At 27.9% G+C, this 115,343-nt stretch carries 85 protein-coding genes and 2 tRNA genes (2 of these 87 only partly in view); 55 read left to right on the top strand and 32 right to left on the bottom strand.

Features of this window, described 5'->3' with window-relative positions; translation table 4 throughout:
• The 5 genes from CJF60_RS01600 to CJF60_RS01580 form a co-directional block, all read left to right on the top strand.
• On the top strand, window positions 1–1,010 hold the 3' portion of the coding sequence (locus tag CJF60_RS01600; protein WP_084232845.1) for an Mbov_0398 family ICE element protein. 97 nt of this gene lie to the left of the window's left edge; only the last 1,010 of its 1,107 coding nucleotides appear in the window; its start codon lies beyond the left edge, outside the window; its stop codon occupies window positions 1,008–1,010.
• Complete coding sequence (locus CJF60_RS01595; RefSeq protein WP_095279116.1) at window positions 958–5,601, top strand: Mbov_0399 family ICE element protein; 4,644 nt, start codon at window positions 958–960, stop codon at window positions 5,599–5,601. Before CJF60_RS01600 ends, CJF60_RS01595 begins: the two co-directional genes overlap by 53 nt.
• 277 nt (window positions 5,602–5,878) lie before the next feature.
• A complete protein-coding gene (locus tag CJF60_RS01590; RefSeq protein WP_095279115.1) occupies window positions 5,879–6,649 on the top strand; it encodes an Mbov_0400 family ICE element protein in 771 nt (256 codons plus the stop codon).
• A gap of 52 nt (window positions 6,650–6,701) precedes the next feature.
• Window positions 6,702–7,175: a UPF0236 family transposase-like protein gene (locus tag CJF60_RS01585; RefSeq protein ID WP_084232860.1), complete on the top strand. Its 474-nt coding sequence runs from the start codon at window positions 6,702–6,704 to the stop codon at window positions 7,173–7,175.
• A gap of 245 nt (window positions 7,176–7,420) precedes the next feature.
• Entirely contained in the window at window positions 7,421–7,855 is a 435-nt protein-coding gene (locus tag CJF60_RS01580) for a hypothetical protein (protein WP_084232861.1), read from the top strand.
• A gap of 512 nt (window positions 7,856–8,367) precedes the next feature.
• On the opposite strand, the gene CJF60_RS01575 is transcribed toward CJF60_RS01580, so the two are convergent.
• The 6 genes from CJF60_RS01575 to deoC all read right to left on the bottom strand — a co-directional run bounded on the left by CJF60_RS01575 (window position 8,368) and on the right by deoC (window position 21,842).
• Window positions 8,368–11,181: a lipoprotein 17-related variable surface protein gene (locus tag CJF60_RS01575; RefSeq protein WP_084231922.1), complete on the bottom strand. Its 2,814-nt coding sequence runs from the start codon at window positions 11,179–11,181 to the stop codon at window positions 8,368–8,370.
• Window positions 11,182–11,598: 417 nt separating this feature from the next.
• The gene (locus CJF60_RS01570; protein WP_084231921.1) at window positions 11,599–14,442 is read right to left on the bottom strand and encodes a lipoprotein 17-related variable surface protein; all 2,844 of its coding nucleotides are present in this window, start codon (window positions 14,440–14,442) and stop codon (window positions 11,599–11,601) included.
• A 195-nt stretch (window positions 14,443–14,637) separates the two neighbouring features.
• Window positions 14,638–17,238: a lipoprotein 17-related variable surface protein gene (locus CJF60_RS01565; RefSeq protein WP_084231920.1), complete on the bottom strand. Its 2,601-nt coding sequence runs from the start codon at window positions 17,236–17,238 to the stop codon at window positions 14,638–14,640.
• Complete coding sequence (locus CJF60_RS05215) at window positions 17,216–17,374, bottom strand: hypothetical protein (RefSeq protein ID WP_159444191.1); 159 nt, start codon at window positions 17,372–17,374, stop codon at window positions 17,216–17,218. Before CJF60_RS05215 ends, CJF60_RS01565 begins: the two co-directional genes overlap by 23 nt.
• Before the next feature lie 262 nt (window positions 17,375–17,636).
• Window positions 17,637–21,032, bottom strand: coding sequence for a lipoprotein 17-related variable surface protein (locus tag CJF60_RS01560; protein WP_084231919.1), 3,396 nt, complete (start codon window positions 21,030–21,032; stop codon window positions 17,637–17,639).
• A gap of 144 nt (window positions 21,033–21,176) precedes the next feature.
• On the bottom strand, window positions 21,177–21,842 hold the full coding sequence (deoC, locus tag CJF60_RS01555; protein ID WP_084231918.1) for a deoxyribose-phosphate aldolase: 666 nt from the start codon (window positions 21,840–21,842) through the stop codon (window positions 21,177–21,179).
• Between the two features lie 202 nt (window positions 21,843–22,044).
• Here deoC and CJF60_RS01550 point away from each other — a divergent pair, with 202 nt between their 5' ends.
• A complete protein-coding gene (locus CJF60_RS01550; protein WP_084231917.1) occupies window positions 22,045–23,559 on the top strand; it encodes a lipoprotein 17-related variable surface protein in 1,515 nt (504 codons plus the stop codon).
• A gap of 98 nt (window positions 23,560–23,657) precedes the next feature.
• Here CJF60_RS01550 and CJF60_RS01545 read toward each other — a convergent pair whose 3' ends face one another.
• Genes CJF60_RS01545 through CJF60_RS01525 form a run of 5 tightly spaced genes read right to left on the bottom strand, consistent with a single transcriptional unit; the run spans window position 23,658 to window position 26,728 of the window.
• A complete protein-coding gene (locus CJF60_RS01545; protein ID WP_143823376.1) occupies window positions 23,658–24,203 on the bottom strand; it encodes a DNA mismatch repair protein MutT in 546 nt (181 codons plus the stop codon).
• The gene (locus CJF60_RS01540) at window positions 24,190–25,071 is read right to left on the bottom strand and encodes an Hsp33 family molecular chaperone HslO (protein ID WP_084231915.1); all 882 of its coding nucleotides are present in this window, start codon (window positions 25,069–25,071) and stop codon (window positions 24,190–24,192) included. Before CJF60_RS01540 ends, CJF60_RS01545 begins: the two co-directional genes overlap by 14 nt.
• On the bottom strand, window positions 25,064–25,924 hold the full coding sequence (ylqF, locus tag CJF60_RS01535; RefSeq protein ID WP_084231914.1) for a ribosome biogenesis GTPase YlqF: 861 nt from the start codon (window positions 25,922–25,924) through the stop codon (window positions 25,064–25,066). Before ylqF ends, CJF60_RS01540 begins: the two co-directional genes overlap by 8 nt.
• Window positions 25,924–26,178 (bottom strand): DivIVA domain-containing protein, encoded by a 255-nt coding sequence (locus tag CJF60_RS01530; RefSeq protein ID WP_084231913.1) that lies wholly within the window; start codon window positions 26,176–26,178, stop codon window positions 25,924–25,926. Before CJF60_RS01530 ends, ylqF begins: the two co-directional genes overlap by 1 nt.
• Window positions 26,179–26,191: 13 nt before the next feature.
• Window positions 26,192–26,728: a tRNA (cytidine(34)-2'-O)-methyltransferase gene (locus tag CJF60_RS01525; protein WP_084231912.1), complete on the bottom strand. Its 537-nt coding sequence runs from the start codon at window positions 26,726–26,728 to the stop codon at window positions 26,192–26,194.
• Between the two features lie 168 nt (window positions 26,729–26,896).
• Here CJF60_RS01525 and CJF60_RS01520 point away from each other — a divergent pair, with 168 nt between their 5' ends.
• From CJF60_RS01520 to CJF60_RS01460, 13 genes are all read left to right on the top strand, one after another.
• A complete protein-coding gene (locus tag CJF60_RS01520; RefSeq protein WP_084231911.1) occupies window positions 26,897–27,412 on the top strand; it encodes a metallophosphoesterase family protein in 516 nt (171 codons plus the stop codon).
• On the top strand, window positions 27,397–28,317 hold the full coding sequence (locus tag CJF60_RS01515) for a Cof-type HAD-IIB family hydrolase (protein ID WP_084231910.1): 921 nt from the start codon (window positions 27,397–27,399) through the stop codon (window positions 28,315–28,317). Before CJF60_RS01520 ends, CJF60_RS01515 begins: the two co-directional genes overlap by 16 nt.
• Entirely contained in the window at window positions 28,311–29,099 is a 789-nt protein-coding gene (locus CJF60_RS01510; RefSeq protein ID WP_084231909.1) for a ribonuclease HIII, read from the top strand. Before CJF60_RS01515 ends, CJF60_RS01510 begins: the two co-directional genes overlap by 7 nt.
• Window positions 29,100–29,172: 73 nt before the next feature.
• A tRNA-Arg gene (locus CJF60_RS01505) sits at window positions 29,173–29,248 on the top strand.
• Between the two features lie 57 nt (window positions 29,249–29,305).
• A complete protein-coding gene (locus CJF60_RS01500; protein WP_084231908.1) occupies window positions 29,306–30,310 on the top strand; it encodes a phosphatidate cytidylyltransferase in 1,005 nt (334 codons plus the stop codon).
• A 116-nt stretch (window positions 30,311–30,426) separates the two neighbouring features.
• A complete protein-coding gene (locus tag CJF60_RS01495) occupies window positions 30,427–34,728 on the top strand; it encodes a PolC-type DNA polymerase III (RefSeq protein ID WP_084231907.1) in 4,302 nt (1,433 codons plus the stop codon).
• A gap of 272 nt (window positions 34,729–35,000) precedes the next feature.
• Entirely contained in the window at window positions 35,001–37,442 is a 2,442-nt protein-coding gene (locus CJF60_RS01490) for a hypothetical protein (RefSeq protein WP_084231906.1), read from the top strand.
• 599 nt (window positions 37,443–38,041) lie between these two features.
• Window positions 38,042–38,650, top strand: a complete 609-nt coding sequence (locus tag CJF60_RS01485; RefSeq protein ID WP_084231905.1) for a thermonuclease family protein — start codon at window positions 38,042–38,044, stop codon at window positions 38,648–38,650.
• Window position 38,651: 1 nt separating this feature from the next.
• Complete coding sequence (locus CJF60_RS01480) at window positions 38,652–38,957, top strand: hypothetical protein (RefSeq protein WP_084231904.1); 306 nt, start codon at window positions 38,652–38,654, stop codon at window positions 38,955–38,957.
• Window positions 38,941–40,059, top strand: a complete 1,119-nt coding sequence (locus CJF60_RS01475; protein WP_084231903.1) for an MHO_1580 family protein — start codon at window positions 38,941–38,943, stop codon at window positions 40,057–40,059. The genes CJF60_RS01480 and CJF60_RS01475 overlap by 17 nt, the downstream gene beginning before the upstream one ends.
• Window positions 40,046–40,486 carry an MHO_1590 family protein gene (locus CJF60_RS01470; RefSeq protein WP_143823375.1) on the top strand — a complete coding sequence of 147 codons (441 nt, stop codon included), beginning with the start codon at window positions 40,046–40,048 and terminating at the stop codon, window positions 40,484–40,486. The genes CJF60_RS01475 and CJF60_RS01470 overlap by 14 nt, the downstream gene beginning before the upstream one ends.
• 100 nt (window positions 40,487–40,586) lie before the next feature.
• The gene (locus CJF60_RS01465; RefSeq protein WP_084231901.1) at window positions 40,587–40,817 is read left to right on the top strand and encodes an acyl carrier protein; all 231 of its coding nucleotides are present in this window, start codon (window positions 40,587–40,589) and stop codon (window positions 40,815–40,817) included.
• Between the two features lie 38 nt (window positions 40,818–40,855).
• Window positions 40,856–40,930: transfer RNA gene (locus CJF60_RS01460), tRNA-Trp, on the top strand.
• Window positions 40,931–40,947: 17 nt separating this feature from the next.
• On the opposite strand, the gene CJF60_RS01455 is transcribed toward CJF60_RS01460, so the two are convergent.
• Window positions 40,948–41,826, bottom strand: coding sequence for a DegV family protein (locus tag CJF60_RS01455; protein WP_084231900.1), 879 nt, complete (start codon window positions 41,824–41,826; stop codon window positions 40,948–40,950).
• Between the two features lie 22 nt (window positions 41,827–41,848).
• On the opposite strand from CJF60_RS01455, the gene CJF60_RS01450 reads away from it, so the two are divergent.
• The 8 genes from CJF60_RS01450 to CJF60_RS01415 all read left to right on the top strand — a co-directional run bounded on the left by CJF60_RS01450 (window position 41,849) and on the right by CJF60_RS01415 (window position 54,800).
• Entirely contained in the window at window positions 41,849–42,445 is a 597-nt protein-coding gene (locus CJF60_RS01450) for a hypothetical protein (RefSeq protein WP_159444190.1), read from the top strand.
• Window positions 42,433–43,671 carry a tyrosine--tRNA ligase gene (tyrS, locus tag CJF60_RS01445; protein ID WP_084231898.1) on the top strand — a complete coding sequence of 413 codons (1,239 nt, stop codon included), beginning with the start codon at window positions 42,433–42,435 and terminating at the stop codon, window positions 43,669–43,671. Before CJF60_RS01450 ends, tyrS begins: the two co-directional genes overlap by 13 nt.
• 139 nt (window positions 43,672–43,810) lie before the next feature.
• The gene (locus tag CJF60_RS01440; protein WP_084231897.1) at window positions 43,811–45,169 is read left to right on the top strand and encodes a DUF302 domain-containing protein; all 1,359 of its coding nucleotides are present in this window, start codon (window positions 43,811–43,813) and stop codon (window positions 45,167–45,169) included.
• A gap of 160 nt (window positions 45,170–45,329) precedes the next feature.
• The gene (locus CJF60_RS01435; protein WP_084231896.1) at window positions 45,330–47,186 is read left to right on the top strand and encodes a transketolase; all 1,857 of its coding nucleotides are present in this window, start codon (window positions 45,330–45,332) and stop codon (window positions 47,184–47,186) included.
• Window positions 47,187–47,456: 270 nt separating this feature from the next.
• Window positions 47,457–49,862 carry a hypothetical protein gene (locus CJF60_RS01430; RefSeq protein ID WP_084231895.1) on the top strand — a complete coding sequence of 802 codons (2,406 nt, stop codon included), beginning with the start codon at window positions 47,457–47,459 and terminating at the stop codon, window positions 49,860–49,862.
• Window positions 49,863–50,182: 320 nt separating this feature from the next.
• Complete coding sequence (locus tag CJF60_RS01425; RefSeq protein WP_084231894.1) at window positions 50,183–52,735, top strand: hypothetical protein; 2,553 nt, start codon at window positions 50,183–50,185, stop codon at window positions 52,733–52,735.
• Between the two features lie 155 nt (window positions 52,736–52,890).
• On the top strand, window positions 52,891–54,045 hold the full coding sequence (locus tag CJF60_RS01420; RefSeq protein WP_084231893.1) for a restriction endonuclease subunit S: 1,155 nt from the start codon (window positions 52,891–52,893) through the stop codon (window positions 54,043–54,045).
• Window positions 54,046–54,146: 101 nt separating this feature from the next.
• Window positions 54,147–54,800 carry a hypothetical protein gene (locus tag CJF60_RS01415; RefSeq protein WP_084231892.1) on the top strand — a complete coding sequence of 218 codons (654 nt, stop codon included), beginning with the start codon at window positions 54,147–54,149 and terminating at the stop codon, window positions 54,798–54,800.
• Window positions 54,801–55,245: 445 nt separating this feature from the next.
• Here CJF60_RS01415 and CJF60_RS01410 read toward each other — a convergent pair whose 3' ends face one another.
• The 11 genes from CJF60_RS01410 to CJF60_RS01360 form a co-directional block, all read right to left on the bottom strand.
• Window positions 55,246–57,588 (bottom strand): glycosyl hydrolase family 65 protein, encoded by a 2,343-nt coding sequence (locus CJF60_RS01410; RefSeq protein WP_084231891.1) that lies wholly within the window; start codon window positions 57,586–57,588, stop codon window positions 55,246–55,248.
• A gap of 4 nt (window positions 57,589–57,592) precedes the next feature.
• Window positions 57,593–58,288: a beta-phosphoglucomutase gene (gene pgmB / locus CJF60_RS01405; RefSeq protein WP_180737974.1), complete on the bottom strand. Its 696-nt coding sequence runs from the start codon at window positions 58,286–58,288 to the stop codon at window positions 57,593–57,595.
• Window positions 58,275–59,909, bottom strand: coding sequence for an alpha-amylase family glycosyl hydrolase (locus tag CJF60_RS01400; protein WP_084231889.1), 1,635 nt, complete (start codon window positions 59,907–59,909; stop codon window positions 58,275–58,277). Before CJF60_RS01400 ends, pgmB begins: the two co-directional genes overlap by 14 nt.
• 59 nt (window positions 59,910–59,968) lie before the next feature.
• Window positions 59,969–61,057, bottom strand: coding sequence for an ABC transporter ATP-binding protein (locus CJF60_RS01395; protein ID WP_084231888.1), 1,089 nt, complete (start codon window positions 61,055–61,057; stop codon window positions 59,969–59,971).
• Window positions 61,057–62,736: a sugar ABC transporter permease gene (locus tag CJF60_RS05420; protein ID WP_084231887.1), complete on the bottom strand. Its 1,680-nt coding sequence runs from the start codon at window positions 62,734–62,736 to the stop codon at window positions 61,057–61,059. Before CJF60_RS05420 ends, CJF60_RS01395 begins: the two co-directional genes overlap by 1 nt.
• Window positions 62,737–62,738: 2 nt before the next feature.
• Window positions 62,739–65,351, bottom strand: coding sequence for an ABC transporter permease subunit (locus CJF60_RS01385; protein ID WP_084231886.1), 2,613 nt, complete (start codon window positions 65,349–65,351; stop codon window positions 62,739–62,741).
• Window positions 65,352–65,353: 2 nt separating this feature from the next.
• Window positions 65,354–65,920 carry a hypothetical protein gene (locus CJF60_RS01380; RefSeq protein WP_084231885.1) on the bottom strand — a complete coding sequence of 189 codons (567 nt, stop codon included), beginning with the start codon at window positions 65,918–65,920 and terminating at the stop codon, window positions 65,354–65,356.
• Entirely contained in the window at window positions 65,920–66,405 is a 486-nt protein-coding gene (locus CJF60_RS01375; protein ID WP_084231884.1) for a hypothetical protein, read from the bottom strand. The genes CJF60_RS01380 and CJF60_RS01375 overlap by 1 nt, the downstream gene beginning before the upstream one ends.
• 1 nt (window position 66,406) lies before the next feature.
• Window positions 66,407–67,903 (bottom strand): extracellular solute-binding protein, encoded by a 1,497-nt coding sequence (locus CJF60_RS01370; RefSeq protein ID WP_084231883.1) that lies wholly within the window; start codon window positions 67,901–67,903, stop codon window positions 66,407–66,409.
• Window positions 67,904–68,102: 199 nt separating this feature from the next.
• On the bottom strand, window positions 68,103–70,721 hold the full coding sequence (locus CJF60_RS01365; protein ID WP_084231882.1) for an alpha-amylase family glycosyl hydrolase: 2,619 nt from the start codon (window positions 70,719–70,721) through the stop codon (window positions 68,103–68,105).
• Between the two features lie 209 nt (window positions 70,722–70,930).
• Window positions 70,931–72,007, bottom strand: a complete 1,077-nt coding sequence (locus CJF60_RS01360; RefSeq protein WP_084231881.1) for a pullulanase-associated domain-containing protein — start codon at window positions 72,005–72,007, stop codon at window positions 70,931–70,933.
• A 630-nt stretch (window positions 72,008–72,637) separates the two neighbouring features.
• On the opposite strand from CJF60_RS01360, the gene nrdF reads away from it, so the two are divergent.
• Genes nrdF through nrdE form a run of 3 tightly spaced genes read left to right on the top strand, consistent with a single transcriptional unit; the run spans window position 72,638 to window position 76,386 of the window.
• Window positions 72,638–73,690 carry a class 1b ribonucleoside-diphosphate reductase subunit beta gene (gene nrdF / locus CJF60_RS01355; RefSeq protein WP_084231880.1) on the top strand — a complete coding sequence of 351 codons (1,053 nt, stop codon included), beginning with the start codon at window positions 72,638–72,640 and terminating at the stop codon, window positions 73,688–73,690.
• Between the two features lie 15 nt (window positions 73,691–73,705).
• Complete coding sequence (gene nrdI, locus CJF60_RS01350; RefSeq protein ID WP_408633937.1) at window positions 73,706–74,164, top strand: class Ib ribonucleoside-diphosphate reductase assembly flavoprotein NrdI; 459 nt, start codon at window positions 73,706–73,708, stop codon at window positions 74,162–74,164.
• Between the two features lie 59 nt (window positions 74,165–74,223).
• Complete coding sequence (gene nrdE / locus CJF60_RS01345; RefSeq protein WP_084231878.1) at window positions 74,224–76,386, top strand: class 1b ribonucleoside-diphosphate reductase subunit alpha; 2,163 nt, start codon at window positions 74,224–74,226, stop codon at window positions 76,384–76,386.
• Between the two features lie 195 nt (window positions 76,387–76,581).
• Here nrdE and CJF60_RS01340 read toward each other — a convergent pair whose 3' ends face one another.
• From CJF60_RS01340 to CJF60_RS01330, 3 genes are all read right to left on the bottom strand, one after another.
• The gene (locus CJF60_RS01340; protein WP_084231877.1) at window positions 76,582–77,658 is read right to left on the bottom strand and encodes an HpaII family restriction endonuclease; all 1,077 of its coding nucleotides are present in this window, start codon (window positions 77,656–77,658) and stop codon (window positions 76,582–76,584) included.
• A gap of 5 nt (window positions 77,659–77,663) precedes the next feature.
• Window positions 77,664–78,536 carry a DNA cytosine methyltransferase gene (locus CJF60_RS01335; protein ID WP_200807530.1) on the bottom strand — a complete coding sequence of 291 codons (873 nt, stop codon included), beginning with the start codon at window positions 78,534–78,536 and terminating at the stop codon, window positions 77,664–77,666.
• A gap of 95 nt (window positions 78,537–78,631) precedes the next feature.
• Complete coding sequence (locus tag CJF60_RS01330; RefSeq protein ID WP_084231876.1) at window positions 78,632–79,531, bottom strand: ECF transporter S component; 900 nt, start codon at window positions 79,529–79,531, stop codon at window positions 78,632–78,634.
• A gap of 328 nt (window positions 79,532–79,859) precedes the next feature.
• On the opposite strand from CJF60_RS01330, the gene CJF60_RS01325 reads away from it, so the two are divergent.
• Window positions 79,860–80,534 carry a nuclease-related domain-containing protein gene (locus CJF60_RS01325; protein WP_084231875.1) on the top strand — a complete coding sequence of 225 codons (675 nt, stop codon included), beginning with the start codon at window positions 79,860–79,862 and terminating at the stop codon, window positions 80,532–80,534.
• Between the two features lie 49 nt (window positions 80,535–80,583).
• Window positions 80,584–81,081: an MPN499 family protein gene (locus CJF60_RS01320; RefSeq protein WP_084231874.1), complete on the top strand. Its 498-nt coding sequence runs from the start codon at window positions 80,584–80,586 to the stop codon at window positions 81,079–81,081.
• Here CJF60_RS01320 and CJF60_RS01315 read toward each other — a convergent pair.
• On the bottom strand, window positions 81,071–82,666 hold the full coding sequence (locus tag CJF60_RS01315) for an APC family permease (protein WP_084231873.1): 1,596 nt from the start codon (window positions 82,664–82,666) through the stop codon (window positions 81,071–81,073). The two genes, CJF60_RS01320 and CJF60_RS01315, sit on opposite strands and share 11 nt — an antisense overlap.
• A 168-nt stretch (window positions 82,667–82,834) precedes the next feature.
• On the opposite strand from CJF60_RS01315, the gene CJF60_RS01310 reads away from it, so the two are divergent.
• Window positions 82,835–83,446 carry an NAD(P)H-dependent oxidoreductase gene (locus CJF60_RS01310; protein WP_084231872.1) on the top strand — a complete coding sequence of 204 codons (612 nt, stop codon included), beginning with the start codon at window positions 82,835–82,837 and terminating at the stop codon, window positions 83,444–83,446.
• 257 nt (window positions 83,447–83,703) lie between these two features.
• Complete coding sequence (locus tag CJF60_RS01305; RefSeq protein WP_084231871.1) at window positions 83,704–84,783, top strand: hypothetical protein; 1,080 nt, start codon at window positions 83,704–83,706, stop codon at window positions 84,781–84,783.
• 54 nt (window positions 84,784–84,837) lie between these two features.
• Here CJF60_RS01305 and CJF60_RS01300 read toward each other — a convergent pair whose 3' ends face one another.
• Together CJF60_RS01300 and CJF60_RS01295 are read right to left on the bottom strand one after the other, a co-directional pair.
• The gene (locus tag CJF60_RS01300; protein ID WP_084231870.1) at window positions 84,838–86,208 is read right to left on the bottom strand and encodes a dihydrolipoyl dehydrogenase family protein; all 1,371 of its coding nucleotides are present in this window, start codon (window positions 86,206–86,208) and stop codon (window positions 84,838–84,840) included.
• 170 nt (window positions 86,209–86,378) lie between these two features.
• Window positions 86,379–87,251, bottom strand: a complete 873-nt coding sequence (locus tag CJF60_RS01295) for a hypothetical protein (RefSeq protein ID WP_084231869.1) — start codon at window positions 87,249–87,251, stop codon at window positions 86,379–86,381.
• A gap of 88 nt (window positions 87,252–87,339) precedes the next feature.
• Here CJF60_RS01295 and CJF60_RS01290 point away from each other — a divergent pair, with 88 nt between their 5' ends.
• The 16 genes from CJF60_RS01290 to topA all read left to right on the top strand — a co-directional run bounded on the left by CJF60_RS01290 (window position 87,340) and on the right by topA (window position 109,650).
• Entirely contained in the window at window positions 87,340–88,533 is a 1,194-nt protein-coding gene (locus CJF60_RS01290) for a YitT family protein (protein WP_084231868.1), read from the top strand.
• Window positions 88,534–88,568: 35 nt separating this feature from the next.
• Window positions 88,569–89,768, top strand: a complete 1,200-nt coding sequence (locus tag CJF60_RS01285) for a YitT family protein (RefSeq protein ID WP_084231867.1) — start codon at window positions 88,569–88,571, stop codon at window positions 89,766–89,768.
• A gap of 222 nt (window positions 89,769–89,990) precedes the next feature.
• Entirely contained in the window at window positions 89,991–91,373 is a 1,383-nt protein-coding gene (locus CJF60_RS01280) for a coiled-coil domain-containing protein (RefSeq protein WP_084231866.1), read from the top strand.
• A 3-nt stretch (window positions 91,374–91,376) separates the two neighbouring features.
• Window positions 91,377–91,964, top strand: a complete 588-nt coding sequence (locus CJF60_RS01275) for a diadenylate cyclase (RefSeq protein WP_084231865.1) — start codon at window positions 91,377–91,379, stop codon at window positions 91,962–91,964.
• Between the two features lie 11 nt (window positions 91,965–91,975).
• Entirely contained in the window at window positions 91,976–93,520 is a 1,545-nt protein-coding gene (gene mgtE / locus CJF60_RS01270; RefSeq protein ID WP_143823374.1) for a magnesium transporter, read from the top strand.
• 12 nt (window positions 93,521–93,532) lie between these two features.
• On the top strand, window positions 93,533–95,080 hold the full coding sequence (gene mgtE / locus CJF60_RS01265) for a magnesium transporter (protein WP_084231863.1): 1,548 nt from the start codon (window positions 93,533–93,535) through the stop codon (window positions 95,078–95,080).
• 135 nt (window positions 95,081–95,215) lie between these two features.
• Window positions 95,216–97,213 carry a GGDEF domain-containing protein gene (locus CJF60_RS01260; RefSeq protein ID WP_084231862.1) on the top strand — a complete coding sequence of 666 codons (1,998 nt, stop codon included), beginning with the start codon at window positions 95,216–95,218 and terminating at the stop codon, window positions 97,211–97,213.
• The gene (rplI, locus tag CJF60_RS01255) at window positions 97,194–97,649 is read left to right on the top strand and encodes a 50S ribosomal protein L9 (RefSeq protein ID WP_084231861.1); all 456 of its coding nucleotides are present in this window, start codon (window positions 97,194–97,196) and stop codon (window positions 97,647–97,649) included. The genes CJF60_RS01260 and rplI overlap by 20 nt, the downstream gene beginning before the upstream one ends.
• On the top strand, window positions 97,639–99,075 hold the full coding sequence (locus CJF60_RS01250; protein WP_159444189.1) for a replicative DNA helicase: 1,437 nt from the start codon (window positions 97,639–97,641) through the stop codon (window positions 99,073–99,075). The genes rplI and CJF60_RS01250 overlap by 11 nt, the downstream gene beginning before the upstream one ends.
• Window positions 99,075–100,316 carry a hemolysin family protein gene (locus CJF60_RS01245; RefSeq protein WP_084231859.1) on the top strand — a complete coding sequence of 414 codons (1,242 nt, stop codon included), beginning with the start codon at window positions 99,075–99,077 and terminating at the stop codon, window positions 100,314–100,316. Before CJF60_RS01250 ends, CJF60_RS01245 begins: the two co-directional genes overlap by 1 nt.
• Before the next feature lie 127 nt (window positions 100,317–100,443).
• Window positions 100,444–101,247 (top strand): energy-coupling factor transporter ATPase, encoded by an 804-nt coding sequence (locus CJF60_RS01240; RefSeq protein WP_084231858.1) that lies wholly within the window; start codon window positions 100,444–100,446, stop codon window positions 101,245–101,247.
• Window positions 101,232–102,206 carry an ATP-binding cassette domain-containing protein gene (locus CJF60_RS01235; protein ID WP_084231857.1) on the top strand — a complete coding sequence of 325 codons (975 nt, stop codon included), beginning with the start codon at window positions 101,232–101,234 and terminating at the stop codon, window positions 102,204–102,206. The genes CJF60_RS01240 and CJF60_RS01235 overlap by 16 nt, the downstream gene beginning before the upstream one ends.
• Window positions 102,199–103,143 carry an energy-coupling factor transporter transmembrane component T family protein gene (locus tag CJF60_RS01230; RefSeq protein WP_084231856.1) on the top strand — a complete coding sequence of 315 codons (945 nt, stop codon included), beginning with the start codon at window positions 102,199–102,201 and terminating at the stop codon, window positions 103,141–103,143. The genes CJF60_RS01235 and CJF60_RS01230 overlap by 8 nt, the downstream gene beginning before the upstream one ends.
• A 3-nt stretch (window positions 103,144–103,146) precedes the next feature.
• Complete coding sequence (gene ligA / locus CJF60_RS01225) at window positions 103,147–105,141, top strand: NAD-dependent DNA ligase LigA (protein ID WP_084231855.1); 1,995 nt, start codon at window positions 103,147–103,149, stop codon at window positions 105,139–105,141.
• 1 nt (window position 105,142) lies between these two features.
• On the top strand, window positions 105,143–107,755 hold the full coding sequence (locus tag CJF60_RS01220) for a lysylphosphatidylglycerol synthase transmembrane domain-containing protein (RefSeq protein ID WP_084231854.1): 2,613 nt from the start codon (window positions 105,143–105,145) through the stop codon (window positions 107,753–107,755).
• A gap of 38 nt (window positions 107,756–107,793) precedes the next feature.
• Complete coding sequence (gene topA, locus CJF60_RS01215; protein WP_084231853.1) at window positions 107,794–109,650, top strand: type I DNA topoisomerase; 1,857 nt, start codon at window positions 107,794–107,796, stop codon at window positions 109,648–109,650.
• 98 nt (window positions 109,651–109,748) lie between these two features.
• Here topA and CJF60_RS01210 read toward each other — a convergent pair whose 3' ends face one another.
• The 3 genes from CJF60_RS01210 to rpsT form a co-directional block, all read right to left on the bottom strand.
• Window positions 109,749–110,162: a hypothetical protein gene (locus tag CJF60_RS01210; protein ID WP_084231852.1), complete on the bottom strand. Its 414-nt coding sequence runs from the start codon at window positions 110,160–110,162 to the stop codon at window positions 109,749–109,751.
• Complete coding sequence (locus CJF60_RS01205; protein ID WP_084231851.1) at window positions 110,162–110,719, bottom strand: inorganic diphosphatase; 558 nt, start codon at window positions 110,717–110,719, stop codon at window positions 110,162–110,164. The genes CJF60_RS01210 and CJF60_RS01205 overlap by 1 nt, the downstream gene beginning before the upstream one ends.
• A 160-nt stretch (window positions 110,720–110,879) precedes the next feature.
• On the bottom strand, window positions 110,880–111,146 hold the full coding sequence (gene rpsT / locus CJF60_RS01200) for a 30S ribosomal protein S20 (protein WP_084231850.1): 267 nt from the start codon (window positions 111,144–111,146) through the stop codon (window positions 110,880–110,882).
• A gap of 323 nt (window positions 111,147–111,469) precedes the next feature.
• Here rpsT and rpsF point away from each other — a divergent pair, with 323 nt between their 5' ends.
• The 5 genes from rpsF to CJF60_RS01175 form a co-directional block, all read left to right on the top strand.
• Window positions 111,470–111,889, top strand: coding sequence for a 30S ribosomal protein S6 (gene rpsF, locus CJF60_RS01195; protein WP_084231849.1), 420 nt, complete (start codon window positions 111,470–111,472; stop codon window positions 111,887–111,889).
• A gap of 26 nt (window positions 111,890–111,915) precedes the next feature.
• The gene (locus CJF60_RS01190; RefSeq protein WP_084231848.1) at window positions 111,916–112,455 is read left to right on the top strand and encodes a single-stranded DNA-binding protein; all 540 of its coding nucleotides are present in this window, start codon (window positions 111,916–111,918) and stop codon (window positions 112,453–112,455) included.
• 24 nt (window positions 112,456–112,479) lie between these two features.
• On the top strand, window positions 112,480–112,827 hold the full coding sequence (gene rpsR, locus CJF60_RS01185; RefSeq protein ID WP_084231847.1) for a 30S ribosomal protein S18: 348 nt from the start codon (window positions 112,480–112,482) through the stop codon (window positions 112,825–112,827).
• Window positions 112,828–113,137: 310 nt separating this feature from the next.
• Window positions 113,138–115,165, top strand: coding sequence for an Mbov_0121 family peptidase domain-containing ABC transporter (locus tag CJF60_RS01180; RefSeq protein ID WP_084231846.1), 2,028 nt, complete (start codon window positions 113,138–113,140; stop codon window positions 115,163–115,165).
• Window positions 115,131–115,343 carry the 5' portion of an MAG1140 family protein gene (locus CJF60_RS01175; RefSeq protein ID WP_408633933.1) on the top strand. 201 nt of this gene lie beyond the right edge of the window, so only the first 213 of its 414 coding nucleotides appear in the window; it begins with the start codon at window positions 115,131–115,133; its stop codon lies beyond the right edge, outside the window. Before CJF60_RS01180 ends, CJF60_RS01175 begins: the two co-directional genes overlap by 35 nt.

Raw genomic sequence — 115,343 nt, 5'->3', positions numbered from 1 at the left:
AAGGTGTAATCCTAGATGAATCTAGTAGTGAAAACAAAGCAGAAGAATCAAAATTACAACTTGAATTAAAAGATGCTTTAGATGTAACAAAAACAATTAAAAATTCATTTTATGAATTAGATAAACGCAAATTATCTTATGAAGATAAAATGGCAATAATTGATTTTACACTTGAAAATGATCTAGATTATGAGCTAACTGCTGAATATTTCAATTTACCTAAAAATCGTGTTTACAACATTTTTAACAACTGAAAAAAACGTGGCATCAGCAACAAAAATGAAAAACTAGTTAAAGAGTTAATTTGAAAACGTAATCAGGAAAAAACTAGACTAGCCAGTCTAGAAGAATCAGATTTTGAAAATGATGAAAGCGAAGAAGGTGTCATTGTCACTGAAGAAAAGCATAAATATGATGACAAAACCTTTATCAAATTAAAAAAATATGATATCAGAATCAGAATTTCAAAGTTCGATGACATTATTCTAGTCAAAAAACTAGAAAAAAGATTAGAAGCAAAAGGTGAAAAACTTTCTAGTTATATTAGAGATTTACTAATTGAAAATCTTGAAAACGATAGCAGGGTGCAAATCTTTAAGGATTTTAATAAGCAAATTCTTCAGATGTTTCATAAGGCTTTATACTCTAGAACATCAGGTATCACAAGAGCTTTTAACAAAAGAATTTTACCTGTTGGTTTAGATTCTGAAATCATGAATAAAAAACTGGACATCATTTTAAATTCACTATTAGGTAATGTCAAATTAACAGATTATAGTCCGAATAATTTACCTGATAAAGCATTTGAAGAAATAATATTATTCGAAACGCATCGTAATGAAGCGATCAAAATTTTAGAGAAAAAATTCGAGCTTAATCTTTCAAGAGATAAAAAATTATTAATTTCTGAACAAGATTATATCGATGAAATGTTCACAGAAGTAGGAGATATACAATATGAAAATAAACAAGCTAAACAAAACAAAAAAAGCAAAAAAAGTACTAAGTAAAAAAGAAAAACGACAACGTAGTTTTATCAGACTTGGTATCTTTTTAGGTATCACTGTCATAGGGATTGCTGTTGCAGGTATAGCATCTTCAGTTAATCAAAATAAGCAAAAATCAGAGTCTAATGCTACTGCAATTACTGCATTAGCTAATGCAGACTCTGGTTTTGTTTCATATAATGAATTTAATACAGATCAATGGGGAAATACAAAAACTAGTAACGCTGGTGGTATAACATGACATGTAAATGAAACTAACAGAGTAAGAAGACCTTATAACATTTATAATAAAGATGCTAATAAAGAGCAGAGAGCCTATCTTGAACTTTTATATGATGGAAAAACGGTTAAAAAAACTTCAAGTTTAGCTAGAGACTACAAGATAAAAGAGACTATTTCTTTAGGATATGGCTCTCATGGTTTAACTTCATTTGATGGTACAGCAAAAACTTTTAGAAAAGAATTAAAATATGAAAAAAAACAACCGAACATCAATTATCGTGAATTAAAATCTAAAAAAATGACTGTCAGAAACAGTGATGGTAAAGAATTAGATGTTAGTTTTTTAAATATTTTACATGGTAAATTTGTCGGAATACCCGATGACAAAGTTATCATTGATGAAATCAGTGTTAACATAATATATAATTATTGGACAAAATTAGATCAACAAGGAGGCTTTTATGGTGCATTTTTTTATGAAGAAACTTCAGTACTTGGCAGACCTATTATTGAAGTAAAAGTTACAGCACATGAAACAATGTCTATTTCTAAAAATAAGAAAATAGTAGACAATTTCATAAATACTTCAATGATTTCGTTAAATAAGGATGTATTGATAGATTCTGATGTTGGTTGAAAAGATGGTTTTGCAACAAAAGCTTTAGAAAAATCGGATGAAGTTGATAATACTACTAAAATGAATAATTTTTTCTTATCTAACTTAAATAATCTTAAAGAGCAAGCAAAAACTAGTAACAAATTTATAAGAAATATTGATGCAAATTATGAAATTTTCAATATTGTAAATAATGATTCTAAATTTCAATATCAGGTCACAATTTACTTCGAATTATTTGATGAAACAAATCAAAGATGACAAAAGTTCAAATACATTTGAAAAAACAAAAATTTAATTACCTTGCGACATAATTCAAATTATGTTAATAATAGATTATTTGAAAATCGCTTAGAATTAAATGGGTCTTATATTGTCGAATATTCTGATAATCTTGAAAATGCTGAAGCATCAAAAGTAAATAATAAGCAAACTACTTCAACAACAACTACTAATAACAATTCAGGCAATGCTCTTCTACTAAGACCTCCTAATAATGCTTATTTACTTCCTCAATTGGATAGATTTAGAGAGGAAACTAATACAAATTCTTTATATAGTAAATGGTGATTAAATAACAACAAGTTCTCTGATTCTCAATACGATAGTAACGGTAAATTCAAAGGTGATTATAATCCTGATTGAGATCTAAAATTAAAGTATGGTCCATTTATTTTAGATCCTAATCTTTGGGGTACAAAAACGCCTGTAAAAGTAACTTCATTAACTACTCCTACAGTTACTTCATCAACAAATAATTCAAATCAGCAGTGAAATCCTAATCTAGAAAACATATCATTTAAAATGGTCGAAGATAAAGGTAAACTTATTAAAGCGCCTAATTTAAGTGATCCTGCAAATAAAGATGGTGGTACATGAGAGTATTATAGTGATGTCAATGTCAGATTTACAACTACTCAAACTGAAAATGAAATATTAGAAATAAACGGTAATAAAATTGATGTTATTGATAACGTTTTTAGTATTAGATTATCTGATACTCGTAAAATTGAGTTAAATGAGAAAAAAGAAGAAGTTCAAACTGGAACAAACGAATACAAAATTGTCTTAAAACAATTTAAAAAAGACAACAACAATAACATCGCATTAATTCAAACATACACAAAAACAATTGTCATTAAAGGAAAAAACGATGTTTTTGAAGCTAAGTGATATGCTTGAAATCCTGAGAACAACAAGCAACAAAAACTTCTAATTGAAAAGTATCTTAAAGATGATGATGGTAATGAATTACTTAATGAAAAAGGCGAAAAAGTTTTAAACCCTGCTTATGATGAAGATATCAATCCTAAGACAGGAACTAAAAAACAACTTATTTGGGTTAAGAATCGTAGAATAACTAGTTTAAAAACTCTTCAAGACCCGCTTGATCAAAACAACAATTCGCTAATCAGAAGAAATGGTAACTTCTACATTAAGGATTATGGTTTCATAGCAGAAGCTGCAATTTTAGGTAAAGGTGCTAATTTATCTGCAGCTGGTATTGAAAAATTAAATAGATACGATGTTTTCTATTCTGAAAATTATGATCCTGTTAAACAAGATGAATGAAAGCCTTACAAAATTAATAATGAAGACAGTTATTTCTCAAAAAGCGGAATGTACTTATTTGTTGCAAAAGCTAATTACGGAATTGACTCAATTAAGATGGTAGCAATTGGAGAAGACTTTGATAACAAACAAAAATTCCTAGATCAATTTGTTGATTCAGGTCGTTACGGATGATTAAATTTTTGAGATTCACAAGCAGGTAAACATTTAGCACTTTGGTTTAAAAACAAGGAAATTGAAGAAAATGTTTACTTAAAATATTCATATGAGGAGCTGCTTTACTTTTGAAAACAATATGTTGAATCAATTGCTAGAGCATCAATTACGAATGCAGATGCTGAAACAATTAGAATTGAATTTGATCAAGATAAAGTTAAAAAGTACTTTAACGATAAGTCTAGAACAGATACTTTTAATATAACTAACGATTTCATTTTAGAAAATAAATGGTTTAAGTCACAAGTAGAAAACAAACTAAAACTACCTATTGATAAAACAAAAATTGAATTATCTGCTAAAGTGGATACCGAAAATTCAATGATCACCTTTGACTACAGAATTTTATCAATTCCTGTTAACCTATACTCAGTAGAAGTAATTAATCAAGAGTTTGCAATTGCTTTTAAAGGTGATAAACCTATCGATAACACTGGTAAAGATATTGTGTTTAGCGGCTTTAAGGTTAAAGAAGCTGAAGTAGATCCTAATGAAATTTATAAAGTAAATTTCAACTATGAATATGCAAAAATAATCATTGAGCAAATTACTAGAGAACAGTTTCAAGAAAGATCATCTAGTTTATTTGCTAAAGAATGACTTTATAAAGTGGTTAACACATTAGATCCGAATAAAACAGCAAATGTTGTATTTGACACAATGCTTTTTAATGACAAAATAGAATTTAATTTTAGACCTGTTAAAAAAGGACAAACTCTTCTAAAAGATTACGCTAAATTTTTTGTAAAAGCAGATTTTAAACCTGGACTAAAAATATGAGATGGGTCATGAAAACCTTTTTATGATGGTTCAATTGCTGATTTAAATTTAAACGGTTTAACTAAAGTTGAAGACATCAAAAAGAAAATTTTAGAATATGCAAAAGAGAACTTACCTAGTGAATATGTCTATCTAAAAGATTACAAAATCGACATAAGTGATCAAGTTTTAAATAAGCTTAAAACTGTCTACACTAAAGATGCTAATGCATTTTACAATGCAGCAATTGTCATCAGACCTTTGGGTATTTATTACGGTGGTAATTCATTTATTGTTTACAACAAAATAGGTGGTACAAACACTAATAATGTTGACTTATCTAGTGAAGCAGATAAAGCAAAATTACGTACTGAATATAGCTATAAAACAAATAATTTAGATGAATTAAAATCGTTATTTATTTCTGATCTGAATAAGGAATTAGCAAAAATGAAGCTTACTTTTGCAGATGTAACAATTCCTAGTTTTAACTATTGATTTACTTATTTAGTTTCAAAAGTAGGTAACAACAGTGCAACATTAACGATTAAAGGTAATAGTAATTTAATCGAGAAAAACTTTGTTGTTACTGTAAATAATGCAGTAACTAAAGTTGCTGAAGGCTTAAAATTAGACATCTCAGATATTGAAGTAGAGCCCTTAGAAATGCAATTAACTGCAAAAGATGAAATTACTAAAGTAATTAACGATCGCTTAAATAAGATAGTTTTAGACTACAAATTAGAGCTTAAAAACTTAAAGTTTTCAGCTTGAAGACATTACAGTTGATTAAGAGCATTAGTTGCTAAAAATCCTCCTGAATGAAAAATATCTACTTTCATATCAATTAGTGGTATTAACGATTATCAAGGTTCATTTAATCAAATAGTAATTAATAAATCAGGAACAACTCCGTTTGATCCTGATGATACAACCCCAGGTAAAGGTGGTTGAACAAAACCCGAAGGTGAAGATTCTGATGATACTGATGATGATTCAGGAGCACCGACTACACCTAATAATGCTACAAACGATAGTACTAATTCAACTAATGCAGATGGTTCAAATAGTTCAATAGATGAAGCTGCAGCTGAACAAGGCCGCAATATTTTACTAGGTGTGGGTGTTACAGTTGGTATTGTAACGTTTGCAGTTTTAGGCTTTTTAGCCTACGGTTTATACCTAAGAAAACGTAGTAAAAATATTTAAAAATTATAAAAATTTTGTATAATTATAGAGCATAGGTTATTCTAAACAAAACTTATTTCTTAACTATATGCAAATTAATCCCCCGCATTAGTGTTAAAGCTATCACATAGTACGCCCCATTGCAGTGATAGAAGTTGCTAAAGGCATAAGATATGAGAAAGAGTTAATTTATTAACTGTCTAACTAGTATGTCCTCAAGTGATCGGATTGGGCTGTCAACAAGCGGCAGAGAAAAAGACCCTTCGGGGTCTTTTTTATTTGTTACAATATACTAGAAATGAATATTAATGAACTACAATTATTGAGACCTTATATGGTTAAAAATCCTAAATTTTTCAAAAATTTATTAAATATGTCAGTTGAAAATGTTCATCCTTTAATAGTTTTTAAAGGTGAGAAACATTATTATTTTATGGCATTAAAAAGTTATAAAGAAAAATATGAAAACTACCTGTTTGAATACAACAAAATTGTTTTAAAAGGACAAGGAGTTGGTTTTCAAATGACAAAAAATAGGTTAGTAGATAACGATGTAATTTATAAAGTAGAAAAATCTTTGCTTGAAAAAAACGTTTTTTCGACTAAAAAAACAAAAGTAAAAATCATCAACAATAATGAAATTGAGCAAATATTTAACGATTTTTCAAGAAGGTTATTAACTGTCCCTCCTGAATTAGCACTAGCAGAAATAACATTAATAAATAAAAGGGAAACACAAACAAAAGTTATTTACGCAAAGAATAATATTTTTAATCAATACAAAAAAGCATATGAAATACAGGAAAATTCATCAAAAGCATATATAAAAAAACTTAGTTTTATGTACCGACAAAATCAAATTTCTAATGCTTTTATTCATGATCCTGACATAAAAAAATTACGAGTTTTTAAAGAATTAGAGGATTTAAAAACTGTGCTTACGAAAAGTATTGAAGCTATTAAACATTCAAAATTATCTATAAATCTTTCTAATGTTAATCAGGAAAAACTTAAAAATAAAATTACTTTAGGTACTTTAAAAGAGCAAGCAAACGGCTTAGAAATGTAATTAATTAAAAATTTTTATTAGCTAACCTAAAAACTTTTGGCAAAATTAAAACATGTATAACTTAATAACGAAGGAAGAAATAATTGCAAAAATTATTTCAAATATCAATGAAAATGAAGACTATGTTTTCAAAAATTTTGATTCAGAAAAGTATAGATTTCATGGCTGAAAAAACCGAACTTTGATCACATCATTTGGAAAAGTTCATTTCAAAAGAAGGCGTTATGCTTGCAAAGAAACAGGTAAAACATTTTATTTTGAAGAACAAAATAAATATATAAATGATAATTTTATCATTGCTAAAGAACTTGAACATGCTGTTTTAGAAGACTTAAAAGCAGGTGCTTCATACCGTGAAATTGGTGCAAAATACAGCATTAGTTATAGGTCAGTAGGTAAAATAAATGCACGTAATAAAGGTGAAAATTTAGGCAAAAAATGCAGTTGCAGCAACGATGAAAAAGGAGTTATTTACCTTGAAATAGATGATACTTATGCACCTATTAAAGACACTAAAAAAAAGTAATTCAGACAAGAAATAGGGTAATTGTAGCTCATCATGGTAAGAATAAAAACGGCGAAATCAGTTGCAAAATTACCCTAATTGAACAAGCAAATAAAGAACTAAAAGGTAGTGAACTACCTATTTTAAGAGACAAAATTAAGGCTCATGTTGAGTCTTTTTTTAATGTCAAAAACTACAAAATAGTAGTTAATGCTGATGGTGCAAAGTGAATTAAAGGATTAGTTAAGCTACTAAAAGCAATATTAATGCTAGACAAATTTCATGTTTTTAGAAGGCTTAGTCAGGTTTTGAAGTATCGAAAAAGTAATTCAGAAAAAGCATTGGTGCTTCAAAAAATCGAAAATTTACTTGGTCATAACCTCTATGAAAGCACTAAAAAATGGCTTGAAAATAGCAAAGTTGATAACGTAATAATGCTACTTCAATGAATTAAAACTACTTTTAAAAGTGAGTTAAATTCAAAATTAAGAATGGATTTTTCAAGTTTGATTAAGTATTTAAAGTACAACAATTACGCAATTCAGAACTGAAAAAGCAAGCTATATATTGGTTCTAAAACAGAAACTTATGTAAATCATCTTCTAAAAAAATTAGTGAAATGTCCGTTTGGAAGCTACTCTAGACAGGTTTTTAACAACATGATTGTAAGAAATTCTAAAACTTATACCTTAATAATTTAGACTTAATTTTTCAAAAATTTTGTAAATTTTCACATCGGTTCCCATTTCGTAGCCTGAAAATTTGCATTTTCTTGTATTACTACGTAATACAAAATAGCGTGATTGTCCTGAAAAATTTGAAAATCGTCCTAATTTTTCGTGCGTGGTCAAAAATTCCCAAATTGAACATCAAAAATTTTTGAATGTATATTTACGTAGTAAATATAAAAACACACAATGTCGTTCGTTTAGAACAGTGTCGGACATTGCTTAGCCTGTTTCAAAACGCACGCGCGCGTGGAGTGACTTGCACAGTCACAAAAAACAAAAGACAGAAACGAAAAAATAAAGCAGGGTAAACCTACTGCTTTCTTTTCAAAACTGCATTTTCAAAAATTTTTCAAAAAAATCAAAATAGGGTATAATAAGGGTACCTAAAGTTTTGTTTAGGATTATCTATTAGACAAAGCTAAACACCGTAATTCACACTATCTTTTAAATAAAAAAATCTTGCTTAATTGCAAGATTTTCTTTTAGATTAATTCTTGTAGCAAAAGTCTTAAACCGACAGCAACACCGTTATTAAATGGAATTGTAATTGTTTTAGTATTTTTATCTTTAACAGTTTTTCTAGTGCTTTCGACAAAGAAACCTTTTTCATCAGTAATTACTCATCTAATGCCGTTATATGTCATAAATGTACTATTTCTAGTTCCATCAATTGGATTAAATGTTCATGCTTCACCACGAGCAAATTCGTTTGAATCTTTTGCGTAGTTTTGTAACCCACCAATTACTAAGGTATCTTTATTTGCACCAATTCAGTTGTTTCTTGTTTTACCATTTGACATAACAACCATTTCATTAATTGGGTTTGTAATTGAATTTCAATCTGATTTATTATAAGGATAAATTAATCCGTAATTTCTGATTGATTTAGGTGTTTTCTTATCAACCATTAAGGCAAAAGCATTTGCAAAATTATCTAATTTTTTAGGGCTATTTTTACTGTTTTTTACGAATGTTTTAATAAATCTTGATCAGTTTTCATAAGTATTACCTTCAGATAATTCTTTGAAAATAACAACTAAATAATTATCATTAACATCTTCCTTGATTTTGCCATCAATAGTTAAGAAAGCTGGTAAGAACCCTGCAAAATCTGTTTTAAAACTAACATCTTTATTTGCTGAGCGACCAGTTTTATCTTTTAATGTCGCTTTAAAAGTTAAACTTACATCTTGATCATTAATATTTCAAGTCAATAGTTTTTTAGTGCTTACAAATTCTAGGTTTTGCATTGAAGAAGCTAGTGGTGTTTCTTCTGAAGCACTCATTTTTAATAATTCAATTACTTTTTCAAATGATAAGTCAGGTTTTAATAGTTCCTGTAGTTTTCATGATTCAATAGAAGTTAAATTATCTTTAACTTTTCAAGCATTAATTTCTCTAGCAAGTTCTTGAATTGGAATTTTGATTTCAAAACCACCAATTCTAATTTCTTTACCATCAACTTTATCTAGTGAATCAACAACTGTACCATCTAATCTGAAAAATTCATTGTCATTTCTTTTTAAATAGATGTTGGCATAGATAAATCCTGTTTCGGCATTAACTTGATTACCTGAAACTGTTTTTCTTACTTCTAATTTAAGGCCATGAGTTAGTTTTGCTCTTAAATCTGTAAATAGATCAGCAGTAACTGTATCAAATTGTGCAATTGCTTGTTCTGCAGTTAACTCTGATTTAAGAGTGATTAAACTATTTTGAGCTAAATATAGTGAACGCGCAAGCGTTCTTAAACTATTTAAATTATTAACAGTTATTTCTTTACCAGTTTCTGAAGAAAATTCATTACCTTCAACAGTGTAAAATTTATCACTTGTTTTTAGGATAACTAAAATTTTGGCTAAACCATTTAAATCATCCGTTGAGACAATTTTGAATTCAACTGTTGCATTAGCTAAAGGTGATTTGATTATTGAACTTAATAAAGTATTAACATTATCAACTGTTAAAGAGGTTGGAAAAATTTCTGTATTAACCGCTGCTGAATATGATTCTAATAATGAATTAAATCATGTTCTCACAATTGTTGAATTATCAACAATTGGTGTTAGAGGGTCTTTTATTTCTGGATTTTCTGGATCAGGTGTTACAGGGGTTCCTGGTTCCGGTGTTGGATCAACTGGAACATTAGTTCCTGGTTCATCTATAGGTTTACTTTCATCGCTAGAAACTGTAAAACCAGTCAACTTAACTGATTTTCCTGCATCCACCATTGTATCTAATGCATCACCTTCTATATTTAGAAATTTACCATCTTTTACTAATAAGACTTTAAAACTTAATTCTCCTGTCTTATCATCAACTGTTTCATTCATAAGTTCTAACTGAAGTTGATAACCTTCAGGAACATTTGAAAATTTTGATTTTAATGTATCTAAATTTTCTTGTTTAAATTCACTTGCTTTTAGTTTTTTAAACTCTTCATTTTCTAAAGCGATAGAATCAGAAATAATTCCATAAAAAGCAATAACTTTCTCTTTATCAACTACAGCACTTGTTTTAAATCCACTTAAACTAATAACTTTGCCTGGAGCAGATTCTAGGTCTGATTTTATTTGTCCATCTACATTATAAAAAGATGGTGCTTTAAAAAGAACTACCTTAACTTTAAGTTCTCCTGTTGAGTCATTAATAGAATTATTTACTTTTGTTAAAGATAATTCGAAACCTTCTGGTACTTGAGTAAGCGGCGTTTTAAAAAAACCTAAATCAATAGTATTAACTTCTGAAGGTAATAAGTTGCTTTCACTTTCAGAAACTATATTAGTTTCTGATAAACTTTTGTATCATTCAACAGCTTTTAATTGTTCTTCTGTTAAATTTGGAACTTCAGGTGAAGGTTCATCCTTATTTGTTTCTGGTGCAATATAAGTAATATTTAGTTTTAAATTTGCAGAAACATCATCACCTTCATAGGTTAGAAGTAAATTTAAAATAATTTTACTTTCTTCAATAGTTGAACCTTCATTTTTAATGATGACTGCTTTACCTAGAGTCTCGATAAATTTTTGAGAACTATCAGAATCTAATAAAGCAGCAACTGAAATACTTGCTGTTGCTTTTTTTGCATCTTCATTTAATTTATCAATTGTTTCGTATGTATTTTTTGAATTAAGTTCAAGTTTAGATAGTGTTTCAACAATTTTGTTAAGCACTAATGTACGTTGTTCTTTTAAATCAATACTAGTATTTGGTGCACAAGCTATTGCTGTTGCACTAATAGCCCCAGTTGCAAAAAGACCTGCAAACAGGAACGTTTTTTTGTTTAGTTTTTTCATATATATCCCTATTAAAATTGCTAAAAGTAGTTTAATGATTTTTGAAATATTTTCAAAAAACTCTCTTATCAATTAAATAATATCTTAAAAAGCCCTTTTTAGGTTATTTTAATAATATTAATTATTTTTTGAACAGATGCTTTCTACTTTAGAAAACAAGGTTTTTATAAGTCGCTTTTTAGTAATAATCTAGGTAAAATTTTATACTTAAATCGAATAAGATCTTATTTTTTAAAACTTGAAATCTGTTCACAAATATTTTGTTTTTGGTTTAAAAAAAGTCGGTGAATAACCGACTTTTAGATAAATATTTTCTACTAAATTTCATAACTTTAAATTACTAGAAATTTGTTGAAAATACTAATTATATAAAAAAGATAATTTTCTGAAAAGGTGTTTTATAGGGATTTTTAGTAATTATCCACTGATAATTGTTTTTAATAACAACATTGTTGAAACTGCAATACCACCATTAAAAGGTGATTTTGCTGAACTATTTTTAACAGTTGCTGTTGCCGTAGTGGTAAAGTGTCCACGTTCATCTGTAATATAATATTTTTGATTATTATATTTGAAAAATGTGTTTGCATTAGTACCATTTGAAGTAGTTTTATCTCATGGCTCACCTTTAGCTGCATCACTACTTCCTAAATTATTTTGTAATCCACCAATCACTAAAGTGTTTTTATTTGAACCCATTCATTGAATTTCTCGTTTTCCTAGTAAAGAAATCACTATAACATCTTGTGGCTCTCATTGAAAATGTTTAGGGAGATTTTTGGGATTAAAAGGATAAAGTAGATTGAAATTTGATGTTGAAACTGTTGCTTTTTGACTAATTACATATTGCATAGCATTTGCAAAATTAATTAATTTTTGTTCATCATTTTTATTTGCTTTAGCAAAATTTCTAATGAAATTTGACCAGTTTTGATATGTGTTACCATCCTTAAAATCAAAGAAGTTTGCAATTAAAACCTTATCATTAACGCTTTGCTCAAGATTAGTTAAAGTTAAGAAAATAGGTAAATAACCATTAAAGTCTACTCTAAATTTAACTTCTCTTTTACTTGAAGCATTACGTTTGTCTACTAAAGTTGCATCAAAAACCATTTGGGTTTTACCATCTTTAATTTCTCAATAAAGTAGATTTGAACGTGTAGTAAAGTCTAGATGAGTTGTTGGAGCAGTAATTTTTGTTTCACTAGTTCCAGTTTCATTTAATAATGCAATAATCTGATTAAAGTCTAATTTTGCATCAATTAATTTTCTAAACTCTTTTGCTTTTTCAAAAGTTAAACCATCTTTAAGTTTTCAATTATTAATTTGTTTAGCTAGATCATCAATTATTGAGATTTTTGTGAATCCTTCAAGTTCAATATTTTTACCATCTACATCGCTTTCGTTATTAACGATTGTTCCATCTTGTTTGAAAAAGATGCTGTTATTGTAACTTAAGTAAATATTAACTGTTAATCAACCATTTTCACCATTGACAGAATTTGCAAAATTAGTCTTTCTGACATTTAATTTCATGTTTTCTTTTAATGACAACTTATGAGTTAAATTTGCAAAGAAAGGTAAAACATTTTTATTAAGATCTTGTAATGCTTGAAGTGCTGTTAACTGAGATTTAATAGCCATGCTGAATTCTTCAGCATAAGCTTCTTTAGCAAATTTTGAAAGACTTGCATGTGCTTCAAATTGACTAACAGTTATATCCTGACCAACTTCAATTTGAGATTCTTCACCTTCTGTTGTGTAAAATACATCGCCTTTTTTAAGGCTTAATCTAAGTATTAAAGTACCTTTTGTATCATCAGCAGAAACAATTCTAAGATCATAAGTATAACCATCTGTAGGTGCAACTATTAAATTAGTAACGTATTTTTTAAGTCTTTCAAGAGTTACTGAACTAGGTAAAATATGATTTTCATCTTGATTAACATTTATTAATTTAGGATTTTTTAGGTATCAGATCTGAATTGCTTGCTTTGTAATATTTTCAGATCCACCTGGAACTCCAGGAGTAACTGAAAGACCAGGGTTACCGGTTGTTCCAGGCTCGTTTGGATTACCAGATGTTGTTGATCCCCCTGGTGTACTAGGAGTAGACCCAGGTTGACCTGGTAATACAGGAGTTGTCACCTCAACTTGTTTTTTCTTAAAGCCACTGATTTTTACGGTTTTACCGACTGAATCGGATAAAACACGTAGGTTTGAACCATCTTGTAAATAGTAGTTTTTGTCTTTTGTAAGTACTATTTTGGCACTTAATTCACCTTTTTCATCATCTGCTGAATTCTTAACAATTTCATTTGTTAAAGTAAATCCTGTAGGAATTCCTGAGATTGAATTTAAATATGTATTAAGTTTTTCAAGAGTTACTTTACTTGGCATTAAAGCACTTAATTCACCTTCAGGCACTTGAGTTTGTGAAGGTAATGTTTGATAGTAAGCAACAGCTTTTTCTAGATCGTTTTGAGCTAGGTTTTTAAAACCACTAACCATAACTTCTTTACCATCTGCTTGTTCAATTGAACTTACAATTGAACCATCTGATTTATAATGGTCTGTTCCAATTGACAGAACAATTTTAATTTTTAAACTACCGTTATCATCATTTACAGATCCACTTACTAAATTGTAATTAACAACAAATGGCGATGCAATTGTTGGTGTTGTATTTTTTAAGATTCCTGCATTAATAACTTTTACTTGTGAAGGCAAGGTGTTGGTAAAAGAAAATGAAGCAGTGTTTGTTGCTCAAATTGAGTTATACCAAGCAATTGCTGTTTTTTGATTAGTTGTTAATAAAGGTCCTTGAGCCTGTGGAGTTGGTGAAACATATCTAATTTTTAATGTTGTTGATCTAGAAACATCATCACCATCGTATGAAATTTTGATGTTTAAAGTTACATCTGTTGAACTTAGTGATGAAGATTGTAAAGCAAGAAATGTTGCTTTTGAAAACGCAGTGTTAAGTTGTGTTTGTGATACATCATCAAGTAATGCCTTGATTAAATCAAGATTATTTGCACCCTTAGCACTTGCATAAAAATCATCAATAGTTGCAAAAGTATTTTTTGACGACAATGATAGATTTATTAAATTAGTAGATATTTGGGAAAGAATCTTTTCCCTTTGCTCTTTTGATAGTTCGCTTTGCAAACCACCAGAACAAGCAATTGCCGTTGCAGAAAAAATTGTTAGTGCAACAGGCACTAATGTAAAAATTAGTTTTCTATTTAGTTTTTTCATATATTCCTTAAAACAAATTGCGTAATTTTAGTTAGTTTTTCTCAAAACCACCTCGTTACGGCTACATTATACCAATTTATAAATTTTTTCGTGGTTTTTTGAAATTATGAAAAATTTTAAAAAAATATTTTGCAGGTGCATTTTTTAATGAAAAAACCTTGTGTGAAAACAAGGTTTTGTTGGTAATCTAAAAAATTATTGATAATTAATAATTGCTTTAAGTAATAGCATTGTTGCTGCTGAAACACCGTTAACAAAAGGCGACTTATTAATATCTCTTTTGTATTTAACAGTGTAAGCACTATTAGCAGCAAAACCTTTTCAATATCCATAACTAGGTGTAAATTCTTCTGTTAAAGTGATATTAAATTCTGAATTTTTATACTTAATAAAAGTTGCTGATTTGGTGCCATCAATTAAATTGAATTTTCAAGGTTCACCACGTGCTATAGTTGTGCTATCTTTTTTATAGTTTTGTAAGCCACCGATTACTAATGTTCTGCTATTTGCCCCAATTCAGGCAGGTGGTACATTTGCATTTGATAAAATCACAATGATTTCTACAGGATTTTCTGTAAGGCTTAGATGGGTTGGGTTAAATGGATAAAATAGATTATATCTTTGTAATCCATGTTCTGATTTTGAATTAACTACATCACCCATAGAATTTGAAAAGTTTAGTAGTTTTTGCTCATTATCTTTATTTGAATGAGCAAAAGGTCTTACAAAAGAAGCTCATTTTTCAAAAGTGTTACTTCCTTCTAATTCTTTAAAAACTGTCCATATGAACTTATTAGATAAGTCTGATTTAAGATTTCCAGTAACTGTTAAGAAACTAGGTAAAAATCCTGCAAAGTCTGTTTTAAAAGTAACTTCTTGAGTTTCATTATGATTGTTTTTATTTCTCAAAACCCCCTTAAATAGAGCGTTTACGCTTGTTTCTTGAATATCTAAAGTAATTAATTTTGTAGTGCTAACAAATTCATAATTTTCACTTGAAGTTAAAATTGGAGTCTCTTTTGAAGCAAATTTAGTTAATAAATTAAATACTTCTTTTGAGTCAATATTAGTGTTTTTAATTTTTCTAAGTTCTCTAATTTCGCTTAAAGTAATATCTTCTTTTACTTTTCAATTATTAATGTCTTTTGCAAGTTCATCGATTAGAAGAACTTTTTTATAACCACTTAAAGTTACATTTTTACCAATTGCTTCTGCTAGTGTTGGAACTATTTGTCCACCCTGCTTAAAGTACTGTTTTACTCCATTTACTTCACGTGATAAATGGAAATTGACTACTAAAATTCCTTCAGGATTATTGATTGCATTATCAACTAAAGAAATTCTTAAAGTTAATCCTAAACTAGGTACTTTATCAACTTCTGCTTGCAGTGATGTGAAATAAGTTTTTACATTTTCCACTAAATTTTCGGCTGTTTCCTTAGCACTTTTTGTCGAGCTAACACTAATTGTTGAACTTTGATTCTTATAGATTTTTTTAACCACTTCTGAAGTAGTTAAAAAGCCAGAAATTTTTACTTCTTTAGATGCTTCTTGTGCTTGTAAGTTACCTTCAAGTGAATATCATAAGTCAACTGCTTTAAGAGCAACTTTTACAACTATTGTTCCTTTATCATCATTTTTTGAAACTAAAGTTAAAACAATTTTTGAGTTTTCAACTGCAGATGGTGCTCTAAATAATGAACTAAAAGTTGTTTCTAGATCTTGTTCATTAATTGTTGAAGGTAAAACTTTATTTTCTGATTCATATGTTTTTACACTCGCAAGTGAATCGAATCAAAGTTTAACAGGATTATTAGATGAAGTTGCTTCAATTACTTTGAAACCACTAATAGTTATTACTTTTCCTGCTTCATTTTTGGTATTCACTTCTGAACCATCTTCTTTAAAAAACTTATTAGGTGCTTCTTCAAGTACAACTCTAACTGATAAATTTCCTGTCTTATCGTTTGCACTATTATTTTCTAATAATAGTGAAACAGTTAAACCACTAGGCGCAACTGGAGCAAAACTAACTAAGGTATTTAAAATTTCTTGAGTTACTGAAGTAGCAAAATTTTGTTTTACTTCTTCATTATTTAATTTATATGTTTGTGAAAGTGAGCGATAATAAGCAATTGCTTTTTGAGAATTAGTTGTGGCAGTATTTTTAAAGCCACTTACTGTAACTTCCTTAGTAATTGCTGAATTTTCATTTGTTGTGCTAGTTCCATCAACATTAAATCAGGTTGTAGCTTTTGATAAGGAAACTTTAACTTTTAAACTACCTGTTAAATCATCTGCTGAATTAGTAACCAGTTTAACGTGTGAAGTAAAACCAGCTGGTAGATCAGGTAAAGGTGTTGCTAAAGTTTCTGCATTTACACTGGTAATTGCACTTGGTAATGAATTTCTAGTATTAGTTGAAGCAGTGTTTGTTGATAAAACTGAATCGTATCATTCTTTTGCTAATTGCTTGTCAGTTTTTGGTTCAAAAACTGTTGAATCAAGTGCAACAAAATTTACATTAACTTCAATTTTTGCACTAGCATCTGCTTGTAAGTAGGAAATATCCAGCCTTAAAATAACTTTGGAACCATCTTTTACAGCGCCATTATTTGCTTTAAAAGTTGAAGCACCTAGTGTTTCTTTAATTCTTTTTGCAGAGGCAGTATCAAGGATTTTTTCTAGATCATCAAAACTTTTTATATTTCCTAAGGCAGTGTTAAGTGCATCAATATCTTTGTAAGTATTTTTTGCATTGTATGTTGCTGAGTTAACATTTTTTTGCGATTTCATCAATAGTTTTTTGCCTTTCGGTTAATAAATTTGGTTGGCTAGGTGCTTGCGAACAAGCAATTGCTGTTGATACAGCAATTGTGCTCGCTACCATGGTAGTCATAAATAAAATAGACTTTTTGTTTAATTTTTTCATTATTTCCCCTTAATTGAAATTGCATAAATTTCAATATTCTTCTCAATTTTGCTTCTTAAAATCAACTAGCAAATAATTTGAGAATATTTTTACAAGAAAAATATAGCATTTTGTCAAAAAATTCCCGATAAAAACTTATTAAAGACTTAATTTATGAAAAATTTTTTCATTAAAATTAAGTTTAAGAGCCAAATAGTTGCTTTTACTTAGTAAATTGGCGTTTAATTGACAAAATAAAAACGGCGTTAACCGTTTTTAAGATTTATTTTAATGTTTCCATTAAAAGGCGAACAGCAACTGCTAAACCATCTGTAAAAGGTGAAGTTGTTGAGCCTGTTTTAATAGTTGAACGACTATTACCTACAAATTGACTATCTTTATTTGTAATTCAATATTGTTTGTTGTCAATTGTGGCAAAAGTTAATTTCTTAGTTCCATCTGCTGCATTATAGTTTCAAGGTTTACCATTTGCTTCATTGTTTCTAGTATTATTTTGTAAACCACCAAAAACAGTGAATTCACTACTTGCTCCAATTCATGATTCGGGAATATTTCCTGTTGCAGCATTAACCATTCAGTTGATTGGGTTATTTGTCGCTTTAAATTCTTCAACATTATAAGGAATAATTAAGTTTAACTTATCAATTCCACTTGACACTCTTGATGAGACTGCGTAACTAAAACTATTAGCAAAATTATTTAATTTTACAGAATCATTTTTGTTTGCTTTAACAAAAGCTGAAATAAATTGTTTAATGCGTTGTTGGCTAGTTTGATTTGCTGTTTTTTTGAATTCTTTAAATTCAATTACTGCATATTTATTATTTAAATCAACTTTTGGTTTTTTTTCAGGAGTTAAAAATAAAGGTAAGAAACCATTAAAATCAGTTTTGAACTGAAGTGTTGTAGATAATTGAGTTGTTTTATCTTTTAAGGTGATTTTTACAGCAATTACTGTACTTCGATCATCAAATTCCAGAGTGATTAGATCTTTTGTTGATACTAATTCTAGGTTTTTAGTATCAAAATTTAATTGTTGATCAGTTGCTAAACCAAGGTTTAAGGTTTCAATTAATTTTTCTAAATTTACATCAGAATTATTAAGTGCTTTAATTTTTTTAGCATCAGCAATTGTTAAATTATCTTTAACTTTAAAGTTAGTAATTTTTTCAACTGCGTTTTCTAAATCACTAATAATTCTAAATCCACTAACAGTTATATCTATGAAATGTGCTTTGGATTTTGATTCAACATCTGTTCCAAAGTAACCAAGATAATGCCCTGCTCTAGTCACATATACTCTAACTTTTAAAGTCCCTTCTTTATCGTTAATTGCATCTTTTGCAGGTGAATTTTCTACTAGGATTTTAAAATCGTGTTTTTTATTTAAAGTTAGATATTCAAAATGTTTTTCTAATAATGAAGCATTTTTACTTTCAGGTGAATTAGAAACATTATTAGTACTATTTTCAATTTTGAAATCTTTAATTTGATCATATAAATCTTGTGCGAATGTTTGGTATGAAAGTAAACCTTGAACTCTTGCTTTTTGTAAATAAGGTTCATCTTGTTCGATACCATCTTTATTAAAATATTTACCTTCACTATTTTTTAAACTTACGTTAATATAGACAATCCCTTGAGAATCATCAGTAGTGTTTTCTGGGAAAAGTTTAATTTCAGGAATTGTGCCTTCAGGATTTGTAAATTCACCTTTTGGACCATTAACTCATTTTGCAAGTTCTGCACTTAACATTTCATTTGTAATGTCTGAAGGTCAAGTAACTCTTTCTCTCTCTGATAGGTGAATAAATGTGCTTGATAAAAATGTAAATCATTTTTTAACTTGTTGATTAACTGTTTCAACTGGTGGATTAGGTTGTTCATCAGATAGTTTTTTAAATCCTAAAACAGTTATTTCTTTACCAACTGCTTGTGCTAATGAATTTGCAATTGTGCCATCTTCATTGAAGAAATTTGCTCCTTTTGCAAGCACAACTTTTACTTTTAAACTACCTTCATTATCGTTTGAAGAACCTTTAATAACTTCGTAATTAATTGTCAATCCTTCAGGTGAATTTGTTAATGCATTTTCAAAAACTGATCCATCAACTACAGAGACTTTTGAAGGTAAAGTATTTTTAAAATTACCACTTGTTTGGTTAGTTGAATTAATAGTTGGATATCATGTTTTTGCTTTTTCAATTTCTGTCGAAAAGTTCGGTTTTTCGGGGGTTTTAGGTTGATCTTTCTTAGCAAAACCTGTTAATAAAACTTCTGTTCCATCAGCATCAGAAACTGCTAAAACAGCGCTTCCATCTTTGTTGAAAAACTGAGTTGTTTTAGCTAAAACAACTTTTACTTTTAAAGTACCTTTTTCATCATCTGCACTATTTTCAACTACTACAAAATGAGTTGAAAATTTATCAGGTGCACTAGTTAAAGGAGTTTTGAAAACTGATGCATCAACAGTTAAAACATTTGAAGGTAATGTTGTTTTAAAACTATCACTAACTTCACTTGTTGCACTTACTTTTTCATATCAGTTTGTAATGATTTCAGGGTTATTAATTTCAAATCCACTAACAGTGATTTCTTTACCAGTTGCTGCTTCTAAAGAGTCGGCAACTGTACCATCTAAATTAAAGAATTGAGTGGCTTTACTTAAAACTACCTTAACTTTAAGTGTTCCAGTTTTATCATTTATTGAATTTGCTACTACTACAAAATTCTGACTAAAACCTTCAGGTGAAACTCTTAGTGGTGTTGCAAAAACTCCTGCATTTAAAGGCCCTACACTTGAAGGTAATTGATTTTTAAAATTAGTTCCTGCTGTATTAGTATCAGCAATTGTTTGATATCAAGATGTTACAATTTCTTTGTCAGTTTGTTCTTTAAAGGTCTCACTTGTAGCAAAACCACTAATAGTTATTTCGACACCCTTTGCTGTATTTAAGTCTCTAGTTACTGTTTCATCTAGGTTGAAAAATTCAAGACCTTTACCTAAAACAACATTAACTTTTAAAGTTCCATTTGTATCATTTGCTGAATCTTTTACAACTACAAAGTGAGCATCATAACCTTCAGGCACTCTCGTTAGAGCATTTGCAAAAACAAAACTGTCAACTGTTTTGGTTCTTGAAGGCAGATTATTTTTAAATGAATCACCTGCTGTATTTGTTTTTGAAAGAGTTGCATATCATGTTTTTGATTTAGCAATATTAATTTCCAGCTGTTCGGTATTAATAACTATATTTACATTTGAATTAACTACTACGTTTGAATTTTGAAAAGTTAATGTTACACTAACAATAACTTTACCTAAATCAATACGAACACCATTTGTTGATTTTAATTTTACGTCGCTATTATCATTAAAAACTTTCTTAAAACCTGTTGCACTTGTTTGGTTTAAAACAGCGCTAATTTTTTCAACATCATTAGCATTTTCTAATGCTGTTTTTAATGATTCTAAAGATTCATAAGTTGCATTTGCTACTAAGTTTAAACTTCTAACTTGGTTTGCAACTTTAGCAACCAATGCTGTTTTTTCGGCTTCACTACCTGTGCCATTTGAACAAGCAATTGCTGTTGCAGCAACTCCAGTTGCCACAATTCCTCCTAAAAAAAGGAATGATTTTTTATTTAATTTTTTCATATCTCCTTGATATCCTTGTTTTGTTTTAATTTTAGTGCCTTATTTATAGCACAAATGCAAAAAATGCCGTTAATACTGCTAAAAAAGTAGTATTTAGGTACTTTTTAGAAAAATTTTGATTTTGTAAAAAAGCAATAAAAAATACTAATAAGATTTCTTATCAGCTTCTTTATTTTCCATTAAAGCAACACCTGATGAAGTACCAATTCTTGTTGCACCTGCTTCAATCATTGCTTTTAAATCATTTAGATTTTTAACTCCACCTGCTGCTTTGATTCCGATTGCATCTTTAACTACGTTTTTCATAACTTCCACATCTTTTACAGTTGCTCCACGGTATGAAAAACCTGTTGAAGTTTTTATAAAATCAGCACCTGATTTTAAAACAATCTCAGTTACTTCTTTGATTTCAATGTCTGTTAAAAGTGCTGTTTCAACAATCACTTTTAAAACATGTTTACCAATTGCATTTTTAACAGCCTTGATGTCGTTTAAAACATATTCATAGTCATGATCTTTGAAACGACCAACATTGATAACCATATCAATTTCACTAGCACCGTGCTCAATTGCTAATTTGGCTTCTTGTGCTTTTGCTTGTGAAATCATGGCACCAAGAGGAAAACCTACAACTGCTGTAATTCCTACGTTTGATTTTTTTAGTTTATCATGAGCATATTTTACTCATGAAGAATTAACACAAATAGTTTTAAAATCGTATTTTAAAGCTTCTTGGATTAATTTATCGATGTCTTTTGATCTAGCCTCTGCTTTAAGCAAAGTATGGTCAATTAATTTATTAATTTGCATTCTTTTAGAACCTTTTCCTTTTACTTATATAAGTTGTAATAATTAATATGATAGATATTAACTAGCATTTTGTGCAAAAAATAAGCAAAATGCAATACATTCCAGAAAAAATTTTCAGAAAAATTAGAAAATTGATAAAATTAGTATTATTAAATTGGTCAATCATGTAAAATTGATTAACTTTTATTTAAGAGTGAGGGATATGAAAAAAATTAAAAACAAAAGAGCAATGTTATGAATGATGTTGCCAGCTTCTTTAGCACTTACTGCAGGAGCTTTAATTGCATGTAGCAATACAAACAACGATCAATCTTTAGTAAATGAGATTGCTAAAAATGTTAAATCATTAACTAATATCAAAGGTAGAGAAAAATATACAACTTTGGAAGACTTACAATCTGCTTTAAATGATTTAAAAACTAATCAAGGTATTATTGATGCTTTAGATAATACAAAAACTAGCAGTACTGACTATACAAGAAACGTTGTTTCAGGAAATCTTAGTTTAGAAATTACTCCAACTACTGCAACAATTGATACTGCAAAGGAAGCAGTTAAGGTATCTTATACTTTAGAATATAATGGAGCTAAAGCTGAAACTGAATTAATGGTTCACTTATTTACCTGACAACCACCTTCAACTGACGTTAAAGGTGATGAAAAAGTAATTAGTTGATTTAAAACTGTTAAAGAATCTTATGCAGCAACTGATGAATTAAAAACACTTTTACCTGCGCAAATAAGCGACAAAATCACAACAAATGATGCAGTAACTTTAGGTTCACTTGATACATTAGTTAAAACAACTGCAATTCCTGAAGGTTTTACAACTAAGTGAGCACAAGTGGCTGCTAAAGAAAACGATAATGAAGGAACTACTGAGTTAAAATTAGTTTTAACTAAAGATGATAAATTTTATGGCGCAAATGGTTTAGCTATTGACTCAGCAAATGATGTTGTTGGTGTGGATGTTAAATTAACTGGTTTAGAAACTAATAAAAATTTAGCAACTACTTGATATTCAAACTTGCAATCTGAAACGGAAGTTACTCTTCAAGTGTTAAAACTTTTATTGCCATCAGCGTCAAATGATACAATTATTCTAGGCAGTGAATTAAATAAACATTTACCATATAAATTCACTGTTTTAGTTTCACCATTAGCAGAAAATGCTTTTGATGATGTTGCAGGTACTTTAAAAGTAAAGGTAGTACTAAAAAAATCAGATTTATTTTACCTAACAGATGGAACCACTGTTGAAACTGTTGATACAGCAGGTAAAGAAGTGACGTTAAAAGGCTTCCGTACACAAGTTACAGTTGCAAAACAATGATATACAAATATCGTCAAAGATGAATCGATTGAGTCTAAGCCAATTGCTAGTTCAACAACCGATAATGTTACTGATGAAATGTTAACAGCATTATATAATCCACCAAGTATAATAAAAACTTCGACTGTTAAAGTAACTAAAGTTATTGAAACTGATTCAACAACACCTGCAGGGTCATTAAAAGTTAAAGTCACTTTAATGCTTGGAACACAATTTTTTAATGAAGATGGTGAATTGGTTACTGAGGATCAAAATTCAGGAAAAACAATTACATTATCAGGTTTTGCAGTTACTTCACCAGCAACTGGAGAAACTCCATCAACTCAATCAAATCCAACTAATGAGGAAACTCCACCAAACCCTTCTACAGGAGAAGGAAATTAAAATTTCATTTAACTAAAACTAATAAATATCAAAAAACACTTATTCGGTTTTTGACCAAAAATAAGTGTTTTTTGATATCTGTATATGCTTTTGAACGATTATCATTTTTTATAATTCAGTAAATAGAGTAAATAAAGTGATGAAAGAGATGATAAAACCAAATCACTTTTTACAATTTTTTGAAACTCATCATGACTATATCATTTATTAAATGAGACACTTTCAAAAACTGAACCATCTGTTTTAGGTTCAGAATTTTTTAAACCAGTTACATCAATCAAATAAGAAAAAACTTTTTCATTCATTTGTGTTGAAGAAACGAAAACAGAACTATCAACAATATTTTTTTCAGTTATTTCAAAACCCGCTTCTTCACTTACTTCACTAATTAAACTTTCTAATTCAGAACTATTTTCTTCAATTGTCCCTGTTACTGGACAAGGATATGGTTCATCTCATGTTTTTTTCTCAACTACTTCAGGTAGAGGTTGAAAATGAATCATAAATTCATGATCATCAGCAACCTTTCTAATTAAAAGTGCAGCAATTGAATTGATACCTTTTCTTTGACAATAAATAAAACCTTTTTCATTTTCATATACATTAATCCATTTGTTTTTGAAAAGTAATTTATTGGATTTCATTTTCATTTTTCCTTTTATCAACTTCAACTTTAGAAATTCTGTCAATTCTCCCACATTGAGGACAAGCAACTTCTATAGCGTTTTTATTATTAAAAACTTCATCTAAAGTAGCATTATCTAAATTAGTTATTGTTTTCAGTTTTTTGCTTCTAGTGCAAATACATTTATCGTTAGTTTCAAATTTTGCTAGTAATTTTGCATCAAGTTTTTCTTCTATCTGTGAAACATTTAGATGTCTAAAGTCATTATTCTTTAAAAAGTTTTCAACTCATAAAATATCTTCTTCATTATGCCCGGGAAGTAGTTGCATAATAATTGAATTTGCATTTATGATGTTTGCGTTTTCATCTAATCAAACACCTGTTTTAATTCCTGTAAATTGTTGTCATGATTGGTCAAAAAAATAAGCTAAATCAGTGATTACATCTCCTCTAGCTAATTTAACTTTTGAACTATATGATTTACCATCAACTTCGGTAACAATTTCAAGGGTTCCTTCATCACCTATTCCTAAAATTAAAGGAATATCGTTAACTTTTAAGGGTTCTTTATCATATTCTGAAAGTACCTCAAAACTTGTCATATTTGCTCTAATATTTCCTGGTCTATCAAGATATAAATCAACTGGTGCAACTGCCCCATTGGTATTTAATTTAACTCTAACTGAACCAAACTTTGATATTACAAATAAAAGTGGCGAAAAAGCTGAAACTATATTTGCAAAAATTAATTTTGCAAAAGGTGTTGCTTTTTTATGGTTATTTAAAAGTTTATTAACTAGTTTCAAGTTATCGCTTAAAAAAATTCTGACATTACCTTTTTCCAGAATTTTTGTGTATGAAGATTCAGTTTTTTCAATTTTAATCATATGTTACTCCTGTTCAATTACGACATGTTTCATAAAACATTAATCTAAGTTTATCAAGTTCATTTTCAAAATTTTTGCGTGTTAGATTACTCCTTTCAAACATTTTTATTAGTTGTGAATAAATATCAACACTTGTAAAAGCAGGTTCTAAATTCATTGCTTTTAATTTATCAGGATAAAAACTACTTGCCATTGAATATGACAAATTAAAAAGTAAATCTAAAGGGATGACATCTCTTTTAATAGCACCAATAATTGCAAGTTTAATTGCAACGTTTTGATCATCAAGATTAGGTCATAATAATCCAGGTGTATCAAGTAATTGAATATCACCTACATTTACTCATTGCTGACCCCTAGTAATACCTGCCATATTACCGACTTTTGTTTTTTTAGCTTTTGCTAGAAGATTGATTAAAGTACTTTTTCCACTATTAGGAACACCAACTACAAAAACTCTCAAACGTGGTTTTAAAAGACCTTTTTTACGTTCTTGTAAACGTTTTGGAATCAGTAATTTTTCAATTTTTTTAAGAATTAAATTTCGAGTATTTTCTTTTTTAAGATCAACTAACATTACATTATCTTGACTAGCAAAGCGCTCTTTAATTTTTTCTAATTTATTGAGATCACCTAGATCTTTTTTGGAAATTAAAAATAACCTAGGTTTATTTTTTTCAATTTCATCAAAAGTGTCATTATAGGAAGAAATCGGTGCTCTAGCATCTAAAACAATCACAAATAAATCTGCTAATTGTGCTTTTTCTTTAAGTTGTCTTAAAGTTTTGGCCATGTGACCAGGATATCAGTTAATTTTTTGATCTTCGACAATTAAGTCTGAAAAATCGTTCATTAATTTCCATCCATTTCTTTAAAGAAATGTAGTTCAACATTACATTTTGTTAGTTGTTGAGAACATTTATTGAATTTAGTTTTCATATCATCGTAGGCTTTTTCTTGATCAGTTGCTTGCTGAATAACCTCTTGGATTAAGTCGCTGATTTTATCTAAAAAAGCATCTACAACTTGTGGTGGATAACCATTAATCTCACTTGAAAATTCAGTTGTGCTAATTTGTGCAATAATTGCGTTTAATTTTTCATTCATTTTTCACCTCTATTTATTTATCGAATTCTGTAATTCAATCTTTACCTTTTTGAACTTCATATTTTGAAAGATTTTCAAAATTGAACTGCCTTAAAATTTCTCAAATGACAATAGTTGCCGAGTTTGATAAGTTTAAAGATCTTGCTTTTGGGCTCATCGGAATTCTCAAAGTAGTCTCTAAATTATCCTTGAGAATTTTCATGGGAATACCTGTTGATTCAGTGCCAAACATGATTCAAACTTCATCATCATTTACTTTTGCTTCACTCTTAAAATCAACATCAGAATAAGTTTTTAAACCATACCTAGAAATGTAGAAAATACGCTTTTTTCCGTACTTTTGAACAAAATCATGATAGGATTCATGAACTTCAAGTTTAATATTTTCTCGTTCATAATTGACTGCATAACGCTTCATTTTAGGGTGATCAAGATCAAAACTAATTGGCTTGATTATGTGAAATGTTGCTTCGCTTGCCAAACTATTTCTCATCATATTCCCTGTATTTCCGGGAATTTCAGGCTGATAAAAGACTACATGTAAATTCATTTTTTTATTATATTTTATAAATCGTAATTTTAGAATTTTTAGATAAATTAATATTGACCCTTAAAAATATCAATTGCTTGTTGTTTCAAAATCATTAAAAAAGCTATACTTAATATTTTTAAAATTAATTGGTAAAATTCAAACTATATAAATATAATTAATATAAGAATGACAAAAATATTAATTGTAAGTGACATTCACGGCGATGACGATGATTTTGAAAAAATTTATGCTTTTGAAAAGCCTGATTATGCAATTAGTGCAGGTGATCATTGCTTATCGCAAAACTTTATGATTAAATATTTCAATTATTTTGTAGATGGTAATAATGACTGAGACAATTTTAATCAGCAATCATTAGATTTTGAAATTGAAGGTTTTAAATTTCACCTTGAACATGGTCATAGATTTTCTTACCAAACATTAATGTCTGAAGAAAAAATGCAAATGATTGCTAATCAACATAATTCTAATTTTTTTATTACAGGTCATTCACATGTACAACTTAAAGTCAAGACAAACAAAGGATATGCAATAAATCCTGGCTCAATTAGACAAAAACGTGGTCTATCAAATGCAGGTTATGCAATTCTTGAAATTGATGAAGATAAAAATTACAAACTAGAATTAAAAGATTCATCAAAATTACTTAAAGAAAGAAGGTTCTTATGGAAGAAAAAATAACCACCGATGACAGATTATTAATCATGCTAGATTTAGATGGTACAACATTAGCAAATAGTGATACTTGTGAAATCCATCCTAAAACTTTAGCAGCAATTAAAAAGGCTAAAGATGCAGGACATGTAATCTGTATTTTAACTGGTAGACCTTGAAGAAGTTCAAAGCAGGTTTATCAAGAATTGGAATTAGATACAATTATTGCTAACTATAACGGGGCGCAAATTCATAACCCTAGCGATGAAAACTTCACTCCTCAAATTAGTTTCTTAAACTTGAATGAAGTTTTATACATTTTAGGTGATGAAAGAATCAAAAAAGAAGTAACTAATATAGCAATTGAAGGTCCAGGTTGAGTACAACTGCAGCAAAACGATCCTAAACTAGAAAAAGTTTTTGGTTTTTCTAAGCTAACCAAATTTAAAGTAGGCTTAGACTATCATCGTTTACCTTTAAGACCAACTGGAGTTATTTTTGATGTTAGACCTGAAACAGATCCAATTGCTTTACAAAAATATATGAGAAATAAATTCGGTGATTTAGCTGAATTTAGTTACTGATCAAAAGGTGATAATGAACCACCTGCTTTTGATATTGCAAGCCCAAGTGTTGATAAAGGAAAAGTGGTTTCATTATTAATGCGTTATTATGATATTGCCTGAGAAAGAACAGTTGCAATTGGTGATTCATTTAATGATGTACCGATGTTTAAAGTTGCTAATGTTTCAGTGACAATGGCTAATGCTAATCGTGATATTCAATATAAGGCAGCAATTAATCTTGATAAAAGAAATTATGAAGGTGGTGTTGGCGAATATTTAGAAAAGCTAATGGAAAACCCTGAAGCTGAAATTGAAAAAGCATTAAAATGACATCAAAAGAATAGAGAGAAAAGAAGCAAATGATAAAAATTAAAGAGATAAATGAGCAAGCAAAATTAGATGAATTATTTCACTCTAAGAAAGTCTTAGGAATTGATGAATCAGGTGTAGGTGACTACTTTACACCTTTAACTGCAGCAGTTGCAATTGTTGAAGAAAAAGACTTTGCAAGACTAAAAGAACTAGGTGTAGGCGATTCTAAGAAAATTTCTGATAAAAGAATCCAAGAATTAGCAAAAATAATTGCTGATGAAAAATTAGCAAAATATTGTGCTAGTTTTATCCACCCTAAAGGCTATAACAACTTAAAGAAAAACTATAACGCTAATGAAATTAAAACTTTCGTACACCTAAAAGCATTTACTGATTCACAACGTGTTTCATCTAAAAATACGCCTATTAAATCAATTGATTTTGATTATGTTTTCATCGATCAATATTCAACATTAAATGCTATTGAAGGTTATTTTAAACGCTTTTTTAATGATGAAGATCCCAAAGCTAACTGACCTAAATTCCGTAAGTTCGGTAAAGATATTATTCTTTCAACTAAAGCTGAAGACAAGCACTTATCAGTTGCTGTAGCATCAATTTTTGCTCGTGATTTATTACTAAGAAAAATGATTGAATACAACTATGAATGAGAAGCAGAATTCCCTTTAGGTGCTTCTAAAGAAGTTCAAGAATTTGCTAGAAAATTTATTGATGAGCGTGCTCGTGGTGATAAAAAGAAAGAAACCGAGATGCGCTATAACTTAATTAAAGATTTTAAAAGCGACATTATCGATAAAAAAGAAGAGCAAGAATAGACTTAAAATTCGGGAGAAATTTCCTGAATTTTTTTAATCTAAATTTTCGCTTTTTTATTTATAATGTTTTTATGCGCCTGTAGCTCAGCGGATAGAGCATCAGTTTGCGGTACTGAGGGTCAGGGGTTCAATTCCCTTCAGGCGCGCCATATAAAATCAAACAGAATTTTAAGGTGCAATTCCTAAGATTTTACCAAGTAGATACTATGAATATTAAAGACAAAATTTTAAAAGGAAGATTTATCGTTTCCGTTATTTATCTTTTAGTATTTTTAGTATTTTTTTTATTTTCTTTTTTACTAAAAGATTCTAATGGAGTCGGAGCAATTATTACAAGGGTTATAATGATGGTTATAACTTTTTCAGTTGTTGCTTGAATGACTTATGAACTATTAAAAGCTTTTGATATTCATTATATCGTGGCAATTATTTTAGCATTAGCAACGCTTGCTTCATTACTTGCTCATTTTGATAACTTTAGAACGATTTTTGACCAAAATCCTTATGAAACTGAAAGTGTCACTGGTTCAGTAATAACGATGCAAATGGTAGTTAGTACATTAAAAGACATCTTAAAAAATTGAAGAATTTATTTAATTTTTCTAATTGAAGTAACTGTAGTTTTTGCCTTTTATCTAGTACAGGTTAAAAGAAAAGTGATTTTAAGCAGACCAAATGTGATTGCTTCTAATATGTTATTGATAGCTGTTTCACTGTTTTTATTAATCATCTTTTTTAATGGTTTATTAAACATATTTATCCTTTTCCCTGAATTTGCTTTAATAATAGTTTTTGTGCCAGTTATTACTGATACATCAGCTTTTTTAGGTGGAATTTTACTAGGTAGAAAATTTATAAGAAGAAAATTTGCTCCCTTTGTAAGCCCTAAAAAAACCTGAGAAGGAACTTTAATCGGTTTTCTAGCAGGTGCTATTCTTGTACAAATTATTTATTGATCTTTCAATATTCAAGGCAAATTTTTCTTTGTAACGAACCCAGATTCAGCTTCAGTTGCATCATTTGCGATTTATTTAACAGTCATTTTGCCAATTTTTTCAATAGTAGGAGATTTATACTTTTCATATATAAAAAGGGTAAATCAACTTAAAGATTATTCTAAAATATTAGGAAATCATGGTGGTTTATTAGACCGTTTTGATAGCATTATTTTTGTAAATTTCTTTGCCTTGCTAGCTATTTCATTTTATTAAAACAAAAATTTTTCAAACATTTTAAATTGCTTTTCAAGAAGCAATTTTTTTATTTTTGCTCTGAAAAAAATTCATTTATTTAGATATTTACAGCATCTTTTGATTAAAATAAATCTATGAGTCAATTTGAGAAACTACTAAAAGAATTTAACCTAGAATTACCTGAAAAATTTCGTCAAGGAAGAATCACTAAACATAAATTTCATAAGGAAAGTTCTAGTTTTGATTTCACTGTAGAATTTGATGGAGTTCATGATTTTAATGAAACTGAACAACTTAAAAATTTAATTGAAACCAAATTACATAGTCATTTTAATTCAATTATCTGTAATTTTAATTTCAACTTAAATAAGTATTCACAAAATAAATTTAACACTCACTTCAATAATGCTTTGAAAGTTATTAAATCACCACAATTGAATGAAGCATTAAGGTTTTGTGCTTTAGAAATAGATGATACCAACAGCAAAATTAAGTTAACACTTAAAAACAAAAAAGACTTTAATCTATGTTTAAGTCATAAAAATATTATTGAAGACCAATTAAAAAAACAAGGGATTAAAAACCCTGTTTTAGATATTGAATTCATTAATGAAGAAGCAGTACCTAATTTCAATTTAAATAAAAATGAAATTAGAAACATTATTAGTCAGTATAAACCAAGTGAAACACAATCTCAATATAGTAGTTATAAAGGCTCATCTTCAAGAAGTTATAGTAAGAGAGAATATCAACCACTAACATTAAAAGATTTTCAAGATTCAAATGAAGAACATGTGGAATTAATGGGTGATGTTTTCGAAATTACATCTAGAAAATTAGCGAATAATAATGAACGTTACAGCATTTTAATAACTGATTATCAAGAGGCTGCTGAGTTGATTTATTTTGCAAAAAATGATGAATCAAAAATTAAAGATATTAAAATAGGTGACTGTATTAAGGTTTATGGAACTGTTAAAGTTATTAATGAAAAACTTAAAAACGTAACTTTTAATCGTTTTGAAAAATGTGAACCGTTATTTAAAGATCGCTATGATGAAGCATCTGAAAAACATACTGAGTTAAATTTTCATACAAAAATGTCAACTATGGATGGAATTTTATCGCCCAAAGAAATTGTTAATCAGGCTTTAAAATTTAACCACCCAGTAATCGGAATCGCTGACACAAACAGTGTGCAATCGTTCCCTGAATTTTATCATTTAACTAAAAAAAATGAAAATTTAAAAGTAGTCTATGGGGCTAGTGTTTCAACCTATAAAGATGGTAATGGTGTCTTCATTCAATATGATCCACAAAAAGACAATATTAATCTAAAAGACCATACATATGTCACTTTTGACTTTGAAACTACAGGTTTAAGTCCCATTGAAGATGAAATAATTGAATTTGGTGCTGTCTTAATTAAAGACAATAAAATTGCTAAAAAAGAATCATTTTTCGTTAAATCTAGTAAAAAAATTAGCTCAAAAATTACTAATATTACAGGTATTACTCAATCTCAATCTGATAGGGGTGAAACCTTAGAAAATGCCTTAATAAAAATCAAAAACTTTTTTGCAGATCATGTGATTATTGCCCATAATGCACCTTTTGACTACAATTTTTTAGTTGAAAAAGCCAACAAATTCAATATTAAATTTGACAATGTTTTCATTGATTCAGTTGCTACTTCTCATTTAGCAACTGAATTTAGTCGTGGTTTTACATTAGGTATGGTTGCTGCTAGAGCAGGGGTTATTTATAATGAAGAAGAAGCCCACCGTGCTGATTATGATGCTGAGGTTTTAGCAAAAATATGAATGCAACAAGTTTCTTCATTTAGTCGATTAAATGTGCTTACCTTTTCTGAATTAAATCAATATACAAATAAAACAGTATTTGAACGTAAAAGACCTTATGACATCAGTATTTGAGTTAAAAATCAAAAAGGATTAAAAGAACTTTATAAAATTATTTCAAAGTTAAACACAACATATTTTTATAATGAAGCAAAATATCCTTTTGAAAAACTAGACAGAACTGATAATCTATTTTTCTCTTCAGGTGGTGTTGCAGGTCCAATGATTAATTCATTAATTTCAGAAAATGAAGTTAATGTCAAAAAAATGATTGATAAATTTGATTATATTGAAATCCCACCTTTTAGTGGAATGAGCCATCTTTTTAATAAATATGGAGCAAGTGAAATCAAAAGTCTACTAAAAAAACTAGTTGATTGATCTCTAGAAAAAAATAAAAAAATAATTGCTTCAGCACAACCTAGATATCTTAGTTCTGAATCAAAAATTGTTCATGAAATTTACATAGAAGCAACTGGGATTAAGAACAAAAGACATAAACTATTTTTCAAAAGAAATAGTTATGATAGTTACCCTGATCAGCATTATTTTACAACCAAGGAATTAATGAATGAGTATTCATTTTTAGGTTCAGATTACCAAGAAATAGTTAAAAAAATGGTAATTGATAATCCTAGAGAACTGGCTTCTAAAATAGATAAATTACAAATAATTCCTGATAAATTATTTACACCTATTTTTGACGATTCTGCCGTAAAACTCGAGAAAATGGTATACGAAAACGCTTATAAACAATACGGAAATCCACTGCCAAAAATCGTTGAAAAAAGACTTGAAGATGAGCTAAAACCTATCTTAAAATATGGTTTTGATGTCATCTATTGAATCAGTTCAAAACTTGTAAATAAATCATTAGAAGATGGTTATTTAGTAGGTTCTCGTGGTTCAGTTGGTTCTTCATTAGTAGCAACCATGGCTAAAATAACTGAAGTAAATCCACTGCAACCACACTACTATTGCAAAAACTGTAAGTACTCAGAATTTCCTGAAACTTTTTTAACCAATAGTGGTTACGACTTAGATGATAAGAACTGTCCACGTTGTTCATTTAAATTAGATAAAGATGGACAAACTATTCCGTTTGCAACATTTTTAGGTTTTGAAGCAGATAAAACGCCTGATATTGATTTAAATTTTTCAGGTGAATATCAATCAATAATTCATGAAGAAGTTAGAAATATTTTCGGTGAAGATCATAGTTTTCGTGCTGGAACTATTTCAAAAGTTGCAAGTAAAACAGCTTATGGTTATGTTTTAAACCACTTTAAAGATAAAGAAAAAGTGTCAGATGCTTACATCAGATTTTTAATGACTAAAGCTATTGATGTTAAAAGAACCACGGGACAACACCCTGGTGGAATCATCATTATTCCTAAGGAATATGATGTCGAAGATTTTACTCCTATTAATTATCCTGCAGATGATGAAAGTGTTGGTTGAAAAACCACCCACTTTGACTTTAAAGCAATTCACGATAATCTTTTAAAATTAGATCTGCTAGGACACGATGATCCGACAGCCTTAAAAATGCTGTCAAGAATTACTGGTGTAGATTTATTTGAAATTCCTAAAAAAGATGACAAAGTTATTTCGATTTTTTCTTCACCTTTAGCACTAGGAATTAAACCAGAAGATATTTTAAATGAACCTACAGGTGCACTAGGAATACCTGAATTTGGGACACCATTTGTTAGAAAAATGTTAACTGCAGTTAATGTTAAATCGTTTTCTGATTTAGTTTCTGTTTCAGGTTTAAGTCACGGTGAAGATGTTTGATTAGGTAATGCAGAACAACTTATTAAAAGAGGTTCTAGTTTAAAAGATGTGACATCTTGTCGTGATGACATCATGATTAGATTGATTGAACTTGGTGTAAATCAAAAACTTGCTTTTAATATTATGGAACAAGTACGTAAAGGTAAAGGTTTAACCGATGAGCAGAAAAAAGAAATTAGAAAACATGGTGCAACCCCTGGTTACATTGAAAACTTAGTAAAAATTAAATATTTATTCCCTAAAGCGCATGCTACAGCATATGTAATTATGGCGTGAAGAGTTGCTTATTTTAAAGTTTATTATCCACTTGAATATTATGCAACTTACTTTACAACCAGAGCAAACGATTTTGATATTAAGGTAATGATTTCTGGAAATCAAGCAATTAAAGAAAAAATCAATCAACTAGAAAATCAGGAAAAACTATTAGGAAAAGCATTGAGTACAAAAGATGATTCGATTTTGCAAACACTTTATCTAGCACAAGAAGCAGCAGCTAGAGGTATTAAAATATCTACAATTGATTTAGAAAAAAGTGCTGCAAAAGAGTGATTATTTGACAAAGAAACAAATACTTTGATTCCTCCATTTGTAACTGTAAATAGTTTGGGAGAATCAATTGCAAATAAAATTGTTGAGGCTAGAAGACAAAAACCTTTCATTTCATTTGAAGACTTTAAAAAACGCAGTGGAGCAACTCAAACTATTGCTGAAACACTTCACGATATCAATGTTTTTAAAGATATTGATATCGAAAATCAAAATACTCTTTGATAATTTTTAATTAAAAAAGTATTTTATAAATATTATTTAAAATCTTAAAAGCACGGTAGAAACGTGTTTTTAAGATTTTTTTAAATAATAAATTAACAGTTTTATGAAGTCAAAGTGATAAATATTTTAAGTATACTTATCAACAGACTAATAAAATTTCATACACTAAAAAGTAAAAATTTCAAAAAAACTTTAAAAATTTTAAAATAATGGCTATTTTCTTAAATAAGTTATAATTTCAACGCAACTGGCAGAAGGTTGTAAGGGGAATTTAAATGACAAAAAAAGGGCTTTTATTATTGAGTAGTTTTTTTGCTATTGCAGCAGTATCGGGTGCTGCAGTTGCAGCTGGTGTTGCTATTTCACAAAATAGATCTATAGCAACTCCGGCTCCAGTAGTGGTTACCGATACTGATTATCTTAAAGAAGCAACTGATGCGTTAAAAATGGCAAATTTTAATAAAGATAAACCTGCTTCTAGACAGTATGTGCCAACTCAAGTTTTCGAAAAAAATACATTAAAAAATCTTGGTTTAGAAAAATATTCAGAAATATGAAACGAAAAAATTCTATTTTTCGAAGTTTTAAGCACCACTCAAAATACTTTAACAATCAAAGTTTCACTTAGAAATGCTGAAGATAAAAAAATATTGCTTTACGACAATATTTTAATAACTGGTTTTGAAGACAAGAACGCTGAAAAAGAGTCAAAATTTAAAATTGAAGAAATTATTTGATCATCTAAAAAAACATTTAAAAATGCCCAAGAAGACCTTACAATAAGTCAATTATCAAGTTTAAATTTAACAGAAGATAATGATGTTTTAGAAAAACTTCAGGAAATTAGCCCTGATTTTAAAAAACAGTATCAAAGTTCATTTTCTAAGGGTTTGATATTAACTAATGTTTTATTTTCTTCAGATCCTAAAGACAATAGTATTTTAAATGTAAATGCTGTTTTAAGATTGAATGAATTGTTCCATGGAATAAAATTTAAAATAGAAGGCTTTAAAAAACAAATAACACCTACTGAAAAAGTCGCACTTGATTTACAAGCTTTTAAGGCAAGTTTAGAAGAACAAAAATTTGTTGTTGATAAAACAGACTTAACTGCAGCAGATTTTTACCTAGCAAATAAAGATTATTCAACTACAACTCAGAAAAAAGAACTATTAAAAATTTCAAAAGAATTTACAAGTAAATTTAACAGCCTTGAAGGTATTGGTAAAGGTTCTATTTCTCTAGCTGTAACTACTAATAATGAATTACAGGTTGCAATGAATTTAAAATTTGGCGATTATGCTGATAAAGTTATCTTCTATTTTACAAACTTTAAAGAAATGTTATCTGAGCAAGAAACAGCTTGAAAAAACTATACTGATTTAGTTTCAACATTATCAGTTACAACCCTTAATTCCTTATCAATAAATGATTCTGCTCTAGCTTTTTATAATAAACATTTAAGACCATTAACTTCTTTTGAAAAACAATTGCAAGCAGTTGCTGATTTGATTAACGCAGATGTTAATCAATTCGCACTACTTACAAGAAAATTAAGTGATCTAAATATCATTAGAACATTTTCAGTTGATGATACTGATTTTGATAAACCTGGAAGATTAGTCATAAATTTTGAAGCATTTGTTGATAATAACTATCGCTCTTTTAAAATTTATGTAACTGAATTTCAACCTGAAAATGTCTTTAATCAGCAGTTTAGATTACTTGCTGAATCAGTTGATAACAATTTATTTAACTCATTAATTACTAACAAAACATCAGCAGTAATTGCTAGTGAATTTAATGCTTTAACAACAGTTAAAGAGAAAAAGGTTTACATCCATTCTTTAACTAATATTATTCAAGCGCATGAAAATACTTTTTATACTGACTACATTGAAAATGTAAAATTAGAACAAGCAAATCAAAATGTGTTAATTTCATTTTTAGTAAAACATGGTAACTATGAAAAACAAGTTAGCTTTACAATTAATAGTTTGAACTTAACTTATTCATCAGAATTTTCAAATAACTGAACAAAATGAAATCAAGAAATTGATCAACATATTCAGGATTGAAATAAAAATACTTTATATATTGATGCTGAAAGTATTTTTAATATAAACGTTTATCCACAAAATTTTGGATTGTCTATTCAAAATTTAGCAGAGAAATTTAATATCGATAAAACTTATTGAAGAGAACTATTAACTAGAAAATATGGTGGGGCAAATTACGCTTATAATATTGAATATAAAAGACCTGCAACAACTAATTTAATAGGTGAAATTATTATTACAATAATTTCAATTGATGCCAATAATATTCAAAGAAAAAGAGTAATTGCTTTAACTAGTTTTATTTCAAAAGATGATGTTGTTGCTCAAAGAAATTACAGGGATAGAATTGAATTACTAAAAAGCTTACCAACTAAATTAGAATTTAGTAATAAGGTAGCAACAATTGATAATTTAAATGAAATAAATCGAACATCTGATTTAAATAAAAAATTAGAATTATTAATTTCACGTTTATCTAATAAGCAAAATATGGATTACTACACTTTTGGATTAAAGGTTAAAAGGTTCAAATTAGAACCAACTCAACCACTTGCTTTATCAAACAAAATGACTGAATTAAAACTTACAATTAACTTTGATTTTGGATCATTAGAAGTTCCTGATTATGTGATAATAATTACTGGAGTAAGTAAATAATCTATTAATTAAAATTTAATTATTTGTGTCTAAGGCACAAATAATTTTTTATTTTTCGAGTCTACATTAACATTAAAATTACTTTTCAAAAACATAAATAACTAAATTAAAAAATCAAAAAAATCATTGAAGAAACAAAATTTATTTTTTATAAACTAAATTAAAAATATTTAATGTCTTAACTATTAACTTGTTTTTTAAAATTAATTAGTTATTTTTATGAGAAATTATTTAATTTTATAATTTAATATAAAAATAATTTTTATTAAAAAAAGATTAAAAATATTTTCCAAAACCACTAAAAAATTTTATTGCTAAATAGGGAGGAGAGATATTAAACAAATTTCTTTTCCCTAGAAAATGCTTGCATTTTTTATAAGTCTCAATTTATTTAAAGTGAATTAAATTAGTAGTTCAAATTAAAACACTAATTTAATTGCAATTTAATTTTCTAAAGCGCCTTTCCTTTAATATTATTTATCCATTTCTTTCCTATACTTTATAAACTTAAATTTTTTTCTGATGACTTTCGTACCATAATTTTGATTTAAAAAATTAATAAATGTAATTGATACTTAAAAATAAAAGCAAACAAAAAAATGAAAAATAGATTTTCCAAAAACAAAATAATCAATTTTATAGTAATTAAAAAATTACTAAAATTATTAATATTTACAGTTCCACTTTTTACTGTTGTAATTACTTCATCATGTATTGAAATTAAAAAAGATACTTCGAAAGATGAAAATGAAATTACCAAAATAATTAAAATTTATGATGGAGATACTTTCTATGATAATAAAAAAAGTTTTAGATTATTTGGAGTTGATACAGCTGAATTAAAAGTTGAAAATTCTTATAAATATGATTTGGGTTTTTATTATGCAAAACAAGCAAAAGAATTTACTTCAAATTTAATTTTAAATAAAAATATTAAATACAAATTAATAAAACTGGATAAATATAAAAGATCAGTTGCTAAAGTTTTTACAGATGATAATTTAGATTTAGCTAAAAAATTAATTAGTGAAGGTTTAGCAATACTTGCATATTTTTCAACTAACAAAAAAGATTTTTATTATTACAATGATGAAAAATATTATAAAGAATTACTTCAGGAACAAAGTAATGCGCAAATTAATAAAAAAGGATTTTGAAAAGAATCGAGTGAAAAATTAAAAACAATCTTTCCAAAACATTACAAATAAAATGAATAAAAATAAAAATGACAATAGATTAAAAATCATTGATCTTGTTGCTTTTATAAAAGAAAAAATTAAGGAGAATATTAAAATAAATGATGAACTTGACTTTATATATTTATTTGAATTTATAAAAAATAAAATGAATGAAAATCAATCATTCGTTCTAAATTTTTATTTAGAAAAATACAATAATAAAAAGTCAATTGCTAGTCAAATTCAAAAATCAGAACTAAATATTTTTAAAAAATCTTCCAAGCAAGTTCTCGATTTATTTGACACTTATTTCAATTACCATGAATCTAGTAAATAACACAGTTGAACCTGCACAGGTTTATCAACACAAAATTGATTTCGTTGAACATTTTCAAATAACTAATCAAACTCTACCAAAAGAAAAACTTCAAGTAGAAATAAAGAGATATCTTTCTGATGATTCATTTAGTATAAAAGCAAGGATGCTTGCAGATACAAGTAGAAATATAGTTTTCACGCTTCAAATTAATAATAAAACAATTGCCACTAGCCAAAATTATTATACAAATAATCCACGTGGTGGTTGGCTTGAAGCTGTATTTATTGCTCCAAAAATAAAAATGAAATTATCTGCTGTGAATAATATTACAATTATTGCTAATAATATATCTAACGGTTCAATAACTGGTCCTTTGTTCATTTCTTCCATTAATATTGGTTTAAATGATTATAAAAGAGACTACTTAATTGATTCTGAAAGTCTTAAAATTAGAATTCCATACATCATCAGATTTACCAATGAAGCTGTTAAAGTTAGGTCAAGAATGAGTGCTCAATTAGATATTGAATATCTTGAAATCAAATTTAAAAAACCTGAATTTGAACGCTTTAAACCAATAGTTAATCTTTTAGATTATGAAATAAGATCAACTGCCAATGAAGATATTTTTAAGCAAGTGGATCTTAAAGTAGGAAAAATTAAACAAGATGATATCTCTGATGAAAACGAGATTAGGTCTATTTTTGTCAATGATTTTCAACCGTGAATCAATAAAGGTAGATTAGAAGTTGTTAGCCAAAGTTATTATGACTTTGAAAAACATAAAACTGTTAATCTTCTTGGAGCCAACTCACAAACAGGACTATTAGTTCCATATAATTTTAAAGGTAATTTTATTTTAAATTTTGAACTTCAAGTCAATGAAGCATTCAAAAATTTAAAAATTGCTTTAAATCAGAGATTTGATAAGGCCTTGTTAAATGCAGATGATGGTGAAATCAAACTGAAGATTAAAAATGGCTTTTGAAATGAAAGTTTAAAAAGCCAAAAAGGAATAATCAAAAATAGCGAATTTAGTAAAATTATTGACAATAATTTTTCTCTATTCTATTTTGAGACAACATATCAAAGGCGTGATTTAGATGATGAAGCTGAGTAAAACTAAAATAAAAAACTATGTTTTTAAAAATAAGATTGCTCTTGGAACATCTGCTTTAATAGTTGCTTTTTCTGCTGCCGCAGTAGGAATTTACTTTGCAGTGCAAAATAATAAACCTGAACAAGTATCTCCACCTATTAATAAACCGATAGAATTACTGCGAGAAGAGCAGATTTTCTCAGATTTTCATAGTGAAGATTTTTACAAGTATGTAAAAATCAAAGATGGTGATTTTTATTTAGAAGACAATATAATTGCTAGTTTTATTAAAGATCAAATTTCAAGAATGGCTATTAGTTATGGTTGATTTACTTATGAATATCAAATTGTAAGTCCTAAAGTGATTAATTTAAAACTAACTTGAAGCGATGAAGATAACAATAAAATCAGTCGAGTTTATAACTTTGAAGTTTCAAAGAGTAAATAAAATAAAAACATTATTTTTTGCTACTAAAATGTTTTATTTTCTATAATTAGATTAATAATTTATCAATACATTTAAATTGTAGGAAGGTTATAAAATCACTATGGATGTAAAAAAAGAGATTATTTCTCGCCTTGATAGAATGTCAAAAACAAAACCAACTGAAGATTCAAATATTTTTGAATTAGGAATTGATTCACTAGATCTAGTTCACTCAATTTCAAATTTGGAAGATGTTTTTGAAATTGAAATCACTGATACAGAATTAGTTCAACTGCAAAAAGTAAGCGATATTGTTGCTTTAGTTGAAAGAAAAATTGATGAAAAAAAATAAGCATTTTGCTTATTTTTTATTATAATAAATCTCAGCGTAGGAGTATAGTTCAACGGTAGAACATCGGGCTTCAACCCCGTGTGTTATGGGTTCAAATCCTGTTACTCCTGCCATTTTTTTATTGCCTTTTTTATAAATCGCTATTTAAAACGTGTTGTAATTTCTCGCTTGATTCTTTAGAAAAAGTATTATTTGCTAAAGCAATTGCCTTATGTCCTGTATGGATGGCAACGACTGAAGGAATGTTTCCAACAAATACTGATGAGCCTGAAATAGTTTCGAAATCTTGAATAAAGTTATCGATTTGGGGATTATTTGCATGCAAAATAACTGGTGTTGATTCAAAATCTTTATCTTTGCTTTCTTCAGTTAATTCTTTCATCATGTTATTAATAACCTTGTCAAAAACCAAACCTTTTGCATGGCGCAGTAATTGTCCATCTTCAAATTTAATCACTGGTGTGATTTTTAATAATTTAGCAACTTTGGCTGCAGCAGGACTTAAACGCCCCCCTGCTACTAAACGGTCATTGCTAAAAGGAATTAGTAAAATCTTTTGATCTTCTCTTCAAACTTCTAATTTTTTAAGTGCAGTTTCAAAATCTTGACCTTCTGCTAATGTTTTTTCAAAATCTAATAATGCAAGTGGTATCAACATTGCCACTTTATTTGATTTAACTACATGAACATTTTTAAATTTCATAGCAGTTGCTGCTAGGTTTTGATATTGGCTTGATAAGTGTTTGGAAATCGGAAAAACGATTACCTTATCATTTTCTTGTGATAATTTTTCAAATAATTCTTCAACTAATGCAGGTGGTGTTGCCGAAGTTTGGACTTTACTTTTAGGATTAAAAAAATCATAAATATTCTTACTTGTTACATCAATTCCATCTTGATAAAACTTATCGTCAATTGTAATACCTAAAGGTAGGTAGTGTCAGTTTAATTTTTCAGCCTCTGCTTTTGATAAGCCACTTGCTGAATCTATAATGATTGCTATTTTCATATTTTATATTATAATTAAAAACATGTCTATATACATTAAAAATCAGGCATTTAAAAATAGCCTTTTAATCAGCATTGATGCATCAAAAAAAGTATCAAAAACACTAGATTTTGATGCTTTTTCATTACTTTTTGCTGAAAACACCCTAGTTGGTGTAAACTTCTTTGAAGTTCATAACGATCTGTTAAAAAAATTTAATTTTTCTTACGGTTCATTAACTGAAGAGTTAAGAGGAACTTTAAATTCACTTATAAGTGAGCAAATTAAAGGCCAACCAGAATATTTAATACCTCAAAAAATTAACTATTTAAGTGCACAAATTATTGATATTAAAAAGCATGAAAATAGCAATAATTTGGACTTTGTAACCTTAAAAGCAGATCAAGAATATGAAGTTGTAACTAACTTAAAAGGGCTTAAAATAGGGGATAATGTAACAGTTGCAACCCTAGGCACCTTATTAGCAACTGCTAAAGTTGTTGGCTATGAAAAAATTGCAAATCACTTTTCTAAAGTGATGTTAGTTTCAGAAAAAACTATGAAAATTTCAGATGATTTAAAACCATATTCATCAAATTTAGAAAACGGAAAGGAAATCTTATTCACATGAAAGATTTAAAATCATTAATCATAGATTTAGAAAAAAGAGGTGTTATTAAAAACATTTCTAAAAAAGATAAACTAGATTTAATTACTAAAGAGCAAGGAGCATACATCGGCTTTGATCCGACTGCAACATCACTACATCTAGGAAATTACACGCAAATTGTTAACTTAATCAGAATCAAAAATGCAGGTTTTAAAGCAGTTGCCTTATTAGGTGGTGCTACTGGGATGATAGGTGATCCTTCTTTTAAAAACGCAGAACGTAACTTATTAGACATGGAAACTTTGAAACTTAATAAGTCAAAAATTAAAGATCAACTTGCTTCATTTGGTTTAGAAGTAATGGACAATTATGATTTTTATCAAGATATGAATGTTCTAGATTTTCTAAGACTAGTAGGAAAGTATTTTAACATTGCGACTCTTTTAGCAAAAGAGTCGATTTCAAGTAGAATCGAAAAAGGACTTTCATATACAGAATTTTCTTACTCATTATTACAAGCTTATGACTTTCTTACACTAGCAGAAAAACACGGAGTCATGATTCAACTAGGAGGCAGTGATCAGTGAGGAAATATTACTGCAGGATTAGAATTAATTAACTCAGTTCATGGTAATAAATACCCTTATTTAGGGATTACAACTAACTTAATTGTTGATGAACACGGTAATAAATTTAGTAAAAGTACAGGTGGTGGAGCATTATGATTAGATAAAGAATTAACCAGTCCTTACACCATCTATCAATACTTATTTAATCAAGGTGAATCAATTATTGAAAACTTATTAAAACAACTTTGTTTAGAGGATTTAAGTGAGATTGAAAAGGTGCTTGAAGAACACCAAAAAGCCCCAAAAATGAGGCTTGCGCAAACTTTTTTAGCTAATTCTGTGGTAAAAAATTTACACGGTGAAAACGCTTTAAAACAAGCTATTAAAATTAGCGAAGCACTATTTAATGGTTCAGAAAATGATTTAACCTTAGATGATTTAAAACAACTTTTAACTAGCTTACCAGTGATTAATTATGAGCAAGATTTGGCGCAAATGTTGATTAATGGAGAGGTTGTAAAATCAAAAAGAGAACTAAAAGAATTTCTTGATTCTAACGCCTTAAAAATCAACGGTGAAGTCATTAAAAATGTTGATCAAAAACTTAATTTAGACCTTTATGAAGGTAAATATTTACTAATTAAACGAGGAAAACGTCACCATTTTATTGCAAAAATAAGTAACTAAAAACTCAAAAACCAAGCAAAAAATTGCGTTTGTAAAAAACATAATTATTTTTTTAATTTCAGGAAAAAAATAATAATTCTATAAAATTTTATTATCAAAACCATCTTTTTGGTTTTGAATAAAATAATAAGAGGTCAAAATGAAGAAAAAAATAATTATTTCAACACTATTTGGAGGAGCAGTTTTAGCATCAACTGCAGCATTAATTGCTTGTGCACCTTCAAAAGATACGAAGGAAGAAGACAAAAAAACAGTTAAAACCTTAATTGATTCGCTTGTAACATCTGTAAATGTTACAAATGCTGAATCATTGAAAGTCGTTCCTAGTTCACTAGCATCAGTTGATCAAGCAATGGTTACTAAGTGATTAGGTGGTAGTTTAAATGCTTTAGCAACTAACGGAACAATTTCCTTAAATAAAGCAACCCTTAATTTTTCAATTGTTAAAGATAGTGCAAATGACACTGCTAAAACTATTAAGCTTTCTGTAAAAGCAGTATTAAATAGTCAAACATCAGATGCAAAAGAAATTACTTTTACCTTTGGAGAAAAAATGCAATCAATTTCATCATATGAATCAGTACCTAGAGAAATTAAAAGTAATTACACAGCAGAAACTGCTTATACAAAAATTAAAGAACTGATTGTATCAACAGCTGCAGATGGTATGAGTGCAACTGTCTTTGGAGAAGTTGATCATAAGAAAAATTCTGATGATGGAAAATTAAGCGGTGACCAAGCATTAACTACTTTTAATAAAGTGATCGTTTTTGGTAACGGAAAACAAGGTACAGTTTTAATGACATCAAGCCCTGGTATGGGTCTTGAATTGCCACTTAGAGTACAAGTTTATACTAAAGGTGACAAAACTTATGTGCAAACAAATGCTCTAAAAGAAGTGCTAATGTTACACGGACAAATGAATGCAACTGCTGCACAAAACTTTGAAAACGCCGTAAAAACCAAGCTTTTAGATGTTGTAGCAAATGCTGCACCATCAAGAACTTTAAGTACAACTATGGTTAAACCTGAAGATATGAATGGTTATTCAAAAACTTTTTCAGTTACTGGTACTGCTAGTTTAGAAACAGCAACAACACTAGCTAATACTATTGTTGATAACTTAAATAAAAAAATTACAGCAGCTGGTAACACAGTCTTTTTCACAGTTGATCATGTTGCTAACGATCCTGATAAACGCTTAAAAGGTGTTAATAAAGTTTTAGTTTTTGGTAACGGGGCAAAAGGTACAACCTTGATGCTTCCTACGGTTGAACTAGGACTTGACTTACCTTTAAAAGTGCATGTTTATGTAACAAGCGACTTTAAAGTAGTGGTTGCAACTAACGCAACAGTTATGAATTTAACTAAATATGCTACAGGTCAAAGCGCTGATGTAACAACTGCAAGAAAAACTAAAGCAACTAACTTTACAAATACTGTTAAAAAATTAGTAGATGATGCAGACAAAGCACCTGCACCTGCAACTGCTCCTTAAAAATTAAACTGAATAATTCTTACCACACTTTTTTAAAGTGTGGTTTTTATAATTAGATTAAATTAATGAAAGTTTGCTTCTTTAATTTATAATTAAAAATAATCTAGTAAATAACTAGGCAAATTATATTAAATTAAATATTTTACTAATCGGAGGACATATGATTAAATCATTAGATGATTTAAGTATTAAAACATTAAAAATGAACGGTGTTGCAGCTGTTAATAAAGCAAATAGTGGACACCCTGGGATTGTTTTAGGTGCAGCAACAATGATGCACACACTTTATACAAGACATTTAAATTTTGATCCAATTAATCCTAATTGGATCAATCGTGATCGCTTTATTTTATCAGCAGGACATGGATCAGCACTTTTATATTCACAACTAAGACTAATTGGAATTTTAAAAGAAAAAGACCTGAGAAATTTTCGTCAATTTAACTCATTAACGCCAGGACACCCTGAATTTGGGCACACAATTGGTGTTGAAGCAACAACAGGTCCACTTGGTCAAGGACTTGCAATGGCTGTCGGACTGGCAATTGCACAAGCACATTTACAATCAAAATTTGCAGAAATAAATCACTATGTTTACACAATCGTAGGTGATGGAGACTTGCAAGAAGGTATAAGTTATGAGTCAATGGCGATTGCAGGTCATTTAAAATTAAATCATTTAGTGGTAATGCATGATAATAATGATGTGCAACTTGACACAATGGTTAATAAAACTAATACTGAAGACTTACAAAAAAGAGTTGAAGCAGCAGGCTTTTACTTTCAACTTGTAAGTGAAAACACAGTTGAAGCAATCGATAATGCTTTAAAAAATGCTAAAGCACAAACTGATAAACCAAGTTTTATTTCAGTTAAAACTATTATTGGTGAAGGTAGTTCAAAACAAGGAACAACTTCAGTACATGGTTCACCACTAGGTAATGATATTGATCAACTTGCTAAAAATCTAAAATGAAATGATGATTATTTTGCAGTTCCTGAATTAGTTGAAAGATTTTACTCAGAATGACGTAAAAGACAAAATCAAAACTTTAAAGAGTGAAAAGCAACTTCAAAATTACAAGCTTATTTAAAAACAGAAATTGAATTTAATGTTGATGAAACATTAAAACAAGATCAAGCTTCAAGAAATTCTGTTGGTCAGATCTTAAATCATTTAGCTAAATTAAATAAACAAATGATTGGTGGTTCAGCCGATTTATCAGTTTCTACTAAAGTAGCAGGACTTGATGGGGATTTTTCTGAAACAAATTATCAAGGTCGTAACATACTTTTTGGTGTTAGAGAAATGGCAATGGCTGCAATTGCAAATGGAATTGCATTACATTCAAACTTTAGACCTTTTGTTTCAACCTTCTTAGTATTTAGTGACTATTTAAAAGGTGCAATGCGCTTAAGTTCGTTAATGAAACTACCTGTTTTATACATTTTTAGTCATGATTCAATTTTTGTCGGAGAAGATGGTCCTACTCACCAACCAATTGAGCAACTTGCATCAATTCGCTCAATTCCTGGAATGGTTTTATTTAGACCTGCTGATGAAAAAGAAGCTTGAGGAGCATTCAAATATTACCTTGAAAATAAAGCACCAGTTACAATTGTGACAACTAGACAAAATTTAAAAACACTAGAAAATACTTCAATTGATAGGGTGTCTAATGGTGCATATTTATTAAGAAAAGGTCAAAAATGAACTTTAATTGCATCAGGTTCAGAAGTTGAAAATGCTTTAAAAATAGCCGAAGAATTCGATTTTAGTTGTTACTCAGTGCCTTCAATGAACTTAGTAACTAAAAAACCTGCATGAATTGAAGAATTTGCAATTTCAGTTGAAGCAGGTGTAACTTTTGGTTGAGATCGCCTAGCAAGATATAATATCGGAATTAACACTTTTGGTCTATCAGCACCAGGTGAATCGGTTTATGAACATTTTGGATTAGACCATAAAAATCTACGAACCAAAGTTATGCATATTATGCAAAAAAACAACAAATAGAATAACTCTTAGTGAGTTATTTTTTTACAAAATTTTGAAATTTTTGCCATCTAAAAATTTCAAAAATGAGTTAGTTTACTATTTGAAATCGATTATAAGTTGACCAAAAAAACTTGGTTAAAAATAACGCTTTTTTTGACATTACTATAAAATATAGCCGTGAAACTGAAGTAATTTTAAATGTTAATTATTAATAATAATTCAATTATTTCACTCACGCTATGTAGGAGATCAACAAAAGTGCACAATTTTATATGCACGTTTTAAGGTATGAAGAAAAAACAATTAATTCCAATAATTGCTGCAACTTCAGTAATCGCAGTTGCTAGTGGTGTTGCTGCAGCAGTTTTAGTATCACAAAAAAGCAACAATCAAAAAACGTACTTAGAAAATCTGTATGAAAAAGTAAATAAAATAAAAGGTACAGTTTCATTAACCGATGATGTAGCACTTGCTATGGGTATTTTAACTGACCAACAAATGGTTGATAAAGTTGCTAATCAATTAGCAACAACTTTATTTAAAAAATCATTTACAGAAATTCATTACTCAGAAATTATTGAAAAATGAAAAAATTTTTCAATTAGTTCTCTTTTAAGTTTATTAAAAGTTACTTCAAAACAATTCAAAGCAGTTCTTGATCAATACAAGCAACTGAATTTTGAAGTTAAAATGATTAAAAAAGGTGATAAATATCCAATGATTGCATCAATTACCATTATTAATGGTGAAATTAAAAAAGATGTAATAGTTAATTTTGTTGATGAAACTGCTGACAAAAATTCACCTACAGATTTACCTACAAGTCAAAATTCAGGTCAACAAGTTAATTCAAATAATTTAAATGACCAACAAATTATTAATAAAATCACTAAAGAAATTAATGCTAAACAATTAGTTTCAAAGGATAAAACTATTAAAGCAAGCGCTGTTTATGCACAGTATTTTTTAAATAATTCAGAAACTGAAGCTGAAAAATTAAAGTTTATTAAAAAATATGTCAATTTACCAGTTGAATTAAATGAAGAAATGGTCGCTTCTTTAGTAATCACTCAACCAAGTGAACATGCTGATAATTTAACTGTGGAAATAGTTTTTACAATAGGCAGACAACTTGGAGTTGCATCTTTTAGTATTACTGGATTTGTAAATGTTATAAATGAATTTAATGAATATTGAAAAACCTATAGCGAAACATTAAAAACAAATCCACTTACAGTTAAAACTAATTTAACTGCAAAAGATTTTTTTGAGAAAATAAAAAATCTTCAATATGCAAATCAATTATATGAACTTGCAAAAATTACTAAAAATGATGACCATAATTTGAAAAATGCCTTTAGTTCATTAGTTACACCACTACCAGTTAAATTTGGTGCAATTATAAATAATACTTTCTCATTAGTTGAAGGTGAAAACCTAGATAAACCAGGACATTTAGTTTTAACTTCAAAAACAAGTTTTAATGGAATTGAAAAAACTGCAGTAATTTTAATCAAAGGATACTTGTCATATTATCAAAGTCAAGATGCCATATTTAATGATCCAAATCGTGAATTAACTGAAAATGAAAAAGCGCAAGCAGATGCCAATAATTTTTTGTCATTATTAAAAGCATCAAATTTTAATCTTAAAAATGAAGCAGGTATTATTGCTGTAATTAACCAACTTAATTTTATAAATTCTTCAACTTCAAACGAAAACACAAAACTTGAACTTTATAAATCTTATTTAGCAACAGTGATTGTAAATGAAGAAATGTCAAAACTTTTGACAAAATCAACATTTAAGAAGTTTAATTTTACTTATAACCGACATGCTACTTCTCTAACAGATATTTTAACAATCAGTGCTGATCTGATTTTTGGTGCAGAAAACAATGTGCAAGTTCATTTTGAAAAAATGCCATTAATTGGAAAGCAAAAAATTGATGATTTTGCTGATGAAAATAAACCAATAATGCTCGATTTCAAAAATGTTGAAATCGACAACTTCCTTGAAGTTGAGAAAAAAATACATTATGCAGATCCTGAAAACATTAGAAATTATCATGCCTTTTTATATCAACTAAATCAAACCGAAATAGGTGCATTTTTATATACATACGAATGATTAGGTATTAAAATTACTCCTTTAATTGATGGCGAAGAAGATAAAGTTTCTGTTCATTTAAAAGTTAATGATCCAGTTAAAAATATAGATGGTTCATTTTCTAAAAAGGAAAAAGATGTTTATTTTGTTTTGAAATTTAAAAATAAACTTAAGTATAAAAATGTTTCCTTAGATGAATTTCTTAAAGCTGTAGACATCAGAGAAAGATTTCTTGTAATGGCTAAAAGAGGTTGATTAAAATCAAAAACCTCTGGTTTATATATGACTTTTATGGCATGAGCATATTCAGGAATTGAAAAAGTTGAAGCAGAAGTTTTGAAAAAAGATGTCCATGATTGAATCTGAACTTTAGAAGATCAAAACTCAATTAAATTGCTAGGTAAAGATGCTGCTTATAATTTAACTCAATCAAAAAATGTTATAAAAATCTATTTATTTCCGTCAAAAATGCCTAAATATTATGACTGAACAGGTATGGGGCTTACCATTATAATGTTTGATAAACAAGGAAGACAAGTACTTTATTCAGTTCCAGGTTTTGGAGTAGATATACAAAGAGTCTAGGCTTATAATATTCAAAAATAGCTTAAATTTGTTCGATTAATTCTAGCTACTGTACGTTGTTTTGAGCGTTTTTACTAGTAAATTTTGTAATTAAAAATCAACTAAATTACATCAAATTTTTAGTTTCTCAACATGTTCATCTATAGCAAAAAAATATTTTTTCTGAAAATAAAAAAAAGAAATAAAAACTACGCTTTTTTTGACATTGCTATAAAATATAGCCGTGAAATTCAAGCAACTTGAAATGTGAAATTCCGTAATTTCACTCACAAAAATGTAGGAGATAAAACAGAGTGCATATTTAATGCACGGTTTAAAATATGAAGAAAATAAAAATAATTTCAACAATTGCAGCAGTATCAGCAGTAGCAGTTGCTAGTGGTGTTGCTGCAGCAGTTTTAGTATTACAAAAAAATACTACTTCAAAAACAGTATTGCAAAATCTTTATGAAAAAGTCAGCAAAATGAAGGGTACAATTTCATTAAATAGTGATGAAGCATCTGCAATGGGTGTTTTAACTAATCAAGAAATTGTTGATAAAGCTGCTGAAAAACTTTCAGAGAAACCATTTAAAAAAGCATTTACTGAAATTAATTATCAAGAGATTATTGATAGTTTTGTTGGTTTTGAAGGAATTACTCGTTTGAACCTATTAAAACATGCTTCAACACAATTTAAAAATTCAATTGAAGATTTGGTAAATCTTAATTTTGATGTAAAATCAATGACAAAAGATGATACATATCCGTTAATTGCAACAATTACCATTACTCTAGGTGAAATTACTAAGGATGTAGTAGTTAATTTTGTTGATGAAATTAGTTCAGAAACCACAGATGGTGGTGATGTTATTACTGTTACACCTGATCCAGGTGCACCGAATCCAGATCCTAGTTCACCAGTTACACCTGATCCAAATCAGCCAGAGAATCCTGAACCAAACAAGCCAATAGTTTCAACTGAATTAAGTGATAAACAAGTAGTTGAAAAAATTACAAAGGCAATCAATGGTAGACAACTTGTTTCTCTAGATGATACTGTTAGAGCAGGAGCAGTTTATGCAGGTTACTTATTAAGTAATTCACAAACTGAAGGTGAGAAACTAAAATATGTCAGAAAATACGTTAACTTACCAATTGAACTAACTGAAGAAATGATTGTTTCATTAGTAATTAATCAACCAAGTCAATATTCAGATGATTTAACTGTGGAAATTGTTTTCGTAAAAGGAAAACAACTTGGAGTTGCAGCTTTTAGCATGAAAGGTTTTGCAAGTATTGTAAATGAGTTTGAAGAATATTGAAAAGAATACAGTGAAACTTTCAGAACAAACCCAATTACAGTTACAACTAATTCAACTGCAAATGAATTTTTTGAAAAAATTAAAGATATGCAATATGCAAATCAACTATATGAAATTGCTAAAATTGCCCAAGAAGATGATGAAAACTTAAAAAATGCTTTTAGCGTTTTAGTTACACCAGTTCCACTTAAATTTGGAGCAACATCAACTAATACTTTTTCACTAGTTGATGGTAAAGATTCTGCAAGTGCAGGTAATTTAATTTTAACAACTAAAACAGTCTTTAACGGAATTGAAAAAACTGCAGTTATTTTAATTAGAGGATTTTTATCAGAAGATCAAAGTTTAGATATAGTAACAGGTGATCCTTCTAAACCATTAGATCCAACTCAACAAGCACAAAAAGATGCTAATGATTTATTATCATTATTAAGAACATCAACACTTAATTTAAAAAATGATGTCGGAATTGTCGCAGCAATTAATCGCTTACGCTTTATAAATGCTTCAACATTAGATGAAAATCAAAAACTGGATGCATATCGAGATTATCTTGCAGAAGTTACAGTTAATGAAGAAATGGCTACTTTACTAAAAAAATCAAATTTTAAAAAGTTCGTATTCAATTATGATCAAAGTGCTAGATCATTAACAAATATTTTAACAATCAGTGTTGATTTAAGTTTTGGTCCAGATAATGATGTACAAGTTACATTTGATAAATTGCCAATTCTTGGAACTAAAAAACTAGAAGATTTTGGAGATCAATATAACCCAATTACTATTGATTTTAAAAATATTGAAATCGATAACTTCATTGAAGTTGAAAGACATTTAAACTTTATTACAACTGATATGAAAAATAACCGTTCAATCATGCAACAACTTGCTCAAACTGGATTAGGTGCTTTCTTATTATCGCATCAATGAGCAGATATTAAGTTTAAACCTTTTAGTGATGGTAAAGATGATAAACTTTCAGTTCACATTAAAACAACTAAACCAACTAAAAATGGTGATGGTTCAATAACTTCTGAAGTACATGATGTTTACATTATTTTAAAATTCACAAACAGATTAAAATATAAAGATGTCTCATTAAACTCATTCTTAGAAGCTGTTAATACTAGAGAAATGTTCTTAGCAATCACTAAAAATGGTTGAGTAAAATCAAAAATTTCAGGTCTATGAGTTACTTCATGACATGAACACATCATGGGATGAAAACCAGCTGAAGCAGATATCCCTCGTGATGATGTTAACAATTGATTATGATTATTAGAAACACCTGCTTCAATTAGAATGGTTGGTAAAGACGCTACTTGAAACTTTGTTAATTCAAAAAATGTTACAAGAATGTACTTGTATGCAGCTAAAGCACCAAGATTCTACTGAAAAACAGGTTTTGGAGTTGATATTGTTATGTTTGATAATAAAGGTAACAAAGTTCCTTATTCAGAAAAAGGACTTGGTCGTGAAGTTATGATGTTACATGATTTCTCATTTATGGATGGAAGTGCAGGTTACAACTGACACGAAATGTACATCAACGGAACTCTTTATTATTAATAAGTGTCAAAAATATTCTCTTTTGGAGAATATTTTTTATTCTTTCAAAGTTTTTTATAAATAAAACAAGCAAAAATTTACTAAGATATTCAACTAATATTTGCTTTCAAAATATATAATTTAAATTAAAAGTAATACATAGGAAAGATTAAAATATGCAGCAAAATATTTTGAAACTAATTGAAGAGGAAATTAAAAACGATAAAATTGAATTTGTAACTATAGAAAAGTTATGCAATATTAGAAATGGTTATACGCCTTCCAAAAAGGAAAAGAGTTTTTGAACTAATGGATCATTTCCTTGATTTAGAATGGAAGATTTAAGATTATCTAGTTCTAGAATTATAAGTGATTCAATTCAGCATATAACTTTAGAAGCTATTAGAGGCAAGAATTATTTCAAAGCAAATTCAATTATTATTGCAACAACAGCAACAATTGGTGAACATGCATTAATTACAACTGACTATTTAGCAAATCAGCAATTTACAAATCTTGAAATTAAAGCTGAGTTTAAAGAATTAATAACACCAAAATTTCTATTTTATTATTCATTTCTTTTATCAGAATTTTGTAAGCAAAATGTAAATAATTCTGCATTTCCATCAGTACAAATGGATGAATTTAGGCAATTTAAAATTCCAATTCCATCTACAGAAATTCAAAATAAGATAGTAAGTATCTTAGATGAATTTTCTAGGCTGGAAGCTAGAAACCAACAATATAACTACTACCTAAATTACCTTATGAATTTTGAGAATGGAAAAGCAGAAAATGTTGAATTTTTAAAATTGAGTGAAATAGCAAAAATAAATTCAGGTGTCGAACTTACTAAAGATAATATGAAAGATGATTACCCTTACCCTGTAATGGGTGGTGGTTATAAACCAACTGGAAGATACTACGACTATAATTCTGAAAGTGGAATTGCAATTGCAAAAGATGGAGTTTACGCAGGTTTTGTTAATTGAATAGATACCAACTTTTGATGTACAGGTCACTGCTACACAGTTAAATCTTCAAGTGAAAAAACAACAAACAAATTCTTATTTTATTATCTTAAATCTAAAGAATATGAAATTAAGGGACAAAAAATAGGTTCTGCAATTCCTAGTATTTATAAAGATATATTAAACAAAATTATAATCCCACTTCCTTCTCTAGAAGAACAAAATCGTATTGTCAATATCTTAGATAAATTCAGTAAATTAACTTCAGATATCAATGAAGGTTTACCTGCAGAAATCAAAATGAGAAGACAACAATATGAATACTATCGAGAAAAATTACTAACTTTTTCTACATCATAAAACACGTAAATTGGTTCATTTTCTTGAACCAATTTTTATTTCGAATGTAAAAAACTGAAAATTTTTTAAAGGTGCTATTCTTTAGTTATAATTAAATTACTATGAAAAATAAGAAATTCAAAATCACTGCCGACCAACCTACTAAAACACTTAAAGCACTAAAAGAAACACACAATATGGAAGAAACAATTCATAGAGTTGATATTAATCAAGATACAGGGAGAGCAAAATTACATTTTGAAGCAGAAGGTGATCCTAAACTTATTATTGTTACGCCACCTGGCCCAATCGACCCACCACCAGGTGGAGATTGAGAAGAAGATAACCTACCATTTGATAAAAAATGAGTTATGGATAAGATTCAAAAATCTGCAGATGGAATTATTAAATCGTTAGGGGCACAAATTAATGAAATAAGAGTGCAGAATATGGCAATTAATTCTAAAGTGGATACATTATATTCTAAAGTTGATACTTTGTATTCAAAAGTAGATAATCTTGAAGCACAAAACAAAGACCTTTATTCTAAAGTAGAGGATCTTGAAGTTCAAGTTAAAGAAGTAAAGGAACAAAATAATAAGTTAAATTCTAAAGTTGAAAATCTTGAAATAGAGGTAGGTGAATTAAAAACCCAAAATAAGGCAATTGTTAAACAAAATGATGAATTAAAAGCACAAAATGAAGGTTTGAAAAAACAAAACGAAGAAATTGTTGAACAGTTAAAAGAAATCTTAGAACTAATCAAGAAAAAGTAGTAATTTTACCAAATATCTTTTTTATTCAATTAAATGTGTCAATATATAAGAAATTTATGAAAAAAACCTGAAAAATATTTTTTTTTAAATATTTATTAAATAATAATGCATAATAGTTATGTGCGATGTTAGGGTCTAATCTACTAATATACACCACCAACGCTACGGTCGCTTCGCACATTATTAAAATAGAGTTTTCTAGAAGCTCTATTTTTTTTATTTACCTAACTTATTTTAAAGAAACTAGAAAATTTTAATTGTCAGTTTAAATATCACATATAAAAAAAGAAATTATAAATCTTAGTATTTATATAGATAAATAAACTATTTACAAATGTTTTTAATTTTACTTATTATTTTAAACGTATACAAAGATAAAAAAGCATAAAAAAACGAACCTTTTTAGGCTCGTTAATTTTTATTTGTTTCTTAATGATTAAGTAGATTACTTAATTTCAAAAGTTTGTAGTTTTTGAATTTTGTAAGGTTGATTATAAATAATTAATTCAACTTCTTTATCTGCTTCAACTGTAAAATTTGTTTTAGTTATTTTAATGTTTAAGTTACTATTTTTGTATTTAATGGTGTAATTTAAACCATCTCAATCTGGTGCTAGTAAAGGGTTTAAATATAACTTACGGTTATAATATTTTAAACCTCCGTAGCCAAAAACGATCATTTGAAATGTTGCAGCTAAAGCACCTGAATGAATACCTGTATCACTTGAATGGAAATTAGAACCTAAATCAATGTTGATAGCGTATTTAAATAAATCGTAAGCATAATCTAAACGATGGCGATATTCAATTGCACTGATTGCATAAGTTGAAGGCGAAAGAGATGAATCGTGAGTAGTTGAATTTTCATAAAAGTCTCAATTTTTTTGTAAATCTTTGACTGTTAAATTATCTTTAAATAATCAATTTATTAAAACTACATCAGCTTGTTTAGTTAATTGTCCGCTTAATTTACTAATTCCTTCGGCTGTGTTGAATAACTTTTTACCTGCATCACCACGCAGTTTAAAGCCTGAAATATTTTTCTTTTCTAAATTTAAATAAGTGTCATTTTCTGGCAAAATACCTTCACTAGTTAGACTTTGTTGTTTTAACTTATTAGCAACATTTTCTAAGTCTTCTAGTTTATATGGGTAAGGAATTTTGTTGTTGATTTTGACTAATAACTCACTGCTATTTGCTTCTAAATCTTTGATGTATTCAATTGCTAGATCTAGGTTGAATTTAGCCATTCTGTTGATAAAAGCGTTATTGTCGATATTACCTTTATATTCATTTGGACCCATGACATCTGTGATTACGTAGATATCTAATTTAGGATTATATTCAGCACGTTGACTTCATCAAATTGCTGTATCGATAATCATTTCATAACCATATTCGTTCATGAATTCTTGATCATCAGTAACTCGATAATATTGCTCTACTGCATAAGCCACATCTGCAGAAACGTGAATTTCCTGAGCACGTGAAGCAATTGGTACTTGTTTACCAGTTTTGATGTCAGGTTGACCTCAATAAGGAGTTACTTCACCTTCATGAGGCAGTGATGTTTCTCAAGGATATTGTGCACCGATATGTTTTTTTTCTTGTGCTTTTCTGCGTGCTCCATTTAAACCTAAATAACGGTATTTTAAATATTGCCTTGCTCGTGCAGGGTCTGTAAAAATTAAGTTAGGTAAAATAAATAATTCGCTATCTCAATAGTTATGTCCTTGATAACCTTCACCTGATAAACCTTTAGCAGCAATTCCATAATGGTCACTATATTTAGGGATAAATGTGTTCATCTGATTAATTGAATAATAAAGTGCTAAACGATCATATTTAGCATTATAACTTTCTCCAATGATATCAACTTCTCATTGTCTAAAAATAGATTCTCAAGTTACTAAATTCTCTGCTTGGATTTGCTCATACGAAGTTTTTTTCAAAACTTCGGCTAGTTCATAAGATTTTTTAATAACATCTTTAATATTTAAAGATTTAGGTAATTCATCTTGTGATGAATTAACGCTCATTAATTTTTCAATTACTGCGCTTGTGTTAGATTTTAAAATAAATCTAACTTTAAAGCCGATGTTACGGCGTTTCATGAAAAGTACAAAGTCATCATTATCTTTATAAGGATGTTCTTTGTTATCGTTATGCACTCTCACTTGTAAGTTTTGAATGACATGTTGTTTTGATTTAGTGCTTTGATATTGATATTGCACTAAATTTTCACTATATAGTTTTTTAACGCCTTCTTTGAAGTGCATGACTCCGTTATTATTACTTGAGCCGTTAATATGAGGCATGATAATAATTTCTGAATCTTCTCCTTCAAGTTGCTCAAAAACAAATTTTTGAGCAAATAAATGTTTAACACTTTGTGAAACATTTTTATAGTAACTAAAACGGTATTTCTTTTGATTACGGCTAAAAGTAACAACTCTTTTAATTTGTCCTGATTTTAATTCTAGTGTTTTACTGTAATCATCTTGATTATTAAAAACTAGAAATTCACCATCAATATAAATTTCATTTTGAATTGAATTTGCTAAATTAGCTAATTCAGATTCTTCATTATCATCACCTTTATTATAAAAACCTGCTAAGAAAAAATCTTCTTTATGGAGGTAATTATATTCTTCATCAACTGCTCTAATCCCGATGTAACTGTTACCTTGATTAAAAATTGATTCAGTATTTTTGGCTAGCTTATTTTCATAGCCATGTTGAGTAATTTCAAGATTATCAACATCATATTTAAGTTCGACTTTATTCATATATTTACTTTGAAGGTGTATCTCTTCTTTCTGCTTGTTTAATGATTTCTTCTAAGTTTAATTCAGTTGTATCTTGTACGATCACATTACAATAATTTTCTCAATCAGCTTCTACTCCATGAGTAATTCCGACAGTGAAAAGTCCGGCTGCTTTTAAGCCTTTTACACCTTCAAGAGCATCTTCAAAACCAATTACTTGTGGTTTTTGAAGACCTAAACCTTTAACACCATTTAAGAAAATATCTGGTGCTGGTTTACCCCTTTTAACTAACATAGGATCCACTGTAAAATCAAAATAAAATAGTAGTCCTAATGAATCTAAAATGCGCACTGCATTTTTTGAACTTGATGTGATTGCCATTCTCAAGCCCATTCTTTTTGCTTTTTTGATTAAATCTTCCATTCCTGGTAAGATATCTTTTTTCTTCAGTTCAGATTTTAATAAATTTACATAGTATTCATTTTTTTCTTTTAAGATTCTTTTGAATTCTTCTTCACTAAATTCATTAGATAATGCTTTCAGTTTTAAAATAGCAGTTAAAGTATCTGCTCTTGATAAACCTTTTAATCTTGCATTATCTTCTTCTGTATACATTATTCCATAACGTGCTAATGTTCATGATCAAGCACGGTAGTGTAAACTTGAAGTTTCCGTTATCACTCCATCTAAATCAAAAATTAACCCTTTAATTTTTCTCATCTTTAACCCTCACTAATATTGATTGATATTTATCTAATTTGTTTTCGAAAATTTCTTTAGAAGAATTTAATATAATTTTCTTCTTATTAAATTTTAAATTAATTTCGTAATTATTTAAATTTATATATGCACGAATTATTGAACCATCATTAGCCTTGCGAGTAATTGAAATTAGATTATTTTCATCTATTTTCATTTTACTTTCACCATCAATTAAATATTTTTTTAATGATGTTTTTCTTAATTTAATAAGTTGCTTATAAAAATTTAAAATCGTATTTGGGTCTCTTTTTTGTTCTAAAACATTGGTTTTACCGACATTTTCGGAAAATTTGATTCACGGCTCATGATTAGAAAAACCATGATATTGAGAATCATCTCATGACATAATCAAGCGTGAATGATCTCTTCCGTTAATATTATGATACTCTCTCATTTGCTCTTCTGTGTAAATATTTTTTTGATCTACATAAATTTTAAATGAGTTTAAAGCATCTACATCTCTAAATTCTGAACGGTCTTTAAAGTCAGCATTTGATAAAGCAATTTCTTCTCCATAATTAATTGAAGGAATTCCTTTTTGTACTAATGTAAATAACGCCAAGCTCTTCGCGCCAGTATCTCAATAAGCTTGATCTTTGATATATCTTGAAACAGCACGACTAGTGTCATGATTAGTTAAAAAGTTGATAAATTGCCCACCTGAAATCAGCTTACTATTTTGATAGCGCATTGCATTTTTACTTGCAAAGTCTTCAACTTTTCAATCAGGGTCGTAGCCATTACGACCCGTTTCTTTACCTCAACCAATCCATCACCAACTAAAATTGTAGAAAGTATCGGCAATTTTAGTTTTGTCATTTGCATACTTAATTAATTTTGAAGGAGTGATTCCACTTGCTTCACCGATAAGAAAAACATCGTTTTTATTTTTCTTAATTTCCTTAATTAAGTTTTGTAAATATTCGACCATTTTTGATCCAAAACTGTGTACTGTACCACTTTTTAGTAATTCTTTATGCACATGTTGGATAGCATCTAAACGAAATCCTTTGACTCCTAGTTGGTATCAAAAGTCAATAACTTTTGCCATTGATTTGACTACATTAGGATTTTCTCAATTTAAATCTACTTGCTCTTTTGCAAATAAATGATAGTAATATTGATCAACTTGCTCAACATATTCTCAGGCTGAGCCACCAAAAATTGATTCTGATTGATCGGCTTTTTTACTTCAAATAAAATAGTTAAATTCTTCGCTGTTAGGATCTTCTAAGGCTTTTAAAAATCATTTATGTTTATTAGAAACATGATTTAAAACTAGATCCATGATAATTTCGATATTACGTTTTTTTGCTTCACTAGCTAGTTCTTTAAAATCTTCAAGAGTTCCAAAAGTTTGTCACACTTTAAAGTAATCTAAAACATCATAACCTGCATCTGCAAATTCTGTTTCATAAATCGGATTAAGCCAGATTGCATCAATTCCTAGTTCTTGTAAATAATCTAATTTAGAAGTAATACCTTTTAGATCACCTTGTCCATCATTATTTGAATCTTTAAATGATCTAGGGAAGATCTGATAGATTACTTTATTTTTCCATGTTCTAATACTTTGCATGTTTATACATCCTTTAATTTATAAAATAAAATTATTTTAAAATAAATTTAAAATAATTTTTAATTAATTCTCTTTTCAGTTTTAGAGTCAAAAAAATATACTTTTTCCTTGTTAAAAGAAAGTAAATATTTTTTGTTTAATTCTAAGTTTTGCCCTGGTGGCATGGTGACTGTAAAGAAGGTTTCTGAACTAGCAGCGAATTGCCCTTGTTCTTCTTTACCTAAAATTTCATAAAGAATTAACTCGCACTTAACGTGTGCTGCATTTTCATCTTTTTTATAAACACTAATATTTTCGCTGCGAATTCCAAAGTAAACTTCTTGACCTTCATAAGGTTTTAATTTAGATTTATCTGATTCAGAAACTTTCATTTTTAATCAGTTATCTTTAGAGATATAACCATCACTGTAACTTACTTTGACAACGTTCATTGTCGGGTTACCAATAAACTTAGCAACGAACAAATTGCTAGGATTATCATATAATTCTCGTGGTTTTCCGATTTGTTGGATAATTGAATTATCCATTAAAACAATGCGATCGCTCATAGTCATAGCTTCAAGTTGATCATGTGTTACATAGACAGTTGTTGTCTCTAATAACTTATGAATTTTGACTATTTCACTACGCATATTTTCTCGTAACTTAGCATCTAAATTTGATAAAGGTTCATCCATTAAAAATAATGCTGGCTTACGAGCAATCGCTCTTCCTAGCGCCACACGTTGGCGCTGCCCTCCTGAAATATCACTAGGTTTATTTGAGAGATACTGGTCGATTTTTAAGATTCTTGCAACATCATTAACACGGCGATTAATTAAGTCACGAGGTTCGTTTCTGACTTTTAGTCCATAAGCGATGTTGTTATAAACATTCATATGTGGATACAAAGCATAGGATTGAAAAACCATCGCTATATCACGATCTTTTGAAGATAAACCATTGACACGCACATTATCAAAAAGCAAATCACCTTTGGTAATTGAATTAAGTCCTGCAAGCATTCTTAAAAGCGTAGACTTACCTGAACCAGAAGGCCCTAATAAGGCGATAAATTCTTTATCGTTGATGACAAAGTTAATATCTTGCAATGTATAGTTTTCACGCCCTGCATATTTTTTGGCGACATTTCTAAATTCGATTTTCATTATTTCACTGCTCCTTTTGTTAAACCACTGACTAAGAATCGCTGTGCAACAACGAATAAAATAGTTAACGGAATTCCTGTAACAATTGCTCCTGCTAGGAAAACATATTGTCTAACAGTTGAACCTGTACCTGATATTAGTGTTCTTAATCCTGCTGCCATTGTTAAGTCTTTACTTCCATCGACAGTTGCAGGAACTAATAACCTTGGTAAAATAACATCACCAAAAGGACCGATAAATGATCATAAAGCAACGATTGCTACCATTGGTTTTGCTAGTGGTAAAATGATGGTTGTAAAAACCTTAAAAGTGTTTGCCCCATCAATTCTAGCTGCTTCATCTAAATCAACTGGAATTGAATCTAGATAACCTTTTAAAATAAAAGTATTACCTGTTAAACCTCCACCTGTATAAATTATGATTAGAAAAACTCATACAGGAATTGAGGCTAGTTGATATAAAACTAAAAAGGCAGTTAAGGCTGCTATTGAGGGCACCATTTGTAAAAGCATAACTGTAATAATTGAAGAACGGCGTCCTTTAAAATGAAACCTACTAAAAGCATAGGCGAGTAACAATGTAAAAATAACTGTTAAGATCATCGTTAAACTAGCGACTAAAACTGAATTACCTAGTCAATATAGAAAATCTGTTTGACCGTTAAATAATTGCTCATAGTGAAAAATTGCACTTTCAGCGGCAAAACCTGAAGTTGTTCCTAGATACTGACCACCACTACCATCAAATGACATCACGATCATTTGCACAAGTGGCAGTAAAACTGCAACTGCTCAAAATAATAAAATTATGTAAGAAAAAAACAGTCCAATAATTTGCGAAATTGTTAAAGGAGGTAAATCAGATAATCTGATAAATTTACTTGTTTCATTAATATGAGTAGCAAATGCTGAAACATTAAAACCTTTAATTAAATTACTTTGTTCTTTAATTAATTCATAATGTCTAACTGTCTCTTTTGAGATTTCATCGTAAGATAAAAACTGATTAAGAGAGTATTTACTTTTTTTATTTAAGTAAATAGTTTGCTCGTGAAATAAAATTTCAAACTTAGCTAAATTAATGAAGATGTCTTCAGGGAAAGATTTAAAACCATTTAAATTTTTCTCAAATAATTTAGCAGCATTAATTTTGTTGTTATAAAAATAATTTCTGACAAGATCTAAATCATAATTTAAAATTATTTGTTTTTGTTCTTGTGCTTTTTCAGTGCTTAATAAAAATTTATTAATGACATTTTTATAAGAAACTAAATTAGTTTCAACATGATAGATAATTACTTTTTTAATTTTTTCAACAACTTTTAAATTGGCTTTTGCTGAGCTAAAACTTACTGGTGAAAAACTTGTGAATAAACTTAGTAACTTAACTAAAACAATTTGATTAATGGTTTCTTCATCTTTTTTAATTGCTAGTTGCTGAGCTAAAATTGTTGCTGAATTTTTTAAATCATTATGTTTTAAATATTGCACGATTTGAAAAAAATCGTTGTTGCTGATTAAATGTTTAGCACGGGCATTACGTAGTATTAAGTTTAATCTGTCGACTATTTCTTTTTTAACTTCAATTCTAAAAGAACGAGCATAAGAATTTGCTAAAGGATTTAGAGAATTTAAAGTTCTTTTAAAATTATGTTTTAAAACATCTTGGGTTAGACTCATAATTACACTGTATCCTTTCTAAATGCTCTTGATCTTAAAAATAAAACTGCTGATGTTCCAACTATAAAAATTGACATAATAATTGTGAAAGCTGAAGCTAAACCAATTTGGTTGTCTGAAGAAGTTGTTAAATTAAAGATTAAAGAAATAATAATATCTGTAGGTCCAGGATTTCCTGGAAGACCTGCTGGCCCTACTCCACCTGCACCAAAAAGATAAATAATTCCAAAGTTATTAAAGTTGAAAATAAATTGTCCAATTAATAAAGGTGCAACTTGTTGCAGAATAAGAGGCGCTGTAATTCTTAAGAATGTATTAATTTTTGATGAACCATCAATTTCTGCTGCTTCATATAAATCTGATGAAATTCCTTTTTTAATTCCTGTGACTAACATGAAGACATATGAAGAACCTAGTCATGTCTGAATTAGAACTAAAATTAGTCTTGATAATTGTGCATCTTGAGAAAAATTAATATCTGTATTAAAGAACTGATTATAGTAAGCATTTCCTGTTCTTGCACCTAAAAAAGCTGCTGAAAAAAATAAGATTGTTGCAAAAGCTGGTACTGCTCACGGTAAGATATAAACCATTGAGAAGAACTTTTTACCTTTAATTCTAGGATTATCTAGAATTAAAGCCATGACTGTTCCAATTACAACTGTTAATGCAGTAACTGAGAAAGTTCATATCACGGTTCAACCCGAAACATAAGCAAATGATTCTGAATAACCACCCGTAAAGACTTCTACAAAGTTATCAAATCCGTTTCAAGATAAAGGATTACCTGGTGGCTGTGATGTTACGCTATAGTTAGTAAAGGCGATTAAAATGGTTGTTGCTAAAGGTAAAATAACTATAAAAGAAATTGTAACTAAAGCAGGCAGGGAAATTAATATAGGTAAACCTGTACCCATTAAAAATTTCTTCATATCACGCACATTTGCAGGGCGATAACCAAATTCTCTGTAAAATCCACTGCGATAAGCATTATGTGCAGTAGAGATTCAAATTACTAGGGAAAAGGTTAATAAAATTAACGCAATTACACCTTCAACAATTCGATATCTTGCATCTGCATAAACCGTTCCTAAAATAGGATGATTAAACTTGACAGGTGATAAATCAAATAGTCCAAAAATTCCGTTTCCATCATTTGAGCCGTATGCTCCAAAAAATGTTGGTAGTGCTATTGCATAAATGAAAACAGCACCGATGAAAAAGATTAATCCTTTTGTATATTCTTTATTAAGAATCTGTCCTAAACCAGGGAATATAATAGATAGTAGCATTGCAAGTCATCTTTGACCTTTAAATGCTCTGGTAGGAATTTTCTTAATTTCATCATCTACAGTTGTAAACATGACTTTAAGAATTTTTTCTTTTTGTTTTCTTTTGTCTATTTTTAGAAAACGAAGTTGTTCCGATTTAGAATAAAATGCATCACTGATTTTAGCTTCTCTTAATTCTAATTTTCTTTTAAATTTAAGTTCATCTAATTCATTTTTATAAGCTTGTTTTGTCATTGTCAAAACCTTGCTTTTATGAAGTTTAATTTTTTCTAAATATTTTGCTTTGATATCAACTTGTTTATCTTTGATAGTATTTTGATTTTTAGCACCGATTTTTTTTATTTGATTTTGTAAAGCAATAATTTTATTATCAAATTCTAGATCTGATTCCATAATTTTTTTGTAAGCAACAATTTTATGAGTTAATAAAACATAATTACTTGCAGCTTCAAAATTTTGTTTTTTTGAAATTGATTTTAATTTATTTTGGAGAACCAAAATACTTTTATAAAGGTTATGATTTTTAAATTTATCTTCAGGTAAAGTTAAAAATTCATTGATATTATTATAAGAAGATTCTTCAACTTTTGATACTGCTTCGTTGTAAGAATTAATACTAATATTTTCTTTTTTCAAATTCTTAATAGCATCTTTATAATCAATTCTTGATTTTTTTAATTTGCTATTTTTTAACTCAAGATATTTTTTATTTTTAATTTTATAAGCTTCATAAATTTTCTTATATTTATTTTTATCTTGATCTAATAATTCAGCATGCTGTTTTGTAAGTGTTGCTTTTTTACTATTTGAATCTAGAAAATATTTATTTTTTAGAATTTCTAATTTCTTATTTTTTTCATTAGTTAATTCATTAATTAACTTTTGATCTTTTTCAGAATAAATAAAATTTTTCTTTTGATTTTTAAGATTATTTAATTCATTTGAAACAGCACTAATTTGACTTTTATCGTTTTTAGATTTTAAAAATATTAATTTACTTTCTAATTCATAAATTAATGAATCTAAACTTTTGCCATTAATAATTTGCGCTTTTCTTTTAATGGATTCAATTTTGTTCTGATATGAATCAATTATATTTTTAGATTCTTTTTTATATATTCTTTTCAAAGCATGTAATTCTAATTTAACACTTTTTGAGTTTTGAAAAGCATTATATTTTTGTTCTTTCAACAAAACTTTTAAATGTCTTTTTTTACTTTTATATTCGGATTTTACGGACTTTCGAATAACTGATAAATTACTATTATCAACCATCTTTATGATTCTAGAATCTTGAACATAATTTAATTTTAATGTTGACATAATTATGTAACCTCCGAAATTTTAAGTGTTTTTAATTTGTGCTTATGAAAAGGACATTCAATAAAATTAAACTCTCCATTAGGAATATTTTGAATATCACTTACAGATAAATTAATAATTAATTTTTTGCTAGTGTCGTCATTTCTACGATATTTAGTTTTATTTGTTTCAATTATTAATTCAATTGAATTTATTAAATCTTCATTTTTGTTATCAATAATTGGTTCTATATAAATCAATAAATTTTCAATTTTTTCTTTATTCAAAAAAGCATTATTTATTAATTTAAATTCATCTTCTTTTATTAAAGATGAGAGTGCTAAATAAATATTTAATTTATTTTTTTCTTCATCATTTAAATTAACTGGTAAACGATTTTCAAGGTTTTTATAAAATGAATTTATTAAACTTTTTAATTCATCATTAATCTCAATATAATTTTTTCATTCACTATTTTTTAGTTCCTGAAAATAATTATTAAGTGTTTCAATTTCATTAAATGTACCATTTGAAATATCGTATTTTTTATTATTAATTTCACACTCTAGAATTAATTTTATTGCTGGCATTATGTTCACCTTCTTTGGTTATTAACGTAGAAACGATTTTGTTTAAGTAAAACAAAAATATAAAATAATAATGCAAGTAAAACAACATTGAAAATTGTAATTAAAACTGATAATCAAATTGGACTTGATGGTGTTAATCAAACAGATAATATTGAAGCAATATTTACAAATGATCAAAATAAGACATAGATGTATCCTACTTTAATACTCTTTCATGCAAAGTAATTTAGGATGGCATAAAATACATAAACGACTGAATTAATAACTATTTTAATAATTAAAATTTGCCTAAATTTTACTCATGCTTCATCTTCAGAAATAATGTTTTGTGAACTAGCAAAATCAGTTAGTGCTTGTTGATCATAAAGGCTTACTAAAACATTAATTACATATAAACTAATGATTGCTAAAATTACCCCTAATATTGTAAAAAAGAGCCATTTTTCAATGGCAACTTTTGTACTTTGATTAAAATCAAATTTCATTTTATTGTTTTTTTAGTTCAAGTTCTACATTCTTAGTAAGTGCTTCAAGGAATGCATCAGCAGTTGCGTAGGAAGTAGATGTTAAACCATTGGCATCTCATGCTGTTCAGTATCCACCACCAGGTCATTTTGGTTGTTCCATGTTGATTTTATATTGACCAGTAACGGCTTTTATAACTGATTCATAGAACTTCTTGATTGCTGCTTCAAAACCATCTACCGAAGTATATTTTGAAATGTCCATTTTAGTTTTAGTTGAAGGATCTCTAAAAGTCATTTTAGAAACATCAATATCTAATGTGTAACCACTAGCAGCAGAAACTTTACCACCACCATGAACTCACTCTGCAGCAATGTTTTTTGAAGTTAAAACACTTGCAAAATAACTAGCAAAATTAGCTTTTCCATTAACTGCTTTTGTATCTGTTGAAAATGAACCAAGCGCTGTTTTGTTTAAAGCATATGCTCATCCACCAATAAAGTGTCTTAATTGCTCTGTTCCTAATTTTGGAAGCATACCTGCTGAAATTTTATTAAGAACTTCAACCACTTTAGTAGGTGTTGATTCATTTTGTTTTAGAATATATTGAACCAAATCTTTTAAAATTCAAGGTCCATCAAATGTTAAAGAAATACTTTGATTTGCAATACCTGATCTTGTTTCAACATCACGGCTGGTATTAGAGTTAGTAACAATTTTGTATTTCTCATTTGAACCAGTTCTCAATTTATTGTAATAGGTTCAAACATCTTTAATTCTTTGTTTTGTTTTATCATTTGTTAAAAACGGAGCAGTTTTTTTGCCATTTTCTTCTGTAACCCACATTTTACGACCTTCTTCCATGCTTCCATTTTTTATGTCAGTGAATAGACCGTTCAACATTGTTGCACCCATTCATAAATCTGCTGCTTTAAAAACAAATTTTTTATTAACTGGGTCATTGAATTCTTCTGTTATATCAGTTGGTGTTTGTGGGTAAACAGAATTATCATAAAGCATAAAAACTGACTCAATATTTAATGGAAAGCCATAAAATTTATCATCTAGTTTAACTAGTTTTTTATTTTCTCCATATTCTGTAAGGTCGCTTTCATTAACAAAACCTAAAGTTGATGACTTTATAAGACCTTGAATTCTGTCTAATGGCATAGGAAATAGATCCGCTGCTGTTTGTGCAGAAGTACTAACTGTATTTTCAATATAATCAGTAGATTTACCATTTTCAATTTTAACTGCTTCAACTCTTGATCTCATGTTTTCAGGAAGCAGTGAAACTGCTTTATCAAAAGCAATCATTCAATCTTCTTCAACTGCAACTTTTAAAGTCCCTGTTCAGTCTGAAAGGGTATCTTCTGCTCTTTCTTTTAAGCTTTTGCTAGTGTCTGGATTATCACTACCACCTTTACCAGGTGTGGTGCTACATGCAACAGCTAATGCACCTGCTGCTAGGGCGGCAAAAGCTGATGAACTAAGAATTAATTTTTTACTTAATTTCATATAATTTTCTCTTTTCTTTATTTTGATTAGAATATTTGACTCTCTAAAGAGCCACAACTATTATTTTAATCCTAATTTATATTTTTGGCTAAAAGTAACCTGAAAATTGGCAAAAATACATTTTTTTGCAGTTTATTTACCATGTTTTTCAATAAACAGAAGTTTTGGTAGCTATTTTTAGGATTTGCACTGAGTAAAGCTATTTAAATTTTGCAAAAACCATAGTTGATTTTGACTTGACAATTGCTTTATTTTTACTAAAATCATAGCCACTGATTTTAGTTATCCCTGCACTATCATTATCAACAATAACTGCTCAACTAGAATCAAGGGCTTTAGCTAATTCAAGATCTTTATCACTAGGATTTGATGCAACAATAACTTCTAAAATGTTACTATTAGAATCAATATTAGTTAAATGATATTGCACAATATCAACTACCTTATTTTCATTAACTTGATTATTTCTAGTTGCTTGAAAATTAGTTTTTGCTAGGTCAATAATTGCTTCCTTATTTTCATTAATACTTGCTAGTGGAATTGATGAATTACCTAAACCTTCATAAGCATTTTCTAGTGTGTCTCATGAATCGCTTTCGGCAACTAACTTAAAGTTGAAACTATTACTTTCTCCTCATTGAGCACGATTTTTATGAATTAATTCTAAATCAGTTTTATTTAGAATTAATTCGCCATTACCATCTTGATCTATATGTACAAACTTTGTTAGGTTCTGATTATCAGCACTAGGAGAAATTTCGCCTGCTAAGTACCATTTTTTATTTCTTGCATTTTGATCAGCATTAATAAATTTAATTTTTAACTCACCTAATTTAGGATCTAAAAAATTCTTATATAAACTTGCACTATTAGTTTTGGTTTCTCCGAAAAATGTTAGATGCTTATTAATATCTTCAACCTTAGTTAGACTAAAAGAAGCAAAACTTTTTCTTAAAGTAATTAAACCCTTAACATAGTCTTTTAGTTTTTTAAATTCACCATCTGCAAAATTATCTTCTAAGCGATTTCATCTAATACCATTAGTATAGTCTGAAGAATGATATGAATTTTCTGAATATTTATTTTCATAAGCATCTTTGACATCATCTAAAATTATTAAGTTATCACTTGCTGCACTTCGATGTAAATTAGCATCATTTTTTGCAAGTGCTTTAGTGCGCCCCATTTCATCGCCACCTTGAATCACGATTCTACCTTGACTTGTAAATAATAAGGTGTAGGCTTGTTTTAACAAGTTAATCTTATGTTGTAGATTTTCTGAATCAGATTTATCTGCTAATTTAGCTGTTGCTAAATTAATTTTATCTCATAAACTAAAGCCATCATGAATTGCTAAATAATTTAATGATTCAGTTGCAGTATCTGCAAATAAATTATTTTCACTATTATCAATTTGTGAAAATAATAAGCCTTCTTTTTCTTCGCTTTGCTTAAAGTTTTTAATGCCACCTATTAAAGCGGCTCTTAGTAAACCTGAATTTTGGTTATTACCATTTAAATAACCTAGATCAAAAGCCTGACCTTCACCTGTATCACCTTTTGAAGATCTTCTCATTGCATCATTAAAATAAGCTAGATCTTTAACTTTATGTTCGTTAAAACTAGTTACTCCTTTAACAGGGCTAAGTCCACTATCTAGATCTGTAAAATTTCAAGCTTCACCATATAAAATGGCTTTAGGCATTAACTCTCTAGCTTTTAAAATTGTTGCACTATCAATAAAACCTAGTAAGTCAAACCTGAAGCCATCGACTCCCATTTCTTCATGGAAAAATTTTAATGATTCTAAAATAATGCGTTGCATCATGAAACTTTCACTAGCAACAGCAGGTTCACCTACTGGAGTAGACTTACCTTTGAAACGAAAATAAAGATTTTCCACAATATCTTCTAAAATACTATTTTTAAATAAATGATTATAAACAACATCAACTATGACACCGATTTTATTTTCGTGTAACTTATTAACTAGCTCTCTAAATTCTTTGATTCTTGCATAAGGATCATTAGCATCACTTGCTAATCAGCCTTCAATCGAAAAATAGTTATGGGGATCATAACCTCAATTGTAATTTGCTTTTGAATCAACGTTATTTCCATTATAAGTTTTATTATTTTCATCAACTGTATAATAGTTTTGAATTGGCATTAATTGTACATGTGTGATTCCTAGATCTTGAAGATGTTTAATCCCTTCATCTCAATTAGCAAAACCTTTAAAAGTTCCTTTATCAGCAATTTCTGTATTAATTGTAAAATCTCTAACATGAATTTCATAAGCAACCATCTTATTAACGTTACCTTTTAAAGATTCAATCTCAACACCTAAAGCCTTTGGTTTTACACCTGCTTTGCTACTTTTTAGATCAATAAAAGCAGCTTTACCTACTTTATCTTCGCCTGCAGGATTAAAACTTGCCATTGATTTAGCATAAGGATCTAAAACGATTCTATTATTATCTAAAATGAACTGATAAAAGAGTCCATCTAGAGATTCTAAATTAGTGTTTGCCTTATCTAAATTAATTGCAAAAACTAAGTCATTAGCTTTTTTAGTCATTTTTAATCTTTTAATTTCTTTTTGTTCTTTATCAAAAAGAATGATTTCAGATTTAGTTGATGTTGGTGCATATAACTTAACTTCTCAGGTGTTATTACTTAATAAATTTGCACCTAAAGTGCCTGTATAGTGCATTTTTGGATCATTTATGTAAGGTTTTGAAACACTAGTTAAAACTAGATCAGAATCATTATATCTAATCATCAACTTATCAGAAACTCTAGGTGGTGTATCCATAAATTCTAAAGTTACTAACTCTTTATTTTGCTTTAAACGAAAGCGTTCGATAAAAGTTTGGTCAGTTAAATTTTTAATAGTAATTGCTGATTTTAAAATTTTTAAGTCATTATTAAATTCAATTAAAATCCGTTCAGGATTTACTCTAAGAGCATATTTTGCATCAATTGAAGCAACAGGTAAATCACTATAAACAGTTTCACTATTTGCTAAAATTCAAAACTCACTATAATCACAGATAAAGGTAATGAGCGATCACCACCATCTTTTTCATCGCCATTATGTAAAATATAATTTAGCCCTTTTGCTAAATTAATAATATTAACTTCTGCTTTATAAAAGCCGTTTTCATCAGCTGTTTCTGAAAATAAAATTGGTTTATCTCAACTAGTTTCTGTTTCAATTGCTTTATTTGAACCATCATTATTTCATAAATGTAAACCTCAACCTTTGATTTTAGTATTACTTGCAGGTTTATAATGAATGATTAATTTTTTAGAAGGAATAGCTTCTGAATCAGTGTTTGGCTTTAGATTAATTATTTTAAGAGTTACATCTTTTTCAATAAAAGTTCCACCATAAAGAGTGATTATGAATTCTAGTTCTGTTTTATTATTCTCTAAATTTTGGCTAAATGATTTAACTTTAAAATTAAGTCCTTCACTTAATTTTTCTTTAAAAATTGCTCCGTTTTTACCTTCGTTATTAAAGACATTTTTGCTTAATAATTTCAAAATTCCTAATGGTGAAAGAATGTCTTTTGGTCGATAAGTATTATCATCTTTTGCAGTAATTATTTTATTAATTTTATTGATTTCAACATCACTTATTGCTTGTTTAATAAGAGGTTTTTCAACTTCATTTTTAGTAAAACCTTTGATAGTTGCAGTAATTTTTTTAGTAAGATTTTCACTTTTTAATAAAAATATTAAATTAAGTGAATCAGCATTTTCGCTTTTATTTGGAGTAAAACTTTCAATGCTTAAACTATAGCCACTATTTAATGCTTTAGTTAAAACATTCGAGTTATCAGAATTGTAATTTTTAAAGTCAATTAGCTTTTCAATATCTCTGATAAAACTAATTTCTTGCACTTGTCAATCATTAAATAAAACAGGAAGTGTAATTTCTGTTTTAACTTTTTCAGATTCTTTATCTAGTTTTGCTTGTTCTGAAAGTTCGCCTGAATTATTAGGTGAACACGCTATTAAAGCACTAACTGAAGCAATAAATGTTGCGCCAGTTAGTAAAAGTAGCGATTTTTTAATTTTGGGATTTTTTCACATAGTTTAATTGTATGTTGATAAGCAAATTTTTGGATTTTTAAGCCATTTTTTATTAAAATCGAGTGAATGTTTCACTTTATTTTCCACAAAATTTTTTATAACAATAATTAGAGCCTGAAAGTTAGTAAATTTCGTTTAAAACTTGCTTATTTTTAGTACAAATGATACTATTTTTGCTTGAAAATTTTTGCTTAGGATTTGACAAAATATTTTTGCTTTTTTGGTCGTTTATTCAAAAATATTGGTATGCTTTTAAATAAGAAAAAGCAACTCAAAAGAGATTATTTTGCTTTTGTTATTGACAAAGTTATTAACAACTTATAAACATCCTATAAATTTTGCTAAAACAATAATTTTAATATTTATTATTATAAAAATATAATTTTTATAATATATTAACATATTAAACATTAAAATAAAATACTCAAAACTAAATTCATAAAATATTTATAAATATTTTTTAATCATTTTTAATTAATTTGTTGCATAATCTAATAACTATATGTTATAAAAAACATATAAGCAGTTTTTGCTAGAGAGAGATGATTAAAAAGTAGCCTTTTATTAAACGCTATTTGTTGTTTTTGTCTAACAAAAACGGACAAATATATTTATGAGAGGTTTTTTAAAATGGAAGAGAAAAAAATACGTGAAAAGAATCAATATTACAGCGAATCTGTTTCACCAATTGGCTACTATCAAAACAATTTTCAAGGAAAAATGCGTTCAGTTAACTGAAACGTGTTAAATGACCCTAAAGACTTAGAAGTTTGAACAAGAATTTGTCAAAATTTCTGAATTCCCGAGAAAATTCCAGTATCAAATGACTTAAAAAGTTGAAAAACACTTGATGATAAGTGACAACAATTAATCACTAATACTTTTACAGGTTTAACTTTATTAGATACCATTCAAGCAACAGTTTGTGATGTGGCACAAATTCCTAATTCACAAACTGATCACGAGCAAGTTATTTATGCTAACTTCGCCTTTATGGTAGGTGTACATGCTCGCAGTTATGGGACAATTTTTTCAACTTTTTGTACTTCAGAAATGATTGAAGAAGCCCATGAATGAGTTATTAATAATGAAAAACTGCAAGCTCGAGCACGTGTTTTAATTCCTTATTATCATAATGATGATCCTTTAAAATCAAAAGTTGCTGCAGCTTTAATGCCTGGATTTTTATTATATGGTGGCTTTTACTTACCATTTTATTTATCGGCTCGAGGCAAGTTACCAAATACCAGTGATATTATTCGTTTAATTTTAAGAGATAAAGTTATTCATAATTACTACAGTGGTTATAAATATCAACGTAAAGTTGAAAAACTATCAATTCAAGAACAAGCGGAAATGAAAAAGTTTGTTTTTGACTTAATGTATGAATTAATTGATCTTGAAAAAGATTACTTAAAAGATTTATATACAGGTTTTGAAACAGCCGATGGTAAATCAATGGCTGATGAAGCAATTGCCTTTAGTTTATATAACGCTGGTAAATTTTTACAAAACCTAGGTTATGATTCACCTTTTAGTGCAGAAGAAACACGCATTTCGCCTGAAGTGCTTGCACAATTATCAGCTCGTGCTGATGAAAATCATGATTTCTTTTCAGGAAATGGTTCTTCATATGTAATGGGAACTATCGAAGAAACAGATGATGATGATTGAGAATTTTAATTAACAAAAAGGAAGATCATGAAAGACTTATCACATGTAACTATTGATGAAACTAAAAGACCAAAAGGTCCAATGCTAGTTGTTTATTTTTCATCAATTTCAAATAATACTCATCGTTTTATTCAAAAACTAGGAATCGACAATAAAAGAATTCCTACTGAATTAACTGATGCACCTTTAATAGTCGAACAAGACTATGTTTTAATTACACCTACTTATGCAGGTGGAGGAGAATTTAAAAACGGAGCCGTTCCAAAACAAGTTATTAACTTTTTAAATAATCCCCAAAATCGTTCATTTTGTAAAGCCGTAATTGCTTCAGGAAACACCAATTTTGGTGATACCTTTGCTTTAGCTGGGCCAATTATTTCAAAGAAATTAAATATTCCCTTGCTTTATCAATTTGAACTGCTAGGAACAGCAGATGATACTGCTCAAATTAGCAAAATCCTAAATGATTTTTGAATTAAATAATTCAAAAATATTAACTTATAAAACTTAAATATTTTTTTAATAAGAAAAGAGAAACCACCATGAGTGAAACCAAAGAAATCGACATGTTAAATGATTCAAACGATGAATATATCGTTTTAAATGCTTTAGCAAGAATGGTGATCAATGGAAAAAATAATTTCCACGCTGATCAAAGTGCAGTTCTAGAATACATGCATTCACATGTATTACCTAGAACTAAAGAATTTGATAATTTTCAACACCGCATTGAGTGATTAATTGAAAATGAATATTATGATGCTCAAGTTATTAACCAATACACAATGGATCAACTAAGAGAATTACATGAATATGCATATTCATTTAAATTTGAATTTATGTCATTCATGGGTGCTTTAAAATTCTATACTTCATATGCTTTAAAAACTTTTGATAACTCTCAATATTTAGAAGCTTATGAAGACCGTGTTTTAATGAATGCCTTACTTTTTGGAGAAGGTAAGTTTGAGCGTGCCAAAGTCATGATTAAACAAATGATGACTCAAAGATATCAACCTGCAACTCCGACATTTTTAAATGCAGGTAAAAAACAACGAGGTGAATACGTTTCTTGTTTTTTACTAAGAGTTGAAGATAATATGGAATCAATTGCTCGTGGTATTTCAACTTCATTACAATTATCAAAACGTGGTGGTGGTGTTGCTTTATCACTTTCAAACGTACGTGAAGCAGGAGCTCCTATTAAAAATATTCAAGGACAAGCAACTGGTGTTTTACCTGTTATGAAATTACTTGAAGATTCTTTTTCTTACGCTAACCAACTAGGACAAAGACAAGGAGCAGGTGCTGTTTATTTACATGCACATCACCCTGACATCATGGCTTTTTTAGATACTAAAAAAGAAAATGCTGATGAAAAAATTCGTATTAAATCATTATCATTAGGAATTGTTGTTCCTGATATAACTTTCAAATTAGCTGCTGAAAATAAAGACATGGCTTTATTTTCTCCTTATGATGTTTTTAAAGCCTATGGAAAAACTTTAAACGATATTTCAGTAACTGAAGAATATGACAATTTAGTTAAAAATCCTAACATTAATAAAACTTATATTAATGCTCGTAAACTATTTCAAACAATTGCTCAATTACACTTTGAATCAGGTTATCCTTATTTATTATTTGATGATACAGTTAATGCAGCAAACCCTAATCCAGGGCGTGTTGTCATGTCAAATTTATGTTCAGAAATCGTACAATCATCTTCAGCTAGTGAATATAGCGAAGACTTAAGTTACACAAAAGTTGGAGAAGATGTTGCATGTAATTTAGGTTCAATTAATATCGCTCGTGCCATGGAAGCAGGAGCTGAATTTGGTGAAATGATTGAAGATTCAATTATTGCTTTAGATGTTATTTCACGTTTAGCAAATGTTTCTTCAGCACCTTCAGTTGAAAAAGGAAATTCAAATAATAATGCTCTTGGTTTAGGAGCAATGAACATGCATGGGTTCTTAGCTACAAATGAAATTTATTATAATTCTCCTGAAGCTTTAGACTTTACAAATATTTATTTTTACACAACTGCATATCACGCTTTTCGTGCTTCAAATAATTTAGCAATTAATGAAAAACGTGTTTATAAACATTTTAAAAATTCTAAATATGCAGATGGCTCATATTTTGAAAAATACACTAAAGTTGCTAAAGATGAATACTTACCTAAAACAGAAAAAATTAAAGAAATTTTTGCTAAGTATAATGTAGCAATTCCTTCACAACAAGACTGAATTGATCTAGTTGAAAAAATTAAAAAACATGGACTAGCAAATTCACACTTAATGGCAATTGCACCTACAGGATCAATTTCATATTTATCTTCATGTACAGCTTCATTACAACCAATTGTTTCACCTGTTGAAGTTAGAAAAGAAGGTAAAGTTGGTAGAGTTTATGTACCTGCTTATAAAATCGATGATGACAACTTAAAATACTATCAAGATGGTGCTTATGAATTAGGACCAGATCCTATTATTGATTTAGCAGCAGAAGCTCAAAAACATGTTGATCAAGCAATCAGTTTAACACTATTTGTTGATGCTGATAAAACTACTACAAGGGATCTTAATAAAGCCTATATTCGGGCATTTAAGAAAAAATGTAAGTCAATTTATTATGTAAGAATTCGCCAAGAAGTGATTGATTACATGGAAAATATTGACTGTGAATCTTGTGTAATTTAAGACTAAATAAAAGTCAAAATTTAAACAATTAATTATGAATGTTTTCTCTTTTTAGAGAAAGCATTTTTTAATTATTTTCCTTAAAAAGACAAGTTATTAGTTAATAAAAAAACAACCTATTTTGAAAATAGGTTGCAAAAATTTAGACAAAACTTTTATAAAATAAATAGTAAATTTTAATTAATTTATACAAATTTATTTCTTATATCTTATTTGAAGATTTAAAGTAAAGTATATTTCATTATTATCTAAATATAATTCTAACATATTGTATCTTTTTGAACTTGGAGTATCTAATTTAGTTTGTTCAATTAAATAATTTCTTACTTCATTTTTAAAATAAACTAAATCAATTACAACTACTAATCCATTTGATTTTACAATCACAAGACCACCATTAACTGAGTTTTTACCGTTTCACTTTATGCTCGGAAAAAGACCAAATGAAATGCTTTCTAAAAAATCTCCTAGCTTCTTATAAGCATAATCAAAATCAAAAGGCTTTACCGATTCAATGAATAATTTTTTTAGATTTTTCACTCCCTTTTCATAACTTTTAAGTAAAGCATTTCCTAAATAAAAAGGTAAGTTAGAATCGATCATTTTTAAATTATAATCAAAAGTTGAATCACTAACTTTAACAAACTCAATGCTCCCACCTAGCGAATAAATCTTATTAATTCTGTCTACTAATTTTGCTCGTGTATGAATAGAATTTATAACTTCTATATCTTCTTTTTTTAAATCATTAATTTTGTATAAAAAATTTGTTCTTTTACTTGAATTTAGAATTGTAGAAGGTGATCCTAAAGATGATTTTATACTATAAGATAAATCTATTAAATTATCTGTTTTTAAATCGTGGACAGTTGAATCTAAATCACTTTTCTTAAGTGAATTTGCTTTTATATAATTCTCATTGTCTAATTTTTGTAAAAAGTTTTTTATCCCTTTTATTGTGAAGGATCTTTTACCTGGTTTTGAATCTAAAATATTATTTAATATTAAACTTTTATTTTGTTCGAGTTCTTCTTTGGAAATTATTCCAAGTATCTTTTTATCTGAAAGTATTTTTACATTTCCTGAATCTTCCACTAAATATTTGATGAATATTTCATCTTGATTATTTTTCAAATTAATTGATTTTATTCTTAATAAATTAGTATTAATTGAATTTAATTTTGAATCAACTAGTTCTAGATTTGGGTTAAATAGTAAATATAAAACAGTGTATATTTCAGATCATTCTCCACGATTAAAACTTAGTTTCATTGTAACTATTTTCTCCCATTTAAAACTTTAATCATTTCTTTACCAACAGCCTTAACAGCTGGAATTGCTACTGAATTTCCTAATTGCTTCATTGCGGCTGTCTTTGAAACAGGAAATTCAAAATTTTCAGGAAAACCTTGCATTCGTTTTCCTTCTTTAGGGGTTATTCTTCTTTCTTTGCCATCGACAATGTAACCATCTCAATTTCTTCTGTCAGTTATTGCAGAAGATTTTCCACCAACTCTCAAAGTAAAACCGATTTTTTTATTTACTGAAGCACCATCGAAAACTCAACTCATATCTTTTTCTAATGGAATAGGTTCTGGAAAACTAAAATTGCTATCATCTATATCGTTTCTAAAACATATCATATAAAGTCTTGGGCGAAGTTGTGGCGAATTAAAATCACTTGCTTTCACAATTTTATAGTGAAAAGAATAACCTAATTCGGTCATTGTATTTTTAATAATTTCAAAAGTTTTGCCACTATCATGTTTAAGCAGTCCACGAACATTTTCTAAAAAAACTACTCTTGGTTTTTTAATTTTTATTATATTTGCAATATTAAAAAATAAAGTACCTCTTGTATCTTCAAAACCTTTTTTAAGTCCAGCTTGCGAAAAAGGTTGACAAGGAAAACCTGCACATAGAACATCGTGATCAGGGATTGAATTAGGGTCAACTTTAGTTATATCACCTGCAAAATATGTTTGATTTCCACTTTCAAAAAGTTCTTGATTAGTTTTTCTAAAATTAGTTTCGTAAGTTATTCTGCAGTTTTGGTCTCATTCAGAAGCAAAAACACATTTTCCTCCCAAATCATCCATAGCAATGTGAAAGCCACCGATTCCAGCAAATAAATCAATGTAGGTAAACAAAATAAACACCTCACTTAAAAAAATTCTATCATAAAAACATACCCATTTCAGGAATATTAACCTAACTATGGTACTTGTTTTTAAATATTACTAAACTATTTATTTCTTCTAAAAATTGCTTTTAAAGCCATTCTATTTTTAATTTTGTACTTATGTTCAAAATAAATTAAACTAGGCACAGATGCAGCTAAAACAAAACTAAATAATGGAATTGTAATCATTGTTTTGATTACAATTGGAATCATATAAAAAGTATATGAATTTGCATATGTACGATTATTTATATTACGTGTAAATTTTTGTAAATAATTTATAAAAGCAAAAGGACCTCATAATCATCTAAATAAAACTTGGACAAAAACAACTAAAGAAACGATAATTAAAACATCAATATACATAGCTTTTTTAGTTATTAAATATCTTTCACCAACATGAAAAGTTGCTATCAAAATTAAAGCAGTAGCCACTGTAATTGCAATTACTGCACCCGTATAAGAAAAACGTTGATTAAACCCATCTACTCTTTGAGTAGTAAAAGGATTTGCTAGATTAAAAAATAAGCCATAAGCCATGATAATTGTTGCAACTACAATTAAAATAGGTAAAAATGCTTTTAAATTAGTTTTTATTCTTCTGATATTAAAAAATAATCAAGCAATCATTGGTAATAACAAAGCAATGATTGCGTATTCTCACATTCAAAAGCCAATACGACCTCTGACTAATAAGTTTAAATGATCTAAAACAACTGATAAAAATGAACCTTTTAAAGGACCAAAAATAATTCCAAAGAAAATGCTAAAAATTACTTCAGCATCAATATTTAAAACTCCTGTTAGGCTCAAATTAGTAATGTAATTGACAATAATTGCAATTGCCATTAAAATTCCTGCTAAAGCTACATCAAAAGTAGTAAACCTAATTTGATTTTTAAAAAAATCTTTTAAAGTTTGCTTATCAAGCCACTGATTTTTAGTTGAAGTTGAATTATTCATAAGATACTCCTTAAAAAGGTGTTTTAAATATCTTACAGAAATAAAAAAAATATTTAAAAACCTCGCTTCAGAAAAGCAAGGTTTTTTCTTTGTTTAAGCGTTAGATTGGCAGAATAACACTTAAACTAGAATAGTTTGGCATATCTGCACGTTATGATTATAAAATAATTCTTGAAGTTTGATCAAAAACATTAAAAATTTATCTTTTTTGTACCAGATAATTATTTTTTACTCATTTTGCTAGTTTTAGAATTGTAAAACTAGCAAAAAATTAAAATTTAATGCATAAAAAATTAAGATAAATCGCTTGAGAAAGTATAATAAGAAAATGTTTAATTATATTTTAGGAATAGGACTTGGTTTAGGTTCATTATTAATTATCTTTATAATTATTTTTGCTTTTTGATTAAGCGCAAGATTAAGAAAAAGTAAAACTAAAAAAATAGGATATGCTTTTGAAAAAAGAGTTGAAAAATTAATTACAACTTGAGTTGCTGATAAGAATAAATTATTTCATCCTGCATCAATTTATTCTTATGATGATGACAAATATTTTGAAGTCGATGGAATTTTAGTAACTGCTAGAGCAATTTTAGTTTTAGAACTAAAATCAATAAATGGAAAAATTAGTGGTAAAGCAGATGAGCCAATTTGAACTAAACAAATTGGAAATAAAATTCATGATATTAAAAATCCAATTATTCAAAATGATAAACATATCGAACATATTCTTAAAATGCTAAATGTCAAATTGCCAATGCTTTCAGTAATTGTTTTTGATTCAAAAGTTGAAGATGTAAAGATAATAGATCAACCAAGTCATGTTGTTGTAACTAACGAAAAAAATCTAACTAACATTCTTGATGAGATGGATAACTTCTTAAATATAAAATTAAATAATTCAGAAATGACTTACATAAGTGATTTATTAAATAAACATAAATCAAATAAAAAAGAAGATAAAAAAATTCATTCAAGTTATACAAGACAAAAACAAATTTAATATTTTAATTAAATTTATTAAGAGTGAAATTAATTAAAAGAAGCAACATATGATTAAAATTAAAATAAGAAAATGAAAATCTTTTTACCAAATCGTGCCTGGATTTTACAGGTTAAATATTGATCGAAAAGATGATGAAATATACGCAAAATACGGCACTTTAGAACTAATGTCAAAAGATTTAGATCTAACTAGATTCTCATGATTAATTTATACAAATGGTGATAAAGATTTTTTTGATTTTAATACATTACAAAAAATTAATAATTTTAAATTTCAAATTACAAATGAAATTTTAAAAAATTTAGATGAATTAAATCATGAAGATAAGGTTACAAACAATGTAACTATCATTTGAGATAAAACTGCAATAAAATTAATTAGTGCAGGAATTTTACCTTTTGCTAATTTAGAATATTTTGATGATTTATTAATTTTAGAACAGAGCCTAAATCCTAATGTTTATGAAATAAAAATTAAATTTAGAAAAAAAGGTTTTGAAATTTTTGAAAGAAATGAAACACCAGGAAACATGTTTAGTTTATAACGTGTGTGGTGTTTTTCTTAAATCTTTTTTCGATATAAATTGGGGCAATTGAAATAACTATAAAAAGAATTAAAACAATTACTGAAGCTATTCTTGAAGTTAAAATTTCATTAGTTAAATTTTCACTTGCAATTGCTGGAATTAAAAATAAATCAAAGAAAGCAACGACAACTGTGACTAACATTGAGAGCCCAACAAGAATTATTGAAACATAAGCAAAGGGTTTAAAATATTTAAATTGCTCAACTTTTATATGTTGAGTTTTTCGATTTTTTAAGGCTCCATAAATTGCGAAAACAATAAATAGAAAAACTATTACCGATGTTCAAGAAGACATTAAATCTGTAAAACTATATAGTTTAGAAATGTTTTGCCCATAGACTTCTAAGCCGTTAGAATGATATGCAAAAGTTCCTATAATTGAAAAAACTATAATAATTGGAACTGATAAAAGTAGAGCTAAAATAACTCCTACAACAGGTTTATCTGATTTGATTTTTTTCTTTCAATAATCATTGAAATAAAACTCATCATTTTTAACTAAATCTTCCATAACACGTGGGAATCACATTGAAAATCCATTTAAAATACCTAGAACACCAATTGCTATTAAGACATTTGTAATTCCTAAAATTATTCTAATAGTTTCAACATTTCAACCTATAGAAACTGCTACATCTAAAAATCCTGTAACAGTTCCGTCGCCTACAATTGACATCGAAATTGCAATTAAAAGGTAAATAACTGTAATCACTATTAATCCTATTAAAATTGCTAAAGGTGTCTTTTTAGGTTTTGCTACTTCGCTTTGAATTCCTGCTGAAACATAAAAACCATCAAAAGCAAAAAAGATTGCTGATAAAGCCACAAAAATTCCTAAACCAGGTAAATTACTTAATAAGTTTCCTTGAGCCACAAAGTCTTTTATATTAGTAAAATTAACATTAGCTTGAGCACTAGATTGTGCACCTGAAGAAAGTAAAATATAACCCATTAAAATTGCTAAAACAAGGGGAATAAACTTAAACATAAAAATTATTTTGTTTTGTAAGTTTCCGATTTTTGCAAATAAACCTGAAAAAATTAAGAAATAAAAAGTTAAAAAAATTGTGACAGCAATTGCTATTAATCAATCTCAATTATCAGTTAAATTCGCCGTTTCAGCACCTGAAAACATCTGATAAGAATCTTGCAAACTCTGGAAAAAATAAATTGGCATGACAAACATTGTTAAAGGCAGATAAATAAAAACAATAAAGTTTTTACTTGTCTTATAAATAAAATTAGAGTTAAATGCTTTATTTCAAGCAACAATTGATAAGTTACTATTTACTCCTGATGAAGCTACCTCAATCAAAGCAAATGACATTGCTATAACTGTAAAAGCTGCTAAAACTCATGAAAAAATTGCTAATACTAATGAGCCTGAAGAATTATTTAAGATTGATTGAGACTTGAAAAAAATTCCTGCACCAATACAAGAACCTATAACTATAAAAATTGTGCTGATAAAAGAAATTTTCTTCTTTTTTAAATCTTTTTCAACAGCATTTTTTTGCTTAATTTTTTTAAATAAATTATTCATTTAGTACCTATTGTATAGAAAAAATATTTTTTCTTTTGCTTATTTACCACAAGAATTCAAAAATTTTTTAATATTTATCAAAAAGATAGTTTTTTGCAGTTTTAAGCCCTTTTTTCATGTTTTTTAATTTTAGTTGCAAATTTGAAATAAAAGTAGCATAATTAACCTATGAATAAATTACTAGTCTTATACACAAGCCCAATTAGAAAAACTACAAGTGCTTCAACGTTAGCACTTGATGATTTTATAACTAATTACAAACACACAAATCCTGAAGATGAAATTACTGTGATGGATTTAAATGAAGATGTTGCTTTAGAAAAAAACCTAACATCTCAAAACTTTTTAGATTATTATGGCGACGGCGTTGCTGATAAATATATTGAAATTTTTAATAAACATGACAAGGTTGTTTTTGCAACAAGTACAATTAACTTTAAACCTTCACCTGTTTTTATTTCTTTAATTAATCGTATTACAATTGCACGTAAAACCTTTAACATGGTTTTTGATGCTGTGCAACAAAAAACAGTTTCAGCAGGAAAATTCGTGGGTAAAAAAGCACACGTTTTAATTACAATGGGTTCAATTCCTGAAGAAGATATTAAAAAACATATGATCGATTCAGTAAAAATTCCTCTTGAATTTATCGGTTTTGATGTTTCAGTTACATTATTAGAAGGTATGGACGTTGGAGGTTCACCTGAGAAAAAACTGACTAGAGATCAAAAAATTAAACCTTATGAAAATCGCATCGCAGATGCTGCTCTTAAGTTTTAAAAACATCTAAAAAGAAATGATCAAAAGATCAAACACAAAGGAAAATATTTATTTATAGGCTTTTAAAGCCTATTTTTTAATGCTTATTAAATTATACCACTTTAGATTTTATTAATTATGCTTTTGCAATATTTATACTAATTATGTCTTCCTAATTTTTACTTTAAGTAAAATTTTAATCAAAGAAGGTATTGCAAATTATTTCTATTAAATAATTAAAACATTACTATTTTTAAAGAAAAATTTAGGAGACTAAAATGTCAATTTTAAATGTTCAAAAATCTAAAATAATTAAGAAATTATTAATTCTTTTAACAACTTTTATTGCTTCTTCAGGAGTAATTGCACTAGCATCATGTAGTTCTAGCGATTTTAAGGTTAAACAACTTGAAAAAGATTCTGCTCTCTACGAGAAGCAAACATCTGATAATAAACCTTATCTTCAATTTAATATGTATGGATATCCAAACTTTACATTTAGTAATTGAATAATGACAACTGGAGATATCACAAATTTCAAAGCCGATAACTACCCAATAATAAAAGGTAATGGCGAAGTGATCTTAAAGACAAATGAACAATATCATGCTGATATGGAAAAATTTCAAAAAGAAAAAGGTTTAGATTCAGAAGATGTCTATAAATACTGAGTTAAAAAACACTATGATCCTAATGACTATCATACGTATTTTATACCGAAGTTTAAATGAAACTATAAGCAAGAGCAAACTTTTACTAGAACATTTCCTAAATCATCTAATAACTATAATGCAAATCTTTATTTTGTAGATGATGAGATGCAAAAATACGATCCTAGTTATCAAAAATCAGTTAGTCTAATAAAAAATGAAGATGATTTAAAGGCATCCTTAAGACTAGATGAAAAAGGCAAAACAGTTTATAAAAATTATTTAAACCAATTAAATGAATTATCGAGTGATAAAAAATCTCATGAAGATTTAGAAAAAGAATACTTACCTTGATCATCGAAATTTAATTATGAAAATATTAAAAACAAATTAGATTTTGACAAATACTCATATTTATTTATTAAAGATGTTGCTTCACAGATTCTTTTTTATAATATTCAAGGTGAATCTAGATTAGATGGTGGTGTTGAAATATCTAAATACAATGTAGATATCAATAATAAAACTATTAATTTAGAATGGGGTTGAGTACCAACAAGTAATAAAGGTGACTTTCATGGCTCATCTCCTGCTATAAGAATGAGTGTACCTGATAGATTAACTTCATTCATGATTCCAGTTGAAAAAGATAAGCTTTCAGAATTTGATTTTAATGAATGAAAATTCTTACAAAAACCACACAAATAAAAAAAATTAAGTGCTAATTAGGCACTTAATTTTCATATTATGATTACTTAAAAATTATTTTTTTAAGTAATGCCCACGAAGAGCGTAGTAAATACCTTCAGAAACAGTTGGGTGAGTATGACCAATTGTAAATAGATCATGTAATTTAATTTTTCCACTAACTGCTAATGCTAAAGTATTGATTAATAATGAAGCATCTTTTAAGATTAAGTGTGCTCCTAATAAGCGATCTTCTTTAGGATCTACTAGTAATTTAATAAAGCCAAAACTGGTATTTTGTTCAGCATGTAATCTAGGTAATTGTCCTGATGAAACCACGATTTTTTCAAATTTAACACCATCTTTTTCAAGTTGTTGTTCATTTCTACCAACACTTGCTACATCTAAACTTAAATATAGACTTGAAGGGATGTGATCAACATTAACTTTATCAACATTTAGACCCATGATGTGTTGGAAAACTTGGTCACCATGTTTGTATGAAACTGATGAAAGCATTTTCTTACCAGTTACATCACCCATTGCATAAATATGTGGTTTTGAAGTTCTTAAGAATTCATCAACTACGATATTTCCTCTTTCATCGATTTCAACAACACCGTTTGCTAATTCACTATTAGCATAACGACCTACGGCTGCAAAATATTTATCAGCTTTAACTTTTAAAGTTTTACCACCATGTTCAATTACTAAATCTAATTCATCATCAAATTCTTTGAATCTTACATCTGTAAAAATTTCTACGTGATTTTGTTTTAGCATTTTTTCGATTTCATTTGCTAAATCACGATCATAAGCAGGCATTGCTTTTGGTCCATATTCTAAAAGAATAACTTTTGAACCTAATGTACTAAAGTAGAAAGCAAATTCTAAAGCAACTACACCTGTACCAATAATTACTAATTTTTCAGGTAATTCAGTTAAAGCAATTGCACTTGTTGAATGAATTAATCTTCCTGTTCCTGCAGCTTTTGCTGAGTTAGTAATTTTAAATTGTCTTGATCTAGACCCTGTTGCGATAACAAATTTTTCAGCAGTGATTTTTTCACCTTCTAGATCGATAGTTTTATCATCTAAAAATTTAGCAGTTTTACCTTGGAAAACTTTAACTTTAGCACCTTCTAAAGCACCTGCGATTGCTCCGTTTAATTTTGCAGATACATCGGCAGCATTTTGAGCGATCTTAGCAAGTAGTACTTTAAAGTCAGCAACTTTAACACCGTAATCTGCAGCTTTTTTCATACTTAATACACTACGTGCAGAAGTAATTAGTGATTTTGTTGGAATACATCCAATATTAACACAAGTTCCACCTAACTTGTTTCTTTCAATCAAGGCAACTTTTTTACCATTGCTTGATAGTTGTGCAGCTAGAGTATATCCTCCAGGACCTGCACCAATTACGACAACGTCGAATTTTTTCATTTTTCCTCTTTCAATAATCAATAATAGATATAAAAAAATAATAGCACTTTTAAAGCAAAATTAATAAAAAAACGACTTTTTGCACAATCAGAGCACTAAAAAGGCGTTTTTTTCATTTTTTCTGGGTTTTAAAAGTAGTTTGGCAAAAATCTTTTTGCTTGTGCTAATAACTAGACAATTTCTTCGATTTTAGTTGCCAATTTATCAACTAAAGAACGTTTTACAGCAATGTCACTTTCAATAATTTCGTATAATTCAGCAATTGTAATATCAACTGGAAAGTTATAAGATTTAAGATGTTCAAGCAGATTTTCTAATCTTTTTGCTTGCGCACGATGGTCTTCACGATAAGTTCTAATTTTTAAAATACGCTGTGCTCGCTCGCTTACTTTTTCAAAATTATCAACAATATAGCGCATGCGTTGCACATCTTCTTCAGAATAAGTTAAAAATTCTTCAAGTAATTTTTCATGATCAAATTCCATGTAAAAACGATTAAAAATATTACGGCTTTGAGAATAAAGCAGAGCACCTGCATAAGCAGCTAAAGCCCCATCTTGATTAAGGCGAATTGATTTAATAGTTTTTTCATTAAATTTTTCTTTAACTAGTGATTTTAAATAAGGAAAATAACTAGCTCGATTACTTTCTTTAGTTAGTAGTGAAAGTTTAATATTATCAAATTCAAAAACTGATTCAATACTTGATAAAGGCATTACTTGAGCCAAAATTTTCTTTTCTAAGGCAGGGGCAAAACCTTTGAAAAATAAAAGTTCTTCATCAACTCGACCAAATCATTTTTTTAAATCATTCATCAAACATCTTCTAACTTCACGAATAATTGAATTTTGATCAGATAATCTTGAAAAGTCGATCATGGTAGTAATTATTTTTCATTCTTTTTCACCTTTAGTTTTTGAATTCACATAAGTACCCATGCTGTAAGCAAAAGGTAATCAATTATCTTTACTAAAAGGTCTAAGTCCTGAATTAAAAGGGGTGGAAATTGATTCAAAATCAATGTAAATGATTATTTTTTTCATTATGATTATTTTAATCACGAAACTGAAAAAAGTGAAAAAAATTTCAGGCTTATTTAAATAGTGTAATAATAATAGAAGGTGAATTTTTATGAATCAAGAAAAAAAACAAGATCAAGAGCATAATTGAGACAATTATAGCCCTTACAAAGAATTTGAATTAATTAGTAAAAAAGAGGTTTCTTCAAACAAGAAACCCAACTTTTTTACTAGATTAAAATCGTCATTACATAAGAAAAATACTTCAATTTATTATTCGCAAGGTTTTTCTTCAAGTGAAATTGAGAAATTGCCCTGATACATGATTCTAGCGATTAAAAAGTGAAACGTTTTAAAGATTTTTTTTGCAGCGTTTTTATTAAACGTAATTATTATTGCTTTTATCACTAGAGCACAAGCCTTACCTTCAGGAGTAACAGGGATACCGACATTAATAATGTTTTTAGTGCCAGAGTTACAACCTTATTTTGGGATCTTATTCTTATTAGTTAATGCCCCGTTAATGATTTATTTTCATAAAAAGGTTAAGCTTTCATTCACACTCTTAAATTGAACTTACTTATTATTTTCAGTTTTATGAAGTAGTGTTTTAAATATCACACCAGTATTAAACTTTTTATTAAATATCACAGACTTTGCTAATGATTGAAGTATTAATGTCGTAACTGCTAGTTATACAAATTCTTGACCAATTTTAGTCTATGGAATTTTAGGTAGCATTTTGATGGGTATTTCTTATGCAATTTTATGAAAAGCAGGTGCTTCAACTGCAGGAACTGAGTTAGTCAGTTATTATATTTCAGTTAAATATAAAAAATCTGTCGGCTCAATCATGCGTGTTTTTTCACTTTCAACTGTTGTTTTATATTTTATTATTTATGCTTCAGTTAGATGAAACTTAACAAATAGTGCACCTGAACCTGTTTATCTTCGAGACTTTTTTGTCTTGCAAATCATTACAACTTTTGCAATTGTTTTTATTGCTACATTTGTTTTAAATGTACTTTATCCAAAGTACAAAAAAATTAATGTGGAAATTTCAACAGATAATCCGAACTTAATTGAGATCTTTTTTAACAAGATAAATTATTGACATCCATATAGAATCGAAACTTATAAAAGTGGTCGTAACCATCAAAAAAATTATCAGATCACAACTGTTATGTATTATTTTGAAGCCAACTTTTTAGTTCCAGATATTCAAAATTTTAGTCCTGAAGTTTGAATCAAAATGGTTGATGTTAAAAGAACACTTGGAAAATTCAATTCCAATTTTGTTGATTAAAAATAAATTTGTGCTAAATTTATTTAGAGTTAAAAATGAACGAAAAAAATCAGATCCAAAACGATGATAAAATCATAAACACAGGTGAAAAATATAGTTGTGAATTAATTGATTTACATCAAGTTACTACCCACTATAAAACTGAAAGTAGTATTGAACAAAAAAAGAGAATTAGACTTTCAAAATTATTGCGCCCTGAATCAAATACTGATTGATACACAGGAACATACTCTTCAAGTGATATTGAAAAATTACCTTGATATGATATTGTGGCAATTAAAAGATGAAGTATTTTTAAAATCTTTATTGCTTCTTTAGTTTTAAATTTTATCATCATCGCCTTTATCACTAGGGCTGAAACTATCCCATCAGGTGTTGCTGGAATACCAACTTTATTGATGTTTATTTTTCCGGTTTTAAAACCATTTTATGGCTTACTTTTCTTAATCAGTAATATGCCACTAATGATTATTTTCCATAAGAAAATTAAACCAACTTTTATTATTTTAAATTGAACCTATTTAATTACAACTGTTTTATGAAGTTCAATTTTAAATATTGAACCGATTTTAGATTGAATAAATCGCATCACTGATTTAGCAGGTTCTTGATCATTAGAAACTGCTCAAGGAAATGATAACTGACCAATTGTAGTTTATGGTTTAATAGGTTCTTTAGGTACAGGTGTTGTTTACGCAATTCTTTGACAAGCAGGCTCTTCTACAGCAGGTACAGACATAATTTCTTATTTCTATTCAGTTAAATATCAAAAAAGTATTGGTTCTTTATTAAGACTTCTATCCTTTTCTACAGTAGCAGTTTACTTTATAATCTATGCAGGAATCCGTTGAGATTCACATAATTCAATAGATGTTGGCTTAAGAAATTTCTTAGCAATTCAGTTATTTACAACGGCGATGATAGTCTTAATTTCTAGTGCAGTCTTGAACTTTTTCTATCCTAAATATAAAAAGGTCAATGTAGAAATTTCTACAAATAAACCAGAGATTTTAGTTTCTTTCTTCAACAGAATCAACTACTGACATTCATACAGAATTGAAACTTATAAAAGTGGTTATACAAAGTTACCTACTTATCAAATTTCTACAGTAATGTATTTCTTTGAATCTAAATCTTTAATCAGAGATATGCAGAACTTTGACCCACAAATCTGAGTTCGTGTCTTGGATGTTAAGAAAACATATGGAAAATTCGATTCTTCCTACGTTGATTAAGAAATAAATTTCAGTCAATTTATATAGATTTCTATCTGTTTCTTACTGAGAAACAGATTTTTTCTATACTTTTCTATCCAAAAATAAATTCTAAAAAAATTAATGAGTTTTTTTATTTATATTTAATTTATTTAAATTAAAATTATAGTAAAAGCAAGGAAAATGCTATAGATTTTCTATAGAAATCAATCCTTGTCAAAACATATTAAGAATGAGGAAAATATGGCAACAGAAAAAATTAAATTCGAACGATGATACTGTACATTAAGAGAAAATGACGGTAAAAATCCAGATATTAAATGAAAAAATATCTGAACCCTAAAGAAAGCAAATGAAAACCCAACAGGTGAATTTGAACATCAAAAAGATGCTGTTGAGCACTTTAAAAAATTAAACCTGAATGCAAATCTTTGATTCCAAAAGGGTGGAAAATTTGTTCGTACAATTAAGAGTGTTAAATCAGCAAAAGGTCATGATCAAATTCTAATTGATAGTGATGATTCTAAAGAAGAACAAGAAAGAGCAAAAAAACTTCTTCAAGAACGTGAACGTAAATTACGTGAAGAATTAAAGGCTCAAGAAAGCACTTGAGAAGCTGAAAAATCAGAACTTGAAAAACGCCTTAAAAAAGAAGAAAAAGAAAATTCTAAACTTGCTAAAGAAATTCAAAACGTTAACAGTCATACATCAACTTTAGAACGCCGTTTAATTGAAAGTGAAAAAGCACTTCAAGAAGAAAAGGCAAGAAGAAGTCTAGCTGAAAATGAACTAGATTTACAAAAACAACAAACTCAAGAACTACTTTTAAAATCACAAGAGCAACCTTGAATTCTAACTCAAGAAGTTGAAGTAGTCAAAGAAAAAATTGTTAAAGTTGAAGATTCATTAACCACTGTTTTATTAAATGATGAAAAAGAAAAAGTTAGTGAGTTAGAAGAAAAATTAGCACGTGAACGTTTATCAAGAATGCAAGCTGAAAGACAAGTTGAAGAAATTCGACAAACACAAATTTTAGATTTATCACGTTTAGAATCAGAAGTTCAAGCACACGAAAATACTAAATCTGAATTAGAAGAATTAAGAGCAACTCGTGAAATTTTAATTGAACATCACGAACCTCAAGATCACTCTTCAACAACAACTATTGATGATGAGCAAATGCAAAGATTACTTCGTGCAGAAGCTACATTAAGAGAATTAGAAAGAAGAAGAGCAATCAAAGATCGCCTTGACAAAAGTGAATCATTAATTACGGTCGATGATCAAACTGCTTTAATTATTATTGATGAAGTCGAACAAGAATTTCCAGATGATGATGAAATTATTCAGCGTGCAAGACATCAAAAGAAAATCATTAATGAAAGAAATTACGTTAGAGTAGATAACACTCGTGAATTAATTTCAAATAATGAATTACAACAATTAAAAGAAAATAGTGCAAAACCTGAAGAAGTAGTTTTAGCAAAACCTGATGAAGGAAATCAAAAACTTTGAGGTCTAAAAACTAAAACATGATACTTGCTAGCTAAGACATTCTTCTTACTTTCTTTAATTGCATTATTAATCGTATTAGCAATTGGTTTATCAACAGGATTTTTAGCTTAGTATATGCCTACAGAAACACTTGTAATCATATTTGGAAGTGTTACTCTTGCTTTATTAGCCATTGTTTTAGTCTTAACATTAACGCCTTATGGGCAAATGTTATATCGTTTAATGTTTAAACGAAGTCGCTATTCTAAATTAGGAAAAAGTAGCAAAATTCGTTTAATTCACCAAGTTAAAGAAGCAGTTATTCAATTAGCTAAAACTAAAACTGGAGCAATCATCACGATTGAAAACCATGATCAAATTGATAACTTAAGAACAGATGGTGTCATCATTGATGCCAACATCAGTAGCAGTTTAATAATTGCTCTTTTCCAAAAAAATAGCCCACTTCATGATGGTGCTATCATAATTCGTGACAGCAAGATTCTTTATGCTGCCACATATTATAAAATTACTCGTAAATCTGTTGATAATAGTTATGGTGCTCGCCACCGTGCTGCAATGGGTATTAGTGAATTATCTGATGCAACTACAATTGTTGTTTCAGAAGAAACAGGTGACATAACCATTACTAAAAATGGAATTTTTAATAAAACAAATATTGACAATTTCCAAGAATCATTAGTAAAATTACTAAAAGAATAGGGGTGTATAATATGCAATATTTTCAAGATGAATTTAATAACAATGAAGAAAATATTGAAACAAATATTCCCTTGACATCATTAGGTTCCGATGAGCAACAAAGCGATGCTTCAACCTTACTTGCTGAATCTTTTTCTAAATTAGTAAGAACGAGAAATTTTAATGATCTCAGAGAATTAGTAAATATTACGCCTTTAAGTAAAATAAATGAAAGCATCCTAATAATGAAACCCATTATTCAGGTGCTTTTTTTTAGATTCTTATTAACCAAACAAGCAGCTGAAATTTTCCAAAATTTAGACATTGATGTACAAGCACAACTGTTAACAAATTTTGCAGATGATTTATCTTCAGAAATTATTAATGAATTAAAAAGTGATGAAATTTCCGACTTAATTGAAGAGTTACCTTCAGAAATGACTGCAGGTATTTTAGCCAAAGTTAAGGATGAAGAAAAGCGTAAAAAAATTAATGAAATTTTAAAATTTGAAGATGATCAAGTTGGAAGTATTATGGCTGTTGATATTGTCTCAATTGAGTCAGATATTTCTTTAAAAGATGCCTTAAGAAAAATTAAAAATGCATATGGAAAAAATAAGGATTTAAGACACTACTTTTTTGTCACAGATGACAAAGGAAAACTTAGCGGAGCAATCACTTTAGAAGACTTAATTTTTAACCCTAGAAACGACTTAGTTAAGGATCATAAATTTCAAGTTTATGCAGCTAAAACTTCCGATTCAATTCAAGAAAGTCAAAACCTTTTTGCTAAGCAAAATATGTCAGTAATTCCCGTTGTAAATAACTTCAATTATTTATCTGGAATTCTAACTAGTGAAAGCATGTTTGATGAAATTGAATTGCAAGCAAGTGAAGATATTTATTCACGTGCGAGTGTTAAAGTTGAAGATGTTGAAACTTTTGAATATGTTTCAGCACCTGTAAAAAGTATTGTTAAAAGTAGATTATTTTGAATTGTCTTACTTTTAATAGTTGCAACTTTTAGTCAAATCATTATTGAAGTTTTTTCAAACGTAGTTGATCAAAAATTAGGAAGTTGAGTTTCAATTTCAATTCTTACTTCTTTATTACCAATTTTAAGTGGCGCCGCTGGTAATGCAGGAAGCCAATCCTCGGTTACCATTTCAAGGGCTGCTGCTTTAGGTGAATTAAAAGGAATTAAAGGTAAAAAAATAGTTGCTAGGGAAGTCAAAATAGGGCTCATAATCGGTGCTTTATTATTTGTAGTAAATATTATTAGATTATCCATTTACTTCGCAATTTCGGGCGATTTCGTTACTTCTAGAAACAATACTTTAGTAATTATTTTTGTTTCTTCATTAGTTTTATTTTTAATTTTAGTTTTATCTAAATTCCTAGGAACATGATTAACTTTAGTCGCTATCTTTTTCAAAAAAGATCCTGCAGTTTTATCAGCACCTTTAATTACAACAATTTTAGATACCATTTCAATTGCTATTTTTTATGCTTTAATTATAGGATTATTTTTAGCTCTTGATTCTGCTGCTGTGCAATTTACAATCATAAATAATTAGAAAGGAGTCATCATGCAAAATGTAAAAGAAATTGAAACAAAAAAAATAAATACAAAAGTTCTTAATTTAAATAAAACAAATTTATTTGATGAATCATGAATCAATTTAGAAAAAGATGAACTAGCAAAACTGTTCATAATTTTTATAAAAAGACAAAATAAAAATCAATTAAATTTATTGATTGAACAACTTTCAGATGCTGCAATTGAAGACGCCTTTTTAAATCTAAATAAGAGCGTCCAAATTACTTTTTTAAGGATCATAAAAATTAATTTAGCTGCTGATATTTTTGAACAACTTGATGAGTCAATTCAGGCAGAATTATTCTTTGATTTTAGTGAAGAATTTTCATTAAATTTATTGAAAGCAATGACTGCAATTAAGATCACTAATTTACTTGATTTTTTTGATGAAGACGACCAAAGAAAAGATATTATTTTAAAGCGTTTAGAAAATACTGAAAAAGCAGAAAATGTTGCCAAGATTTTAAAGTATGATGATGAACAAGCAGGTAGCATTATGCAGGTTGAAATTTCAATTCTTTATGATAATGATACAATTGCAAATGCCTTAGATAAAATTAAAAAAGATTACATTGGTGATAAAGAAATTGGACATTATTTTTTCGTTGTTAATGAAAATAAAGAACTAGTTGGAGCAGTTACTTTAGAGGATATGATCTTTGATGAAGATAATAATAAAAACACCTTAATAAGTGATTTATTATTTGTTGTTGAAGGTGTTTATGACACTGATAGTTTAGAAAAAGCAGTGCAATTATATGGACAACAAAATATGTCTGCTTTACCAGTTATTAATAAAGAAAAACAACTTGTTGGAATTATCGATAGTGAAAATATGTTTGATGTTGCTCGTGAATTAGCGACTGAAGACATTTATCAAGCAGTAGGGATTAAAGTTGAAGATGCTTCAAAACCTTATTTAAAAACCAAAATTATTGACATTGTAAAAAGTCGATTTTTTTGGTTAGCATTATTATTAATTGGTTCAACTTTTTCACAAATTTTGATTCAAGTGTTTGTTGATGTTTCATCACAAACTATTAACTTATGAGTAAGTTCCTTAATCTTATCAGGGCTTGTTCCAGTATTAACTGATGCTGCAGGAAATGCAGGAAGTCAATCAATTGCAACGATTACTAGAGCCTATGCTTTAGGTGAATTTAAAAAAGTTAAACTCTGAAAAATTTATAGAAAAGAACTACTTGTTGCCATTATTATTGGTGCTATAGTTTTTGTAATTAATGCCGTGCGTTTATCTATTTATTTTTTAGCAAGTCAATTTCTAATAACAAATCCTGCTTCAGCACTAATCTTAATTTTTGCTAGTTCAACTGCTTTGTTTTTAGTTTTAATTATGGCTAAATTTTTAGGAACTTTCATTCCTTTATTAATGCTAAAACTAAAAAGAGATCCTGCAGCAGCTTCTTCGCCCATCCTTGCAACTTTAAGTGATGGACTATCGACAGCAATCTTTTTTGGAATTACAATTGCTTTATTTTTACTCATAAATTCCTTAGTAATCTTGCCTGTACTTTAACTAAAACTGAAGATTAGATCTAAATTAGTCTCTAATTTAGATTTTTTTATTTAAAAAGGCACTAAAACTAAGAATTTTTTAGACTTTAATGGAAAATTTAATGGCTTATAGCAAAATATTTTATATAATAAAAAAATGAAAAAATTCTACATTATCGGGTTTTCAGTCTTTGCAGCAGCGATGCTTGGAGCATTCATTGCTTGGTTAATTATTGAAATAACTAAAGACCAATTACAACCAAACTTGGTGGCAATTGGTGCTTTAGCGTTAATCTTAACAGCAGTTTCAGTAATGGCTTTTTCATATTTTTTAATTCGTTATCTAACTAAAAAGAATTACTTTATCAACCGTAGTTTTTACCAATATTTAGATAAAGTGATTGCTCAACACAAAATCGGAGTTTTAATTTTAAATCCTTTATCCAAGATTGTTTGATCATCAGAATATTTAAATAATGAACTAGGCTCAAATTTAATTGATCGTAAACTGGCTCAAGTTTTTCCAGAAGTTAAGGATCAACTAGTTTATGATGATGAAGATGATATCTTAATCAAGCGTGAAAAAAATGGTGTTACAGTTATTTACTTATTAAAAAGATATAATAATTACAACATGGTTACGATTGAAGATGTGACAGTTAGAGAATCAATTATTACTAATTACCGTGATGAAAAAATTGCAGTTGGTGAAATTGAAATTGATAACTACCAACTTTATCAATCAGTACTTTCTGAAGAAGAAATTTTTAATATTGAAGCAACAATTGTTGACTTATTAGAAAACCTTGTTAAAGAATATAATATTGCCTATCGCCAATATGTAAAAGGTAAATTCATTATTATTACTAATAATGAAACAATTGAAAAACTGATTAAAAGTGAATTTAATTTTATTGAACAACTTGAAAATAATTCTAAATTAAAAAGTAATGTTCGTTTAACCATTTCAATGGGAATTGCTCGTGGAATGTATAAAATCAGTGAACTTTTTGAAGTTTCTAAATCAGCGCTGCGCCAAAGTCAAAGCCGTGGTGGAGATCAAGTAACAATTTATCAAAAAGATCAAAAACCAATTTTCTTTGGATCAAAAAGTGAAATTTCAGTTAATTATTCACGAACTATGATTAAAGAAGTTGCCCGTTTATTAGAACATAAACTGACTTCAAAAAGCATTAATAAAGTAATTGTTTATGGACATAAATTAGCCGATTTAGATGCTTTTGGTTCTGCATATGCAATGGTTTGGCTAGCAAAACAATTTGGTAAAGAAGCCTACATTCAAAACGTAACTTTTGATAACACAACTAAAAAAGCAATTGCTAAATATTTAGGTAAACCAGAAAACCTATTTATTAAGCCTTCAACTGCTTCACAAATGAGTGATGAAAATACTTTAGTAATTATCGTTGATACTGCTGAAGCAAAAAGAATCGAAAATGAAAATGCCTTTAATAAGGTAAAACCTGAAAACATTTTTGTTCTAGACCATCATAGAGTTAGTGAAAATGTACAGTTTTGTCCACTACAAAATCAATACATTGAAACAACAGCTTCAAGTGCTAGTGAAATTACAACTGAAGTTATTAGTTTTATCAAGCATGAATTAAAACACGATGCAGTTGTTTCACAAATGTTATTAAATGGAATTTATATGGATACAAATCAGTTCCAAAAATCAACTTCAGGTCCTACTTTTAATGCCGCTGCTTTATTAGAATTTAGAGGTGCATCAGCAATTGAAGCTGTTGAATTATTAAAAGTTAGTGAAGAAAATAATAAAATTATTAAAAAACTTGTTGATGATATTAAAGAAATTAAAACAGGATTTTTTATCAGTTATACTTCTAGTGAAGTACCTGAAGATATCGTCTCAATTGCTGCCGATGAGATGTTAAGAATTTCAGGAAGAAAAGCAGTTTTTGTAATTGCTAAGATTCCTCATTCTAACCCATCACTTTATAAAATGAGTGCCCGTGGTATTAAAACCAATGTCCAAATTATTGCCGAAGCAGTTGGTGGTGGTGGACACTATGCAGCCGCAGCAGCTGTAAGTAATGAAGAAATAGAAAAGTTTGTCGATAATATCGTTCAAGCGATTGTGAGTGTGAAATACAATGAAAGTAATATTAACTAAAGATCATAAAGATTTAGGAAAAGCAAAAAGCATTGTCGAGGTAAGTCCTGGATATGCACAAAATTTTTTATTTAAAAATAAATTAGCAGTTCCTTATACAAAAGAAAACCAAAGAAAATTAGAGCAACAACTAATTAAAGAAATTGAAGATCATAAACAAAAAGTGCTTGATTCTCAAAAGCTAAAAGCTGAACTTGAAAAAGTTGAATTAGTTTATAAATTAAAAGTTGCTCATGCTGAAACAGGTGAAACACACCATTCAATAACAGCAAAACAAATCATGAAATCATTAGCAGATCATGGTTTCCATTTAGAAAAACATACCTTTGAAAAAGTGTTTCTAAAAACAGTTGGAACCCACTATGTACAAGCTAAATTATTTGGTGATGTAGAAGCTCGTTTAGAAGTTGTGATAAAAGAAGATGATGGAAAGTAATTTAGAAAAAAACATTAGTGATCCTATATCCGAGTTGAATATAATTGCTTCTTTAGTTTTCAAAAACGACCTAGCTAAAAATATTAGACATCGTTTAAAAGCCGATGATTTTTATCTTGAAAATCATCGCATCTTTTTTACTATCATAGACTCTTATTTACAAATTACAAAATTTGATGAACAACTAGATAATGTTAAAAATTTAACATTTGATGTTTTGAAAAGCGAGGTTAGAAAACTTTTAAATCAAAATCCTAGAATCAGAAATGTTAAAGATTTTAATGAAGAATATGTCAATGAATTATTAATTAAATATAACGGTTCAGATCGTTTTTTTGAAGACTTTAAAACTGTCATTGAAAAAAGTAATATTAGAAAAATTCTTATCTCTTTAGACAAAAATTCTCGTCTTATAAGAGAGACAATAATCGAAGATAATTCGAACTTAATTATTAGTCGAATCAACCATGATTTGACTAATATTTCAGACTTAAATTCTTTTAATGAATTTGATCAACTTGAAGATTTAGCAGCTGATTATTTAGAGTCAATTCATCATCGTAGAAATAGTTACGATGATATTGCAGGTATTGCAACTGGTTATGAAGAGTTAGATAATTTAACTGATGGTTGACAAAAAGGAAACTTAATTATTTTAGCAGCTAGACCTTCTATGGGTAAGACTGCTCTTAGTTTAAATTTTGCTTTAAATGCAGCTAAAGAAAACAAAAATGTTCTGTATTTTTCACTTGAAATGGATAGTTCTCAACTTGTAGAAAGATTGATTTCAAAACAGACTACAATTAACCCTAAATTGCTGAGAAACCCTAAAGATCTGTCTTCAGAAAATTTGACTAAAATATCAATTGCAGTTGATAATTTTAGAAAATATAAACTAAATATCGCTTCTAATCATAGTTCTGACTTTATAAACATTCAGTCAATTATTCGCCAAGAATACTATAAAAATACTGTTGATTTAGTGATGATTGACTATCTTCAATTGATGTCATTGAAAAATTATGGTGGTGACAATCGACAACTTGAAGTTTCTAAAATTTCAAACATGTTAAAGTCATTAGCAAGAGAATTATCAATCCCAATTATTGCTCTAGCACAACTTTCACGTAACGTAGAATCACGTGCTGATAAAAGACCTGTAATGTCTGATTTAAGAGATTCAGGAGCAATAGAACAAGATGCTGATATTATCATGATGATGTATCGTGATGATTATTATAATCGCAAGCCATCTGACAAAGAAGAAGCACATAATAGCAACTATTCAGTTGTTGAATTATCTGTTGTAAAAAACCGTTCAGGAGCGACAGGAACTATTAATTTATTGTTTGATTTATCACACAGTAATTTTTTAACTGCAAACGATAGTTATGGCGATAATTACAAGAAATACGAGACAAGATAATGTCAATAGTAATTTGAATTTTAATTCCAATAACTGTAGTCTTAATTATTTTATCAGCATTTTTTTCTGGTTCAGAAATGGCTTATTCTTCAGTCAATATTGCTTCTTTAGAAGGTGAAATAAAAAGAAATAAAAAATGAGCGAAAGTGGTAAAAAGACAACTCACTCATTTTGATCAATTATTGATGACATTATTAATTGCAAATAATATTGTCAATATTTTAACGACCTTAGTTACAGGTATTTTCTTTGGTGAATTCATCAGAACTTATATATCAAGCGAAAGTGTTGAATTTTATTCTACCTTAATTTCATTAATTGTTTTAACGCCATTAATAGTTATTTTTGGTGAGATAGTTCCTAAAATAACTGCTAAAAAACACTCTTTAATTTACTTAAAAACAGTAGTCTATTTAATAGATATTGTGATTTATATTTTCTATCCTTTTACAGGTATTTCTAAGTTATTTAAAAAGAAAAAAAATATTACTAATAAGGAAATTGATTTAAAAAACTATGTTGAATTAGCTAATCAAGAAGGTGTTATTACTCACGCTGAAACTGAGTTAGTTAAAAACGCTTTTGATTTAGATAAAGAAAAAGTTTTATCTCATTATGTTAGATTAAAAGATGTTTACACTTTAGAAATCAATACCAAAGTAAAAGATGCTATTAAGGTTTTTAAAGAAACTTCTTATTCAAGAATTCCTTTAATTAATGAGCATAAAAATATTGTCGGTATGATTCATGTCAGCGATATTTTAGGTGAAGAAGATGAAGAAGTTATTTCTCGTTTTATGAGAGTAATGCCTTTAATTCCTTTAAATATTTCCTTAAATAATGCTTTAGAAATCTTAAGAAGTAAAAAATCACATATGGCAGCCGTAACTAGAGGAAGAATTAATGATGAAATAGTTGGAATTCTAACTATGGAAGATATTATTGAAGAACTAGTTGGTGAAATCTATGATGAACATGATGAAGATGAACAGATCATGGAAGTTTCTCTAGAAAAATATTTTGTTTGAGGTAATAGTAAAGTTGCTGATTTAATCGAAGCTAGTGGTATGGAAATTGAACATTCTGAAGAAGAAACTGTTTTAAACTTAATTAAAAAATACTGAGATAAAGAAATTATCGAAGTTGGTGATATCATGGTGATTGAAGAAAATTACAGTTTTGAGGTGCTAGAATATAGCGAAGAAAAGAAAGATTTTTATTTTGAATTAATCATTAAATAAGACAAACTCCTATTTTTTATAAAATAGGAGTTTTTTATAAATAAGTATTTTTTTAACAAAATAACTATTTAAATATTAATTAATAAATGTATTTTGTTTTTTGCTTTTTGTATTAAAATTTAAAAATATGATTAAAGTTCAGGATCTATACTTCGCCTACGGTGAATCAGAGAAAAATGCCATTGATGGTATGACTTTTGAAATACCTAGAGGTAAATATATTGCTATTTTAGGACATAATGGTAGTGGTAAAAGTACTTTTGGTAAATTGCTAGTTGCACTTTACCGAGCTAAAAGTGGTACTATCACAATTGATGGTATTGAAGTGCGCTCATCTACAAAAGACCAAATTCATGAAAAGGTAGGAATTGTTTTTCAAAATCCCGATAACCAATTCATTGGTGGAACTGTTGAAGATGATATTGCTTTCGGTTTAGAAAACAAAAAAATTGATTCCAAAAAAATTAATGACACCATTATTGAATTAAGTCGTAAAGTAGGAATGTTTGAATATTTAGAAAGAGAACCAGTTTCTCTTTCAGGTGGGCAAAAGCAGCGTGTTGCAATTGCTTCTGTTTTAGCATTAAATCCTGAAGTAATTATTTTTGATGAAATCACATCAATGCTTGATCCAAAAGGTAAATCTGATGTTTTAAAATTGATTAAAGAAATCCAGCAAGAAAGATTGAAAACCTTGATTTCAATCACTCACGATATGGATGAAGCTATTCAGGCTGATTTATTATTAGTTTTTTCAGGTGGTAAGTTAGTCGCATCAGGTTCACCTGCAGAAATTTTAAATAACAAAAGAATCATTGAACTAGCAAAAATTGATTCTCCTTTTATTTATAAAGTTAGTGATCAATTACACGGCATTGAACCAACATATGATCAAGATCAATTAGTAGAGGAATTATGCAAATTATTGTAAAAAGTATTTCACACATTTTCAATAAAAATACGCCACTAGAATATCGAGCGTTGTTTGATTCTTCTTGCAACATTAATCAAGGTGAATATGTGGCAATTATTGGGCAAACAGGTAGTGGTAAAACAACTTTTATTGAGCATTTAAATTCATTATTAACCCCCGAAACTGGAAGTATTAATTGAATTTTTGAACATGAATATCGCAAGAAAAAGAATCTAATTTTAGGTGGGTCTAAGAATTCAAAACCCGAAGTTCAACCATTAATAGATTCTAAAAATGTAACTTTACAAAAACATAAGTTTCGTAAAAAATTTAAAGATTCAAAAATTATTAGACAACACGTTGGAGTTGTTTTCCAATTTGCTGAATATCAACTTTTTGAATCCACAATTGAAAAAGATATTATGTTTGGTCCAGTTGCTTATGGTGTTCCTAAAGAAGAAGCTAAAAGAAGAGCAAAAATTTATTTAGAAAAAGTTGGACTTCCTGAAGACTATTTACATAAAAATCCTCTAGCTCTTAGTGGTGGACAAAAACGCCGTGTTGCTTTAGCTGGAATTTTAGCAATTGAACCTGATGTTTTAATTTTGGATGAGCCTACTGCTGGTTTAGATCCTGCAGGGGTAAGAGAAATTTTAAGTATCTTCGATAAATTAAATGAAGAAGGTAAAACAATCATCATGGTTACTCATGACATGAATAATGTGCTTGAAAGAAGTCATCGAACAATTGTTTTTTCAAATGGTCAAATTGTTCGTGATGATGCGACTGTGAGAATTTTAAATGATGAAGTTTTTCTAAAAATGAACAACTTAATTGCTCCACAAATTATTGCTTTAATCAACAGAATTAAAGAAAAAAAACCTTATCTTCATTTTCCAGAGATAACAAAAATTGAACAACTAACTGATTTTCTAAATAAGAAAATTAAAGAGAAAAAAGGAGAGACAAATGAATAGTGTTTTCGGGCGTTATTTACCAATTAATACTCCTTTACATTTCATTGATGCAAGGTTAAAAATTTTATTAACTGCAGTTTCAATTGCAATGGTTTTTCTAAGTAATTACTTAGTTTCTTCTTTACTTTTTTTATTTTTTGTAATGGCTGTTTATTACATGACAACTAAAAGATGAAAAAGTTTTTTTAGAATTTTAATTACACCAGTTTTAGTCTCGTTATTTGTCTTTTTGTTAAACATGTTTACGGCTCAATCAATTGCTGATCCTAATAATGCAGGTGCAGCATTTGTAGGCTTTCCTAACTGAGTTCAAGTAGGTGGTGGTAACTCGGGTAATTTTAGAGTTACGATCACTTACAACATGGTTATGGAATTTGTTGCTTTAGTAATTCGTATTTACACAATTATTTTGATCACAAGTTTATTAACTTTAACTACTAAACAAATCTTTTTAGCAAAGGCAATTGAGTTTTGAATTTACCCTTTAAAATTCTTATTCATACCTGTTGAAATTATCTCAATGATAATTTCAATTGCCCTTAGATTTATACCAACTTTATTAGAAGAAGCACGCCGTATTATGAAGGCTCAAGCTTCTCGTGGAGTTGACTTTAAAAATGGAAAACTACGAGAAAAAGCTAAAAGTACAATTGTTTTAATTATTCCTTTATTCGTTACAAGTTTTAATAAAGCAGAAGATTTAGCGTTTGCTATGGAAACTCGTGGTTATGATCCTTATAAGGCTCGTTCTAAATATCGCCGTTTATCTTTTAAATGATACGACTATTTAACTTTCTTATTTTTCATGGCTTTTCTAGCTTATTTTATTGTCTTCAAAATTGATTCAATTGCTACCCAAGTAAGTATGTCAGATAGTGGTTTTTGACATAACTATATCAGTTTTGATTATTTATTAAGTGGCTTTGTTACAAGGTAAAAAATGAGCGAACAAGAAAAAGATATTTTAAAAAAAATAATAAAAATTAATGATGATGTTTTGAAATGAGATCATCATTATTTTAATTTAGATGAATCTTTAGTGCCTGATGAAGTTTATGATTATAATCTTTGAGAACTACATAATTTAAAATATAAATATCCACATCTTTTTAAAGATTTAGAAAATGATGCAACCAATAATGTTGGTTCATCTTTATTGGAAAGTAATTTTAATAAGGTGAAACATACTAAAGAAATGGTGTCTTTAAAAAAGGCTCATAGCCTAGAAGAAATACAAGATTATCTTGATAAAATCAGCAAAGTAGATCCAGAATTTAAAATTGTTGTTCAACCTAAAATAGATGGCTTATCTATTTCTATTAAATATGAAAATGGTTATTTAAAACAAGCCTTAACAAGGGGTGATGGAAAAACTGGTGAAGACGTTACTCAAAATATTAGAATGATAGATAACGTTCCTAAGAAAATTAATTATCTAAATAATTTAGAAGTTAGAGGCGAAGTTTATATGCCTCTAGATATTTTTAATAAATTAAATGATGTAGATAATTTAAATTTTGCAAATCCCCGTAATGCTGCAAGTGGTGCTTTAAGACAAAAAAATTCTTTAGTTACTAAAAGCAGAAACTTAAGTGTTTTTTTATATGAAATAGTAGATGCTAAAAATTTAGGTTTAACTAGTTATGAGCAAGTAAATGCATTTTTAAAAGAAAATAATTTTGTCACTCCTGAAATTAAAATTTTTAATTTTAATCAAGTAGATGAATTAAAAAATTATTTAAAAGATTTTAAAGTAGAAGAAGCAGGTAATTTCCAAATTGATGGAATAGTTTTAAAATTAAATGATTTAAATAAGTATTCATCTTTAGGGCAAACTGCTAAATTTATACACGCTATGATTGCTTATAAATTTGAAGCAGAAACAGTTGTTACAAAACTATTAAATATCTTCGCAACAGTCGGTAGAACGGGCGCAATCACTTATAATGCAGTTCTAGAACCTGTACAATTAGATGGCACAACTGTATCAGCTTCTACGCTTCATAATCATGATTATATTAAGCAATTAAATATTAATATCAATGATGATGTAGTTGTGATCAAAGCGGGACAAATTATTCCTAAGGTTTTATCTCTAGCAAAAGAAAAAGATCATATTGATTATTTTCCAATAATCAATAATTGTCCTTCATGTAATTTTGATTTAGTTATTCAAGAAGGTTTTGTAGATCAATTTTGTGTTAACCCAAATTGTCCAGAAGTAAACTTAAGAAAACTAATTTATTTTGTTTCTAAAGATGCAATGAATATTAATAGTTTAGGTGAAAAGAAATTAAGATTTCTTAGAGATCAAGGTTTAATAAGTAATATTAAAAGTCTATATCTTTTAAAAGAACATAGAGATCAAATTCTAGAATTTAATGGTTACAGTGAAAAAAGTGTTGACACTTTTTTAAAAGAAATTGAAGATTCAAAAAAGAATGGAATTTCAAGAATAATTATTTCATTAGGGATTAGAAATCTAGGAGTTGTTTCGGCATTAGATTTAATTGATTTTCTAAAAGAAAACGGAGTAAATAGTTTTAATGATTTACTAAATTTTAATTATGAAAGAATTTTAGAGATGAAAAATTTTGGTCCAATAGTTACTTCATCTTTAAAAAGTTTTTTTGAAAGTGAAGATACAAAAGATCTGTTGAATTTTTTTGCAACAGAAAATTTTGATTTTTATATTGAAGAAGAAAAAACAGATAAATTAAATAATCAAACTTTTGTAATTACTGGTACACTTTCACAGCCTAGAAAATATTTTGAAAATCTAATAAAAGAAAATGGTGGTAAAATTTTAAGTTCAATAAGTAAGGATTTAAATTACTTAATTGCAGGTGAAAATGCAGGTTCAAAATTAGACAATGCAAAAAGTAAAGGTGTTAAAATAATAAGCGAAAAAGATTTTTTAGAAATGATAAATTAAAATGTTGAACAGAAAATTTAAAGATGATATTTTAAGTATAGAAACAAGATTTGATATTTTAAAAAATCAAGTCTCTTTTTTTACTAGTCTTGAAGAAACTAAAATTAAAAAAATTTTTGAAATCATAAAAAAGAAAAAATCAATTAAGTTTAATTCAAACAATAAAATATTAATTTCTCATTTCAACACAAATAAATCCAATCAAGCACTTCATATAATAAAAGAAACTTTAAAAGAATCTTTTGATATTTACAATGTCAAAGAAGAAATAATATACGATGAATTTAATTTATTAAAAAAGGCTAATTTAGAATATTTTGATTTTGCAATATCTATTGAAAAAGATATTAATAATCAAAGAATTATTCTTAAATTTTTTGATTCTAACTTTAATAAAATAGATATCTTAACAGGTGAATTATTTAAAGATATTGATTTAAGTTTTAGTACTAAAAAATTAGAAAATGTTTTCTTTGATAAGTCAAACTATTTTTTTATAAATACACTAAGAGAATATGAACTTTTAAAAAATTACAATAATTTATTTGAAGATTTTAATGAAGGTGTTGTTCATAAAAATTCTTGAAAATATAAAAATGATTTAAAACAGAGTAATAAATCTATCAGAAATAAATATCTACAAGCTTGATTAAAAATTAAAAGTAACAATGAAAATATCTTTTTAGTTTCTAAATCAAGTATTTCATTTTTATATAAAAAAAATAATAGAAAAATGCAATCATTTAATATAAATGAATTATTTTTATTATGACTTGTTTATTTAAAAGAAACAAATAAAGATAGTGAATATTTTTTTAATTTTTCTTATTCAGTTTCAAACGAAATTATTAATTTTTGTAAAGCTAATAAAATTAATTACGAAAAAACTTTTTATAAAAATCCACAAGATAAAAAAACAGTTTTTTTTAATGGTGTAGATCAATTAATATTTGATAATGATGAATCAAAAAACTTAATTTTACAATCACAAAATTTTTTGTTAATGATTAATCATTTTAAAAAAATAAATACAACTTTATTTTCTGTTTTAGATAAATTAAAAAATATATATAAATCAAATTTATATCTTAATCAAATAATCAATATTGAATTTGGTTTTGAAAATTTCTTAATAGAAAATCTAGAAGAAGAAAAAACTATCTTAGATAAAAAAATTGTTTTTTCTAGGAAACAATCTATTTTTGGTAGTACATACAGGCAATATTTTTTAGAAGATAAAACTTGATTTACAATTTATTTTGACAATAATCAACCTTATGAAATAAATCTAATTACACAGGATTCTGAACAAAGTAAAAATTTAGCAAGTCAAATAAAAAAAGGTGTACTAGATAAAATTCCTAGTACAACAGATTTTAAAATTAACTTTTGAAACATCGCAAAATATTTAATTTTAATTGCTATAGTAGTTATTTTATTTGCAGTTATCTTTTCTAAGTTCTATCAAGGTTTTTCTGATAGTAATATTTTTCAAAGTGTATTTGAAATGGGTAAAAATATCAACCTAGCATTTTTATTAATACTTTGAGGAAGCACATTTACATTTTTTATTTTTCAAGCTTTATTAAGATATCGGCTTTTAAGGAAACAAAATATTTATGTCAAATATCGACATATGTTTATGATTGCCTGAATGAGTTTTTTTGTTTCCTTTATTACACCATTACAAATTGGTGGCGATCTTTTAGCTATTTGATTCTTAAGAAGAAGGGGCGTTCCTTTTTCAAAATTAGCAGCAACTTTTGTTTCTGCTTCTTTAATTTATCAACTTGCTTTGTTTGTCAATATTTTATTATTTTTAAGTTTTGGTCATAATTTTTATTTCCTTTTATTTAATACTAATCAAACTGTTTTTTACTTTTTTTTAATCAGTAGTTTAGTTACTATTGTAGTTGTTGCCTTTGCTTTAATTTTAACTATCTCTACTAAGGTACAAAAATTAATTAGTAAGACATTACTTTACATAGTTATTAGAATTCCTTTTTTTCAAATTCAAGATCATAACTATTTTGACTTAAGAGTTAACGATTCACTAGAATCATTAAGAAGTAGTATTAAATTTTTATGAAATAAACCATTATTAATTTTGGAAATGTTAGCCTATGAAATTATTCCAAGATTTTTTGTAGGTATTTCAGTTGTAAATCTAATGCTAGGAATTGTCAATACAGATTTAAATTTAGGAATTCATCCTTACTTATTACAAATAGTTGCAGCTAATACAATTTACACAACTAACTCCTTATCTATTTCTCCAGGTGGTAGTGGTACTCAAGAGTTTTTAACTATTTTAATTAACAGCACCATTTTTAAAGGTGCTGATGCAACCCAAGCAAATAATAATGCAGCACATAGTGACTTAATTAATAAGGTATTTAACTTATGACCGATTTTAATTGCAGGTTTTGGCTTATTAATCACAACTTTAATAGGCGAAAAAAGGTTGCAAACTGTTTGAAGAAAAAATCGAGACTCATCTTTAAAGAAAACTAATGAATTTTTTATTAGTCATTATTATCGTTATGCAACTATTTTTTGAATCATAGCAATAGCAATTTTTATTTTGACAATTTTTCTATTGCTTTTATTGTAATTTTATTCATGTTTCAAAAATATGGTATAACCTAAATAATGCAAGAAAATAAATTAGTAATTGTTGAGTCACCAAATAAGATCAAAGCTATTAAGAAATACCTAGGTGAAGGTTATGAAGTAATGGCAAGTGTTGGTCATGTGGTTGAACTATCAAAAAGTGGCAAATACCAACTAGGTATTGATTTAGAAAAATGAGAACCTAAGTACGTAATTGCTGAAGATAAGAAAAAAATTGTTGATGCTTTAATCAAATCAAGTAAAACTGCTTCAAAAGTAATAATCGCAACTGACCCTGACCGTGAAGGAGAAGCAATTGGTCAAAATTTAGTTGAAATTTTAAATGTAGAAGATAAACACACTCGTGTTAAATATAATGAAATCACTAAGCAAGCTATTCAAGCAGCTTTTGCAAATGAAACTGAAATTGATAAAAATTTAGTGCAAGCGCAAAAAGTTAGAAGAATGCTTGACAGGATCATTGGTTTTCGTTTATCAAAATTAATGCGTTCTAAATTTTCAAATACACCAGTTAATCCTAGTGCAGGTCGTGTGCAATCAATTGCTTTAAAATTGATTGTTGATCGTGAAAAAGAAATTGAAGCATTTAATCCTGTTGAATATTACAATATCGCAGCTTATTTAAATAGTGATTACAAAATGCTTTTAATTTTGAAAGATAAAACTGGAGATAAAAACTGAATTGAACCTAGCGAAGTTGATCAGATTTTTAATTCACTGTCTAAACGAATGAAAGTTATTGATATTGCCACTTCAACTCGCTCAGATAAGAAAGCAACACCTTTTAAACAATCTGCTTTTTATAAGCGTTCTAAATTAAGTGCACGCAGTTCACAATCAAGTGCACAGCGTTTATTTGAAGGTTATGGTGATGAAGGGTTAATTACTTATCCTAGAACAGATTCAACTGTTTTAAGTCAAACTTTTCTAAATGATGCTAAAAAATATATCACTAAAAAATTCGGTGAAAAATATTGAGATGGTAATGTTAAAGGCGTAGCAGGAGATCAAAATGCCCATGAAGCAATTCGACCTACAGATTTAGCTTTAACTCCTGAAATTGCTAAAACAAGATACTCTTTAAATAATGATGATTATCAAACTTATAAATTAATTTATGATAATACTTTAAAATCAATTATGTCTGCACCAATTAGAGAAATTACAAGTTTTACTTTTGATAATAATTCTTATTGATTCAAACATAATCAACGTAAATTAGTCTTTGATGGTTATTGAAAAGCAATTGCTAATGAAGAGGATGAACAACTAATTTTAGATTTAAAAATTGGTGATGAAATCGAAATTTTTAAACTAGAAAAATTAGCTAAAAAAACTGAGCCACCTGCTCGTTATAATGATGGATCTTTAATTGAAATGTTAGATGAAATTAAAGTAGGTCGCCCTTCTACTTTTGCAACAACTGTAAACATAATTAGATCAAGACAATATGTTGAAAAAACAGGTCAAGCATTAAAACCAACTGAATACGGAAGACAATTATTACAAAAACTTCTTGAAGGTTTTCCTAATATAATTAATGAAAGATATACAGCTGAAGTTGAATCAGATTTAGACTTAATTTCTGAAGGAAAAAAAGACTATATAAACTTAATGAATTCCTTTTACAATTTATTTACAGAGACCATGGAATTTGCTTATGAAAATTTAGAAAAGACAACTTTACTTCCTGAATTTTTAAATGAAAAATGTCCACTTGATCAAGGTGAATTAATTTATAAAAATTCTCGTTATGGAAGATTCGTAGGATGCTCAAACTACCCTACATGTACCTATAATCGGCGAATTCCTAAACAAACACGCTCAAATAAATTATTAGATTCATTAAAGAAGAAACCTAAATTAGATGAATAAAATGTGCATCAAAAAATGCACATTTTGCTTGTCTTTTTTTTAATCATAAATTTTAAAAAGATGGCAATAAAAAACCTTGCATTCAGCAAGGTATATTTTTAATATTTTGCAATTTCTTTTTTAGCTGATTTTAAATATTTAAGATAACCAATTAAGGAAAAAATTCAGATAATAGATAAAATCAATTCTAAAAAAATATATAAACTTAACGAGTGCTTATCTTCAATAATCGTTTCTTCACTTGTAATTTTCATGATCAACATAATTGATAAAATCATGAATGCAAAAGCGACAAAAACAGAAACAATTAATAATGAAATTCAGGCTCATAATAAAGCACTTACACCAGTTAAAGAAATAGCTAAACTAACAATAAAAGCAATTAATAAAACTGATAAAATTGTCGCAATAACAAAGTATATTGTATAAAAGTTTTTAACTGAAATTAAGCGTCTTTTATGGTATTCATTAAGTCTTTTTTGATTTTGTTCTTCGATTGAAATTTCTTGCATTATGCTTCGTATTTTTCAGGGTGTTTTTCTTTCATTAATTTAATAAATTCATCTTTTGGTAACTTACCAAATTCCTTCATTAAACTAATGCATTCTTCATATTCAGCAACTGCTCAGTTTTCATCTTTAAAACTTCCAACTTGAGTAATACCTTTACGTTTTCAATTTTTATAAGTTGAGAAAAAGTATTTAACATCATCAATAAATTTTTCAGGTAAATCACTTAATTTAGTAATTGCATCTAAACGATAATCATCGGCATGCACTGCAATTAATTTAGTATCTGTTTCACCATCATCAATCATTTGCATTGCTCCAACAAGACGCGCTTTTAAACTTGAACCTGGTTGAAATTGTTCTGATGAATAAACTAAAACATCTAGTTCATCTCCATCTCAATCAAGTGCATCTGCTAAAAATCCATAGTTAGCAGGATAGACATAATCGCCTCTTAAAATACGATCAACAACTAGTTTTTTGCTAGCACGATCATATTCATATTTAATTTTTGAACCCTTTGAAATTTCAATGGTTACATCTAATAATTTATTTTTCATATCTAGTACATTTTAAAATAAAAAAGCCATTTTAGGTTATTTATTTTTATGAAAATTTTCTTAAATTTTCACCAATGCTTTTAAATAGTTACAAACTATTTAATAAAATAAAAAAGTTCAAAACTTAATTTGAACTTTCTAAATTGAAAATAATTTTTAATTATTTTTGAAAAGCAGCATTATATTTTGCATCAAGTCGAGAACTTTTGCGTGCAGCGTTATTTGCATGTAGCACATTTTTTGATCTTGCGTTTGCAATTTCTGAATGTGCTAATCTTACTAATTCTAAAGCGTTTTCATCTTTTTGATTAATTGCTTTAATTGCTTTTTTAGTTGCAGTTTTAACTCTAGATTTGATAGCATTATTACGAAGACGACGTTTTTCGTTAGTTACAATACTTTTAATATTTGCTTTAATATTTGCCATATTTGATTCCTTTAAATAGTGTTTAGTTTTAAATATATCTGCTACTGTGGAAAGTATTTAAAATAGCTTGCTTTATTTTAACAAAAAAAGCTTTTAGATGAGCTAAAAAAATCTAAAATTTAAAAGATAAATTTTAGTAGTTTTAATGCTTAAAACTAATGTTATTTTGAGAGCAAAATAACTTGTAAAAACAAGCAAAAAAGTCATTTTTTGAGCCTAATTTTTAAGCAAAGAAATTGCTTTTTATGTTATAAGTATTATTATAACCTTGGTTAGTTCAAAAAATTAGAGAAACTAACCCATTAGACCAGAAGGAGGAAACGATGAGTCAATATGAAATTATGATGATTTTAGCACCTGCTGAAAATGAAAACGTGGCAAAAGACATGTTAACATCAACATTTAAAAGCGGAAAAGTTACTAAATTCGAAGTACTTGATAGAACAGAACTTGCTTATGAAATTAACAAAAGTAAAGTTGCTAAATATGTACTTGCTTTAGTGGAATCATCTGATGAGAAAAACGAAGTTGCTGAATTTGTGCGTAAAGCAAACATCAGTAAAAGCGTTTGAAGACATCTTGTAGTTAACTTAACAAGTGAGCGTGGAATTAATAAACCTGCTACACCACTACCTGCAAGAGAAGTTAAAGTTCGTCGTGAAAATACTAAAGAGGAAGGTAGCGAAGTTAAACGTAGCTACACTCCAAGAAAAGTTACTTCACAAAATAAAAAAGCTGCTTAGTTAGCTAAAAATTAAAGGGAGTTTAAATGAACCATGTTTCAATAGTTGGAAGATTAACAGCTGATCCTGTTTTATCAAAAGGTGCTTCAGGCATTGAATACCTAAGAGCAACAGTTGCAGTTAATAGACCTTTTAAAAGTAGAACTGGTGAAACAATTGCTGATTTCATTGGCTTTTCAGCCTGAAATCAAACAGCAGTTTATTTATCAAAATACGCTAAAAAAGGTGACATTATTTCAATTTTAGGTTCAATCGAAACTTCAACATACACAAACCCTAATGACAATAAACTAGTTTATAACCAAACAGTTAGAGTCAATAATGCAAGCATTATTTCTTCAAATCGAAATAATCAAAATGCACAAAGCACTAATACATTTTCTTATTCAGAAAATAATAATTATCAAAATAATTTTCAACAAAATAGTTTTGAAGAAAATAAATTTGCAAAATTGCAAGACACAGAAACCACTTTTCATAACGATTCTAAGTCTAACGATTGAGCAAATGATAGCTTCAATTTAGATGATGACGATGATTTTTTTGATGATGATAGTGACTTTTAATTAAACTATAGAAAGGAACCTAAAATGGCATTTGTTAAAAAATCAAAAGGTAAAAAAGTTCTAAAAAGAAAACGTATTTCTCAATTAGATCAAGATGGTATTAACTATATTGATTACAAAGATGTTGATTTATTATTAAAATACATCAACACTCACGGAAGAATTTTACCTTCTAAAATTACAGCTGTTTCTGCTAAAAGACAACGTTTACTAACTGTTGCAATTAAAAGAGCTCGTGAAATGGCTTTAATCCCTTACAAAAGAGAACGTGTTCGTTCAAACCGTCCTTTAATGGGTAAAAGAGGCGACAGACAAGCACATCCTGAAGGTCAAAAACCTCAAACTCCTGAAGCACCTGCATCAGAAGAATAAAATTTAAAACGAACTTTCAAGCAGTTCGTTTTTTTAATGCTTTTTTTAGAATTTAGGGGCAAGCAATACCAAAAAAGTGATTTTCAAATTTTTGAAATTATATTTTTGAAATTTGAAAAACATTGATTATTTAAATTTATTATTATTTAAAAAGTTATTAAGTTATTTTTTATCAGATTAAATAACTATAATTTTTTTTACAAAAAAACTCAAAAAACTTTTTCCAAATCTACTCAAAAATTTTATTGCTAAATGAGGGGATAAGATTTTATTCCTTAAAAAATAACTTAATTACAAACACAGAGGTAATATGGAAATAGTTTTACAAGAAGATGTTAAAGATTGTGGTCTTGCTGTTTTAGATAGCTTTCACAACTTTTTTTATGACATTCATTTAGATATAAATTTATTAAAAAAGCAAGTTAACTATGGCAAACAAGGCATCAGCATTAGTGAATTAAAAAACGTTGCGAGCAAATATGGATTAGCATTAGAAAGTTATAAAAGTAATTTTCAATCTTTATATAAAATTAACAGCAAAGAAAAATATATTGCACTTGTGCAAAAGCAAGGTATACAGCATTATGTAATAATCGAAAAAATTACTAAGACAAAGATACATTATTTAGATCCTTTTGATGGCAAAAATATTGTTTCGGCAGTTGAGTTTGAAAATATTTTTTTAAATATTTTAATTTCAGTAAGCATCGGAATTAAGAAGACAAACGAAGTAAAAATTAATAAGAGTTTGTTTTCAGAACTAAAAGTAGGAAAATATTTTCTGTTTATATTTATTTCAATTTTAATTAATTCAGTTTTTACTTTCTTATCTAGTTTCTTTCTTAAATTAATTTTTCAATCAAGTGCAATTGATAATAATACTGAAACTCTTTTAACTATCGGATTAATTTTTATCTGAATAATAGTTATTAAAGTAATAAGTAATTTTTTAAAAAATTATTTGGTAAATAAAAGTGCAAATAATATTGAATATACAATTAGTAAAAATTTTGTAAATAAAATATTAAATATAAATAATCTAGATTATTCAAAAATGGATTATTACGATTACATCAGAAGAAGCTCTTTAATTAGTCAAATTTCAAATTTTAAATCTAAATTTCTTTTTGCATTATTTTCTGAATTATTAAACTTTACATTATCAACTGTAATATTGGTTTGGATAAGTTATAAATTATTTTTTATAGCACTTGCAGCATCACTAATTATTTTTGCAATTTCTTTTGTTTATCAAAATTTATTTTCATCTAAATATAGAAAAATTTTATCAACAAGTATGAGTTTAAATTCAAGCACAAATGATTTAATTTTTAGTAAGAAACAATTAACTAATTCAAAGATTAAAAATCATTATTTGAACATTTGAAATTTCAACTATCTAGAATATAAAAATGTTGAATACAAAATTGGAAAACTAGATCAAATACGTTCTTTATTTTCATTTATCATTTCTTATGCAACTCCAATTTTATTAACTGTAGTAGGATTAATTTTTAATAAACAAGATGAAATAAGCTTAGGTAATCTTTTAATTTTTTTAACTGCATTTAATTTCTTCATTCTACCTTTTTCATCTTTTTCAGAAATTATTGTTAAGTATCCTTTAAATAAAAAAAATATTGAACTATTAAATTTTGTTTTTTCAATTGATAATGAAGATACTCAAGATGGAATTATTTTAACAAATAAAATTAATAATATCAAAGTTGAAAAATTACTTTTTGAATATGAATTAAATAAGAAAAATTTGCGTTTAGATAATTTAGAAATAGATCAATCTGTAATTTTAAAAGGACAAAATGGTAGTGGAAAAAGTACACTTCTAAATTTAATTGCTGCTAACTATAATACCGAAGAAATCAGTATAAATGATGTAAAAATGATACATTTAAATAAAGATAATTACAAGCAAAAAATATTTCATATTTATCCAGAATACTTTTTAACTAACACTAGCATAATAGATTTTATTACTGATGGTGATTTTGAAAAAATAAAATTGTTTGAAGAAAATTTGCAAAAATATAAGATCACAAATATTCTAGATAATGCTAAATTAAATTTAAAAGAAAATTTAAAAGATAATGGATCATCATTTTCTTCTGGGCAAAAACAAATAATTAAATTACTAAGAATATTTACAATTAAATATGAATTAATTTTATTAGACGAAGCATTTGAAAATATAGATATAGAAAATATTAGATTATTAAAAGAGGCAATTAGTGAATTTCAAAAAGATGCAATCTTTATTGAAATTAGTCATAATGAAAATTATGTAAATGAAAATGCTAAAGTGGTGTACCTTGAAAAATAAATTTAGAAAAGTAAATTGATTTTTAACTGTCTTCGTTTTTTTATTTATATCTTTTTCAAGTGCAGGTGTAATTTATTTTTTTATGCAAAACACTCAAAAAAGTGAAGTAGCTGTTTTACGTGTAAATTCTGAAAGCGAAAACTCTTTAATAGTAACTAATGATCTTGCATATAGATTA

The sequence above is a fragment of the Mycoplasmopsis agassizii genome (assembly GCF_002272945.1).
GTDB lineage: Bacteria > Bacillota_I > Bacilli_A > Mycoplasmatales > Metamycoplasmataceae > Mycoplasmopsis_B > Mycoplasmopsis_B agassizii.
The sequence above is the reverse complement of the archived record's forward strand: the minus strand, read 5'-3'. Positions and strand labels throughout refer to the sequence as shown.